Source organism: Kangiella sp. TOML190, assembly GCF_023706045.1.
Taxonomy (GTDB): domain Bacteria; phylum Pseudomonadota; class Gammaproteobacteria; order Enterobacterales; family Kangiellaceae; genus Kangiella.
On sequence record NZ_BQYL01000001.1, the window covers coordinates 403,358 to 518,700 of the forward strand.

Here is a 115,343-nt window from a genome sequence, read left to right on the forward strand (position 1 = left end):
AATACTCCGCCAATTCTCTGCTTGGCTTGCTGAGTCCAGCCGCTTTTAATCTTCAAGCCTTTCAGGCTTTTAATATTACTTTCAATATCCGGACAACGTTTAAAAGGCGTTACCAATAAGCGCGCCTAGGCTTCCTGAATCACCAGTTCATTATTTAAAGTCAAGCGCAGCCAAATATCATGCACCAAATCACCAACGGGCAAGATGCCACGTTGCAAAGTGGGAAAAGGATAGGCTTTGCTATCAATCAGGTTCGCTTCGATATCCCACAGACCGTCTTCGCGCAAATAAGCGTTGGGACGAATGCGTCTTTGATGAATTAACTTACGCGGTTTAGGTTTGGATAGACTCATGCTCTCATTATTAGGATAGCTACCAAATTTGACAAGAGCTAACTGGCTATTGGTATAAAAAAACCCGCTAAGAGCGGGCTTTTTATTATAGGTTTAACTTTATGACTAGAAGTTAAACTTAACACCAAGCCGCGCATGGCGATCTTTAACCGGACGCGCGCCATAAGGTTGGCGACCAGCGATACCATCTTCTTCAAACAGATTGTCGATGGTTGCAAACAAAGTGGTGCTGTCGTTTAGCTGATATTCACCTGACAGATCCACCACCAGTAGCGAGTCCGTTTTCAAGAAAGCTTCGCGCTCGCAAGCTGCTTTGGTGCAAACTTCATCCACATACTGCACCGCTGTGTAAAGATTCCACTGCCCATTATCGTAACCGAAGCTAAATTGTGCTTGGTGCTCTGGAATGTAAGGTATGGCATCACCAGACTGCACATCGCCCCAGACATCACTGTCGAAACTGCGCTCAAACTCAGAGTCAGTATAAGTATAGGCAAAACGTGCTGGCCAGTTTTTGGCAAATTCGCCTTGCACACTTAACTCCACACCTTGAGTTTTGGCTTTACCACCATTGGACTTGTCACCTTGGTTTTCTAAATCACAAGCGTTTGACAAGGTACAGTCGCCGAGAATATTGTCATAATCGTTTACGAATACGATCAATTCGCTCGAATATTGACTGCCAGCAAAGCGTACACCAAATTCATAATTCCAGCTTTCTTCCGCTTCGTCGCCAGGATTGTTACCCGGAGGAGCAAAGCCTTTATTTACGCCTGCCAATAATGACGTGGTTTCGTTAACAGACCACAGTGCGCCAATTCCCGGTAGCAGTTCAGAAACACTGTTTTCACGCACACTAGCAGCGATACTGCGATCTGGGGTACTCCAGTTTTTGCGTTTAAGATCGACATCTTCAAAACGTAAACCTGGGGTTAAAATCCAATCGCCAAAACTGATGGTATCTTGTAAATAATAGGATTGGGCATCAGCCGAGGCAATTCGATTTCCCGCCTCTCCCCAAACGCCGGGATCTGCAACCGTAACTAGGCCGTTGGCTTGGGTATAGTCACCATCGCGTTGAAAACGATCTTCTTCGTCTTCATGCAAGCGCGCGCCAAACGCTAATTCATGCTGCGTTTGCCCGACCATAAACTCATATCCAAAGTCCAACTGCACGCCGCGACTTAAATATTCGCGGTTGTTATCACGAATGGTTAATGCGCCGATTGCAGAGTCGCCACCATCTAAGATCGCTTGGTAACCTGCAGCATTAGCATCGTTAGTATTTAGGCTGTTAATAACGTCGGATAACGACTCGCCATTGAGTTTGGCCAATTTAAACCAGTTACGTTTTGTTTCATTGCGATAAGCGGTAGTTTTAGCGTCAAAACCATTGTTAAAGTCCACATAGTAAGTCGCCATAATTTGATCGTGTTCACCGTCAAAATTATCCAGCTGAGTCACGCTGTATTGGCGGTAGGGGTTAGCGGCATAATCCGCATCCGAAAGGCCCAAATAGGTTTGATCCGAATCTTCATCCGAGTGCTGCAGCTTTAAATCAAACTGCTGGTAAATGCTAGCATCCAAATCGCTGTTAAAACGCAATTTAGCCACATAATCGTCTTTATCAAAACCGGTATCATTATTGGTGCCAGTAATGGTTTTAAAACCGTCATATTGATGTTTATTGGCTTCGATTAAATAACCAAAATTATCACTAGAATCACTGTAATAACCATAAAGTTGCTGATCGCCATCTTGCCCTAAGCCCAATTTTATTTGCCCTTGCGCCTTATCGGCTATTGGTCGAGTTAGGAAATTAATCGCGCCGCCAACGGTAAAAGGACCGTACTGGATCGCCGCAGGACCTTTCAGCACTTCAATTCCGGTAATTCTATCAAAAGTCGGAAAGTAGTAAGCTGAAGATGCCGCATAAGGTGCGGGTGCGATCAGAACCCCATCTTCCATCAAGCTAATCCGGCCAGAACGCCCAGTTCCAGTACCTCTTAGACCAATATTCGGTCTAAGTCCTAGGCCGTCCTCTTGTTGAATATAAACCCCGGGCAATTGCTGTAAAGCTTTTGTGGCGTCACTGTATTTCATTTCATCTAACTGCTGCGTATCCACTACCAATGCCGAGCCAGGAATATTTTTAGCAGCGTGTTTACTGCCGATAATAGTGACCGTATTAGCAGAATCCTCATCGTTATGGATATCTTCGGCTAAAAGAGAAGCTGAAGTCATGGCTGTCAAAACCGCCAAAGCAGTTAAAGACATAGTCGCTTTTGTGTTCATGGGTTGCTCTTAATTCGTTTGTTATAAGGGACAAAAGAATTATAGATCTAAATGATAATGATTATCAATAAGATTTTTACTTAAGATTAGGTTTTTTTGCCAATTTACGCTGCAGAGTTCTTCGATGCATCCCCAAAATACGCGCAGTAGCGGAAATATTGCCGGCTTGTTGTTGTAACACTCGCTGAATGTGCTCCCACTCAAGACGCTCGACCGAAATAGGCTCCGGTGGAGAGTCAGCACTTTTGACTCCACGCAAGGCATTTAATATTTGCTCGCTCGAAGCTGGTTTGGGAATATAGTCATCAGCGCCTAACTTAATCGCCTCAACGGTAGTGGCGATACTGGCGTAGCCGGTTAGGATTAACAGTCTTGCTTGTGGCAATAAGGATTTTGTTTTTGGGATCAATTCAAGGCTTGTCTCACCTTCTACAAACAAATCGAAAATCAGTAAGTCTGGCCGGAACTGCTCGGCGAGCTCAAGAAAACCCTCGATTTGCATATAGGCCTGAACTTCGAATCCTTTGCTGATTAAGGTTCGCGCTAACACCTGCGCATAAACCTTATCATCCTCGAGCAGTAATACTTTTTTCTTCATGCCACCATCTAGCTCGCTTGATTTAGCTGACTCTCTGACTCGACATATTCAGGAAAGCGTAACCGAAGCCTTAGCCCTGTATCTGCCTCGCTTCGGACCGGCTCAAGAATATCAAAAGTCACTCCACAGCGCTCTAGGTTAGCGCTGGCTAATAGGCTTCCAATCCCCAGACCCTCGGAATCTTGATTAGGTTGGTATCCAAAAAAGCTTTGTGAATCAGCAGACATTCCAACACCATTATCCTTAATGGTAAGCAATGCTTGATTTGTCTCCAACCTTAACTGCAACTCAATAAGATTGCTATCATTATCCTGAGAAGCATTGGCTGCATTATCCATTAAATTTAGCAGCGCATGCTTAAGGCCGCCATTGCTAATAATATGAAAATCCTCCTCAACGCTGGAGGTATATTGCAACTGAATTTCAGGACGTAGCAACTTAAAGTCACGCACAATATTGTTTAAAAAGGACTCGACTAAAATGGGCTTGTTGATCATCTGAGCTTCAGCATTGTGCTCTTTAAAGTGTTGCTGACTGATATATTGGCAGAGTTTAAGCTGTTGCTGTAACAGCTCAAGATCTTGCTGCCAATCTAGTTGCTGTTGTTGGCAAGTGAACTGGGCATTTTGAGCCAGTTGTTCGAGATTTTCAGCAAGTAAAATTAAACTTGATAATGGCGTATTTAAGCGGTGGGCAATATCTGCGTTCGATAAGCCTAGTGACATTAGATATTCATCCCTTTGTCGCTTAGCTTTTAGTTGCTCGAATTTTCTTGCTAATAATTGGCGATCTCTTAGCTGCTTACTGATCACAAAAAATAATAAACTGGCGCTAACGATATAGACTGCCCACATGCCAACTAGGTGGTGATTAAAGTCCATATGATGCGACATTGGCTGACGCCACAGTAGGTAACTATAAAATCCTATTGCAACCAGTAAAATGGCGAAAGCCCAAGCACGAGAAAAGCTTAAGCAAGCAATAATTAGTTGCAAAAAACTCAGAGAAATTAAAGGATTCGAGATCCCGCCAGTTTGCAAGATATAAGCCATGAACAGCAATAAATCGAATAGTAATAAAGCAAATAATTGCTTTTGCGATAACCGATTACGGCGGTAGAAATAGCTCAGCAGCAGAATAAGCCCTTGTAAACTCAGTATCATGATAATCACAGGACTAGGAGCTAGCCGGATAAAAAACAGGTAACCCACTTGAGCCAGCAACGCCACCAAGCGTAACCAACTTAAGGTGTTCAAGGTCGAAATCAAATTCTGATCGATATTAATGGCGGTATTAAGAGAAACTGTTCGCAGCATATGAAACGCCAAGGATAAACATGCCTACATTATAGATAACACTCGACAGCAGCACTAGCAGTGACCGGCCGCTGCGACAATTTGTCGCATGTTCAAACAATTCTCCCACCCCTATAATTAACTAACTCTTTAAGTCTTAACAACTTTATGCTCTATGAAATCAATTACTGCACTAACCATTTGCGCGCTGGCAATAACATCACTTTCAAGCTTGGCTGATAATAGCCGTCCGGATAGCCATGCCCCTATCAACATTATGGGCGATCATACCCATAAAGCTGGGGAGTGGATGCTATCTTATCGCTTTATGGATATGAAAATGTCAGACAACTACATCGACTCTGATGACGTTTCTAGCCAAGACGTACTTGAAGATTATATGGTTGCGCCATTAGAAATGACCATGCGAATGCATATGCTAGGCGTGATGTATGCCCCATCCGATAAAGTCACCTTAATGGCGATGACCCACTATTTAGACAATGATATGAATCATTTAACTCGGATGGGCATGACATTCAGTACTGATACTTCAGGGCTGGGAGATACTAGCGTCAGTGCTTTAGTTAATATCCAACAAGATAGCTCCTCAAGCACCCACTACCAAGTTGGCATTTCGTTTTCTACGGGCGACATCAAAGAGCGAGGCAACACGCCTATGGGAAATGTTCGCCTGCCGTACCCAATGCAACTAGGTTCAGGAACCTACGATGCGATTCTCGCTCTAACCCACAAAGAATACTTCGCCAATAGCTCTTGGGGCATTCAGGGCAAACAAATCATCCGCACTGGTCACAACGACCTCGACTACCGATTAGGCAATCGGTTCGAACTTAATAGTTGGTATGCTTATAACCTAAATCACCAATGGGCTACCAGCGCCGGTATTCGTTACCTTAATCAAAAAGACATCAAAGGTGCGGATTCAGCACTAAATCCGATGATGGTACCAACAGCAGATCCGAAGCTTCGTAGTGGCTATGCCTGGGATCTCAGCCTCGGCCTTAACTTTAATCTTCACAATGGCCATCGACTTGGGTTCGAATTTACCAAAACCGTCCACCAGGATTTAGATGGCCCTCAGCTTGGTCGTGACTGGAGCGCCACCCTAGGCTGGCAATATGCTCTGTAACCTATTCTTATAATAACTACCCCACTCCACTAGTTTAGCCGGCTTTATGTCGGCTTTTTTATCGCTAAAAGACTCCTAAATACACTAGAATAGTTTTATACTGCTATTTTAAAGGAGTCTTTTTATGAATGATAAACTTCTACTAAGCGTTTTAGCGGCTTGGCTAATGTGTCTAAGTGGTTGCTCAAACGAGCCCAAAGAAAGCGATAAGCTACTGTCTGATTATAAAAAACAACAAATGCAGAAGGCCAAAGAAGTCGAAGACTTAGTTAATAAGCGTACTGAAAATTTGGATCAGCAGCTAAAAGAGTTACAAGAACAGAACAAGAAGAAAAAAGACGAGCCCCAATAAAAGACTTTTTAAAATGAAACGCTCCAATTTAATCACCCTAGCGGGAGCCACTACCCTGCGCAATGAATTGTCCCACCTAGTTAGAGTCTTACGGCCAGAAGTCACCAAAGCGCTCGGAGCAGCTGCCGCCGAAGGTGATCGCAGCGAAAACGCCGAGTACATCTATCGTAAGAAACAACTTAGAGAAATAGACCGACGCTTGCGCTATTTGCAAAAACGCTGTGAAGAATTTCAAGTTATCGAACACAAACCGCAACAGCAGGATAAAGTCTTTTTTGGCGCCGAAGTGACCTTGGAGGATGAGGATGGGGCTGAGGTTATGTATCGCATTGTGGGCTCGGACGAGTTTGATCAGGAGCCACACTACATTAGCGTCGATTCGCCGATGGCACGCGCCTTGCTACAAAAGCAACTCGACGATGAAGTGAGGGTACAGCTACCACAAAGGCACAAAGACTATTGGATCACCGCGATTTACTATCCCGATCTGGGTTAACACTAGCACCTAAGGTTTGACCCGCTGATAAGCTATGGGTTCTTCTTTGACGCTACCGTCTTGGTACTTCATGACAATATAACCGTCAATCGTATCGGGATCTTTTTGATAAAAACTTAAACCCGAAAAATGAACCGCCTGATCCTCAATTTTTACCAATGTAAATTTAACAAAGTCTTCCTTTGACTCCCAAGCAGTAAAATCTGCGCTGAAGTGTTTCACTAACAATGCCAAGCTATCATTCTCTTCAATCAGCAGCATCAACTCGTAGAAGGAAACACCCTTTTCATCATCGTAAAGCTTGAACATCCCCACCATGGTATTAGCCGACTCAGGATTCCAAACTTCCTCGAATTTACTACCAAAGGCGCTACCTTGCCATGCACCCACTAACCAAGCCACATCTTGCAAAGTTGCTTTTGGTTGAGAGTCATTAGCGCCAAGCTTGTAGGTGTGTTCGGTATGCTTCTCAGCGGCCTGCCCACTAACAACCATTAAAGATAACACTGTGGTAACTAATAATGTCTTGAAATTCATCTCGCCCTCGCTTGCATAACAGCATTTTTATAACTGGCTTATTAATATAACGAAATCAGTTAGAAACAATCGACACTCTTTACCAATTATTGGTTATCCGAATTAGACTCCGCCTTGTTGCTAGACGAGAAGCGTTTACCCAAAGCATCTTTAACCGCTTGATAGCCCTTCTCGCTCAACTGGCCCGTCTTAATTTCATTCACCAGCGTATCTTCAACAATTTTTGCGGCATCATCCACGGTCATCATGCCTTTTTTGTACGAGCGGCTATGTTTGAATAGGTTAATATGGTGATCGGTGCGCCGACCAAAGGCCATCAGCTTTTCAAAATGACTATCTTTTTTATCACCATCGTGCCCCAAATCTAAAATATAACAAACAATCGCAACCGGACTTAATAACAAATCGCGCGCGGCATCGGCAAACAGCTTGAGTTGGAATAACAGTAACTCGCGAGTTTTTCCCCAAATATCTTGCTTGTTTTGCTTGCTCATATCTTTTCACCCATTACCCATATCCATATCCATTCTCTATTCTCTATTCTCTATTCTCTATTCTCTATTCTCTATTCTCTATTCTCTATTCTCTATTCTCTATTCTCTATTCTAAAGCTTAATAATCCGCGAAAAAGGTGTATTAAAACTTCCGATTATAACGCTCGCGATTTTCCTGCTTAGCCCATTCACTTTTCTTAAGCATCACATAAACCGATCCTAACCCACCATGACGCGGTTGCGCACTATGAAAAGCGATAACATCTGTAATTTCTTGTAACCAATGATTAACGTGACTTTTAATCACAGCTTGCGGCTGGCTACGTTCGCCTTTACCATGCGTAATCAGTAACAGGCGTTTATCTTTCTTCTTACAATTCTCAATAAAATAAAACACATCATCGCGCGCTTCTTTAACGGTTCTACGATGCAAGTCGATCGCTGCCTCTATCGGATATTTACCCAAGCGCATATTTTTGTAAACAAACTCCTGCACCCCGTCTTTTTTAAACTCTAACCAATCGTCAGGTTTCACCATCTCCACAAAACCGGTGGTTAGCGGATTGGGATCGTAATTTGGCTTACGCCCCAAAGCCGCTTCTCGCCGAGCTTGTTGCGCTAATGACAGCTCATCATTTTTCTGATGCAAATTAACTTGATCATTTTCAAGCTTTTTTACGCCTTTCAATTCTTTCTTAAATAGGTCAAAATCGTCATTCATAATGCTAATTTATAATAAATCATTAGGCTTTGCTTACACCGCCTCACGCAGCGCTTCCAAAGCTGCCCACCGCTCAAATTTTTGCTCTAATTCAGATTCCAAAGCCTGCATCTGCTCATTCGCTTGAGTGATTTTATCTTTAGATTGCTGATAAAAATCAGCTTGCCCCATCACTTTCTGTAGCTCCTCAATGCTGGCTTCCAATTGTGCAATTTGATCGGGTAAAGCATCCAGTTCCCGCTGTTCTTTATAGCTTAATTTTTTAGCTAAAGGCTTGTTAGTCGATGACGTTTTTGCAGAAGCATTTTGCGTAGCCGATTTTTCCGACTTAGACTTGCCGTTGTGGTTAACGGTTTTTGCCCTACTCGCTTTCTGCCGCAACCAATCGTCATAACCACCAACATACTCTTCAACCCGCCCATCGCCTTCAAAAACGATACTGCTAGTAACCACATTATTGATAAAATCCCGATCGTGCGAAACCACTAAAATGGTGCCCGGATAAGCATCCAGCATTTCTTCCACCAACTCCAAAGTCTCAACGTCCAAATCATTGGTCGGTTCATCCAGAATTAAAAAATTCGAAGGCTTGGCTAATAGTTTTGCCAACAACAAACGATTACGTTCGCCACCCGACAAAGCCGTGATAGGCGCTCGCGCTCGTTCAGGAGTAAACAAAAAATCCTGCATATAACTAATCACATGACGATCTTTACCATTAATCGTCATCATATCTTTGCCATCAGAAACGTTATCTTGCGCCGAAAGCTTATCGTTGAGCTGGGCGCGATGCTGATCAAAGTAAGCCACTTCCAGCTTAGTACCAAGGATTACCTCGCCCTCTGTTGGCGTTAATTCACCAAGCAAAATATTAATCAAAGTAGTTTTACCAACGCCATTAGGACCGATAATACCAATCCGATCACCACGCATAATTAAGGTCGAAAAATCTTCGATTAATACCCTGCCCTCATATTCCATACGAATATTATTGGCTTCAATAACCTTTTTGCCCGAAGACTCGCTTTGTTGCACCTGCATATTAACGGTGCCGATCAGGTTGCGCCGCTCGGCCCTTTCTCTTCTCGCCGCTTCTAATCGTCTAACCCGTCCTTCGTTACGAGTTCGCCGCGCCTTGATCCCCTGTCGAATCCAAACTTCTTCCTGCGCCAGTTTTTTATCAAATTCCGCATTGGCCTTTTCTTCCGCCGCCAAAGCTTCGGCCTTATGCCGCAAATACTTATCATAATCACCCGGCCAAGAAGTAAGCTGGCCACGATCTATTTCAACAATGCGAGTAGCTAAATTTTTCAAAAAACGCCGGTCGTGAGTGATAAATAAAATACTGCCTTCATAAGCTTTTAAGAAACCTTCCAGCCATTCGATAGACTCGATATCCAAGTGGTTAGTGGGCTCATCCAGCAATAAAATATCGGGCTGCTTTACTAACGCTTGCGCTAGCAAAACGCGGCGTTTCATACCACCAGAGAGCTCACTAAAACGCTTATCGCCCGATAAACTCAAGCGTTTAATGACAGTGGCGACCTTTTGATCGAGACTCCAACCATCAACCGCTTCAATTTGCTCCTGCACCTTAGCCATTGTTGCTAAAGACTCAGCATCGGCTACTTGCGCCAACTGGTGAAAATGTTGCAATAATTGACCTGCTTCGCCCAAACCCGAAGCCACAACATCAAATACCGAACCTTGGGTTTCTTTAGGAACTTCTTGGGTTAATTTGGCGACTTTCACACCCTGTAAAAAGCGTAATTCGCCATCTTCCGGAATAATTTCGCCATTGATGACTTTGAGTAAGGTGGACTTGCCGACGCCATTGCGACCAATAAAACAAACCCGCTCGCCCGCATCGATACTAAAATCGACTTTATCCAACAAAGCCGGGCCGCCATAGCTGACTTCGACTTGGTTTAAGGTTACTAATGCCATTGAAAATCGTTAGAATACTTGAATTGCACCATTTTAACCGAAAAGCGGCCAAATGACTTGCCCTCTTTGCCATGAGCAATCGATCCATTTCTACCATCAGGATAACCAACGCAACTATTGGCAGTGTGGGCGCTGCGAGCTGGTGTTTGTGAAACCCCAAGAGTGGTTAAGCTTCGAGCAAGAAAAAGCCATTTACGATCTGCACCAAAACGATGCTGACGATCTCGGCTATCGGCGCTTTCTTAACAAGTTAGTCGAACCGCTAGCGCAAAGGCTGGCGCCAGATGCCGAAGGGTTAGATTTTGGTTGTGGCCCCGGACCAACCCTGTCCACCATGTTTGCCGAACTAGGATTTATAGTCGAAGACTATGATCCCTTGTACTTCGACAAACCCGAACTACTGCAACAACAATATGATTTTATCTGCGCGACCGAAGTCATAGAGCATTTACATGATCCTCATAACCAATTGAATTTACTATTAAAAATGCTAAAACCTAAAGGCAAACTGGGGATTATGACCAAGCGCGTTATCGATCAACAAGCTTTTGCACGCTGGCATTATAAAAATGATATGACCCATATTGCTTTTTACAGCAAAACCACTTTTGAATATATCTGCAAACACCTCTACAAAGACGCAGAACTCAAACTGGAAATAATCAACAGCGACACCCTAATCCTCTCCAAGAAATAGCCGCATTAAGCACTCAGATAAGGCTTGCCAAAAAATCGGCTTAAGGTAAAATGCCACCCCAACCAAGACTTGTCTTGGTTGGTATAGAAATGGATCCTTAGCTGGATCGGCCCCATTGGGTACAATTGGTTAGAGTAGATTCCTCAACAAACCAAACCCAATAGAGGGAAATAAAAAAAGGGCCCGTAGCTGGGTCTGCCCCATTGAGTGCAGTTGGTTAGAGCATATTTCTCAGCAAACGAAATCTGACAGGGGAAAACAAAAAATAAGGGCCCGTAGCTCAGCTGGTTAGAGCATCCGACTCATAATCGGCAGGTCCCCCGTTCAAGTCGGGGCGGGCCCACCATATATTTCAATAACTTACAAAGCATTCCCAATCTATCACTAAACCTGATAGACATATAATAGACAAAGATACTCCCAACCTTATTCGATACGAGAAAAATATTTACATACCTTCCTTAAAAAGGTGCGTAATCCCTAAAGTGGTTGTACTCTAAATATTACTACAACCCATAACCCCAACCTAACTAACTGCTTTATATCTACAAACCCCTACTAATCATCACCTTTTTACTTTTTCTAACCTCGCTCTTTGCTTTCTTTCCATAAGTTGTTGGTTTTTTATAGGCAACCCTAGTATATGTGCAATCTTTTGCTTTTCCTTGAATTGAAGTGGGAACATATACACATGCTGGATTACCATTTCTTTCAATATTTGCAGGCAAACCCTATTATCATTTAAAAATTTGGCTGCCTTTTCAATCTCTTCCGTATTAATTCCTTTGTTATAATGAAGCTCTATAGCTTGGCGAATTAAAACAAAGGCAGATGTTTCATGAGTTTCATCAAGTTGTTTATAAATTTGTAATGCTTCTTTCGAGCCAATTGATGTGCCTATCTTTCGTAAAACACCATTAATCACACCGTACGAAAGCTTTAGATAAGCTTGTTTAGCATTTTCCTCTACTTCATCATCAGTAAGTTCCGGATTATCACTTAAAAGATCACCTATAAGCTTAATCACTTCTGTTTTGGCGACCTCAGAAATTTCAAAGAAATACTCCAAAAATCTCAAGCCTGATTGAGCACCCTTCTCAGCCAAGTCAAATAACTCTCGCTTCTTTAAGCTAGAATGTCTATTGCGTATTAGTTGCCCAGCAACCTCCATACCTTTAAAGGTTTGATTAATATCCGCAAGTATTTCTAATGACTCAATGTCATCTTCATTGTTTGCTTTTCTCTCTAGATCGTCTAATCGCTTGTTATAATCATCCCTTTCTTTTTGAATCTCTCTTTGCTCAATTACCAAATCAGGGATTTTTTCAACAAATCCCTTCATAAAGGCTATTTGATCTTTTTCTAATGTAGCCACTCTTTGTCCTTTAAAAAGGGAAGAAAGAACAGTATTGATTTCATCTAGAATCCATCTATCTTTAGTGTGATGAGATATAAAAATTAAAATATTTGCACTATCTTCTCTATGCAGAGTTTTTAATAATTCTTTTACTGATAGACGAACATCTTCTGATGTTGAGTAACTTTCGGCAATTTTCTTTCCAACAAAAAAGTAATAAATATATGGATATTTAAATAAATAGCCTGTTTCTGTTTCAAGCAAAATAGATACTTCTAGCAAAACTTTTAGAACATCTTCAATAGAGAGATTAAGGATATACTCTTCTTTATACTCTTTAAAAAATTTCTCCATTGCATTTTTATTTAAATGACCGTTACTCTTATACATAACCCATGAAAGCTCAGTTAAAATATTCAAGTAAGCATCGAAATTTTCATTCTTTATTTTAGCTTTTTCTAAAGACTGATAAATTAACTGCTGATAACAGTGACCATAAGAGGTCATTTCAAGATCAAGATTTAAGTTAGCCTCAAAAAATTGAAGCAACATCAATACATACAAAGGCTTGGGTGGTACAATATTCTTTTTTATAATCGTATTTAACTTTGCTTTTACCTCTTGGCATTCAGAATAGAGTTTCTCTTCCGATATGGTTTCAACTTGCCCAAGAGAAATCCAATTCAAAGACATTTCTTCTCTTTTTAAATGTCCTAATCCCAGAAGTTTAACCACATCGTAATTGTCAAATAAAGTAGATTCACTTAATATAAATGAATATGAGCTTTCGCAGGTTTGGATTATATATTTAAACCTTGAATTAGCATCTTCTAATAATTTATCTCTAAATCTATCTCTAATGCCGATACTGTCTATATTATCAATTAATAGAACAACCTTGTTATCATCAATTTCCTCATAATCAAGGTTCACATACTGCTCATCAATAGCGGATTTAAGCAAGGTATCTAATTCTTTTGTTTTAATATCTTCCGCATTTAAATATATTGGAATATTCTCTTTGATAGAGAACTCTTTATAAGCATACTTAAGCAAAGTTGTCTTACCTTGCTGCTCTTCTCCATATATCAAATATTTTTTAGGTTTATTTACAATTAATTTTGAACTCTTAATATCAACTGTATCTTGCTTTTTATCAGGCTGTAACTCAATATCAGGTAGAACAAAAACATCTGAAAGCTTAATTCTTGAAACTTTACGATGGGTCAAGACAACTTCCGTATCATCAAGCCAATTCATGGCAATATTGCTTAGCTTAATATCTGCATTTATTAGAATTGGCTTACTCTCCACTGGAACTAAAGACATGTCTTCAATGGTAGTTGAAATACCGTTAACCACATCCAACCATCCTTCATCTGGATTGTCCCAATTGATAATAGGAACTCCATCTTTAGGAAGACCTTGGTATCTTGAGAACTCTAAAATTTGCCAGTGGCAAGGCCTTAAAATAACCAAAATAATTTCTGCCTTTCCATCTTGCTTCCTTTCTATAGCTCTTTTCATTTCTATGCTATAGCAATAATCTGAAGCTAAAAAGCTTGAACTTATAAGCAAAATTATGATGTCTGCATTTTCTAGATTCTCATCTATTTTTTCTTTCCAATCATTTCCAGCGTTAATATCTCTATCGTGCCAGACATCTATTTGCCCATTCCTTTTCAACGGTGCTAGGTGCTCAAAAAAATCTTCCTTTAACTGCTCATCTTTATGTGAATAGCTTACAAATACTCTCTTTGACATTAATCCCTCTATAGTTTCTTATTAATATAAATCACCACCTTTAATGTGAACTCTATCACACTATTTCTTGACCTTTAATTGCATATTTGCATTAAGTCGCTATTTATTTGAGAGAGTGAAATTTAAGGGGACAGATCTATTTTTAGGGTTCACTGTAAACTCTTTGTCAACCCAAGCTAAGTTACTTGCTATTCAAGCTCCGCTTTCAACTGAGCAAACCCAATCACTACGGTAGCGACAATACCCCAAGAAAGACCGACCACTACTCCGGCGTCTAGGATGCCGCGCCAAGGTTGCGGGATTTGGTTGAAAATAATAATGAGGGCGATAATCGCGGCGGTTAGGATATAAGCGATTTTCATGTTTTTTGCAGTTGCTGAAAAGTAGTTCATGCAATACAAGGGGGCTAGAATTTTAGCCAGCGGCGAGCTTTGTTTGAGTTGTTGCAAGCGGTTAGCGAACTTTAGAGAATAGCTTTGCTGGAAGCCTTTGTAGCCTTCAGAATAGGCCATGAATAAGCAATTTACGGCTAACAGCAGCCAATGATACCATTGGAAATTAAAATCCCAAGCGACTAAAAAGTGTCCGCTTAAGCGATAGACGGCATAGCCTAAAAGTGCGGTAAAACCTGCCAGCGCCCATAGCTGCGCCAGCTTGACTGTCCAATCTTTCATGCTGGAATTGCTTGCTCAAAATTGGCGCTATGGTATCACAGCTCACCGGCTAGATCTTGCATATTCGCCAGATCCCGCGTAGATTCAGCCTATCTTTAATTGATACTATTGCCAAGTGTTTAGCGAACAAGAATTACGCCAATACAGCCGCCATATCGCGCTCGAAGAAATCGATCTTGAGGGTCAGCAAAAGCTTGCTCACGCTAAAGTTATGATTATTGGATTGGGCGGTCTTGGCTCGGCAGCCAGTATCTATTTAGCGGCTTCCGGAATCGGCAAACTCACTCTGGTGGATCACGATACGGTTGCTTTATCCAATTTGCAGCGGCAAATTCTACACAGCAATAAAACCTTGTATACGGCCAAAACGGAATCGGCCCAAGAGCATCTGGCGTTGCTTAATTGCAATATCGCCATTGAAACCATTAATGAAAAACTGGCAGGGGAAAAGCTAGATACTCTTATTGGCGCTCATGATTTGGTGCTGGATTGTAGCGATAACTTTTCCACTCGCTATGCGATAAATGCTAGCTGCGTCAAACATCAAACGCCACTGATTTCCGGCGCTGCCATTCGTTGGCAAGGCCAAGTCGCTGTGTTTAATCAAAATCCTCAAGCGCCTTGCTACGCTTGTCTGTATAAAACTCAAGCGACTACTGAAGACGATTGTTGGCAACAAGGGGTTTTATCGCCTTTAGTCGGAGTTATCGGCTCACTACAGGCGGCTGAAACGATTAAGCTGCTATGTGGAATTGAACAACCGACCCAAGATTTAACACTGTTCGATGCCAAAAAACTCAGTTTTAAAGCCATCAAGATTGCCAAAGATCCGAATTGCGAGATTTGCTGTGCAAACTGATATTAATTAACTTGTCTATAATAAACTAGCCTGTAATTAACCCATTCTTAATCAACCAGTCCGCTTACTGATTTCAGCTCGTGCTTAGCCTGAAAAACTGTTAACCAACTCGGCGATCCAATCTCGATATTGGTACGCCAAGAGTGCAAAAAAGGCGATTAAAAAGGTCACCAAGGCTTTCGAGCGATAGAAAAATAACGGCACTACGATTAGGGTAATGGCGGTTGCAAACAAAATCCCAAAACCCAGCGATACGCCCATTGGGATCAAGAATTGGGCTTGGGTCGACTTATCAAAAATAATGGGGATCAAGCCGACAAAGGTGGTCAGCGAGGTCAACATGATCGGTCGCAAACGTCTGACTCCAGCGTTGAGCACCGCTTCTTTGCGCTCGATACCTTTGGCGCGTTGCTTGTTAATATAGTCCACCAGCACCAAACTGTCGTTCACCACCACGCCGGTTAGCGCTAACATCCCAAGCACCGACATCATGCTCAAAGTTAGTCCCATGATCCAATGTCCCAAGACGGCCATGACACCGCCTAACGGAATCACTGCCATCACAATAAAGGGCTTGCGGTAAGATTTAAATACAATTGCCAGTAGAATGTAGATAGCAAACATCACAAATAAAATACTGACGTAAATACTGCTAAAGAGTTCGCTTTCTTCGCGTGCCTCGCCTTCTAAGGAAAAACTGATGCCGGGATAATTTTGCATCAGCTGCAACACTTCTTGGTTGATACCCTCGCGAATCGCGCCTAAATTACTGTTCGACTTATCCACGTCGGCGGTAATGTTGATGGTTCTACGGCGATCGATGCGCTCGATGTTGGCCGGACTTTTACCATAAGACAGTTCAACCAATTGATGCAGCGGTAATTTTCCACCCGAAGGCGTATTAACCAATAAATCGTTTAACTCATCCAGCGAGCTACGCTCTTGTTTGGATAGACGCAACATCACTCGCACATCATCGCGACCGCGCTGGATCCGCTGCACTTCGACCCCAAAAAAGGCGCTGCGCACTTGTCGCGCCAAGCTGCTTAGGGTGATCCCCAATGCTTCGGCTTGCGGTTTTAATCGAAACTGAATTTCCTGCTTGCCTTTGGAGAAGCTATCTGCAATATCAAACACCCCTTGGGTCGCTGCGAGAATAGTTTTTACTTCTTCGGCGGCTTGGTTAAGCTTAATGGTGTCAGCGCCGTTTAGTTGCACATCAATCGGATCGCGATTACGACCAATTTCAGCACGGAAGTTTAAGGTTTCAGCGCCAGGCAAAGGGCCAATAAGTTTGCGCCATTCTTGCACCAACTGACCTATACCCACTTCCAGATTACGTTGCTCCGGTGGAACCGTTTCAAACATGATCCGACCGCGATTAGTGCTCACGCTGCGCCCGCCCGATCCGCTGACTGAGAAGACGTGAGTAATCACGCTCTCGCCAGTATCGGGATCGCGATATTTTTCTTTAAGCGCAATCGCCGCATCGGTCATCTTTTTTATGTAATTATCGGTCACTTCAAACGGCGTACCCGCAGGCATGGCCAAAGAAGCACGGGCAGTTTCACTCGGGATCCGAGGGAAAGACGAATAGCGCGTATGGCCTAGGCTGACCGCGAAATAAATAATGTATAACAAGCCAATAAAAAAGGAGACGGTAATGGCCCAATGGCTAATGGCAAAGTTTAATACTGGCTTATAAAACTTCACTACCGCATTTTCAAAACCCGTAGCGAATTTTTGTTGGAATCTTTGAAAGGCATTGCCTTCTTCAGCATTTTTCTTAAATTTCATATGGCCTAAATGCGCTGGCAAAATAAGCTTCGATTCCACCAGCGAGAAAAATAGCACTGGAATGACAATCAATGGCAACTGGAAATACCATTTACCCCAGCCGCCCGGTAAAAACAGGATCGGCACAAAGGCAATCATGGTGGTAATCACGCCAAAGGTCACTGGTAGCGCGACTTCTTTTGTGCCTTTAATAGCAGCTTCGAGGGGCGGCTCGCCGCGACTTAAGTGATTATAAATATTCTCACCAGTGACAATCGCATCATCGACCACGATCCCCAATACCAAAATAAAGGCAAACAAACTAATTAGGTTAACCGTCGCTCCCATCTCAGGCATCAAGGCAATACCGCCGGCAAAGGCAATCGGAATACCAAGACTGACCCACAGCGCAATGGTCGGGCGCAAGAACAAGGTGAGTAAGATAATCACCAAGATCCCGCCCTGCATTAAACTGAAATTCAAGGTGCTTAAACGAGCTTTAAGTCCTTTGGATTGATCGCGCCAAATCCCCACTTCAAGACCAAGCGGAACCGAGTCTTGTTTGGCCGCGACGAAATCTTTAACTTTCTGCGCCACCTGTATTTCACTTTGATCGCCAACTCGAAAAACCTCCAGCTCAATCGCCGGAACACCATCAAAGCGGGTATTCAAGCCTTGTTCTTCAAAACCGTCTTGAATTTGGGCGATGTCGCCAAGTAATAAGCGGGTGCCGTCGGCCTTGGTTAAGATCGGGATTTGAAAAAATTCTTGCTGAGTATAAGATTGGCCTTTTAAGCGCAGCAAAATATCGCCTTTATCGGAGCGCACCTGACCCGCGGACAGATCCAGCGAGTGATTATCAATACTATTGGCAATTTCTTGGAGCGTTAGGCCGTATTCATTGAGCAAATCTTGATTGACTTCGATGGCAATCTCAAAAGCGCGCACACCCGAAGTTTCAATTTGCGTAATGCCATCAACCGCCAGCAACTCTTCTTGAATAATATCCGCATACTGACGCAACTCCTGCTCGGGTAGCTGCCCAGACACCATGACGCTAATGGTTTCGCGTTTAAATTCACTGCGTCGAATAATTGGCTTTTCCGCTTCCAACGGCAAGGTGTTGAGCGAGTCCACGCGACTCTTGACCTGATCCAACAACACTTCCATATCATAATCGTCTTCGATCTCGATAATGACGGTGGATGAGCCTTCTGAGGAAACCGAGCGCAGTTTATCAATTCCTTCTAAATCAAAAACCGCCTCTTCGACCCGAGTAGAAATGGTTCTTTCCACTTCTTCGGGAGTCGCGCCGCGAAACGGCACCGTAACCGTAATGGTATTAATATCAATATTTGGAAAACGCTCGATAGTCACCCTTTGGAAGATGGTGAAGAGTCCAGAAATAAGGATCACTGCCATCAACATATTGGCAGCTACTGGATTGCGCGCGAACCAAGCAATCATGGTTGCTCACCCTGCTTGGATACTTTTTTATCGCCCTTCACCTTTTGCTTAGCTCTGTTTTGCGCTTTCTTATCTTGGGGCGCCTCGCCTTGAAGCTGCACCTTGACCCCATCGGCCACAAAGTTCAGTGGGGTGGTAATAATTTTATCGCCACTGGCTAAACCCGATTGGATCAAGCTTTGTTGATCGCCTTGCCAGCTGATTTCAACGCGGCGACGATTAAGCTTACCGTCTTGGTATAAATAGACCTGATTGTTGTCATAAATGTATTTGCTCGGAATCACTATGACATCAGCGATGGCCTTACCATTAATTCGCGCATTGACGAACTGGCCAATTTTAAGCAAAGGATCCGATTTAAGCAGCTCACCATCTAATTTGGCGGTGACAAACCATTGGCGGCTGGATTGATCGATAGTGCTATCGCTCCGATCAAGACTGGCCGTCCAGCTTTTAGCAAAACCGCCAAAATCTGCCTTGAGCTCAACCTCGGAAGACCAACTCTCATTAGCAGAAGTAGACACATCAAAATTTGGTAGGAACTGCACCTTACTAGCCGGAACAGGCAAACGCACTTCTAGGCTGGAAGAAGCAAAGATCCGCGCAATCGGGGTATTTTGATTCACCAACTGCCCAAGGTCGGCTTGTTTTTCAACAATCATGCCATCGTAAGGCGCTAACACTTTTGTCCGGTCTAACGCTAACTTAGCTTTGGCCAAACGCGCCTTGGCAGCGTCTAATTTTGCTTTGGCCGAGGCCACCTGCGGCATTCTGAGTACTAAACTCGAAGCTTTTTTGTTGGGATTAATTTTTTCCCAATCGCGTTTAGCTTGCTCTGCCAAGGCTTCTTCTTGCTCTAACGTTAATAGCGCGTTGGCTAGCTCGGCTTGTGCAATAGTGACTTCGATCCGATAGTCTTTATCGTCTATAGTCGCCAGCAAATCACCGCGCTTAAAACTGCGGCCACTTTCAAAATCGTTGCTAACGCTGGTGATTATCCCTGAAACTTGCGCCACCAAATCACCAGCAGTTTTGGCTTCAATATTGCCATAGGACTCGATGTAGACTTGGAAGGGTTGAGCTTCAACAGTTTTCACCTCAACAATGATCGGCTTGTCAAAACTGGGGCGCTTGCCCGCTTTGGGTTTCGAAGCAAACATCATAGCGATAACCGCCACAATAATAGCAACGATAATAAAGGGTAAAAGCTTGAGTAACTTTGAGGATTGCCCAGCCATTCGGATAATAATAGTTAAAATCAGTAGTAAGGCGAACTTTACCTTAAATCTTTGACGACTTCACCTTTTCCCCTATATATCTAGGTTCATTTACACAGTTTTACGCGGCAGGCATCTCCGCCAGAATTTTCTTTTGCACCAATACGATAGCAAGCCCAACATAGGCCAAAGCAAATAGCATAAAGCTATCTAAAGTTAAAAACTGGGCGAACAAAAATGGCGCAACACCAGTGGATAAAATCATGATCGCCACTAACATTGATCGAATAGCGCCAAGATGAGTCGTGCCAAACACTTCGGCATAAAAAGAGTTGACCACAGGACCGCTCGCGGCCACGCTCAAGCCTGCCAGCAGCATAAAGGCAATTAACCAATATTTATCTTGCCCAAACCACAAGCACAATACGCCCAAAATAAGCGGCAAAAGGTACCATCGCAAATAAACCCGCGGATGGGACTTATCAACTAGCGGCCCCACAAAAATGGCGCCGGCAAAATGCATCACGCCATAAGCAGCGATCCCAACCGCCAACCATTGCAACGACCAACCTTTGAGTTCAATCCAAAAAGTTTGGTGATAAAACAGTCCCGTGATTAAAAAGGCAGGCGCAATAATCGCCGGCACTAAACACCAAAAACGCCAATCTTTGCTGAGCTGACCACGACTCCATTGGACACCCGAACTTGTCTCAAGGTTTTGGTTCTGCCGTTCAATCGGCTCAAGTTTAGCTTTATGCAGTAGCCAGAACAGCAAGGGCAACATCACCACCAAAGTCACTCCTGAATAAATCAACCAGCTTTGACTAAAGCCATAATTTTTTAATAACGCCACCGCCATTATCGGCAACACCACCTCCCCAAAAGCCATGCCTTGGCTCGATAAGCTCACCGCCTTACCGCGATCTTTAGGGATATAACGCATCAAAGTGGTGGTAGCGATATGTCCCATCAAGCCCTGCCCACAGAGCCGTATGCCTAAATAAGCAAAAAACAGCATCCACATATTATGGCTAAAGGCAAATAGCAAGCAGGCGGCCAGCAACACGCATACCACTATCAAGGTAAACTTACGCACCTCCACCGTATCGATTTTTGAACCGACGAAAAATAAAGTAAAGCCACTGGTTAGAGTTGCCGCCGAATAAACTAGACTTAGCTTTTGCTCATCCAACAACAAATTTTCTATTAAGTCCTTGTTAAATAAGGAAATAAAGAAAGTCTGCCCCAAATTGCCAATAAACACGCAAAGAAAGCCAAATAGCAGCAAATACTTGTTATTTTTCAGGAAATTCCAATAGCTCATGACAAGGATCAGGCGAGAAAAGTGGCGCAATTATAGCCACAATCAGTAAAAGCCCCAAGATCTTTAGCAATAACTTGCCATCAACCGACAAATCCTTTATCTTACGCGCGTTTCAAGCACAATCTGCCTATACAGTAGCGCTCACTTAACAAATAACGATGAAGTGTCGAAAGAGGCTGACTAAGCCGCAGGCTTGAGCGCTGGGGCAAAGCAACAGCAACCCGCAGGGCGAGAAGCAACAGCTTCGAGTAACGAGCACGCCAAAGTGCGACTGAATTTAGAGCTATTACCCTTAGATGATAAGTAAAGCTCATTTAACGAATAACGGTGAAGTGTCCGAGAGGCTGAAGGAGCACGCCTGGAAAGTGTGTATAGGTTAATCGCCTATCGAGGGTTCGAATCCCTCCTTCACCGCCAAATACACAAATGCGAACCCATGGTTCGCATTTTTTATGCCTAAATTACACTTACTTCATCTGCATATTGGCATATATAAAAAGTCTCTCTTAAGCAAACGCCTTAATCAGTCCAACTTATGTTGACGGGGTAAATGCAGTGTATCCTCGGAATCGTTTTGTTCCATTAAAAACCAGAAGCTTTTTAGACTTTCTTCAAAAACGGTTAAGCCAAGGCTTCGGACTAAACTAAATCCAATTTCCCAGTCCGCTATTTGAGTCAAACTTATCGATTAATTTTATCCTAAGCTCCTTTTCAGATTATTAAATCTAGCCTCTAGATGTGGATCTCTCGCTTAATTGTTCAGCTTTTCCCTGCTACAATTAGTGAAGTTACATTAGCATTTTTATTGGCTTAGAAAGCAACTTGATCCAGATCAATAAGATTTACGATAAGTGGTCGATAATATAGCTACTAAAATTACGTCTAACCTACTCTTAAAGGACTATGCTTAAGGGTATCCAGTAAGGTGAATTTAATGGGTGATAATACTGAAAATAACTACAGCTATAAGGTCATCAGGCAGTTTGCTGTAATGTCGGTAATTTGGGGGATTGTTGGAATGAGCGTGGGAGTGCTTATCGCTGCCCAGCTGTGGATGCCAGCACTCAATTTCGATACCTCATGGTTTAGTTATGGTCGTTTAAGGCCACTACACACCAATGCAGTCATTTTTGCATTTGGTGGCTGTGTGCTAATGGGAACCTCCTTATATTGCGTTCAACGAACCTGTCATACGCGGTTAATCAGCGATAAATTAGCTGGATTTGTATTCTGGGGCTGGCAATTGGTGATTTTGCTAACCGCCATTACCCTGCCGATGGGCTTAACCTCGAGTAAAGAATACGCTGAGATGGAGTGGCCGATTGATATATTAATCGCCATTGTCTGGGTTTCCTACGCGGTCTTATTCTTCGGCACCATCATGAAACGTAAAACTTCTCATATTTATGTTGCCAACTGGTTCTTTGGTGCCTTTATCATCACGGTCGCGGTGTTACACATAGTTAACAGCGCTGCGTTACCGATAGATTTTTCCTCTTGGAAGTCGTACTCTGCCTACTCTGGTGCTATCGATGCGATGGTGCAATGGTGGTACGGACACAATGCTGTCGGCTTCTACTTGACCGCTGGCTTCTTAGGGATCATGTATTATTTCGTGCCGAAACAAGCCGAGCGTCCGGTTTATTCTTATCGCTTATCGATCGTTCACTTCTGGGCTTTGATTGCGATTTATATGTGGGCCGGCCCGCACCACCTACACTACACAGCGCTTCCTGACTGGGCGCAATCTCTAGGTATGGTGTTCTCATTGATCCTACTAGCGCCTTCTTGGGGTGGCATGATCAACGGTATCATGACCTTATCTGGCGCTTGGCATAAACTGCGCACCGATCCTATTTTGAAATTCTTAATCGTTTCCTTGTCCTTCTACGGTATGTCGACGTTCGAAGGACCTATGATGGCGATTAAAACCGTCAACGCCTTATCGCATTATACCGACTGGACCGTAGGACACGTCCACGCGGGCGCTTTAGGTTGGGTGGCGATGGTATCCATTGGCGCACTGTATTCATTAATCCCAGGCTTATTTGGTAAGCAAAAAATGCACAGCGTACCTTTGATTAACCTGCATTTCTGGTTATCCACCATTGGCGTGGTCTTGTATATCGTTTCCATGTGGATCGCCGGTCTTACTCAAGGCTTAATGGCGCGCGCCACCAACCCAGACGGCACCCTAACCTATACTTGGGTGCAAATTTTAGAAAACACCTATCCTCAATACGGTATTCGATTATTAGGCGGCATCTTGTTCTTATCGGGCATGTTTATCATGGCTTATAATGTCTTTAAGACCATTTCCAAATCCGAAGCCGCTGATACCCGTATTCCAGAGCCAGTACATTAAGGAGCATCAACATGAATCATGAAAAAGTTGAAAAAAATGTGGGCTTGATGGGGATCTTAATCGTTATTGTGATTAGCTTTGGCGGTTTAGCCGAAATCGTGCCTTTGTTTTTTATTAAAAACACCACCGAACCGGTTGCAGGGCTAAAACCTTATACCGCCTTACAGCTTGAGGGTCGCGACGTCTACATCAAAGAAGGTTGTCACGTTTGCCATTCGCAAATGGTACGCCCTTTCCGCGCTGAAACCGAACGTTTTGGCCCTTATTCTGTAGCTGGCGAAGACGTTTATGAGTTCCCTTTCTTGTGGGGTTCTAAACGAACTGGACCGGATCTGGCACGAGTTGGCGGTCGCTATAGTGACGAATGGCACTATGTTCACCTAATCAATCCGCGCGACGTAGTACCAAAATCCAATATGCCTTCTTACCCTTGGTTAGCAGAGAACACGATTGATTCGTCGCTAACTCCGAAGAAGTTAGCGACCATGAAAAAATTGGGCGTTCCTTACAGCCAAGAGCAAATTGACAATTCCAGCGCCGAGGTAGAAGGGAAAACCGAAATTGAAGCCTTGATTGCTTACTTGCAATCGCAAGGTTTGGAAATCACCAGTCAAACAGGAGCCCGTTAATGGATATGAATATCTTACGCGGCATCATTACCTTAGTGGTTATGATCCTGTTTATCGTGATTTGCGTTTTGGTCTATTCCAAGCGCAATAAAAAAAAGTATGAGCAAGCAGCGCGCATGGTTTTAGATGCGGAAGCTGACGAGACTTCAATTGATGAGGGACAGCAATCATGAGTAATTTTTGGAGTATCTACATCATTGCTATCACAGCAATTAACATCGTTGGCTGCTTTGCCTTGTTACACTTTACTCGTAAAAAGAAACAGTCCAGCCAAGATGGTGAAACCACTGGCCATGCTTACGATGGGATCGAGGAATACGATAATCCGATGCCGCGCTGGTGGCTTTGGTTATTCTATATCACCCTGATCTTTAGTATTGGTTATTTGGTGCTTTATCCTGGGCTGGGAAAATATCAAGGTATTTTAGGCTGGGATCAAACCAAGCAGTACCAAGAAGAAATGGCTAAGGCCGATGAAAAATACTTACCGCTTTATCAGCAATACGCCGACATGAGCATCGAAGCGCTCCAAAGCGAGCCACAAGCTTTAAAAATGGGGCAAGCGATTTTTGCCAATACCTGTTTTGGTTGTCATGGCGCTGATGCGCGCGGTTCGATAGGTTTTCCAAACCTAACCGATAACGATTGGCTCTACGGCGGCTCGCCCGAACAGATCAAACAATCAATTTTGCAAGGTCGAAATGGCATTATGCCGGCTTGGGCAGAGAGCTTAAGTGAGCGTGATATTGACAGTGTTTCCAGCTATATCAGTAGCAAAAATGAGAATAAACGTGCCTTTGTGGAAGGGCTTCTACCGCAGGGTAAAGAGGTTTACGATAAAAGCTGCGCCGCTTGTCATGGGGTTGATTTCAAAGGTAGCCAAGCACTAGGCGCACCAAATCTAATCGACTCTACATGGCTCCACGGCGCTTCACCAGGCTTAGTAAAAGACGTTATTCGTCATGGCCGTATCAATCGGATGCCAGCTCATGAACCGATTTTGGGTAAAGAAAAGTCGCACCTGGTAGCCGCTTACGTTTACAGTTTATCTCAAGGACAAGCCGAACAAGAGTAACCTTAGTATGGCAACAGAGGGTGATACCTATCAAATTGGTGACGAGAAGGATCTCTACCAAAAACATGAAAAAATTAGGCCTAAGAAGGTTAGTGGTTTTTTCAATAACCTACGGGTCACCTCGGTCTGGTTGCTGCTCGGTTTTTATTATTTAGGGCCATGGCTGACATGGAATGGTCGCCAAGCTATTTTGCTCGATCTGCCTGCGCGTAAGTTCCACCTTTTTGGCATTACCTTCTGGCCACAAGATTTTATCTTTTTATCCCTCTTATTGGTTATTGCGGCTTTAGCTTTATTCTTTTTTACGTCTGTTGCTGGGCGTCTCTGGTGCGGATATGCTTGCCCACAAACCGTTTGGACACAGCTGTTTGTGTGGGTCGAACGGCGAGTCGAAGGCGACCGTAACAAGCAGGTAAAACTGAGTAATCAAGCTTGGAACTGGAATAAGTTCCGGATTAAATTCACCAAACACTTTCTGTGGATCATTTTAGCACTTTTTACCGGCTATACGTTTGTCGGTTATTTTGTACCGATTAAAACTTTGACTCAAGAAATCCTCACCTTAAGCACCGGACCTTGGGAAACTTTTTGGGTATTGTTCTACAGTTTTGCTACTTGGGGCAATGCGGGCAAATTGCGCGAACAAGTCTGTATTTATATGTGCCCATACGCCCGCTTCCAAAGTGCTATGTTTGATAAAGATACCTTAATTATTGCCTATGACGAAAAACGCGGCGAGTCACGCGGAGCGCGTAAAAAAGGCGATGAAAGCTACCAAGAGCAAGGTCTGGGCGACTGTATTGACTGTATGCAGTGTGTCCACGTTTGCCCCACTGGGATCGATATTCGGGATGGCTTGCAGTACGAATGTATCGCTTGTGCCGCCTGTATTGATGTCTGCGATAGCGTGATGGAAAAGATGGATTATCCCAAAGGACTGATCCGCTATACCACGGAAAATAAAGAACAAGGTAAAGCCATCAAGCTACTGCGCTTTAAAACCATTGGTTATGGCTTGGTGTTATTACTATTATCAGGAGTCTTTATTGGTTCCTTGTTAATGCGTACTCCGCTGGAACTGGATATCAATAAAGATCGTAACCGCCTTTACATCACCAATAGCGAAGGTTTGATTGAAAACGTCTATAAGCTGGAAGTATTGAATAAATCGCAGCAACAAAAAAGCTACCAAATCTCGGTTCAAGGGCCTGAGCAATTGCTTTACAAAGGGCCAGCACAAGTCACCGTTGCCGCAGGTGACGTTAAAGAATTGCCTATTCGCTTGTCCATCGATCCGGTTTATATGGACAAAAGTAACATCGAAGTCATGATCCATCTAGAAGCGACTGACGATCCGAGCATCGCCATCACTGAGCCCGCTAGATTCTTAGGCCCTGCTTTAACACTTAGACGATAACCATAAAAATTAGCTACAAAAGTTAAGCCTGAGAAAATAATCCTGTAGAATATACCTGTGTTAAAAAACCAAAGAAGATAACCCATGACTGAACAGCAACTACCTTGGTATAAGCAATTTTGGCCTTGGTTTCTAATTTCTATTCCGCTTGCTTCGGTCATAGCCGGTATATTCATGATCGTCATCTCTATCGACGGCGCTGATACTCTAGTTAATGAAGACTACTATAAGCAAGGCCTTGCCATAAATAAGCAGTTCGATAAAAGCAAAAAAGCTCAACAACTCGGACTCAAAGCTACTCTTGCTTTTGAGCAAGACAAATTACAAATTAACCTAAGTAGCGACAAACCCGTGGTGGAAAGCCTTGTGCTTGAATTTAGCCATGCCACAGTTAAGGCTAAAGATTTTCAGTTGAGATTGCAGCAGGCCTCTGAAGGACAATACTTTTCTGTTTTAAAACCCGAACAGCTCGCGACCATCAAAGGAAAGTGGTACCTGACTTTAACGCCCCACTCAGAACAGTGGCATCTAAAAGGTCGTTGGTTTTTACCATCCGAACAGCCCCTAACCCTTGGCGATTAAATGACTGCGCAAGAAACACTCTCGTGTTTTCATTGTCACCTTGCGGTACCTCGCGGTTTTGTGCAAAGTTTGCACTATCAAGGTAAAAAGCGGCACTTTTGCTGCATGGGTTGTTACAGCATTGCCGAAACCATCATTGCCAATGGCTTAGATGACTATTATAAATTCCGCACCACTACAGCTCCCAAAGCAGAGAGTCTTGTACCAGAATCTTTGCAAATTTTTGATCAAGCTGAAGTACAAGCCAGCTTTACTAAAGACGCCAGCGCCAAGCAAAAACGTATAGAACTGCTGTGTAGTAACTTACAGTGTAGTGCTTGCAGTTGGTTGATTGAAAAACGCTTGCAAGACGCTAAAGGCGTTATCAAGGTTACTAGCAACATTACCGAACAAACCATCATGCTCGAGTGGGACAATCAGCAGTGCCAATTAAGCGAGCTGCTCACCCTACTTCATGAACTAGGCTATCCCGCCAAACCTTATCGTGCAGATGATGCGCAGGCCCTGCAACAACAGCAGAATAAATTGTGGCTCAAGCGCTTAGGGTTGGCTGGCTTGGGCATGATGCAAGTGATGATGTATGCGGTAGCCTTATATATCGGCGCCTTCGACAATATTGATATTGGGCATCGAAATTTTTTACGTTGGGTTAGCTTTTTAGTTGCCACGCCGGTGCTGCTGTACTCTGGATTTCCATTTTTTCAAAGTGCTTATCGGGCGCTAAAAAATCGCCGTCTGAATATGGACGTGCCGATCGCCATTGCCTTAGTTTTAGCCTATGTAACCAGTATTTTTGCTACCCTCACCAATAGCGGCGAAGTCTATTTTGACTCAGTGACCATGTTCGTATTTTTCTTACTGATTGGCCGCTTTCTGGAATATCGGGCGCGACAAAAAGTGCGTCAACAATTTTGGCAAAAAACTACCGATGAACAGTTATTGGTGACTAAGTTTCGAGCGGACGATCCGACCCAGTTAGAAACAGTGCCACTGCAAACGGTCACTGTTGGCGATCGTTTATTAGTAAAACCAGGAGCAACCCTCGTCTTCGATGGACTGTTAGTCAAAGGACAAACCTCGGTCAATGAAGCCATGCTCAGTGGTGAGTTTTTACCCGTCAATAAACAGCTTAACGACACATTGCTTGCTGGCAGTGTTAATGGAGATAATGCGATTGAAATGGAGGTTACTCATCTAAAAGGTGAGGGCTTTATTCAGCGGCTTAAACAGCTGCAAAAAGCGGCTTTACTCGATAAGCCCAAGATTACCCTTGTAGCCGATAAAGTGGCTCGCTATTTTGTTGCTGTGATTTTATTAATTGCCAGCATAAGTTTTGCCTACTGGTGGCTAAAGGCACCCGAGCATGCGCTCTGGATCACGATTTCGGTTTTAGTCGTCAGTTGCCCTTGCGCTTTATCGCTGGCAACTCCAGTAGCTCTAACCTGTGGCGTCTTATCGCTCAATCGGCGTAACTTTTTAATCCAAGATCAAGATTTTCTACAAAAACTGGAACACACAACCGACATTGTTTTTGACAAAACCGGCACCTTAACCCAAGGCGAGCTGGAAGTTCAATCCGTTAGCGTTTTTACCGAGCATAAGCCATCCGAAGTGCTAGCCATTATCGCTGCTATGGAATCCCAATCCGAGCACCCAATCGCACAGGCTTTTACCAGCTATGCCAAGCAAGATATCGTTGCCTCAGATATTCAGCTCCGCCCTTATGCCGGAGTGAGCGCTCGATACCAACAAGAAACCCTATGGTTTGGTAACCAGCAATTCATTAGCGAGAATACTCAAGTGCTTAACGATGGGCTTGATGCCAATGGGCTCTTTCTTGCCAATAATCAACAGCTGCTGGCTAAGATTATTTTGGGCGATAGGTTAAGAGACAGCGCTAAACGAGCGTGCGCTGAACTGCATCGAATGGGCAAAAAACTTCACTTATTAAGCGGCGACCCTAGTGATCAAGTCGAAAAGCTGGCACAGCAACTAGCCATCGATCATTGGCAACACCAATTAACACCACAAGCTAAGCTCGATTACCTAAAAAAACTACAAGCTGGTTCCGATAAGTGTAAAATTTTAACCGTTGGCGATGGTATCAACGATGCGCCAGCGATGGCTGTTAGCGATACCTCTATTGCTATGGCTGGAGCCTCTGATTTAACCAAAAGCCATGCAGACAGTTATTTATTATCTGCCGATCTTAATCAATTACAGTTCGCCATTGATAAATCAGCCCAAACCAATAGCATCATCAAACAAAACTTAACTTGGGCGCTTTGTTATAATCTTATTATGATCCCCTTTGCCGTTGCTGGACTGATCCCGCCCTATTTAGCAGCCATTGGCATGTCGCTCAGCTCAGTGGTGGTGGTGATTAATTCACTGCGTCTTAACCCCAAGAAATAACCGTCAAAGAGTATTTTTATGAACGCTATTTATTTTTTGATCCCACTAACTCTAGTGTTATTAGCTGCCGCAGTAGCGTTATTTTTTTGGGCCGTTAATAGTGATCAATATTCCGATCTGGACAAAGAGTCGCAGCAGATATTATTTGACGATGACAAAAGCGACTCGCACTCGAAATCTCACCCGCAAAAAGCTCAAAACAAAGATCAAGACGACGCTGAATCATGAACAGCCTTTACTGGACCGCCTTCGCCATGGGACTATTTGGATCTTTGCATTGCTTAGGCATGTGTGGCGGTATCACCGTAGCATTTAACCAAGCAATCGATACAAATAAAGCCACCAATCTAGCGTTTACTTATCAATTTTTCCGGATCGTTAGTTACGCCCTGCTGGGCGCAATTAGTGCCACATTTGGCTACCTTTTTACCGATTTAAAAGTTCCCATTTTGCCCCTGCTTAGTGGCCTTTTTATGATCTTTTTAGGCATTTACCTGCTCAATATTCATGGCCCTTTACAGCTTCTGGAAAAGCTCGGCTATCGAATATGGCGTAAAGTACAGCCACTACAAAAAACTTTCTTGCCCATCAGCAAAAGCTACCAAGCGATGGCCATTGGTCTCTTGTGGGGTTTGTTGCCATGCGGCCTCGTTTATGGCGCTTTGGCCTTAGCGGTGAGCAGCGGTTCGCCATTAGCGGGCTTTACTACCATGCTCTGCTTCGGCCTAGGCACCTTGCCCATGATGTTATCGGTCGGACTGGTCAGTAAGAAATTATTGAGCTTCTTACAGCAACCTTGGTTACGGAATCTTGCAGCAGCACTTTTTATCGCTTGGGGTGGATATTTTATCTACTCGGCTCTAGCAGATCCGCATCAGCATGACCATTCACATGATGCGAAGCAGCAGGAGCAAACACCCAAAGAGCACCACCATCAGCATTAAAACCTGAAACAACCGAAGCTTAAGGATAAAAATTGATTTAAATCAATTTTTGTTTTCCAGCAGTCAGTACCATTAATCTAGTATTTTTGACACTGCCAAACCATGATGCCGATAGACTCCAAGCTGCTCGAAAAATACAATGGCTCCGGCCCACGTTATACGTCCTATCCGACGGCGCTTGAGTTCGATCCAAATTTCTCGCCGAGTAAATACTTAGATGCGCTGCAAGCCACCGAAGGTAAAACCCTATCCCTTTATATTCATATCCCTTTTTGCCGTAACATCTGTTACTACTGCGCTTGCAACAAGATCATTACTAAAGACTCCAGCAAAGCTGATACCTATATTGAATATTTACTCAAAGAAGCTGAGCTAATCGCAACAGCATTGAACAGCAAACAGGTGGGACAAATTCATTTTGGTGGTGGTTCGCCAACCTTTTTAAGTCAGACTCAATTAACCACCGTGATGAATCATTTATCGCAGTTATTTGACCTTAATGCCGATGCCGAAATCGCCATTGAAATCGATCCTAGAACGGTTAATGCTGAGGACATCATTTTCTATCGCAGCATTGGCTTTAATCGGCTATCTATCGGCGTGCAAGATCTGAATCCTCAAGTGCAAGTAGCAGTCAATCGACAACACAGTTTCGATGAGGTTGCAGCTCTTGTGAGAACTGCAAAAGCACAGCAGTTCCAATCGCTAAATATCGATTTAATTACCGGACTGCCACGACAAACTAAGGAATCCGTTGCTAAAACCATTTCGCAAATTATCCAGCTAGCGCCAGATCGGATTGCCATCTACAACTATGCACACTTACCGCACCGCTTTAAACCGCAACGCCGTATTCACAGCAACGAACTACCCTCTGCAGAGCAAAAAATGGCTATTTTCGATTTGGCTAAAAACCAACTGATTGAGGCAGGCTACGTTTACATAGGCATGGATCATTTTGCCCGAGAAAAAGATAGCTTAACTATTGCTCAACAAAGGGGGCAACTAAACCGAAATTTTCAAGGCTACACCACTCATAAGGATTACCAATTGGTTGGCTTAGGCGTGTCCTCGATTAGTAAAGTTGGCGACTGTTATAGCCAAAACCTAGTAGAGCTTAACGACTATTATCAAGCGCTGGATCAAGTACCGATAGAAAATACCATTACTGAAAACGCGCAAGCGTCTCTACCTATTTGGCGCGGCTACCATTTGGACTTTGATGATAACGTTAGACAGGCCGTGATCATGAGTTTAATCGCTAACTTTACACTTGATAAGACTGCCATAGAGCAGCAATTTTCAATCGATTTTGATCGTTATTTTGAGTCTGAACTGATTCAACTTGCAGGCTTTGCCGATGATGGTCTGATTGAGCTGAGTCCAGAGCAGATTCTGGTAACTCCAGTTGGACGCTTCTTTATCCGCACTATTTGCATGCAATTTGACCGTTATTTGCAAGAGCTGTCACAGCTACAAGCCTATTCAAAGGTGATCTAGATGACGTTAGTTGATACACTTAAAAGGACATACGTTGTAGGGACATAACCATGAAATTAGAGCAGATAAAATGCCAAAATTGCAGTATCAGTCAGCTCTGCTTGCCGGTGATGTTAGCCGATGCAGAAATCGAGCATCTTGATAGTATCGTCAAACGCCGCAAGCCGTACCAAAAAGACGAAACCTTGTTTCGCCATGGTGACACTTTAGAGTCTTTATTTGCGGTACGCTCTGGTTGCATAAAAACCTACACACTGGATGTCGATGGGGTTGAACAAATTACTGGGTTTTATTTGCCTGGCGAAATTCTGGGGCTAGATGCGATTAGTGAAAACAGTCATCAAAGCTTTGCTAAAGCGCTGGATACCTCTTTGGTTTGTGCCTTGCCTTACCACAAACTGGACATGTTGGCAGGGCAAATTCCGGGACTACGGAGTCAACTGTTAAAGGTGATGAGCCACGAGATTCAGGATGATAAAGCGCTTTTTTTATTGTTAAATAAAAAAAATGCTGAGCAACGGTTGGCCGCTTTTATCGTCAATATGTCGAAGCGATACTCTAACCGGGGCCTAGCTTGCGATCGTTTCCAGCTTCCCATGACCCAGGTAGATATTGCCAATTATCTTGGTATGGCGGTGGAAACTATTAGCCGCTTGTTCAAAAAACTTAATAAATTGGAGCTATTGGAGCTCAAACAAAAAGAAGTTACCATTTTAGATTTAGAACAATTGAGTCAATTTGCTGGCACCAGCTGCCATGCCTAAATATTAAGAGATGTCATTATGAAAAATCGTTTTAACCTACTCTATAAACCCGAAGAAACTTGGCAAACCATCAAATCAAAAAACTTTACCATCCCCCAAGTTTACGTTCGCTTCTTAATTTTTATGGCCTTAATACCTGTTGTCGCCGCATTTATCGGCACCGTTTATATCGGTTGGCAAGTAGGCTCGGAAGAAGCCACCAAGCTCACTCCTGCTAGCGCCTTAAGGATTTCGATCGCTGCATATTTTGGGATGCTTGCTGGCGCTTATATTTTTTCTCACTTTGTTCGCTGGATGGCGAAAACTTACGGCTCAGATGCTAGCCTTGCGGACTGCTTTGCCTTGATTGTCTATTCGGCTTGTCCACTATTTTTAGCCAGTATTGTCAGTATTTATCCGATTTTATGGTTGGATACCCTAGTGACCATCGCGGCATTAGCTTACTCGGTACGCTTACTGTTTATCGGCACACCTATCATGATGGGAGTGAATCAAGAAAAAGGATTTCTGTTTACCAATTCCATTCTCGCAGTTGCCATGGTCTTAGCCGTAGGCTCTATCGCCATTAGTGTTCTATTTTGGGGAATGGGAGTCGCGCCAGAATTTACTGCTTAAATGCTAGAGTCGCCGTTTTAGCATTGTTTTAGTATCAAGTACTGATTTTGCACTATCCGAGCCACAAAAAAGCCTGAGCTTCAAACTCAGGCTTTTTGCTAGACAATTAAGGTTTAAAAGAATCGAGTAAAGCTGAGCAATACTCTGACATTGGAATCATCATCCACCAGCGGGCTGTCTTCAATATCAGAATCATACCAAATATTTTGAACACTCAAGCTGGTCACGCCACCAAAAAACTCATTAGTTGTTAAGGTGATACCCAATACTTTATTCAAGCTACTATCCGCACTAAATTGGGGACGTGCTAAGGTCGCTTCGCTCGCTTTGACCCCATAGTAGTAATCCATATAATCTTCATCAAAATAATCCAGAGCAACCATTGGCTTTAACGAAAAACTACCCAGGTGGAATTTATAACTGGCTTTTGCCATTAACTCCATACCTTCGGAATTATTTAAAGCATCGAAAGCAGAGTTAAACTCAAAATCCCATGGCCCCGTTTTATAGCCTAAAACAATCCCTGGACCAAAAGAAAAATCTCGGTCTTCCATGCCCTCAAACAAAGAACTATCGTCCTCTTCATAGCCATGGCCCCAAGCTAACAAACTCAATTGCCCCGCGATTCTGAACCCATCCTTTTCGTAAAATTTATAGCGAAATTCTGGACCAATAAAAGAAAACTTCTCACCTTTATAACCAATATAAGGGCCGATAAAAGTGCGAGTGCCGACATCATCATAGATATGGTAATCAGCCAGTGCACCAATTCCCCATAACCAGCCGGTCTTATTTTGATCGCCTTTAGCCAAACTGCTAAACAAAACCAAATTTAGCAAGACAAAAGCACTGAACAAGTATTTTGTTTTCATAGATATCACTCCTTTACTATGGCGAAACGGTTAATCCTTCTCTAATTTCAAAATAGCATAATTTCAAACACATTTAGTGATCAATCACACATTCTTTAGGATCTGATCCTCCAAAATAAAGCCATAAAAAAACTTCAGTGTCACTACTGTTGTTGCTATTAGCAAATCAAAAAAGCTGATTCGAAAACTTAATTAGAATAGATTTAACCAGCAGCCGTATAGGCTGCTTTCAACCATTCAATCAGCTCTTTATCGACTTGCTTACTATCGGTAAGCCTAACTCGATGCGATACCATGGCATTAAAGCTCCCCGAACTTTCCAATCGCGCAGTCGGCTCAGTACCTTTTAGGTTAATGCCAACATCAAGCCGCGTTTTGGTTGACGGTTGAATCAAAGCAAACTGCTTGTTATGACGTAGACTGACGTAAGCTTTTTTAGGCACAATCTCCATACCCTTGCCAAACTTTTTAACTTCTTTTAACAACTTGTCATAGATCGGTTTTAGATCTGGTTTTTTCTCATACTGAGCCGCCACCAAATCATCGCCGGATACTTCTGGCGCGCCATCTTTTAAAAAGTCCGAGCTGAGCAGATTAGCAAAACCGTGGGTCACCCCGTGTTCGGTTTTCAACATCTTGACGATTTGACCGTGCTTTTCCAAACCTGCGGCCTTAATGATGAGGTTCCATTCGGCCTGCGATTTTCCCGTTTTCTCAGGAATATTGTTACGCATAGTTTGCGCCATTTCTTCAGGACTGGCCATAGTACTGCTCCTTTTTCTGCTAAATTTTTATCCACAGGCTGCCAATAATTGCACGCTGAAAAAGACAACGCAAGCTCCTCAGGCATCTTGGCAAAATCTTCCACTATTGCTTCATCATACTACAAGCTACCCTCTTTAACCCACGTCGAACAGGTTTTAGCATTAGTGGAAACCCGAGCCAGTTATCGGTAAAATACGCGCTTCTTGTTTGGCTGCTAGGCGTAAACAACCGAATAGCCTGCACCATTAACAACCAGCAATTATCAGGATTAACAACCATGAGTATCGCGGATAAAGTGCTTGCCGTTAATAACGATCTTCCGATCCGTACTGATAAACCCGTACACAGCGGCAAAGTACGTTCAGTCTATTGGCTGACTGCGACAGACAGTCAGCGCTTAATCCGCGAACGGGGCTATGATGTTCCGAGTGATACACCGCTAGCCATTATGGTGATCAGCGACCGGATTTCGGCCTTTGACTGTATCTGGAAAGGCGAAGGCGGTATAGGCGGCGTACCGGGCAAAGGGGCGGCACTTAACGCTATTTCTAACCATTGGTTTAAATTATTTCGCGAGAATGGCTTGGCCGACAGTCATATCTTGGAAATTCCGCACCCATTCGTTTGGATTGTACAAAAAGCCAAACCCGTAAAAATCGAAGCCATTGCTCGTCAATACATAACTGGCTCTATGTGGCGAGCCTATGCCAAAGGCGAGCGTGAGTTTTGTGGGATCCGGCTACCAGAAGGCTTAGCTAAAGATCAAAAGCTCGACGGGTTATTAATCACCCCATCCACTAAAGGGATCCTCGAAGGTATCCCTGGCGTTCCAGCGCAAGATGATGTCAACATTAGCCGCCAAAATATCGAAGATAACTTTGCAGCCTTTAATTTTGTTTCTGTTGAAGATATCGACTTATACGAAAAGCTATTAAAAGACGGCTTTAATGTGATCAGCGAAGAGTTAGCCAAATTGGATCAAATGTTTGTCGATACCAAATTCGAGTTTGGTTACGTTACGGATAAGAACGGCAACGAAAAATTGATCTATATGGACGAAGTAGGAACACCGGACTCGTCGCGTATTTGGGATAGTGTTGTATTCAGAGAACAAGGTAAAATTGTCGAAAACTCCAAAGAAGGTTTCCGCCAATTCTTGTTAAACCACTTCCCTGATCCGGATATTCTGTTAAACAAAGATCGGATGGATGAACGTGAAGCATTAGCTCGTGATAATGAACTACCACTTAGCGCCATTCAAATGGTTACCGATACTTATGTTGGCATTGCTGAAAAAATTACTGGTGAGAAAATTCATCTTTCAGATAATCCTAAAGCAGAGATTGTTCAGATCCTAAAAGACGAATTTAAGCTTGTAGATTAAGTTTTAAATAGTTAACCATAAAGGCGGGGTATCCCGCCTTTTTCATATCAACACTCTTACACTTTGTAACGATTAGTAATCTATCAGCTTAGGCAGTATTTCTCCCGCCTTACCTCTAATTTGATAATCCACCACCCTGCTTTGGGTCGGCTCTGGATTGACTTCTACAACCTTGGCACCTTGGCTTTTCGCCAGCATCATCAGACCGGCAGCGGGATAGACCTGGCTAGAAGTTCCTATGGATAAAAATAGATCGCAACAATAGGCCGCGGTTTCGGCAACTTGCCATTTTGTCTCATCTAAAGCTTCGCCAAACCAGACCACCGATGGTCGTATTTGACCACCGCACGATTGGCATGTCGGGACCGTTTGAATTCCAGTAACATCCTCTAAATAGGGCTTGTCGCAACCTAAGCAATGGTTCTGCCAAATATTGCCATGAATCTCTATTACCGAAAACTGATCCGGATCAGAGCCCGCTTTTTGATGTAAGCCATCGACGTTTTGCGTGATTAGACTTACCTCTTGCTGACCGGAGTTTTTGGCGGCTTTCTGCCAGTTGGCTATAGCGGTATGGGCTGGATTAGGTTGTTTATCTTGATTAACTTGGCGGCGCCATTGATACCATCGCCAGACCATTTCAGGCTCTCTTAAAAAACCTTCAATACTGGCCAGTTGCTGCGGATCATACTGCGACCAGAGGCTTTCACCGGCCTCTTCAGAGTAACCTCTAAAGGTTGCAATCCCCGATTCGGCAGAAACTCCAGCGCCCGTTAAAACACAGACGCGTTTGGCTTTTCCAATAAGCGTTTTGACTTCCTCAATCGATTCCATCGGTATCCGCTTCTAAGTTTTTAAGGATTAATCTTCTACTAAAGAAAATTTGCTCAGATCAAAACGTACATGCTCAACTTCGCACTTTACCCCAGCTTGGTTTAAGCGCTCTTCAAGCTTCTCCGCATCTTCTTTTTCTAAGTCATCCTTAATGGTATGAGGTGGATTTTCTAAAATTCCCTTAAGTTCCTTACGATCCATCTGTAAAATTTCGGCAGCATCCACTTCGATATAATAGGTGCCTTTAGTATTGGTTTTATCATAACCATTTAAAATAACTTTATAAGCCATATTTTCTTCTACTTAAGTCCTCGCTTAAGTCCCCCCGTTTAAATCAATTTACTTAGGATAATGTGTTGCTAAGCCTTGGTAGACTTTATCTTTAAATTCATGATCCGATGGATCTAGGCTGTTTAAAATATCCACCAAATACTCGTTATCTTCACGGCCATTCCATTCTTTGATGTAAGAACCTTCTTTATAACCATGATCTTGGCGGAAAAAGTTTAAGGTGTTTTTGCCCACATAACTTTTGTATAACTCTTCAAACGGCATCTCCATTTGTTGCATACAACCTGCGAAACTGGTGCCATCAAAATGTTGATACATGACCGCTTGGCCAGCCAATACTTCCAAAGTTTGCTTGAAATCCTCTTTAACCAATGGCTCTGATAATTCCTCGGCTAGCTCCGCCGCAATATCCGAATAGTCCATCTGACCATCGATACGCGAACTTAAGCCAAAGTGAAAAATATCCACTAACTCCATTTTCACCTGTTCAGCATCTGGTTGTTGATGTTTCCACCATTTCCAACCATAGTGTTCCAACATTTCGCCACACTCGATCCAAATAGCTCGATACCACTCAAAACCCTGCTCAAACCAATTGTCGTTTACTTTGGTGTTCATCGCATTTTGCATTTCCAGCATAATGGCGATTTGTTTAGTCATTAATTCTTTATTTGTCATTTGATTTCCTATTGAAGGATATACTTATTTATTCTTAGCTAACATTAATTAGCTGATAGTAATTGAGCCTTATGTGCGACAAAAATACGCAGCAAACAATGGTTTTTATGCGCAGTTTAGTTGTCTAAATAAGAACAAAAAATATTACGTAACAAAGCAATTTCCTGCTAAATAGCCCAATTTACCAATTCTTATGTTTTTCGATTAGTTCGTAGGCGCTTTTGATCTCTTGAGTCTTCTCAGTCGCGATCTTAATCATCGACTCTGGCAAACCTTTGGACACCAGTTTATCAGGATGGTGTTGCGACATTAAGCGTCGATAGGCTTTTTTTACCGTCGCCTTATCGTCGCCGGCAGAAACTCCTAACACCTGATAGGCCTGTTCAATACTTGGCGCATTATAGCCTGCTCCTGCAGTGCCTTGTCCAGACTGGTGTTGGGAATGTTCATAAAAGCGTTGTTGAGCTTGAACCATCTTGATCAGCTGGTCGATTACAAAGCTAGCGAAGCCGAGCTTTTGCCCTATTTGACGTAAAATGGTCTGCTCTTGCTGATCAACGTCTCCATCCGCCATCGCCATACTAATCTGAATTTCTAAGAACATCTGCAGCAAATTACGCTGACGACCTACTTGGCTCTTAAATTGCGCCATAGTGCTGTCAAAGTCAAAATGCGGCTCTTTTCCCTGCTTGAACAAATCGATTGCATACTTTCTGGCAGCTTCATCCAGCCCCATACGACTCATTACATTTTCCGCATGAGCTATTTCATTTTCCGAAACCCGCCCATCGGCTTTGGCGATATGCCCCATAATGGAAAAAGTGGCGGTGAAAAAAGTCGCTTGGATCCGCTCATGCGCTGCCGGATCGAGCCGTTCTTTCATTTCCTCGGTACGCTTATCAAACTGATGCCCCAAAAATGCACCAATCAAAGCGCCAATTGGCCCGCGAGTAAACAAATAACCCAATAAACCACCAATTAATTTGCCCATCCAACCCATTAGCTTGTCTCCTGAGGATCTGAGCCGTCTTTTAAGTCGAAATTGATGGTTTTTATTGGCTTTTGAAATTCTTTATTCAAGGCATCCAATCTTTCGGGCGTACCAATATCGCGCCATTGGCCTTGATAAAGCTGTCCCGTAACGTCTTGTTTTTCCATTAAATGTCTTAAAATGGGCGCCAAAGGTTCCGGCTTATCAAGCTCAAGCCCCTGAAACACTTGAGGCTGATAAACGCCAATACCGGAAAAGGTATATTGAGTATCGCTACTGGCTAAAACGCTACCGTTATCCAAGCCAAAATCGCCATGGGGATGCTGCTGAGGATTCGGCACCAAAATCAAATGCGCTTTGGCCTTGGGCTTATTTAAAAGCTCAAAATCGAAATCGCTCCAAATATCCCCATTGACCACCACAAAAGGCTGCTCTTCAAAAAAATCCAGCGCCTTGCGGATACCGCCAGCAGTTTCCAGTGCGCTATGTTCATGCGAATAGGTCAAATTTACGCCCCAATAGGCGCCATCGCCAAGGTATTCCGGAATAATCTCACCAAGCCAAGCGGTGTTGATAATGATGTCGCGAATTCCGGCATCCTTTAAGGCTTCAATATGGTATTCGATCAAGGCTTTACCATCGACCTTAAGCAAAGGTTTTGGCAGCGTGTCGGTGAGCGGGCGCATCCGCTCGCCACGGCCAGCAGCCAGAATCATGGCTTTTTTAATATTGCTCAAACTTTTTCCTGTCGTTGCTTGTGGTTTGTATGTATCGCTTGGGCTATTGCACTTGTTTCAAGGAATCCATAGCGGGCAGGATTTTTTGTTGCATCCAGTCGCTAAATTCATCTAATTGCGGGTATTTTTCAGCTTGTCGAACTATATATCTTAGGGTTAGCGGTATATCTTTCAAGTAAGCCGCTTTACCGTCGCGATAATTCAGCCGGGCGAAAATTCCTGCGACCTTAATATGGCGCTGCAAGCCCATCCAGTCGAACCATTGGATAAATTGTGCTTTATCCAACTCCCAATCCGACTGCTCGATAAAATAATCCATCCAAGCCTGCACCTGATAATCAGGCCACTCGATGTAGCAATCCCGCAGCAGTGACAAGAGATCATAGCTAATAGGCCCTTGCACCGCGTCTTGGAAGTCGATAATACCTGGCGGCTGATCTTGTAACCACATGATATTGCGCGAATGGTAATCGCGATGTACGAACACTTGCGGCTGCTCCAACGCGCTGTCCGTGAGCCATTGAAACAATTGGTCCAGCATTTGGTTTTCATCGCTGGAAAGCGTCAACTGCAAATGTTGTAGCAAAAACCACTCGCGAAACAGCTCCATTTCTTGATTTAACAATTTAGCATCGTAGGCTGGCAAAATCTTCGCCGAATCAATTTGCTGCATCTTGATAAGGCTTTGGATAGCCGCTTGATAAAGCTTGTCTGCTGACTGCTCATTAAGTAACGGCAAATACAATTGATCACCGAGATCCGAAAGCAGCATGAAACCTTGCTCTAAATCATAAGCAATCACCTTGGGCGCATTCACTTGTGAAAGCAAGCTGGCGATCTTGATAAACTGCTCAGAATTTTCATGCTCCGGCGGCGCATCAACACAGATCCAGCTATTGTCGCCAGAGATTATTCGGTAGTAGCGCCGAAAGCTGGCATCACCAGATACCAGTTGCCACTGGTAGTCAGAAAGCTTTTCTGTTTGCTCCAGTGTTTGCTGCGACCATTCTTTGAGCAGTTGTTGTCTAGCGTTCATCATGGGTTCAATTAGTTACCGATTTGGTTGATTAGAATTAAGATAAATTTTCAATCTTTGCTGTTAAGGTTTATTATTAGCCCCTTATCTGATTGAATTGCAATTGGCTCGGATCATAACGGTTAGATGGTAATCAAGAAAACGCCAAGGGTAAAACCTTTTTTTAATAAAAAGCCTCAAACAAGTTCCAAGTCCCGTTGGATCTTGAGTCGCTGTGTGAGCGCCTTTCTGCTAGCTGGGTTGCTACCATCAAGCTTTGCAGCGGAAACCCGCAGCTCTAACCCACTAGTTGATGAAGTTACTGTAAAAAACAATAAAGCCGCTGCCATTAACCAAGCTACAGAAGCCGCAGACGAATTTAGTTTCCCAGATTTTCGCTCTTGCCGTTTAGCGCCCGAGCCCATCAGCGCGAACACTACTTTTGCTAACCCTTTTAGCGAACCATCACTGCAAAACCCAATTCGCGCTTGGTCCGACGAAGGTTACACTGAGAACAATAAAGCCTATTTATCCGGCAATGTGCAAATCCGACAAGATGATCAACTGATCAAAGCAGATCGATTAGTCGCTGATAATACCACTAAGAGTTATCACACCGAAGGCGAACTGCTTTTTGCTAGCCCCGATATCATTGTCGAAGCGGATCGATTGGCTTATCAAGAAGCCAATGGTTCGAGTCAAATCGACAATAGCCGTTTTTATCTGTACAGCAATAATGGTAATGGCACTGCTGAAAGTATCACCATCAGTGATAAACAGCTACTTACACTCTATAATTCGGACTTTTCGACCTGCCCGCAAGATCAACGCAGCTGGGCATTTGAATCCGACAAGATCGTTATTGACAAAGAATCCGGCTGGGGCGAAGCCTATGGCAGCGTGGTTAGGGTCGCCGATATTCCTGTTTTTTACTTGCCCTACATCACCTTTCCAATTGATGATCGGCGTAAAACCGGTTTATTACCGCCCGCTTTTAGTAATTCCGATCGTAATGGAGTCGATATCAGCGCCCCCTACTATTTGAATTTAGCGCCCAATTACGACTTAACCCTTTCGCCGCGTTATATGAGCAAAAGGGGCACCGGTTTAGACAGTGAATTTCGCTATTTACTACCAACATATGACGGCGAATTGAGCTTTAGCTACTTACCCGATGATGATTTAGCCGATAAGAATCCTGAAATTAGTGACAACCGTTGGGCCTACTCGGTCAAACACCATAACCAATTTAGCGAAAGCTGGAGCGCTGGAATTGATGCGCAAAAAGTTAGTGATGATGCCTATTTTCAGGACTTTGGTGGCGGCGTCACCTCAAGCAATGAAACTAATTTGTCCCAACAACTGTATCTGCAGTATTTAACCGAAAATTGGAACTTCAAAACCCAATATCGTGATTGGCAGCTGCTGAATACTTCCAGCCATCGCTATAAAATAGCGCCACGAATCGAAGCTACTCGCTATTTTCAAGGGCAAAATTATTATGCACAAATTTATGGCCAAGCAACTCGTTTTGAACAAGATGCAGCAACTCAAATAGAAGATGCCAACCGCTATCATCTTGAACCTACGGTTGGCTGGAACCTAGAAAGTCTTTACGGTTTTATTCGCCCGAAACTCAGCGTTGCGCTGACCCACTACCGTCAAACCGAGGTCAGTGGCGAGAAGCAGTCATTTGATCGTACTCTACCTACCTTTTCTTTAGATACTGGATTATTCTTGGAAAAGCCACTTCAAATCGGCAAAAATAGCTATACGCAAACGCTAGAGCCGCGGCTGTTTTACCTCTACACACCGTTCGAAGATCAAACCGGGATCGGGGTTTTCGATACCAGCGTTCCGACCTTTAACTTTACCGAACTCTTCAGCCGCAACCGTTTTGCTGGAATTGACCGCATCGGTGATTCCAATCAAATCAGCGCATCGCTGACCAGCCGCTTTATTGATCAATCCGGTCAAGAAAGAGTCAGTGTTACTCTTGGCGGTGTGGGCTACTTTGAAGATCGCAAAGTCACTTTAAACGACGGCCAAGCCGCTGAAACCATTGGTCGCTCAGGGATCTTGGCCAAAGTGAATTGGCGCTGGACCGACGATTTGGAAATTAAAGGTGGTATCGAATGGGATGACCGAGAAGAAAGAACCCAACGCGGGTTATTGATGCTTAGTTATCAACCCAAGCCCAATCATATCCTGAATCTTGGTCATCGTGTTCGTCGCAATTTTGATCGTCAATTAGAAGATATCGAGCTCGCTGCAGCTTGGCCAATCAGCGAAAACTGGCGTATTTTAGGCCGATATAGCCGAGATTTAGCAGAAAATAGAACCAATGAGTCGTTTTTTGGTCTAGAATACGAGTCCTGCTGTTGGGCAGTTCGAGTCGTCAGTCGTCGTTATCTGAATATCCAGCTCGATAGTCAGGGTGATTTGCTTGCGAGCCAAGGCGACTTGCACAATTCAGGCGTTTTCGTGCAATTTGTATTGAAAGGTATTGGCAGCCTACGCGGAAGTACCACCCAATTCCTTGAAGAAAGCATTTACGGTTATCAAGATCGACTTGGCCAATAGTCGAAGCTAAATAATCACCAGTAATACCAAAGAAAAGCATTAGAGAATTATATGAAATTACAAAATCTAGTACTCGCGGCCAGCATTGGCTTTTTGAGTCTAAACGTATCGGCAGAAGTTATTGATAAAGTCATCGCTCAAGTCGAAGAAGACGTAGTGTTGCAATCGGAGTTGGATCGCAAAATAGCACAAGTTCGTGGTCAGCTGATTGCGCGCGGAACTGAAATGCCGTCAGAAGACGTCTTACGTAAAGAAATTCTAGATAACCTGATCTTGGAAAGCATTCAGTTACAAATGGCAGAGCGAGCGGGAGTACAAATTCCGGATGCTGAACTGCAGCACTTTGCAGGCCAAATTGCCCAAAGAAACGGTATGAGTATGCCTGAGTTTCGTCTAAAGCTTGCCGCTGATGGCTTAGATTATGAAGTGTTCTTGGCCGATTTGCGCAAAGAAATTATGGTCAATCGCGTGCGCGAAGGCTTTGTTAATCAGCGTATCAAGATTAGCGAAAAAGAAGTGGAATCCATTGTCCAGGCGATCGATTCACAAAAGCAAATTGAATATCATCTGGGGCATATCCTGATCAGAGTCCCTGAAGACGCCGACGAACAAACAGAGAAATACTATCAAGATAAAGCAAAAAATTTGTTGCAGCAGATCCAAAACGGTAGTGACTTTTCAGTCATTGCGGCCAACAACTCGGAAGGACCAAATGCCGAATCCGGCGGTGACTTTGGTTGGCATACCGATGCTTCAATGCCCTCACTATTTTCCGATGTAGTTTACTATATGGATGTCGGTGAAGTATCTCGTTTGATTCGCTCACCTTCAGGTTTTCACATTGTAAAACTCCAAGATAAGCGCGGCGAAGAACAGCATCTGGTTTTTCAAGTTCATGCTCGCCACATTCTTATTCAGCCTGATGCCATTACCACAGAAGATGATGCACAAAAGCTCTTGGCTCGACTGCGCGAGCAAATTACTAACGGCGAAAAAGATTTTGCGGAATTAGCCAAACAGCATTCGAAAGATCCAGGCTCGGCCAACCTAGGCGGCGATTTAGGCTGGCAAAGCCCTGAAATCTACGACCCTATTTTTAAAGACGAGATTGGCAAGCTATCAGTTAATGAAATCAGCGTGCCTTTCAAAAGCAGTTTCGGCTGGCACATTGTTCAATTAATGGGCGAGCGCCAAGAAGACCAAACCGATGAAATGAAGAAAAACCAAGCTGCGCAGGTATTGCGCCGTCGTAAGTTTTCCGAAGAGATTGAAACTTGGCTGCAAGAGATACGCGATGAAGCCTACGTTAAAAAAGTGGTCGAAGATAACAGTTAATTCAACTCTTGATTTAACCTTTTTAACTGAGCTTGCTGATTTAACTTTACGATGAAAGTCCCTCGCATTTTGCTGACCGCCGGAGAACCGGCGGGAATAGGCCCTGAAATTTTAGTCAAAATTGCTCAAGAGCCTTTCGATGCCGAACTAATTGCTTGCGCCGATGCCGAGCTCTTAACTCAAACGGCCAAGGAGCTTGGCTTACCACTTCAACTTATTCCTTTTGAGGCTAACACGCCCCCTCGGACTCAGCAGCCGTCACAAATCAAGATTATTGAAGTCCCGCTTAGTCAGCAAAGTATCGCCGGTCAGCTTAACAGAGCTAACGCCGATTATGTACTCAACACCTTGCGCATAGCCGCGCAAATGGCGCTAGATTCGCAAGTCAATGCCATTGTTACTGGGCCTGTCCACAAGGGTATTATCAATGATGCGGGAATTGCTTTTTCTGGCCACACTGAGTTTTTTGCCGACAAAGCAGGCGTAGAAAAAGTTGTCATGATGCTCGCCACTGAAGGCTTACGAGTTGCATTGGCAACTACCCATCTACCGCTAAGCCAAGTGCCGAAGGCCATAACACCGCAGTTATTAGAAGAAGTCATCACCATCATTTGTCATGAAATGAAGTTTAAATTTGGCTTGGAAAAACCGAGAATTATGGTACTTGGACTCAACCCGCATGCTGGCGAAAACGGACATTTAGGTCGAGAGGAATTGGATATCCTAATCCCAACACTAGAAGCGTTAAGAGAAAAGCTCGCCGCCGAACTGATTGGTCCGATCCCTGCTGATACCGGCTTTAATCCCAAGCTATTAGCCGACACCGACTGCGTTTTAGCCATGTATCACGATCAAGGTTTACCAGTGCTTAAATACAAAGGCTTTGGTAACGCCATCAATATTACCCTAGGGTTACCTTTCATCCGAACTTCGGTCGATCATGGTACAGGGCTCGATATAGCTGGTCAAAACCTTGCCGATATTGGTAGCATGAGATATGCCATTAACAGCACTATAGATCTTATCAAGGCTAACCATGAGTAAAGATCCTAACCGCCATTCGCAACGATCAAAGTTAGTCAAAGGCCATCAAGCGCGGAAGCGCTTTGGACAAAACTTCCTGTCCGATCCGTTTTATATTCAAAGGATTGTTGATGCCATAGCGCCGACTAAGCAAGATAGCATGGTAGAAATTGGCCCTGGGCTGGGCGCTATCACAGAATTGCTAGTAGACCAAGTTGAAGGCTTACATGTGGTTGAGCTGGACAATGATCTGATCCCAAGACTAGAAGCGAGCTTTGGCAGCAGAAACAATTTTCATATTCACCACGCCGATGCCTTAAAGTTCGATTTTGGACAATTGGCTACGACAAAGTCCGAAGCCAAGCTACGAATTGTTGGCAATCTTCCTTACAACATTTCGACCCCATTGATTTTTCATTTGCTGCAATACAATCACTTGATTGAAGATATGTACTTTATGCTGCAAAAAGAAGTGGTGCAGCGAATTTGTGCTCCGGTATCCACTAACCATTACGGTCGACTTAGTGTCATGAGCCAATACTATTGCCAAACCCAGATGCTGTTTGAGGTGCCGCCTGGTGCTTTTCAACCGGCTCCAAAAGTCGATTCAGCAATTGTGCGACTAGTGCCGCGCCCAGCAAGCGAGTTACTGGTCGTCCAGCCACAACAACTGAAGCAATTAGTGATCACAGCCTTTAACCAAAGACGTAAAACGATTCGTAATAACCTCAAGCAATGGTTTTCTGATGAAGCCCTTGCCCAGCAGGGCGTTGACCCCAAATTAAGACCCGAAAATATCGAGCTAGCGAGCTACATTAAGCTCGCCAATGCACTCTCTAATGGCCAATTGTGACATTTATTGTCACCTTTTAGGCGAATCCCGTTAAAGTTAATACCATCAATTTTGCTTGCTAAAGCGCCATATCACTTGATAAGTGAGATGTAGCTCACATTTTTCTTTACAACAGGCTCTGAGATTCTTAATATCATAAGTATAGGCTGTTTTTTTCAGAGAGGAGTTGTCATGACAGCAGGAGTCGCCACAGCAAGAACTAGCGCCGAAAACTCTCGTCGCTTCACTCGCGTCAGAATTCAATTGCCCGTAGCCATTCGACAAGCGGATGCGCAAGTCTTCCTTAGTGAAACCCTTGATTTATCAGAAGGCGGCATACTCGTTCGTAACAATGAAAATGCCAAGTTATCCGTTGGCGATCAAGTTAAAGTTCATATTGATGGCATTCTGGGAGAAGAGCAAAGCAAAATGGTGCTCCATGAAATGACCGTGGTTCGCATTGAAGAAGCGATCATCGCACTCGAGTTTATTTAACAGCTGATATTATTAATCACTAATTTAGCAATTTCTCACATAAGTTTTTTTTATTCATTTCTTACAAAATCATAACTTTTATTGTAACCCCTTTGTACAAATGTGATAAAGGTCACATTTTTGCTTTATTGATATTGTATAGTCACCGAGCGCTGTAAGGGAATCTCATCAATAAGGAAGTCCCAAGCAGCCAAATCATTTATGAAACCATCGAGTTTCAATGGGGTAGTATCAAATCTTAGGAGTTAAATAATGAAAAAACCTTTCAATAAGGCTTTGGCGCCTATTGCTGTGTCTTGCGCACTAGCAGCCGCGTCAGTAACCGCAGTTGAGTATGATAGTAACGGCGAACCAATTTTTGATTTTGAAGCATATAGCTCACAGGCCAACCAAGAAATAGGAGCTGGCTTAATTATTAAATATCGCAACTCTAGCGCTCAAACTAAACGCGCATCGATTAGTAATAGCAAAGCCATGAGCCAACTGAGCGCTCGCTTGGGAGTCAAAGCCAAGCATAAACGCTTCAATGCATTTGGTTCACAAATTGTTGATTTTGATAGTAAACAAAGCGTTCGAGCTTTAGAAAGAATGGCTGCAAAATTACGCAGTGACTCCGACATCGAGTATGTTGAAGTTAACCGCATCATGAAGCCTTTTGCTACGGCCAACGATACTCACTATGGCGTTCAGTGGCATTACACCGATCCAACCTCTGGCATTAACCTTGAATCTGCTTGGGATACGACCCAGGGCGAAGGGGTAACGGTTGCCGTATTGGATACCGGCATTACTAACCACTCAGACTTAAATGCCAACGTTATCGGCGGTTATGATTTTATTTCCAACACCACCTATTCGAATGATGGCAATGGTCGTGATTCAGACGCGTCAGATCCGGGTGACTGGACTACCGGTCAATGTGGCCCTGCCAGCAATTCTTCTTGGCACGGCACTCACGTAGCAGGCACTATCGGCGCAGTCACCAACAACAACCAAGGTGTGGCAGGCGTTGCTTACAAATCCAAAATCGTACCCGTGCGCGTGCTAGGCACTTGCGGCGGTACCACTGCCGACATCGCGGATGCCATAATCTGGTCAGCGGGCGGTATCGTTTCTGGCGTTCCAACTAATCCAAACCCAGCTAAAGTCATCAACATGTCTTTAGGCGGTTCAGGTTCCTGTTCAACCACAACCCAAAATGCTATCAACTCAGCACGCGCTAACGGCACGGTAGTAGTAGTTGCGGCAGGTAACTCAAACGCTAACGTTTCGGGCTTCAATCCAGGTAACTGCTCTGGGGTCATTTCAGTAGCCGCAACCAACAAGCAAGCCAATCGTGCAAGCTATTCAAACTACGGCTCATTAATTGATATCGCAGCTCCAGGCGGTGAAGGCGGAGCTGACGGCGTTGCCTCAACCGTTAACAGTGGCTCACAAGGTCCAACAACCGAAAGTTATGCATATTATGCAGGTACTTCGATGGCCGCTCCGCACGTCGCTGGGGTTGCAGCCTTGATGTTTGCTGTAAACCCAAATTTAACTCCGGATGAAGTTGAATCTAGATTAAAATCTTCGGCCAAATCTTTCCCTTCAGGCTCTAGCTGTAGCACTGCAAACTGTGGTGATGGCATGCTTGACGCCGCAGCAGCGATTGCCGCCGCGCAAGGTGGTGGTAACCCGCCTCCAACAGGCGATGGCGTTCTTGAAAAAGGCGTTGCCCAAACCGGACTATCGGGAGCCACCGGTTCGGAAACCTTCTTCACCATTGATGTACCAGCTGGTGCAACTAACCTAAGCTTTACCATGAGCGGCGGTACTGGTGATGCCGATCTCTATACCCGTCGTGGGGCCAAGCCGACCACTTCGAGTTACGATTGCCGCCCGTATAAAGCGGGTAACTCTGAGACCTGTACCGTAGCAGCTCCTGCAGCAGACACTTATCACGTCATGATACGTGGCTACAGCGCTTACTCGGGCGTAACTTTGGTGGCAGACTATACTGAAGCTACCACCCCTCCTCCTGGCGGCTCTAATGAGTTCACCAATAATACCAATGTGAATATTTACGATAACACCACGGTAAGCAGCTCGGTAAACGTTACCGGTCGTACTAGCATTGGTAACATCGATATCATTGTCGACATCAAGCATACTTACATCGGTGACTTAGAAGTGAAAATCATTGCTCCTGACGGTAAGTCTGCAGTTCTACACAACCGTACAGGCGGTAGTGCTAACGATATTCAACAAACCTACAGCTTAAATGCTAGCTCAGTTAGCAATAGTGGTAACGGTACTTGGAGACTGCAAGTTAATGATAACTACAATGGCGACACTGGTTACATTGACACCTGGACTTTAAAATTTAAGTAAGTCCAACTAGAAGTCTAAGCTTCGAATGAAAGCAACTCTTAATGAGTTGCTTTTTTTGCCTTACCGTCACAGGGTTTATCACTTTTTTTTCCTTCAAGAACCAGTTACCATTCAGTTACCGTACAGTTTGTTTAATCTAGACTAACCACTATGCAAGACTATCAGCGCCAATTTATCGATTTGGCCCTCAGTAAAAAAGTTCTCAAGTTCGGCGAATTTACCCTTAAATCCGGTCGTCTTAGTCCTTATTTCTTTAATACCGGTCTATTTGATGATGGTAACGACTTGGCCAAACTCGGCCAGTTCTACGCCCAGACGTTGGTGGAAAATAAAGTCGAGTTTGATCTCTTATTCGGCCCAGCTTACAAAGGCATTCCTTTAGTCAGTAGCACTGCCATAGCACTGGCTGATAAACACCAGCTCAATAAGCCCTACAGTTTTAACCGTAAAGAAAAAAAGGACCATGGGGAAGGCGGTAATATCGTTGGTAGTCCACTCAAAGGCGACGTTTTGATCGTAGATGATGTGATATCCGCCGGTACTGCTATTCGCGAAGCCATCGATATTATTAGCGCCAACGGTGCCAAACCCAAAGCGGTATTGATTGCGCTGGATCGACAAGAAAAAGGCCAGGGCGAATTGTCCGCAGTGCAAGAAGTGGAGCAAGATTATGGCTTGCCAGTGTACTCAATCGTGACCTTAACCGATCTTATTAGCTACCTAGAGCAAAACGATCAGTTTAGCCAATTTTATGATAAGGTAGTGGCGTACCGAAAAACCTATGGAGTTTAGTTCTTAATGAAGAGATTAACCTTGTTAATAGCCGCTTTTGCTATTTTCCAATCGCCTTTAGTTGAGGCCAAGAATTACTACCGCTACAAAGATAAGGCTGGCAATATCGTCGTTAAGGACTATCTACCGACTCATGCTGTAAAAGCAGGTTATGAAGTGGTTAATGAATCGGGGCGCGTTTTAGAAATTGTCGGGCCCGAACTTACTGCCAAACAAAAACGCTTGCAAGCGATCCGCCAAGAGCAACTTGATGCTCAGGCCGAAGCTCGTCGTAAAGAGCGCCAGCGTGATACGCTGCTGTTGCGCCAATACCAATCGGTCGAAGATATTGAGCGCACCAAAAAAAGTCAGACGGCAACTTTAAATATTAATCTACGCATTGTTGATAACCACACCAAGTCACTCAAGCGAAAATTGGAGCAACAACAAAAGCGTGCTGCCGATTACGAACGACGCGGTAAAGCGGTTCCTGAAGCAACCTTACACGAAATTGCCGCCATCAAAAACCAAATAACCTCGAACGATGACTCTATCACTAGATACAATCAACAGATCAATGAAATTGATGCTCAATTTGAAAAAGATCGTATCCGTTTTCAAGAGCTCAAAGCCGAACAATACATCACCGAGTCAATGCGCGATCCGAACCAAATTGATGTCAAAGATATTTTCGCCTGCGAAACCCGAATTAGTTGCGATAAAGCTTGGAGTTATGCCCAAGTTTTTGCTCACGAAAACGCCTCAAGACCTTTATCTATCGTCACCAATACTCTTATCGTAAGTCGCAAACCTGAATACGAGAATGAAATCGCACTCTCCATCACGCGAGTGCCAAATAAGGAAACTGATGAAGGTATGAACATTGTGATGTCTATTCAATGCCACCCTTCTGAAAGTGGTCAGAAAAAGTGCGGTAGTAGTGATGTCGTTGCACTCAAGCAACGCTTTATTGATTACCTAAGTTCTAGATAACAAGCCACAATTCTTACACAAATTATGCTTAACAAATGATCTTTAACAGAGACCATTCTTGCTCCCAATTAGCCAGTGGCGACTGTAAAAAGTTGGTTCGGACATACTGCTGAATACGCCCTTCGGCAAATGCCATCAAAATATTGGCACGACTAGCTGCATCGGGACTAAAAGTATCCTGTCTAACTAACTCTGCCTGTTTAAACAACTGCTTAAGGTGTGTTTCCAATCGGTTAAACAATTGACTGATGCGGCCTCGCAAACGCTCATGCTCGCCAGTTAGAGCCTCACCAGTAAGTAAACGACTTATCCCAGGATTACGGCTAGCAAAGGTTAGAATCAAAGCAATAATTTGCTGACACTGGTTCTCGAGTAAATCCTGCTCTTTGGAAATTCGATTGACTCGCGAAAAGAGCTCTTGCTCGGCAAACTCAATCAAACCTTCAAACATCCGCGCTTTACTGGGAAAGTGCCGGTACAAGGCTGCCTCGGAAACCCCAACCGCCGCGGCCAACTTAGAAGTAGTAATCCTCGCCCCAGGCTCTTTTTCTAACATCAGAGCCAAGGCTTGTAATATTTCTTCTTTTCTTTTGGTAGATTTTTTTGTCAATGCCATTGTTTTCTACTTCTTTATTAAAAATTAACTTTCAGTTTCGGAGCGACGACCCCAAGTTGTGCTTTCAAAATATTCTTCAGCCGCTCTAAAGCAATATCATTATCCGCTTCAAATTTAACAACTATGCTCGGCGTAGTATTTGAAGCTCTAACTAGGAACCAGCCCTGCTCATACTCGGCGCGAATACCATCAATGGTATTCAAGTTAGCGCCTTCAAAATCGACTTTCTCAGATAAGGCATCGATCAATTTGAACTTAACCTTATCAGGAATAGGTACATTAATTTCTTCCGACGAAACCCCTTCTGGGAAACCCGAGAAAATCGCTTCCGATGAACGACTATCTTTGGATAGTAATTCCAGCAAGCGAACTGCGGCATAAATGGCGTCGTCAAAACCATTCCAGCGTTCTTTAAAATAGATATGACCGCTACCTTCACCACCTAACGGAGCACCCGTTTCGCGCATTTTGGCCTTCATCAAGGAATGACCCGTTTTCCACATCACTGGCGTCCCTTGGTTTTGACGAATAACCTCCGCTAAATAACGGCTGCATTTAACATCGAACAAGATCTCCGCACCAGAATTTCTGGATAAAACATCCATCGCAAACAGCATCATCACGCGGTCGGTCCAAATAATTTTGCCACTCGAATCAACCACTCCCAGCCTATCGCCATCGCCATCAAAAGCTAAGCCAATGTCAGCTTCTTCTGTACGCACCATGGCTATCAAATCTTGTAAGTTAGCCGAGCTATTGGGATCGGGATGATGATTTGGGAAGTTACCATCCACTTCGGTGTACAACGCTATTACTTCGCAACCCAACGCCTGCAATAAGCGAGGAACGAGATTACCGGTTACCCCATTACCGCAGTCCACCACCACTTTTAGTGGTTTATCGAGCTGAATATCGGAGACCACTTTTTCCAGATAAGATTGTTCAAAGTCCAGTTGCTTAACTTCGCCTTTACCACTTAACAAATCATTATCTTTGATGCGATTGTAAATGGCTTCAATATCGCGACCGTATAAAGTCTCGCCTGCCAATACCACCTTTAATCCATTGTGTTGGGCAGGATTATGGCTGCCTGTCAACATCACACCGGAGCGCACATTTAAGGCTTGAGTGGCAAAGTACATCACTGGAGTGGGCACCATGCCTAAATCAATAATGTCACGACCACTTGAGGTCATGCCTTGTAACAGCGCATTGTGTAAGCGCGGGCTAGAAATTCGTCCGTCTCTAGCCACCAAAATTTTCTGTTCGCCACGAGCATAAGCTTCACTACCGATGGCACGTCCTAAAGCATAGACAATTTCTTCATTCAGATTTTTACCCGCAACCCCCCGAATATCGTAAGCACGGAAAATCTCTGGCGAAATTTTTTCTGCCACTTGGATTAAATCGACTTCCAGCTTATCAGTCGCCACCTCATCGTCAGCTTTTTCTGAAGTATCTGTCGTAACTTCTTGCGCCTCTTCAAGCACTTCATCCACCTCATCGGTGGCATGTACCCGGCGATAACTTGCCGCCAGCTCGTTGAAGAAACCCATCTTGAAGTTCGAAGGCATACGATTATCAGCGATCCCTTTAATAAAGCTTCGTGCTTCGGATTTGAGTTGCGAATTTAAATTCAGATAAGGCAATAATGCAGTCACTAACACTCCGCCCAAAATGGCCAAAAGACAAGCTAAAGGCAGTAACATGCTCGGGCTAAAAGCACTAGCATCTTGCCATAAGCCCACGGACCAATTAGTACCAAAACGCTCTGATTCAACCAACGGAACACCAGCAGCTGCGCTGTAATTGCCGGCACTGGCAATCAAGTGATTACCATCGGTGTAGTGTTGTAAGACCTGCAACTGCAAAGGTCCCTGAATGGCGCCCAACATAGTCGCAAAGCGTTGCGGTTGGATGGCCACCAACACCAATTTATTTGGCATATCAGCAGCATCAGATTGGCTCGTCAACTTGCTGACAAAGGCAACATAACTGGGGTTTCCATCTTTGATAATTAGCTCAGGCGCTGTATTAGCACCACCTAACGCTTGTCGAAATAAATCAAGCACTACATGGGTAATGGCTGGAGAGGCGTCAGGCTTAACATTTAAATTATCTTCAGCAATAAAGACCACCGAATCCACCTCAGGTAACCACTGTTGCACCTTGGCTTTAAACTGTTCTTCGTTTGACTCGGTTTTCGCTAGCTGATCAACTCTAGCTTGGATTTCAGCAATACGGTCAGCGATCTTTTTAGCTTTTTCATCCACCGTAGACTGCAAATAAAAGCTGGCTTGCTGCTCTAGCGGTTGCTTATAACCCCAAAAGTAAAAGGCAGCAGCAGCCACCAAAATTAGTACCGCACCAATTGCTATCGCTGGAATAAAAAAGCTTAATAAATTTTTACCCTTTCTCATTTGTTCTCCTGCTAACCTCTATCCTTATATCTTCTACTGCTGTTGTAATTGCTCGATAAGTTCTACTAATTCTTTTGCTACATCTTTTTTCAACGCTGGTCCAATCACAAAGTGTCGCGCTTCTTCTGCCGAGTTTGCTGATTGATAAAAGACCTTAAGCTCATTTCGATCGCTGCCAAACCCGATATCACTTCGACCCACATCATTGGCACAGATCATCGAAATGCCCTTTTTTACCATCTTATTCTTAGCGTACGCTTCTAGATTGTCGGTTTCCGCGGCAAAGCCCACACAAAAGGCCCCAGATTCAGCCGCCATCCACTTTAAAATATCAGGATTTTGCACCAGTTCTAATTGTAAACCAGCATCACCCGACTTTTTCATCTTATGCTCGGCGCTATCTTTGGCTCGATAATCGGAAACCGCTGCACATGCCACAAAACAGTCTGTACCTACAGACTGCTCCTGTACCACCGCTAACATCTGTTGCGCCGACTCAACATTAATTCGTTTAACGCCAGCTGGCGTAGATAGATTCACGGGGCCGCTAACTAGCACCAGCTCTGCGCCCAAACTCACCGCTGCCGCGGCAATCGCAAACCCCATCTTTCCTGAACTATGATTAGTCAAATAGCGCACGGGATCGATCTTTTCTACCGTTGGCCCAGCAGTAATCAGCCAGCGCTGACCTTTTAAGGGTTTATGATGGAAAAACTCATCCACTTTTTGAGCGATTTCGATAGGCTCGATCATTCGCCCCAAACCCACATCGCCGCAAGCCTGCTCGCCAGAAGCTGGCCCCCAAATCTGCATACCACGTCGTGCAGCAACCTCGAGATTGGCCTGAGTAGCAGGGTTAGCCCACATTTGCTGGTTCATTGCCGGCACCAAAACTACTGGCTTAGCAGTGGCAAGACACAAAGTCGCCAGTAAATCATCAGCCATTCCCGCAGTGCTTCTAGCAATGAAATCTGCACTCGCTGGAGCAATTAAGATCAAATCCGGCCATTTTGCCAATTCAATATGCCCCATGGCCGCTTCGGCATTGGGATCAAGCAAATCGTCGTGAACCGGATTGCCAGAAAGTGCCTGCAGAGTCAAAGGGGTAATAAAGGCTTTTGCACCCTTAGTCATCACCACCCGAACTTCCGCCCCAGACTTTACTAGCTGTCGACAAAGATCGGCTACTTTATAGGCCGCAATCCCCCCCGTTAAGCCCAATAGTATTTTCTTTTGGCTTAAATTCATCCTAAATAGTTGATTTGGTTCACATTGATGGCAATAGTTTACGCTTTTGCGCACTAAAATTATAGAGATTGAAGCAATTACTAACTCACTAACACAATTTACACTGCAAGTAAGGATTTAACTGGATAAGGAAATACCCATGAAAATTATGGAATGGCCACAAGCCGAAAGACCCCGAGAACGCCTAATGACAAGGGGTGCAGCCCATTTAAGTGACGCCGAACTGCTAGCAATATTCCTGCGAACCGGCACCAGAAAACTTAACGTAGTGGATTTAGCACGCTATCTATTGCACGACTTTCAAGGGCTCAAAGCCTTGCTAGAAGCCGACTTTTCCACTTTTAAGCGCTATCCAGGGTTAGGAACTGCCAAATTTTGTCAGCTGCAAGCGGCCTTAGAGTTATCTAAGCGCTATCTACAGCAGTCTTTAGAGCTAGAGCAAGCGTTCACTAACCCCGAACAGGTTAAGCTGTACTTGAAAAGCTTACTATCCCAACAAAAACGTGAACAATTTTGCCTGTTGCTACTTAACTCTCAACACCAATTGCGGGCTACCGAAGTCTTGTTCCAAGGCACTATTAATAGCGCCGAAGTGCACCCAAGAATTGTGGTAGAAAAAGCCCTCGCCTACCAAGCTGCAGCAGTAATTTTTGCCCATAATCACCCTAGCGGCGAACCCAAACCAAGCGAAGCAGATATTAGCCTCACTCAACAACTAAAAAAAGCCTTAAAATTGGTTGATATTCGTACGCTGGATCATATAATCGTCGCCCAGTCCAAGACCTACTCTTTTGCCGAGCATGGGCTCTTATAAGGTAGGCATCCGTTCGGACTCTAGTAAGAATCGCCGAAAAGCGGCGAAATCGCGTATTTATAGCTAAAATCCTTGGCTTTTCATTGCTAAAGGCGGCCGATTTTGGTATAAAGTGCGCCCTAATTTGCAGTATCGCCTTAAAAATACCAATTAAGGCGGAATTTAAGGTTATTTTTGGAGGCTAATCATGGCTAAAGTTTGTCAGGTAACTGGTAAGCGCCCAGTGACAGGTAACAATGTGTCACACGCAAAAAACCGCACTAAGCGTCGTTTTTTACCTAATCTACACACTCACCGTTTTTGGGTTGAGTCTGAAAACCGTTTCGTGAAACTGCGCGTTTCTACGAAAGGTATGCGCATCATCGACAAGAAAGGTATCGACTCGGTACTAGTTGACGTTCGCAAAGCTGGTCATAAGGTATAAGGAGCTAAATCATGCGTGATAAAATTCGTTTAAATTCTAGCGCTGGTACAGGTCACTTCTATACCACTGACAAGAACAAGAAAAACATGCCTGGTAAAATGGAGATCAAAAAGTTTGATCCTGTGGTACGCAAGCACGTAATGTACAAAGAAGGCAAAATTAAGTAATTAATTGGTTTAATCTTAAATTACTGCAGCCTCCTTCGGCAGTTTAAAAAACCCAGCACTTGCTGGGTTTTTTCTTTTCAATTCCAGATCATTTTCTCACAGCCCTAGCTAGCCATCTTTAAACTTATTCTCTACTATAGCTTCATTCAATCGAAGTAATTTCACTGATATATAATGGAGTCAATATGAGTCAAAATCAGTCTACAGCAAAGTTTCTCCCTATCTGGGTTTGGATTATTATCTTAGTGCAAATCGGTCTAGTTACATTCTTTTCCATAGGCACCTCTATGAGTCCTGGTGATTTTATTCCAGGTATATCAGAACTCAATTACGTCACACAACTGTATATCACTAGAAACCTAGTAACAGCGATAGGTATTGTAGTCGCGCTACTTCTCAAGTCGCACAAAGCTCTATTAACCATTTTAATCGTCAGAGTATTAACCGACATCGCCGATGTCGTATCCGTTTACGCCTTTAACGTAGAAGTTATTAAAGACAGCGTACCCATGGTTATTGCATTACTTATTATTCCAGCGCTAGCAGCGATAACTTACTTATTTAAAAGAATTAAGTAATTTTGAAGTTTCGAAGCCCAGTTTTTGCTGGGCTTTTTGATATACTAAAGAAAACATCTTATATAAAATAATATGCATCCCCAGCTATTCGCAATATCAAGCGCTCAAATTGAAAAAAACGAACTTCCCAAAGATATAAATAATTTCAAAATTGAAATCGAAATTAGAGAGCCTTCTGGTGATGATATTGAAACATTTTACTGCTATGTTGTATCCCCATCTTATTTAATCAGCACAGAACCATGCTGGGGAAGAGGGTTGCTAATTTTAGCAGAATTTAATTGGTTTGATATAGAGATTAGTATCAAGAAAATGCTTTCCCACTGTTCAGGGAATAGCTGGGAAGAAATTAAATTAAAGATTAAACACTTTATTAATAATGCCTGAACTACCCGAAGTAGAAACCACCAGAAAAGGTTTAGAGCCTTATATTCTTAGCTCCAAAGTTAAAGCGGTGAATATCCACTTTAAGACTTTGCGCTGGCCTATTGCGATAGAAACAAAATCTATCGAAGGCTTAAAAAGCACAGGGTTAGAGCGCCGAGCTAAATATCTGTTATGGCATTTTAAACACGGTACGGTAGTTATGCATTTAGGTATGTCTGGCGCTATGCGAATTGTCTCAAGCAAAGAACCTTTGCAAAAACACGACCATTTCGAAGTGATTTTTGCCAATGATAAAGCTCTACGTTTTAACGATCCGCGTCGCTTTGGCGCGGTGTTATGGCAAACCAAAAATCAGCCATTGGCTATCTTGGATAATCTAGGGCCAGAGCCATTAACCGATAAGTTTAATCCTGAGTATCTACATCAAGCGCTATGCAAACGCAAAGGCGCCATTAAAAACGCCATTATGACCAATCAAGTTGTGGTCGGCGTTGGCAATATCTATGCATCGGAAGCTTTATTCCTCGCGGGGATAAAGCCCACTGCGATTGCCAATAAAGTCAGCAAAGTACGTTTAAGCAAACTGGTGGATGCGATAAAGCATGTATTAGCCAAAGCCATAGCCGAGGGCGGCACCACCCTAAAAGACTTTACCCAAACCGACGGTAATCCGGGCTATTTTGCACAGCAGTTAAATGTTTACGGACGTGATGGTGAAGCTTGCTTGAAATGCCAATCCACCATCAAACGCAAAGTCATTGGGCAAAGAGCCAGTTATTATTGTGGCAATTGCCAGAGATAACTAGCAATTAAGGAGTGCACAAACTGGACTTTTTTCGCTAGATCCCCTTTAATGTGTCGGCTACAATGTAGTAAATTAGCTATTTTAATGGCGGCGAAAGTCGCAAGTGGTAGGAAATACAGATGAGAAGAAAACATAGAGAAGACGACGAAACGAATATCGATATGACGCCGATGCTAGACATCGTGTTTATCATGTTGATTTTCTTTATCGTTACTACCTCGTTTATTAAAGAATCCGCGATCGATCTAAAGCGTCCAAGTAATAACTCTGACTCGCCTCCAACCGAAGATCCACCGCAGGTTATCGTGATCTCGATTGATGATAAGAGCAGTATTACCCTTGAGGAGCGTATCATCGACCCTGAAGCGATTGGCGCAAATATCGAAACTAAGCTTTCCGAAGATCCGCGTTCACCAGTATTGATCCGCGTTCATAATGAAGCGGAAAACGAAATTATGTTGCGAGCCGTCGACCAAGCGCGAGACGCTGGAGTTGACCCTAAAAAGATCACCGTAGCCCGTTGGCTGGTGGGAAAAAAGTAACACTGGCAATTTTGCTAAAGGCGACTTAGGTCGCCTTTTTTAATGATAATTTACCACTAATAAACAACCGAACCGTCAATGACTTATCTTTTTATCCTGCTTTTTATTGCACTTTTAACCGGCCTCTATAGCTACAATACGACAGTTCGAGAGTCCGCTTATCGAGCTGCGCAACAGGCCTGTCAAGAATCACAGGTGCAGAACCTTGATGGCTATGTTGCCTTAAAAAGCCTGTATTTTGGCCGAAATAACGAGAATAAGTTAAGATTACTCAAACGTTATCAGTTTGAATTCACCACCACTGGTTCTAAACGCTATTTGGGGCATATTATTATGCAAGGTAAATTTCCGATAATAGTGGAAATGGAACCCACGGACTAACCACAGGCGAACTATCTTTGAGCATAAAACTCGGACAATACAATCAACTTTTTGTCTTAAAAAGCAATGAGCATGGCCTTTATTTAGGCGAGAGAGAGTCCAGCCCGCCTCACGATAGGATTTTATTGCCCTTACGCTACGCCTCGTCCAATCTTGCGATTGGCGATAAAATTGAGGTTTTCGTGTATCTCGACTCTGAAGACCGCCCTATTGCCACCACTGAGACGCCCAAAGCCCAAGTCGGCAAATTCCAGTTACTCAAATGCTTGGAAGTCAACAAAGTCGGGGCCTTTATGGACTGGGGTCTGCCAAAAGATTTATTGGCTCCCTATGGCCAACAGTTTAAACCAATGCAAGCGGGCCGCTCTTATCTCGTTTATCTGTATATTGATAATGCCAGCCAAAGAATTGTCGCCACCAGTAAGTTAGATCGTTATTTGGATAAAACTCCAACTTTCTATAAAAAACGCCAAGCGGTGGATCTGATTATTCGACGCAAAACCGATCTGGGCTATCTAGCTATCGTTAATCATCAGCATTCAGGGATGATATTTAAAGACCAAACCGTAACACCCTTAAAAGTCGGGCAATCGCTACAAGGTTTTATCAAAGAACTACGACCGGATGGAAAAATCCATTTGGCTTTGAGTAAAGGCGCGATTCAAGACAAGGATCGCTTGGCAGGCGACGTGATCAATGAGTTAAAAAAGCAAAGAGGCTATTTGCCGCTCAATGACAAGAGCCGCCCAGAAGATATTTATCGTACTTTCAAGGTGAGTAAAGCCGTGTTCAAACGCACCATCGGTAAACTCTACAAAGAGCGCAAAATTCGTATCGAAGCGGATGGCATTTACCTAGTATAAACTAGCCTGCTACCGACACATTCGAATCTATTAATTCCATATTTAAAGCGCGGCGCGTGGCAAAGTAAGCCCTTTGATAGGCTTCTTGTCCCACCTCAAGTTTCAACGGACCAGAACGTGGCAAATCGTAAATAGCTAACGAAGCTAAGTTGTCACGCTTGGGGATCTGGATCGAAGGATCCTCTTTTTTACGCCAAGAAGATTTAGAAGCTATGTGGTGAAAAAATATCCGCTCATCGGACTGGGCAGCGGCTAACGCTGGCCGATCCTTTACCCCGCCATCAATCAAACGAAAGCCTTGATAATCAAGAGGTTGGAACATCACAGGAATGGCGCAAGAGGCATAAATCGCCGCAACCAGATCGCCCGAATCCAACACCAGCGTTTGCCTACTTTTTTAGATCATAGGCGGATAAAGCCAGCGGAATAGGACAATCTTCGAAACGATTTACGGGCAAAATTTCCGCTAACTTTTGTCGAAATTTTTCACCTTTAAGTAATCCCCAACCAAAACCCGGATCCCAAAAATCTTGCCGTTTTAGCGCAAATAAAATGGTGCGCAAATCAATCGAGTTAATCCCCGCCGCCCAACAAGCTCCTGCCAAAGCACCTGAGCTAGCCCCTAACACTCTTTGCGGAGTTAATCCCTCTTCTTCCAGTACGGTTAAGACTCCGGTATGAGCAAAAAAGCCGAAGAAACCCGAGGATAACGTCAAACTAAAAGGCTCTTGTTTTAGCCAATCAAGTAGCGTGATTTTTTTCGACATAATGATTTTTATTTTTAACTAGGATAAAAAAAGCGACCTTAAGCCGCTTTGCATTACGAATTAAACTTCGACGTAAGGTAAACCTGTCAGCTTTTCGTATTTCACCATAAGCTGTTCTTTCGATTCTGCATTATTTTCATCCAGCGGAATACAATCTACCGGACACACCAACTGACACTGTGGCTCTTCATAGTGACCAACGCATTCAGTACACTTATTAGGATCAATTTCATAAATTTCTTCGCCTTGATAAATGGCCTCATTCGGACATTCCGGCTCGCACACATCACAGTTAATGCATTCGTCAGTAATTTTTAACGACATAGTTGCTATTTACTCTCGGTTCTCAAGACTTGATACTATCGGATCTTGGATTGACTTACTTTCTGGCTCTATTATCCCTGAAATTAAAATAAAGTTCGAGTGCTTCCAGCGCTCACTTTAGCCGTCAGCTCATACCTCAACTCTCAGCACCAAACTTTTGCGCTAAGGCTGCGCCAACTTTAGGATCGACAAAGGCACTAATATCGCCGCCTAGTGACGCCACTTCTCGCACCAAGGAGGATGAAATATAGGAGTAATGCTCAGATGGGGTTAAGAAAAAAGATTCTAAATCGGGGTCAAGGTGACGATTCATATTGGCCAGTTGGAACTCAAATTCAAAGTCGGAAACCGCCCGAATACCGCGCAAAATTGCGATAGCATCTTGTTTCTTCGCAAAGTCGACCAGTAACTCGGTAAAGCCCAAAACTTCAATTTGTTGGTTACCAGCGAAAACCCCCTCAACCAAATCAACCCTTTCTTTAAGTGAAAATAGCGGTTGTTTGTTAGGATTATCGGCCACTGCGATAATGACCTTATCAAACAAGCGACAAGCACGATTGACCAAGTCGATATGACCATTGGTAATGGGATCAAAAGTTCCAGGATATAAAACCCGTTTGCTCATAGTGTTATTGCATCTAAAGCCTTAAATTAGGCTTATCTTACTGAATTTTAAACGATTATGATAGTTAGACTGAACTTACTCAGAGGCACGCTTGGAAACTTGCGTAGACAAGTTGGTGGCCAGTTTGGCTACTAAGCCATAAATCGATAATTGCGGATTGGCACCAATGCTGGTGGGAAAGATTGAGCCATCAAAAATGTGCAATCCATCCAGCCAACGAAATTTGCCTTGCTCATCCACAACCGATAGCTTGTCATCGGCTCCCATCGCATTTCCCCCCATTAGGTGCGCACTAAAGACCATTGTTTTTAATTCTTTCATGGTAAATTGTTTTATCGCTTTGTTTGCTTGGTGCCAGCTAGGGTATTTTTTTGCGTCCATATGCGATGGATAGACTGACTTAGCACCTGCTGCAAATTGCAGTTCGGCCATAGCGAGTAAGGCGCTGCGCGCACCAGTCCAAAAATAATCATTCAATGGATAATCCAATTTAGGATAACCAAACTTATCTAACCACACCTGACCACCTTGACTGTCTTCTGAAAAGCCATCGCGCAATAAGGCAAGCGATCCTTGAATTTTAGAAAAATCCTTAAATAAATCAAAATGCTGCTCGGAAAAAGGGGTTAGCACTGTCGAAACTAATGAAGGATGCAGCGGCGCCGCTTCAATCTTAAAGCCCATCTTATTAGCCTTTGGCCACAAAAACTCATCGCTATAAATCGACTGAGGGGCGCCGTAAAAGCCATTGACTTGATGTGGCATAAAAGCCGCGCTTGCCACCACTGGATGTAAAAAGGTTCGCTTACCCACTCTGTTAAAAGGATCCGGAACCTTCGATCGCAATAACACCGCGGGCGAGCCAATCGAGCCAGCACTTAAGATAGTATGTTTTGCTTTAATGGTGATGGCTGCATTGTGCGTTCTTTTCGAAGCATGGTTAACCGGATAGACCTCACAACCAACGACCTTATCTGCCTCAATCAGCAATCGCTCCACACGCGCTTGATATAAGACTTTAGCACCCAGTTTTTTTGCCGCAGGAATGGTCGACACCAACATCGATTGTTTGGCATTGAGCAGACAGCCCATGCCACAATAACCCAAATTTGCGCAGCCTTTAACGTTGCGAGCGATAGTTCTTGCTGACCAACCCAGTTTTTTTGCGCCCCGACTAATTGCATCATTATTGGCATTGGCTGGAGTCGCCCAAGGCGCTATATTTAAGCGCTGCTCCATTTTCTCAAACCAAGGAGCCATCTTATCTGGACTCAGATCAGCCAAGCCATAATGCTTCTGCCAATGAGCTAAGGTTTTGTCAGGAGTACGAAAACTTGAGGTCCAATTAACCGTTGTTGAGCCGCCAACGCTCCGCCCTTGAAGAATATTAATTGCCTTATCTTTGGTTTTTCTGGCAGCGGATTCTTGGTAGAGCAACGGATAGGCCTCTTTTTCCTGCATCTTAAAATCACGCGCCGTGAGGTAAGGTCCTTCCTCTAGCAGTAGCACCCTAAATCCTTGTTTGGCAAAAATCTCCGCGCTCACCCCACCGCCAGCACCACTACCAATGATTGCAATGTCGGTCTCTAGGACTCTTGATCCAAGTTGGTTAGCATCGATAGCTTGAGGATCGTTTTTTATCATAAAGCTCTAAAGGAAATTACTCATCAAATTGAGCATAGAAATCATCATTCAAATTCAATTTTGGAGGCCCTGAGTAACCGATAGCAGCCCAACTGGGTTCTTGCGCGTAAAAAGCCCCAAAAATTAATTGATGTAAACCCAAATAACCAGCACGAAGCAAAGCGATAAAACTTTCACGCCAATCTTGCAAAAAGCTGCTCAGCTGAGCTGGAGATGCTTGATTCCAGTTGGTCCAAACGCCTGCCACGTAAGCTCGCCCTAATTGATGGCTCAGTAGGTCCAGTAATTGTTGCAACTCCAGTTGGCTTTGCTGTGACACAAAGGCAAGCGCCTGATCGATTTCTCGGATCAAACCTAATCTAAATTCAGTCGAATCTAACGGCGCTAAAGCAGAGCCTAAATACGCAGGCAATAAAGCATAAATTAGTAGCCGCTGATCTTGATTCAGAAATTGATATCGATAGGGATCAGACTCTACAGCCTGTTGCGAATCTTCCAAGCTGTATTGCCAAATAGACACTCCGGAAGCGACAGCTAGGCTCCCCAATAATGATACTTTCAGAAAGGCTCGACGAGTTGCCATTAAAAATTAGCGGCCTCGCATTAATCGATAAAGCATTTTGGCCAATTTAGAGTAGGGTGGATACATGAGTTTAGTACCAGCCAATCGACTTTGTTTAAACACACTTTTGGCTTTGGAGAAAGTCTTGAAGCCTTCATAGCCATGATAGTGACCCATGCCTGAATTACCGACACCACCAAAGGGCAGACTCTCTTGGCTGACATGCAAGATCACATCGTTGAGGGTCACGCCGCCCGAAGTGGTTTCAGTTAAAATACGTTTTATGCGCTTTTGGTTATGACTAAATAAATACAAGGCTAAAGGCCGCGGATGGTCATTAACATAATCAATCACTTCATCAAAATTTTGGTAAGAAACTATCGGTAACACAGGTCCGAAAATTTCTTCTTGCCGAATTTGCATCTCAGCTTGAGTCTGCAAAACCACTGCAGGCGACATTTTCCGACCATCAGTGGTTTCTTGATTATTATTTAAATAAACAATTTCAGCGCCCTTATCAATCGCATCTTGCAGCATCGCTTCTTGGCGCTGAAATTGTTTCGACGAGTTAATTGCTGAATATTCTTTAGCATTCCATTTAGGATAAAATTTTTGCGCAGCCGTTTTACAGGCTTCGGCAAAAGCTTCTTCTTGACCCGCTTTAACAAAAACATAGTCGGGCGCTAAGCAAGTTTGCCCTGAATTTAACAACTTACCAAACATGATCTTTTCGGCAGCAAGCGCTAAAGAGAAATTTTCGTCAATGATGGTAGGTGACTTGCCGCCAAGCTCCAAGGTCACGGGTGTCAAATTATCACTAGCAGCCTTCATCACCATCTTGCCCACCCTACTTGAGCCTGTGAATAGTATATGGTCAAAAGGTAATTGCGAAAATTCGGCCCCGACGTCTGGGCCACCATTAACTACCGAGATCACATCAGCGGGCAAATATTTTTTTACTAATTCGGCAAAAAGTTGGCTAAAGTTTGGAGTAAACTCTGACATTTTCAGCATCACTCGATTACCCGCAGCAATGGCACAAGCCAAGGGACCCAAGGCCATATACAACGGATAGTTCCAGGGCACAATAATCCCAGCCACTCCTAAAGGTTGGTAGATTATTTTAGCCGCTGCCGGTTTAAACCAGATTGAAACCGGCCTTTTTTCAGGTTTCATCCAACTAGACAGCTTTTTCTTTGCGTGTTTTATCGCTTTTATTGAGGGGTAAATTTCTGCTAGTTGAGTTTCAAACTCAGCACGACCAGTAAAGTCTTTGTCAATCGCTTCAATAATTGCGATTTCATTTTCTAAGACCAGAGTTTGCAGCAAATCAAGCCACTTTTTACGTTCAGCTAAACTTGGGAAAGGATTTTGACGACGGGCTTTTTGTAATTTTTCGAATGTCTGCTGCATCAAATTCAGAGTGACTAACAATGGTCAAACCAGCATAGCAAAACTGTATGAAAATGCTAGGCAGATTTCTCTTTAGCATCTACAAAACTACTGAAATAATCAAGAATTGAAGTTTCCAAATAAAAACTATTGCCGCTTTTATCAATATCGCGAACAAAGCCTACATGGCCGCCATTTTCCGAAATGCGCAGCTCTAATGAGCTTGTCAGTTCAGACTCCTTCGGGATAATTTCTGGCGACATAAAGGGATCGTCAGCCGCATGCATAACCACGGTTGGCACTTGTATGTATTTAAGATACTGCTTGCTAGAAGATTGAACATAATAGTCGTTAGCATCAAGAAAACCGTTGAGCTTAGAGCTAATTCTATCGTCAAACTCACGCATACTGCTGATCAACAAAATATCTTTAGCGGTTAAGTTCAGCAGTTTTAACAAACGCTCAGCTGAATACTTGGCGATTATTTTTTTCTTCAAGGTGCTTAACAGATAATGCTTATAAATTTTCGAAAAGCCTTTATCTATAGAATCGGCACAAATAGATAAGTCAAACGGCGTGGATACCGCAAAGCCTGCTCGAATAGGCGCGTCGAGACCATCGCGGCCTTTTTCGCCAAGCCATTTCAGTAAAATATTAGCGCCTAGAGAGTAACCGGCGACGAAAATAGGCTGCTCGATATCATTCGCAGCTAAATGTTGCATCACAGCTTCTAAATCTTCACTGCGTCCGGCATGGTAAGTTTTATCGGTTCGGTTAGGTTCACCGCTACAACCACGCCAATAAACCAAAAGTCCCCGCCAGCCTTTAGCTTCAAGCTGATTCAGCATGCGTCTAAGATAAGGCGAGTCAAGATTACCTTCTAAGCCATGTAGCAGCACTAGAGTGGGGCTCGTTTTGTCCCGATTAACCCAGTCCAAATCTAGAAAGTCGCCGTCTGCTAACTCCAAGCGCTTTCGCAATAAATTCGGTATAGGAGTCTTTGGAGCCAAAGGACTCCAAAAGGTTTGTAGATGACGGTTGCTGAGCCACCAAGGCGGCTTAAACTCACTTTCTTTTAGCATGGCTGCTACTTTTACTAATCCCTTAACTTTGTTATCAGTTTGTTCGAATATTACAAATGATACTGTGGACTTAATTCGTGAACTGCTTTAATAAAAGCACCCGCTTTTTCAGGCTCCACCGTTTGATGGATGCCATGACCTAAATTAAACACATGACCAGAGCCTTGTCCATAACTGGCGAGAATTTTGCTAACCTCTTCACGAATTCTTTGTTCCGAGCCATACAGAATCGAAGGGTCCATATTACCTTGCAAAGCGGTTTTGCCGTTAACCAGTGCCCGAGCATCCTGCAAATTAGTGGTCCAATCGACCCCTAAACAATCCGCCCCAGTCTGTGCCATTTGCTCCAGCCAATTACCGGCGCCTTTGGTGAACAAAGTGACCGGTATTTTTTGTCCATCTTTTTCTCGGGTGAGTCCGGCTACAATCTTTTGCATATAACGCAGCGAAAATTCTTGGTAATCGGCTGGAGTTAATACTCCGCCCCAAGTATCAAAAATCATCAAGGCTTGAGCTCCAGCCGCGACCTGTGCATTCAAGTAAAGAATGATTGAGTCTGCCAGCTTCTCCAGCAAGGCATGCATCGCTTTGGGCTCTTGGTACATCATGCCTTTAACCCAAGAAAAGTTTTTGGTGCTCGCGCCTTCCACCATATAGGTGGCTAAGGTCCAAGGACTGCCGGAAAAACCAATCAGCGGCACTTGGCCTTGCAAAGCTTTTCTGATGGTCGCTACGGCATCGGTAACGTACTTTAACTCTTGGTTAGGATTGGGGATCGGCAACGCCGCGACTTCCGCCATAGAGCGCACGGGCTTTTCAAACGCTGGGCCTTCACCAGGAGTGAAGTACAATCCTAAGCCCATAGCATCAGGGATGGTCAAAATATCTGAAAATAAAATAGCCGCATCTAGCGGAAAGCGACGCAATGGTTGTAGCGTTACTTCACAAGCCAGCTCAGGATTGGTACACAGATCCATAAAACTTCCAGCTTCAGCCCGCAGCTGACGATATTCAGGCAAGTAGCGCCCGGCTTGGCGCATCATCCAAATCGGAGTTCTATCGGTTTCTTGTTGTAAACAGGCACGAATATAACGATCGTTTTTTAAAGCAGCTGACATGAAATTTTAGCACTTAACAATTTGCCGCCATTATAAAGCAAAGCTTAGGCGGCTACAGCATAATTCTTAGGATAATCTATTGCTGCAATTCTTTGGCGAGCGAGCTAAAAGAGCGAAGCCAAGGCTTTTGCTGCATAATCGATTGGGGGAGCGATTGAATCGCCAGTTGGGCCCGTGCTCGATTGGGATAGTCTCCCCAAATCACACGAAAATGCGTCTCACCATTCACTCTTGCCGGATACACATAAGAATCGGCCAAATCCAATTCTTGCTTAAAAGCTTCGGCTTCTTGTTTAGATTTATGAGAAAACAGTTGAATGGTAAAATGCTCTGGCGAGCGAGTTTCAATCCAGACCTCAAAACTGTTGTTGGCAATCGCCGCTGACTGCGTCGACTCAATCACCAATTCCCCACCTTCGACCTCTTTTTCAGCCTCTGTCTGACCTTCGCTACTAGCACCAGCTGTTTCAGAACTGCTTTGTTTCAAGATAGGGATCGGCAACTCGCCTCCATCGATCACTTGAGTTTTAGACTCAGCTTCAGAAGTATTTTGCTCCAATGGCTTGGGGCTTTGAATTGCTTGTTCTTGGCTTTCACCGCCAGCAAACAGTAAATAACCTAGGAAAATCAATACGCCAAGTCCAATGATAAGAGACGAAAGCACTCCACGGTTAGCTAAATCATAACTTTTAAGGCTGGAAGCTTTTTTCTTTAGCTTGACTTGTAGCTGCTCGCCAAGCCTTAAAACTTCGCCTGGAAATCCTCGGCTTTCGAAATAAATCAGCTCACTTTCCAAAGAGGGAATATCAAGACTGGGATCAATGCTGTGTTGCTGTTTATTCAATAGCTTATGGCAATCTTCCTTGTTGAAAAGCGGCAGAGTAAAGCGTGATTCTTGCAAACGCGGGATCCGATCCAGCAGTTCTGGCTCACCTAACACCACAAAATATTTGTCGATGTTGCTGCTAATTATCCGCTCTAATTGTGATGGGTCTACGTCCATGCAATCATCTAAGATCACCAGTTGGATCTGGGATTGGAAGCTGTCTACATCAGGGATAGCGCCGAGGATTTGCTCGGTTGTTGATAAGGGATGCAGATTTTGATAACTGACGGATATTTCCTCATTTAATGTCAGCTTTTTGCTTAAGACACTGGCAAAGGTTGTTTTCCCAGCCTGATGAGGCGCTTCAATAAAAATAAAATGATTGGGTCTAAGTTGGTGACGAATTACCGCAATCAAACGCTGCCACGACTCTGGCACGTGAATTGGCTGATGCTTTTTGGGGAGTTCTGAAGTATCCGCTGAAAATGACATTATTATTGTTGGCTTAAAAAGTCCGCCAACTCCCTATAACTCGTCTTTTCGCTAATCATAACCTGTCCTATTTTTTTTGGCAAAATCAAACGCGGATTCTTGCTCAAGTTTTTTTTGTCTAACCCCATCGCTGCTACCATTGCATTAACATCAAGATCCTTAGGAAGTCGAATAGGCAACTCAAACGCTGCTAGCAACTGGCTCACGCGCTCGGCTTGGGCTGCAGTTAACAGATTGAGTTTCTGGCTTAACCTACTCGCTAACACCATACCAATCGCAACGGCTTCGCCATGCAACATCTGTCCATATCCCAGAGTTTTCTCGATCGCATGACCAAAACTGTGCCCCAAATTTAACAAGGCTCGTACTCCTTGCTCTGTTTCATCCTGCTGCACGATCTTTGCCTTGATAACGCAAGCCTGCTCAATCATCTTGATCAGAAAGTCAGGATTGAAGCTTTTGATATCTTCAACATTTGATTCAAGCCAATTAAAAAAATCAGTCGAATCAATTATAGCGGCTTTAACAATCTCCGCCATTCCGGCTGCAAACTCTCGCCGCGGTAAACTTCGTAGACAATGGATATCAATCACAACTTTATGCGGTTGATGGAAGGCGCCAATCATATTTTTACCAAGCGGATGGTTAATTGCTGTCTTGCCTCCGATTGAAGAATCAACCATGGCCAGTAGGCTGGTTGGGATCTGAACAAATGCTATGCCTCGTTGGTAGGTGGCCGCGCAAAAACCGGTAATATCGCCAATAACACCGCCGCCCAGTGCTATTAGTCCATCGTTTCTTTTAAGTTGCTCTTGCAGTAAAAAACTTTGAATTTTTTGGAAACTGTCAAAAGATTTATAAGATTCACCATCTTCTAAAACAAAATCAATAATCGTTAACTGCGGATTGGCAGTCTGTAATGAGTGTTTTAGTGAATCCAAGTAGAGGGGTGCCAAACTTTTATTGGTAATGATCACCACTTTATGGGCAAAAGGAAGATCTTTAAAGTTACTCGGCGAAGAGAGAGTGCCTTCGCCAATCTGGATTTGGTAATGATGTGGTTTAGCTGATAGCGATAGTTGTAGGTTTTTCAATAAGTTATCGCCCGTAGCTTGTTCTGTCTAGTTAGATACTTTGATCCATTAGCTCAACAATTTGTTTCGCTACGGATTTTACCGAACTAATATTAGTCGGCACTGTAAGATCGGCAATCTCAGTATAAAGCGTTTCCCTTTCCGTCATCAAACTCTCTAGCACTTCCTTTGGATTATCATTTTGGATCAAAGGACGTCTTTTATCACGACGGGTTCTTTCCAGTTGCTGCTCAATTGAAGTTTCAAGATAGACCACCACACCACGAGCAGCCAAAAAGTTACGACTTTTATCAGAAACAATTGCGCCACCGCCAGTTGCCAATACCACGCCTTGCATTTGCGTTAACTCTTCTATGATGGCTTCTTCACGCTTACGAAAACCATCTTCGCCTTCAATATCAAAAATCCAATCAATAGGCGCACCGGTTCGCTTTTCAAGCTCATGATCGCTATCAATAAACTCGAGTTTTAGAATTTCTGCCAGTTGCTTGCCAATGGTGGTTTTGCCAGCCCCCATAGGGCCGACTAAAAAGATGTTGCGCTTACCTTTCATGAATTATTCTTACTCTTGATTTTCTGATATTAAAAAGCCAAAAACCTAGGCATACGGATTATACCTAGGTTTTAGCTAATTGGGTATGAAACTTATAATTTCAAGTCGTTATTCAATATTTTTGGAGTGACGAAAATTAACAGCTCTTGCTTATTGTCAAAACGCTCGGTGCTTCTAAACAACCAGCCCATAAAAGGAATATCACCCAACAGCGGAACTTTTGTCTCAGTATGCTGAGTTCTATGCTGGAAGATACCACCCAGAACAATGGTCTCACCATTATTAACCAGAACCGTTGTACCTATTTCCTGAGTATTAATCGCAGGGGCGCCCACGTTACCTTCACCTTGGAATGCAATAGTTTCACCACGAGTATCCTGTTTTATGGCAAGATTGAGGTTCACTCTTCCATCAGGAGTGATTTGTGGAGTAACTCGCAACTCAAGTACTGCTTCTTTAAACTCTACGGTTACATTACCGCCTAGGCCGCCTGAACCACCAGAGTTTTGCTGGTATGGGATTTCCTCACCCGCCTTGATAAAGGCTTCCTGCTGATTGGCAGTAATCACTTTCGGGCTGGCAACTACCTCACCACGATTTTCAGATTCTAGCGCTGAAATTTCTAAATCAAGAATCAAACCTTCGGCTAATCTAAAGAAGGACAAGCCTAAAGAACCAGCCGGGTTAGCCACAGGCAGGTTGACATTTAATCGGTCATCAATACTGCCAATGCTATTAGGATCTAGGCCCTCTACAATAATGCCAGGGTTATTAATGACAGCACCATCTAAAGTACCGGAAACAGATGCTTCATCAGAGTTAAAGATATCAGTCACCCCGACTCGAGCACCAATATCTCGCGAGAAGCCATCATCCGCCGTAACAATTCTTGCTTCAATCAGCACTTGCTGAACAGGAATATCCAATTGTTCGACTAAACGTCTAGCATCTTCTAATTTGCTAGGTACGTCTTTAACAATAAGGCTATTGGTTCTGACGTCAACAGAAACAGCCCCACGATCCGATAAAATACCAACCGTTTGATCTGCGCTAGTCGTGCCATCACCAGAACTGGTCTGTAGATTAGAAGGTTTAAGTAAAGAAGCAAATTCTACCGCTTTACCATAATTAACTTGGATAATCTCGGTTCTTAGCGGTGCCAACTCTTCGACCTGCTTTAGAGCCTCTAACTCTTGCTCTTCACGCGCTGCTATCACATCGGCAGGCGCAATCATAATTACGTTGCCTTCTTGGCGTTTGCCTAAACCTTTCGATTTAAGAATAATATCCAGCGCCTGATCCCAAGGAACATTCACCAGATTAAGTGCCATTGAACCTTGAACATCATCACTAATTACGATATTTAAGCCAGCAAAATCACCAAGCGTGTGTAAAATCGCTTTCAGATCCATATCCTGGAATTGCAAGGTTAAACGATCACCCGAATACTTAGGCTTCTCACGCTCGCGACGTTCGATTTCAGCTTTGGTTAATGGCTTTAACTCGATGGTGTATTGATCATCAGCTTGGTAAGCCAAGTAATCAAAGTTATCATTAGCTTTAACCACTAAACGAACCGTATTGCCACGGCTGCTGGTTTCAATAATCTGCGCCGGAGTGCCAAAATCCACAACATCTAGTCGACGAATAAAGTTCGGATCAATGTCCGTATCAATAAAGTCGGCAATCACATTACGTCCTTCTTGACGCAAATCCACCGATACATTAGGGCTTCCTAAATTAACTAACACTCGCCCTTCGCCTTCCGTACCGCGGCGAAAATCAATACTGGCAATATCATAATCGCTGCTAGCGGAACTTCTGGGTAGGCTTGCAGCTACATTACCGCTAGAAGCAGAGCCGGAACCAGCGTTACTCAACGTCACAAAAAAGTCATTACCTTGAATACGACTGTTATAACTCACCATCTGCTCAAGATTGATAATCACTCGAGTTTTATCGCCCGCTTCAAGCGCGGTTACTGAGTTTAAAACCCCGACATCGATTGCTTTAGTTTTATAGCTTAAGCCAGAGTCGACTCCATCAAAGTCCATCGAAATTCTAGCCGGATTGGCAGTGGTAAACTCTTGCGGACTTGGCGGCGCTGAACTGTATTCAAAACGCAACTGAACCTTATCACCCGGTAGCACTTGATAATCAATTGCCTGTAACTGACTAGCATTTACACCCCAAGATGCTAGTAAGGCTACCATCGTTATTGAACATTTATTGAGAAAACCTTTTGTCGACATAATTTTTTTACCCAAGTGTAGCTGTGAATTCCTTGTATTTGATTGTTTCATTATCTGCCCCCCTACTGTCCTAAGACCAAGTATTGCGGACGTTTTTCCCAACATCCTTTTGAGTTCGGAACTATGGCTTCGATAGTAATCTGATCGTTATCAATCTTAAGCACCTTACCATCGTTCAAACCAATGTATTCGCCTACATGAATCGGCTGAATCACTCCAGCACTGTCACCCGACTCGATTTTAATCAAACCTCGATGCTCGCGTTTATTAGAAATTAACCCCACATACTGCAAAGCATCCAACCCAAAGCGCTCTAAATCAAACTTGCGGCGATTCGGATCCGGCTGGATATCAGTTTCGCAGCCTTCTTCGATTTGCAATAAACGAGTTTCAAACTCGGGATCCAATTCAGCAAAAGGACTGCGTAAATCGACCGCACTGTAGGTAAAAGGCTCGTAAGGAATGACCGGAGGTAATTCTTTAATTCCCGTCGGTGTTGAATCTTTAATTTTTTGAACTTCCTGCTGTAGCTCACTCAAGCCATTACCTTGACAGGCGCTTAAAGCTAAGGTCATCAAGCTCAAACTGATCATTGTCTTTATTTTTTTCATATCATTAGCCACCTTATTGATCCTGAGGTTCATAACGATAAGTTTTCGCTAAAACCGAAAAGCTCAGCACTTCATTCTCACCTTCATCGAAACCTTTTTTAGCATCCTTGGCTGGCTCGATTTTAAAATCATGCAAAGTTACAATTCTTGGTAAGCTGGAGATTCGACTAACAAAATCAGCAATTTGGTGGTAGCTACCACTTGCTAAAATAGAAATTGGCTTTTCTTTGTAGAACTCTTTTGGCACTTCGGTTTGATAGGAGTGGGAAATTAAGTCGATTCCGGCACCCGAAGCGGCGTAAGAAATTTCATCCAATAAACCTGGAATCTCTGTACTTTTTGGCAAGCGCTCTAATAAGTCATTAAAGATACCTTGCATTTCTTCCATTTGAATTCGATATAGCTCAAGGTTCGCCGCTTTTTTATACTTAGTGCTAAACTCACCTAGCTTATCGCGCTCGATACGCTCTTTTGCCTTAAGCTCTTCAATCTGGTCACTGGTAAAAAAGTAATAGCCTAAGCCAAACACTGCCAGCATCACGATAATGATGACCACGATTTTGCCAGGCCAAGGCCAATTGCCAATATTATTGATGTCTTGATATTTACTCATATCAGCCATTATTTAGCCCCTCCCTGATTGTTACTATCTTCCGCTGGCGTAGCGCCCGGAATGACTTGTAGCGCTTCTAGTACAAACACTTGCGCTGGCACTCCTTTACGTTCTTTTTCAACTTCTTTTAAGTCTTTGTACTTTAAGCGCTCGGAAGAATTCATCTTGCGCATAAATTCAGAAATTCGGGTATTAGTTTCACCACGACCTACAAACGTAAGATTTTGATCATTTTTGCGCTCAAGGCTGTTCAGGTGAATACCTTCTGGAACAGAGCGGACTAACTCATCAAACAAACGAACCACTTCTGGGCGGCTGCGTTGTAAGTTTTGAATGACTTCCATCTGTTGTTCCAACTCTGCCAATTTTTTCTCGATCTCATCAATTTCTTTAATCTGTCGATCAAGCTGGCGAATTTCGGTAGTCAAGTATTGGTTACGCTCTTCTTGGCCTGCGATTTTATTGTTCATGATCCAATAAACCAACGCCATAATTGCTACTGCCAATAAAGCCATAAGGCCTAGAGTAATAAAGAACTCTTTTTGACGCTGTTGGCGTGCTTCTTCACGCCAATCAAGTAAGTTAATCAAAGCCATTAGTCAAAACTCCTTAGTGCAAGTCCGCAACTGATCATCATCGCTGGCGCATCCGAGCTGAGCGCTTGCGTATTCACATGCGAAGAGATGGACATTTCCGCAAAAGGATTCGCGACCCGAGTTGGGGTTCCTAAATGTTCTTGAATCATCATGTCCAAGCCGTTAATAGAAGCACAACCGCCGGCCAGAATAATCTCATTGACCGAATTAAACTCACTGGCTGAGAAGAAAAATTGCAAGGCACGACCCACTTGCTGCGTAATGATTTCAGCAAAAGGTACTAAAATTTCAGATTCATAATCGTCAGGTAAGCTGCCTTGTTTCTTGGCTAAACCCGCTTCTTGATAAGAAAGGCCGTAACGACTTTGAATTTCTTCGGTCAGCTGGTTACCGCCAAACAGTTGTTCGCGGTTATAAATCACCTGACCATTTTGCAGTACGTTTAGACTGGTAATGGTCGCGCCAATGTCAATGATCGCCACTACCGAATTTTCGATATGCTCAACCGTTTTCTTTTTGGTCAACTGATAAGCGCGTTCGATGGCGTAAGCCTCGATATCGACAATTTTTGGTACTAAGTCTGCATCTTCGAGTGCTTCGACCCGCGAATCCACGTTGGTACTGCGTGATGCCGCCAACAGCACATCCACCATATTCTCGCCAGAAACAGAATCGCCCAACACCTGAAAGTCTAAATTGACCTCTTCCAACGGATAGGGGATATATTGATCCGCTTCGATACGGATGCGATCTTCCATTTCCTCATCATCCAAACCTTTTTCCATTTGGATGGAGCGAGTAATTACTGCGGAGCCAGATACCGCAACCGCTGCATACTTGGTAGTAGCGCGAGCTTTTTGCACTGCTTTTTTAATGGCATTACCAACCGCTTCAGTGTCTCTGATGTCGCGCTCAACAACGGCGCCTTGTGGAAGTGGTTCTACTGCGTATCGGTCAACCCTATATCGATTCCCAACTTTACCGAGCTGAAGAACCTTGACTGCAGTGGAACTGATGTCGATACCGACTACCGGTACCTGTTTATTTTGAAATAACCCCAGAACCATAATTCCTATGCCTCTTTTATTGTGTGGTTCATTAATTTCCTTATCGCAAGCCTATACTAGCGCTTATCACCCAAAAATCAAACTTGTTATTGGTTAATAAGTTAAACTTTTTTCTTAACTAATGTCTCTAAGATACTATATTTACACTGATTTACAAAAAAATTCAGCCCTTTTTTTAAAAAAAGGTATACTTGGCTTGTGTAAGGAATCCCCATTCGAGCAACCACACTAATTCTTTTTATGAAAATTGCCATCAACATATTGAAGAAAATCGCCTTTTTTGTGAGCTTACTCACAATATTTGGTGTTATGATCGTTTTAGGCGCCTATCTTTTCTCGGCACCACAAATCCCAGCGATCGATTCGTTAAAAAATATTCAGCTGCAAACGCCGATGCGAATTTACACCAAAGACCACAAATTGATTGGCGAATTTGGTGACGTGCGACGTATTCCAGTGACCCTTGAGCAAGTACCGCAGGACTTTATTAATGCGCTAATTGCTACGGAAGATCAACGGTTTAGAGAGCATTCTGGGGTTGATATTTTCGGCATACTGCGGGTAATCAAAGTCGCTCTAACCACTCAAGAAGCCACCGAAGGCGCCAGTACTCTAACCATGCAGACCGCGCGAAATATGTTCCTAACTCGCGAAAAAAGCCTTAAAAGAAAGCTAATTGAGATATTTTTGGCATTACGCATGGAACAAGAATTGTCAAAAGATGACATTCTTGAGCTTTATACTAACAAAGTTCACTTTAGCCACCGCGCCTATGGCCTCGGTGCGGCAGCGCAAGTCTATTACGGCAAAGACATTACAGAGTTGGATTTACCCCAATCGGCAATGATGGCAGGCCTGTTAAAAGGTGAATCGGCCTACAACCCTATTTCTAATCCCGAACGCGCCGTTGGTCGTCGTAATTTGGTATTAAGTCGAATGTTATCAGAGGGTTACATCGATCAACAGCAGTATGATGATGCTATAGATACGCCTTTATCCGCCAAAAAGCATACTGCGGATCTGGATTTGGACGCACCCTATGTCGCGGAAATGGCACGTTTAGATACCATCGAGCGTTTTGGTCGTGAAAAAGCCTATACCGAAGGGTTGGAAATTTACACTACGCTGGATTCCAAGCAGCAAATTGCCGCCAATATAGGCTTGAAAAAAGGGCTCTTAGCTTATGACAGGCGTCATGGCTATAAAGGCCCTGAAATGCAAATTGAAGACTTCGACCCAACTGATGAGGAAGCGCTTACTACGCTGCTAGAGTCGACTCCTTCTATCGGTGGTTTAGAAGCAGCAATTGTGACTAAGGTTAACGAAAAGTCCATCGAAGTCCTTAATGCGCAATTAGAAACACAAGTTATCGATTGGGATGGTTTAAAATGGGCCGCCAAGTTTATCAGTGATGATCGCATTGGTTATAAACCCAAAAAAGCAGATGAAATTGTCAGTGTTGGCAGCTTGATCCGAATTATTGATCTTGGCCCTGAGACGGATAAAGAGGGGAATCTTGTTGCAGAGCATCAATGGCAACTGAGCCAAGTACCGGAAGCCTCGGCCGGTTTTGTCGCGCTTGATCCAAAAGACGGTGCCATCAGCGCTTTGGTCGGCGGCTTTGATTATCTTTCCAATAAATTTAATTTGGTGACTCAGGCTCGACGCCAACCAGGTTCGGTTATCAAACCTTTTATTTACGCAGCGGCCTTGAATAAAGGCTTTACTCCGGCCAGCTTGGTTAATGACGCACCTTTTATAAAGGTCAATAAAGCCATCGACGAGATTTGGCGTCCGCAAAATGATAATTTAAAATACAATGGCCCAACTCGCCTCAGAATTGGACTAAAGCGCTCCATCAATACCATTTCAATTCGCTTAATCGATTCTATTGGCGCTGATTATGCCGAAAAGTATCTAGCCAAACTGGGCTTGCCCGATGAGCATATGGATCCTTATCAATCACTCGCTTTGGGTGCGGCCAGCTTTACCCCGCTAGAAATAGCAATGGCTTATGCGGTCTTAGCTAATGGCGGCTATCAAGTAGATCCTTATTTTATCAGCGAAGTGAAGTCTTCCGATGGCGAAGTTTTGTATCAAGCGTCACCCAAAGTGGTTTGTAAGGAGTGTGAGCAGCTTATTATTGAGCATCGATTGAGAACTACCGCCTCAAATCAAACTCCTGAAGACTTGACCCTACCAGTACCTGAAGAGCAGATGGCGCCGCTAGTTATGGATCCGCGCGATGCCTTTGTGATTTATGACATGATGAAAGATGTGATTAAAAGCGGAACTGGTTACACGCCGCTAAAACGTCGCAATAGCGATTTACTTAAGCGTAACGACCTAGCGGGCAAAACCGGCACCGCCAACGATTATAAAGACGCCTGGTTCTCAGGCTACAACAGCGAACTGGTAGCCTCAGCATGGGTAGGTTTTTCCGATCATCGACGAGGGCTCGGTAAATTCGAATACGGTGGTAAAGCTGCCATGCCAATTTGGGCAGAGTTTATGGAGCGAGTGCTTGAGGGCGCTCCTGAAAAAGCCATTACTCAGCCGCCGGGTTTGGTTACCGCCAAAATCGATCCAAAGACTGGAAAACTTGCCGCCATCGGCCAAACCAATGGTATTTTCGAGTTTTTCCGTGACGACAATGTACCAACTGAAATCGCTAATACCAACGATGGACTCGATGCCATTTACGATGTACTTGATCCAGAATCGGAAGATCCTCTAAATCTTGAGGAAGAGCAAGAAGGCTCGATATTTTAATCATTAAAGCGGCTAATGCCGCTTTTTTTGTCCTTGATTCTGGGCTAACGCTCCTCAAAATAAAACCCACCAATAAAAAAGGAATAAAACTTAGTTGGCTACGTTAATTCAATGAAATCCAAACTATCGGGAGCTAAAGTGACTCCGAGTCAATCGCAAGAACTGCTAACTTTTAGCCATAAAGCATTGATTTTTGCTAAGCAAATGCTGGGCAATCTCAGTGATGCCGAAGACTTGGTGCAGGCCAGCGTGGTAAAAGTTTTAAGCCACCCCAGCGCACCGCAAGGTGGGGTTGATTTGCAGAAATGGCTTTATCGTGTGGTTCGCAATGGTGCTATCGATAAACTGCGTGAGCGCTCTCGCTACCAAACAATCGCAGAGACAGAGGTTATTACCGATGTTTCACCCGAGCATAAACTGGAAAATGATCAACTTAAACAGCGCTTAGCCGCAGCCCTGCAACAACTGGCGCCGCAGCACCGAGAAATTATTGTGCTGCGCGATTATCACCAAACTTCCTACACTGAAATAGCCGATATTTTAGCAATTGCTAAAGGAACGGTAATGTCTCGTTTGCACCGCGCGCGGCTCGCGTTACGACAAATACTTATCGAACAGCAGCAGATTCAAGAGGTTCACCATGAAACTGTGTCATAAAACTCAAGAGCTTATTAGCGGTTATCTCGATAATGAGCTAACTCAACAACAAAACCAACTGGTTCGCGTCCATCTCGAGACTTGTGTCAACTGCCAAGCGGTTTATCAAGACTTAAAAGCCATCAAAGAATCAATCAGTGGACTCGAATACCCAGAATGTGAGGAACAAAAAATGGAAAAAATCCTACAAGATCCGACTGCAAAAAAAATATCCATCGTCGGCTGGGTGTTACTCATCATCCCTTTGGCGATACTTTTTATTTACCACCTCTATACGGTTTTTACTGTAGGCAGCTTCTCTTTGTTCTCCATGAAAACCTTAATTTTATTAATCGAAGCTGGCGCTTTGTTATTATTCATTAGCGTCTTACGCCAGCGCTTAATAGCGCGCAAAACCGACAAATATAGGAACGTTAAATTATGATCGCAGATGTCCAAGTGTTTACTTTAGAACAGGTTCCCAATTATAAAGTGGTCAAAGTCATTGGCTTGGTGCGTGGCAATTCGGTGCGCTCGCGGCATGTGGGAAAAGATATTCTGGCCGGTTTACGCAACCTAGTCGGTGGCGAGGTGATGGAATACACCAAACTAATGGCGGAAAGCCGTGAACAAGCGATTGATAGAATGTGCGAAGAAGCCAAAATGTTAGGAGCCAATGCGGTTATTGGAGCGCGTTTTTCTACCTCCATGGTCGCTTCGATGGCAGCTGAATTGTTGGCTTTTGGAACTGCGGTTGTTTTGGAAGAATTGCCTAGTGAACCAAGCTAATTCTAGCTTAACCTTGTAACTTTTTCAGCTTGCCAGTATCTAATGGGTACTCATAGGGAACAATTTAACTGATAACCATAGACAAGAGATAAGCCAATGCTGAAATTTATCACTTCCATTGCTACTGTTGCGCTAATCTTTATTGGCATTTTTGCGCTCGCCAATAACCCCAAGCCGTCTGCTGACAATCCATTGCTGGCTAAAACCGTGGCGCTTAAATCCGATAACACTCAGCAAAAAATGGCTGCTACCAAGCAACTCGATTCGATTGTATTGGGTGAAGGCTGTTTTTGGGGGGCTGAAAAGCGCTTAGAAGCGCTGGATGGCGTGGTCGATGCAGTTTCAGGTTATGCCGATGGGCGTGGTTTTGCCGCCAGTTATCAGGAGATCATCAAGCGAAAAAATAAAAATAATCCTGACAACTATGCGGAAGTGGTTAAGGTCACTTTTAATCCGCAACAAATTAAGCTGGAAACCATCCTTAAGGATTATTTTGAAGCGCATGATCCGACCCAAATTAATCGCCAAGGCAATGATATTGGTACTCAGTACCGCTCGACTATTTTAACTAATAGCGCTGAACAAACCGCCATTGCCAAGCGTTTGATTGCAGAGTATCAACCCTTACTAAGCCAAGCAGGTTATGGCCAAATCGCCACTATCGTCAAGCCGCTGGATAGATTCCACGCCGCCGAAGAGTACCACCAAGATTATTTGCAAAAAAATCCTAATGGCTATTGTCCCGATCATTCCACCGGAGTTAAATTTGATCGCTCTCAAACAGAGGCCAAGGTTGATAATTCTGCTTTGCAACATGGCAAACAGATCCTGGTCATCGATTCAGAAAACTACTGCCCCTATTGCGAAAAATTTAAGCAAGATGTTGCTAATGACTATCAAGGATCGATTGCCTTAACTTACCGCTACGCCTCACAGCTAGCTGGACTCAACATCAATACCGAAACTTGGGCTACGCCCACCATTATCTTTTTAGACAACGGCAAAGAGGTATTTGCCCATCAAGGTTACTTAAACCCTGAAGAGTTTTATAAACTACTCGGCGCTTTCAAACTGGGTGATTCAGAAGCCTATAAAGTCGCTTTCCAACAAGGAACAGACGGTCGTTTCTGCAAGCAATACGAGATTTTTAAAAACACCCCAGACGGGGTTTTTACTGACAAACTCAGCGGCGCCGCTTTATTCGATACCCGAGATCGCTTCGACTCTGGAACAGGCTGGTTATCTTTTACCAAACCGGTTGATAATGCGGTCACCGAGCACTTGGACACCAGCTACAACATGGTTCGCACCGAAATACGCTCTAAATCTACTGGGATTCATTTAGGCCACGTTTTTGATGATGGCCCTAATGGCCTACCGCGCTACTGTATCAACGCCACAGTGTTAGACTTTAAACCTCGTGACAACACATAAGCAAAGTTCATAATTCGCCATAATTGAACAATTAAACCGTCATAGTCATTTTCTAAAATTCTTTCCTAGAACAATAACCTGTTGCTCATAATTTCTAGGAGAGAATGATGACTGATATCCAAACGATTAAACAAAGATTTTCACACAGTATTTCATTCAAATTAGCAGTGATAGCATTTTTATTGCTGCTGCTGCAGATCCCAATGGCTTATGTCGAAGGACTGATTTATGAAAGACAATCCATGCAAACTCAGGCTCAGCAGGATATTAGCCAACGCTGGGGCGGCTCTCAGCATATTGGCGCTCCGATACTAGCGGTACAATATAAGAAAAGCGTCAAGGTCAAAGATAACGGCGGTCAACACAATCTTGTCAGTTACGAATATAATAGCCATATCTTGAGTGAGGAGTTTTTAGGGGATATCAATCTGGTGGCCAATAAACGTTATTTAGGTATCTACGAAGTACCAGTTTTTACTTCTAAAGTTATCTTATCAGGAGCTATTGAAGTCGAACCAGACTTACACCTCGGGCAACACGATGATTGGTCAATGCAGCAACTATTTTTGCCAATAAAGGAAATGCGCGGTTTAAAAAGTATCGATAAACTGCTGATCAACAACCAACCTGTAACCGTTGCCCAGCAGCAACAGAAATTAAGAGGACTCACAGGTCTAAGTATTCGCTTAGATAAAATTCAGCGAACTCATAGACTCAATTATCATGTTGAACTTACCTTATCAGGTTCAGAACAGTTTGATTTACTACCGCTAGCTGGACAATCACAAGTTACCATCAGCTCGAACTGGCCTTCGCCGTCTTTTGTCGGCAACTTTCTTCCGGAGAAACGCACTATAAACGAACAGGGCTTTGAAGCCTTGTGGCAAGTGAATGAGCTTAACCATAATTTTGGCCGCGTGCTCAAAGGGGATAAAGACTATAATCTCAATAACACCAAATCAATATTTGGCGTCAAAATAATCATCCCTGCAAATATTTATCAAGTCAATGAGCGTACTGTTAAATATGGGCTTTTGATCATGCTACTAACATTTGCGGGCTTTTTCTTGGCAGAGATGTTTTTCAAGCTCAAGTTGCATCCCTTCCAGTACTTATTAATAGGATTTGCTTTAAGTATATTTTTCTTACTGCTATTAGCACTTTCTGAGTATTTACGCTTCGCTTGGGCATTTTTAGTTTCTGCATTAGCCATCATCTTACTCATTTCTGGTTATTGCTCTGTAGTGTTGGGGCAACGCAAACGCGGCTTTTACACAGCGGTATTATTTGCACTACTTTATGGCTTCATCTACATAATGGTACGAGCTAAACAAACCTCTCTATTGATGGGCGCAATTGGAATATGGCTGTTCTTGGCAGCTGTGATGTATCTAACACGCAAAATTAATTGGTACTCAGTTTCTTCATCCGAACAAAAACCCTAATAAACTGGCGAGAACTTAAAACATACTCTAGGATAGGTAGTTTATAATCTAAATTATTATGAGTAGTTTTAAATGTTAAAACTCAAGCCCTCTTGCGAGCATTGCGATAAAATTTTAGCCGCGGATTCAACCGAGGCGATGATTTGTAGTTTTGAATGTACTTTTTGTCGAGACTGCGTTGACAATATTTTAGCCAATGTCTGTCCGAATTGTGGCGGTGGCTTTTGTTCAAGGCCTATCCGACCCAGCCAAGAACACATTGCTGGCGTTAGTTTGCAGCAATACCCTGCGTCGAGGGAAAAAGTGTATAAGCCGGTTGAGTTAGATAAACATCAAAGCTTGCTTTTGAAGCTTAAAACCATCGAACCAAAAGATCGTTAGTTGTTCGAAATTTTAGAACGGTTTTACCACCACCAAGATCATAATTCCAACCAGAATTAAAACCGGGAACTCGTTAAACCAGCGAAAAAAAACGTGGCTTTTTTCGCAGCGGCCATCAGCAAATTGTTTTTGAAAATGGCCACAAATAAAGTGGTAAATCACCAGCAATACCACTAAAAATACTTTGCCGTGAAACCAGCCTGCAGTTTTGAAATAAGGCCAGTTATAAGTTGTCAGCCAAGCACCAAAAACCACCGTCAACACCATAAAAGGAGTGATAAAACGATACAGTTTTTGCGCCATCGTATTAAGTTGGTTGAAGGCGCCATCGTTTTCAGTCATGGCTAAATTGACGAAAATTCGGGGTAAATAAAATATGCCAGCGAACCAACTAACCATAAAAACCAAATGAAATGTTTTAACCCACAGCATTTAATATCCTTCCAATTTTAAGCCGTTTCCAAGCGACTCGAATCACGCTTAGCAAAAATGTATTGGTCAGTAATCATATCGCGAGTTAAGACTCCATAGATACGTTCTTGATCGTCAGCTGTGAGACGATAGACATAAGCCGCGGTTATTTTTCGCTGCTCCATTTTGTCGAAAGTCTCCTCTAGCGTCGCTTGCAAGTTGATTGAAATCACATCTTGTCGGTTAGCGGGTATTTTCATCAGGTCAATAAGGTGCTCTTCTTTGGCTTCCTCGATCGCTCCGCCTTCTTGCTCAGTTGCCTCATTATTTTCATCACCACTATCAGCATCTTCACTCGCAGGCGCTAGTTCAAGCAAATAACGCGCCAGATCACTCGCCACCATCAGCGACATTATCTGATCCTGCTCTTTGACCAACACCCAACGCGGGTTGTCTTTTAGCAGCAATTCCAAATTAATCGGATTGTTAAAGCGCTCCGACACCACCGTTTTACGCTCCATCACCCCAGCGACACCAATACTACGCAGCACCTGCTTGATTGGACTAACCTTAATCTCCAAGCCGCGATCGCCCATTTGGGTTTCCCAAAAGGCTCGTTGCTTAAACACCTGCGTCACCACCATATTGGCAACAACAATAGAAAACATTCCGGGTAAAATAATATTCGGATTGTTAGTCAACTCTAATAACGCCATCAACGCCGCTAAGGGTGCCTGCAACACCGCGCTCATCAAAGTCGCCATGCCGATGATGGCATAAAAGCCTTCAAAGCTGGAATGATCCGGAAAAACATTACCACCAATATTACCCAACACTCCGCCCAACATCGCGCCCATAAACAAGGTTGGACCTATCACGCCGCCAGGCAATGACAAGCCCGAACAGATGATGGTTGCGATAAACTTACCCACCAAAGCAAAAAGCAGCACTTTTAAAAATAACTCGTTATGAATCGCGCCATTGACCGTATCATAGCCAATCCCCATTACTTCAGGGATACCAATAGCAATTACGCCGACGCTGCTGCCGGCGATAAAGGTTTTTAGCCAAACTGGCCACTTGCGACTGGCTCTGGCCACTCGCCGAGTAAGAAAAATAAAGGCGCTGGCTACGCAACCGCCAATCACTCCCAGCAAAAGGAAGTAGGGCATTTCCCACAAAGACTGAACGTCCAAATGGGACGGCACGTCAAAAGCCGGATCGCTGCCAAACACCCATTGGGTCATCACAGCGCCTGCAACCGCCGCCAAAATGATCGGAATAAAGCTCGCCACGGCATATTCCATCACGATAATTTCCATCGCAAACACGACTCCCGCCAAAGGAGTGTTAAAACTGGCTGAAATAGCCGCGGCGCAACCACAGCCGACTAAAATGCGAGTGCTGTTATTGGGCAATTTTAATTTGCGACCGAGCCAAGAACCCGAAGTAGAGCCCAGATGAATGCCAGGACCTTCGCGCCCTACCGATTGGCCTGAAGCAATGGTCATGCCACCGACAATAAACTGAGTGACTGCATTTTTGACCGGCAAATTGCCCTGATGATAATTAAGCCGCTCCAACACATGAGAAACGCCCACTTGACGCGTTTCCGGCGCTAACCTTTGCAACACCAAGCCAACCACTAGACCCCCAATGGTGGGCAGCAGTAAGCGAAACTGCCAACTGACTCCTTCAAAGTCTTGTTCTTGATTTTCACTAGCAAGCACATCCGGCGCCCACAGCACCAAGCCTGATTCGGTAAATAACCGAAATAAGACATTAGAACCGCCTGCTAATATGCCACAAATCAAGCCGATCACGGCCATTAATGCTAGCGCATCAAAACCGCCCAGTTTCAATCGTAATCGGTCAATTAATGTCATGTGTCACAGCTTGCTGTTAAGCCAATTCCCTTGGTTAGTATTTTTTGCTCTAATGAGCAATCTGACAGTGTTGATACAATACCAAATTAAAGAATGGTTATAATGGCCTTAGGCATTAACAATTAATAAATTCGCCATTACATTCAATTAGTTACATAATAAGTAAATGTGACTGCAAGAACAAATTATTTCAATCTTTTATGAATCAAGACACCCATAAACCCGATTATGTGATCCGAAAACGCAAAAGTAGCCAGTGGTACTGGGCCATGAGCCTATTGCTGATCGCTATTTTAGGGGTTGCCACTGGCTTTGGTTATTGGCTCAACCTAAAGCGTTACGACTTTTCAGAAACCGCTGAACAGCAGCTTAATCAGCTGCAAGCAAGCCTAAAAGAATCTAACGCCAGCGCTGTGCGTTGGCAGCAGCAGTATGAAGTTGAAAAACAAGTCAATACCGAATTGCGCAAACACACCATGGCGCTGGAATTGCAACTGAATAACCGCAAAAAAGAAACTGAAGCCTATCAACGAATTTTCGATCCGAACTCGGTTGAATCTGGCCTACAAATCGCCAGCTTTGCTTGGGAGCCGGTGAACAATAACCAATACAACTACCGCTTAATTTTGATCCAAGCCAAACAACAAACGGCGCAAATTCGCGGTAGCTATGAATTAACTTTAGTGGGAGAAACAACTGGTGAAGTCGCTGGCGACAGCAACAGCGAGAACGTTGGGCAGCTCAAAGAAATCAGTTTTGATGAACTGGAGAGCTTAACTGCTAAAGATCGCAAGTTCCGCTTTCAATATATGCAAAATCTAGCAGGACAATTCAAGCTACCGGACAACTTTTATCCGAAATTTATTCGGGTGACAGTAACTAGTGCTGGCAAGGGCGGCAAATCAATTTTACAAGATTTTAACTGGACAACAACAGTCGAAACTAATGCTAATCGTGCAAAATCCGACAACAGCGAGCAAAATGCACAACAAAACAATGAACAAACTGGAGGCAGCGAAAGCTAATGTGGGGCAAGAAAAAAACCAACCAAATCGATACTATCATCGCCAAAAACACCAAGGTTGAAGGCCATTTTCAAATTAAAGGCAACTTGTTTGTTGATGGCGATATCGTGGGTGATATTCGTAGCGATAACAGCCAAGAAGCCATTGTTTCGATAGGTCTTAATGGTGATATTCATGGCAATGTGTATGCACCCTATGTGATTATTTTTGGCCAAGTACATGGCGATGTGCATGCTGCTGAAAAAGTTGAACTCAAACCCGGCGCTCGCGTCAAAGGCGATCTCTACTATAAAGTCATCGAGATGAACGCAGGCTCCGAAGTGAATGGTAAAATGGTTGCCATGGGTGAATCTGCCCAGCTAGAACACCAAACGGAAACAGCCGCTGTGGATGAAGTGCCAACCGAAACCGACAATAAAGAATATAATGTTGCCAAATCCTCGGGCATTGTTGCTGATTAGTTCCTCACCAAGATCACGAATAATGCCACTGGCGATCAGCGACAAAAGTCCTTGATTGAAGCCCAACACTTGAAAAGATGGTCGCCAAGCCGCATATTGGTTTATAATATCAGCATTGATTGTGCACAGATCCTATTTATGAACATCAGCGTCACTCAGGCGGCCACCGACAAGGTGCGCACCCTTATCGAAGAAGAAGAGAATTTCGAGCTAAAACTGCGCGTTTTCGTGACGGGCGGCGGCTGCTCGGGCTTTCAGTACGGCTTTAGCTTCGACGAACAACAAAAAGAAAACGATATGTTGATTGAGCAAGGTGGGGTCAAGGTCCTAATCGACCATCTAAGCTATCAATACCTAATGGGCTCGGAAATCGACTATACCGAAGGCTTGCAGGGCTCGCGCTTTCTGATCAATAACCCCATGGCCAAATCCACCTGCGGCTGCGGCAGTTCTTTTACGATTTAACCATTCCCTACAAAGCAGTCCTCTAGCGCAAGGCACTGAATAAAGGTGTTGCTTGCAACACCTTTTTTAATTCTGGTATTGCAAGCTATTGGCAGCAATGGCTCGACAATCTAATCAATAGTGCGTCATTGCGAGCTTACGTCGGTAAGCGTGGCATATAAAGATATTCCCTGCGGTCTCAATCTCCAAAGGTTTGTATGATGCTTATTAAAGGTTCCATATTGCTGGTATAAGATTACCGCGTCGTAGCGAGCTACTCCTCGTAATGACGGGTAAAAAGTAATACAGAGATCCTCTAAGCCTATAATTTCTATCAATAAAATCGACACTTTGAAAATTTATTGCTATAAATTAAGCTGTTACAATCGTTTTCACATATTACTATGTTAATATAAGAAAATGAGAACCCTAATCTTAATATCAGTTATTGTATTGAATTTAATATCCTGTCAAACATCTGAAAAGATAGAGGATATTGTTGTGATTGGAGGTGGTCTCATGGGCAGCTCAACGGCATGGGAACTTTCTAAATATGGACAAAATGTTTTACTGCTTGAACAGCAAGATTCAATATACACTTTTGGCTCTAGTTTTGGAGAGGCAAGAATTTCAAGAAGTTTAGGTCCAAAAGAAGATATCTTCTCATTTCTACAGCAAACCTCTGTGAAAGAAACGCAAAGTTTGATTGAATTCTTGAATGAAGGAGAAATAAAAGCACTTCACTCGATGGAGGATGTTTACAGAACTTCACCTGTAACTTATATCTACTCTCAATCACAATTAAAAGATGTTGAAAATCTACTTGATGGACAATTAGATAAATATGAATATGCATCAAATAAAGAGGAAGCAGTAGAAAAATTTGGAATGAAAATTTCAGATACTACTCTGATCATTCGTGAATATAAAGAGTACACTGGCACTCTAAATCCGAAGATGTTAATTAAAAAGCTACATCAAGGAATAAGAAAATCCGGAAATAGAATAAACTACAACCAAAAGGTTACCAGTTTAAAAAAAGAAGATGGAGCTTATAAAATCGGCATTTCAGATACCAAAACTGGAAAAAACAAAACCATCTTGAGCAAAAAGGTAGTAGCTGCAGCTGGCCCATACAATGGAACTTTGGTGAAAGATGTGGCACCTTATTTTAGCAATTTGATAAGTCCAAAGCGTTTATTTCTCTCGTTTTTAAAAATAAAATCAGAAAAGTATGATATGTTGACTAGTGACCAGAAAAATAGGCTCATATCCTCTTATCCTGTTGCATATCTAAATTCTGAAATATTTTATTCTATGATTGAGAAGTTTGACAGTGACCAAAGGCCTTTATTAAAAGTTGGAGGGCATTTTTTAAGGGCAGACATTCAGGATTTAGATGAAGTGTGGGCGATGAAATTAACCGATCAAGAAATTCAGTGGAGTAAAGAAAATACGGTTGACTATCTAAAAAAACTTGATTTACCAATAATAGCGTCTGATTTAGAATATGTCACAGGATATTCTTGTGTTTATTCACTAACAAAATCTGAAGTACCTTATGTAAGTAATATAGTAAAAAATAAAATGGACATTGATTCTAGTTTTGTTCTGGTTGGAGGAATGTCTGGTATTGGAGCAAAAGGTTCTCTGGCCTACGGTCTAATTGCAGCAGATCTTATGTTAGATAAAAAAAATGATTCATTTATGTATCAAAAAACTAAATCAGCTTTAGGTTTCCAAAGATTAATGAAAGAAATCCAGAATATTGATAAACAGAATACTAATACCAACAATGGCTATAAGTAATTGCTCGCTCTCGTTTACTTCTAAAAATCCTCGCAGGTTTTCAGCTTAGTGTGTACTTGCACAGTTTCAATAAAGGGGGCGGTGACATATGATTGCCATTCCCAACAACAACTGCTGTTATCTTACTATAAAAAAGCCAGCTGACTTTTATAGAATACCCAATCTACAACGACTTTTTAAACTCGTCGGTCATTAATTCAAAATCTTCTTTGCCAACACCACAGTCAGGGCAATACCAGTCGTCCGGAATATCTTCCCACTTGGTGCCGGGGGCGATGCCATCTTCTTCCCAACCTTTTTCTTCATCATAAACAAAATCACAGACCAAACAACGGTACTTTTTAAATTCCACAACAAACCTCATTTACAACGGCATGACTCGCATGCGCTTTTAGCCAGCGGCTATTCTAGTAAATTTAGCCAGAATTACCAGCGGTTCGCGGCAATTCGGCTGCACCAAACAACCCTTAAAATTGTCGCCAATCTTGGCAATTACCCTAACAATTGGCAAACTTCGTGCTAAAATTGCGCCAACTTGTTAACGACTACAATAATGGCTAGGTGCGGGTAACTTATGGATTTTCAAGGTCAACACATTGTTTCTATCGAACAATTTGATCTCCAAGCGGTTGAGGCGGTGCTCCAACTAGCGGCACAAATGACGCCATACGTTAATCGCCAAAAGGGATCGCGAGTGTTGGATGGCGCCTCGTTGGCCAGCCTGTTTTTTGAACCAAGCACCCGCACTCGGGTTAGTTTCGCCAGCGCCTTTCATTTATTGGGCGGCAAGGTAATGGAAACCACGGGGATGGGTACTTCCTCTTTGACCAAGGGCGAGTCGCTGTTTGATACTGCGCAAGTCATCTCAGGCTATGCTGATGCGATTGCCATGCGCCACCCGCAGGCCTTTTCGGTCAGCGAGTTTGCCAAGGGTGCGACTGTACCGGTATTAAATGGCGGCGATGGCGCCAACGAACACCCTACTCAGGCGTTATTGGATACCTTTACCATTTTCGATGAGCTGCAACGGCTTGGTAAAGCACAAAGCCCGATTAGAATTGCTTTAGTCGGAGATTTAAAAAACGGTCGCACGGTGCATTCTTTAAGCCGGGTGTTAAGCATTTTTCCAAAGATAGAATTTACCTTTGTCGCTCCGAATGCGCTTACCATGCCCGAAAAGATTGTCGCTCAATGTGACGATGCGCACCACCGCATTAACTTCACTCAAGACTTAATTCAAGGCATTCAAAACCAAGACATTGTCTATATGACGCGGGTGCAAGAAGAGCGCTTTGAAACCCAAGAAGAAGCCGATCTTTACCGTGGAAAATACCGCCTAACACAGAGTATTTATGATAAATATTGTGCCCCCAATACCATTATTATGCACCCGCTGCCGCGCGATTCTCGCCTTGAAGCGAATGAGCTAAGTGATGATTTGAATAAGAACCCCAATTTGGCCATTTTCCGCCAATCGCAAAATGGGGTAAAAGTACGGATGGCCTTATTTGCTTTAGTGTTGGGAGTGGACAAACAGCTCGCGCAACATGAGGTAGCCATCAACTGGCGCAGTCGCCAATAATCACTATGTCCATGAGCAATGACTAACCGTTAGGGTTGTTTAACCTACTTCCGATTAACCATCACTAAAATGACAGAATTCATAGTTATGAGCAATTCAGAGCAACTTTTTTCTCGCGCCCAACAGCATATCCCCGGCGGCGTTAATTCGCCGGTTCGTGCCTTTAATGGCGTCGGCGGCACGCCGATTTTTATTGAGTCAGCCAATGGCGCCTACTTTACTTCCGCCGATGGCCATGACTACATCGACTATGTAGGCTCTTGGGGGCCAATGATTTTAGGCCATAACCACCCTGCCATTAAAGAAGCGGTGATCAAAGCAGCAGAAAAAGGTCTAAGTTATGGTGCGCCAACCGAAATCGAAGCGCAAATGGCGGAAAAAATTTGTTCACTAATCCCATCGATAGAAATGGTACGCATGGTCAACTCCGGCACCGAAGCGACCATGAGCGCTTTGCGCTTAGCGCGCGGCTATACCGGACGCGATAAGTTTATTAAATTCGAAGGCTGCTATCACGGCCATGCCGATTGTTTGTTAGTGAAAGCTGGCTCAGGCGCCTTAACCTTGGGCGAACCGACTTCGCCAGGAGTACCGGCTGATTTTGCCAAGCACACTCTAACCGCCGAGTTTAATAACCTTGATTCGGTTAAAACACTTTTTGAGCAATATCCGGATCAGATTTCTTCAATCATAGTCGAGCCAATCGCTGGAAATATGAATTGTATTCCGCCGGTTGACGGCTTCTTGCAAGGTCTGCGCGAGCTGTGCGATCAACACCAAGCCGTCTTGATTTTTGATGAAGTCATGACCGGCTTTAGAATGGGCCTAGACGGTGCTCAAGGCTATTATGGCATCACTCCCGATCTTACTACCTTGGGTAAAGTTATTGGTGGCGGCATGCCGGTTGGCGCCTTTGGTGGCAAAAAAACCATTATGAACCACATGGCACCAATTGGCCCTGTCTATCAGGCGGGAACCCTCTCTGGCAATCCGGTTGCCATGGCTGCAGGCTTGGCTGCCTTAAATGAAATTTCCAAGCCCGGCTTTTATCAGCCTCTTCTTGATTATACCGAGCAACTCGTTAGCGGTATGCAAGCCATCGCTAAGGAAAAAGGCGTTGCTTTTACCACCAATCATGTTGGCTCTATGTTTGGCTACTTCTTTAGCGACACACCTAAAATTAGCCGTTATGCTCAAGTAGCCGCTGGCAACATGGATTATTTTAAAAGCTTCTATCATAAAATGCTGGATAACCATATCTATATGGCACCCTCTGCCTTTGAGGCTGGCTTTGTCTCTTTGCAGCATGGCGACAAAGAACTGGAACAAACCTTAGATAGTTTTAGCAAATCCCTTTTGTAAAATAATTAGACATAAATTTACAATTAGCCACTAGAGTCTAATGCAAGCTTGCATTAAAATTTAATGCAAATTTGCATTATTTGATTCTGGTGAGCGCTATAAGCAATTCTGATGCTCAAGAAGCAAAAGGATTTACCAACTATTTGATTCTAGGCCTGATCTTAGTGATCTTAGGCTTGGCTAGTCATGCCTACAATTTATACATCGCTTCCGAAAATGAACAGCTCAGCAATCAATACCAACAAGACTTTGCTCAATATCAGCGTGATAATGTCTACTTCTCACCGCTCAACACCATCAATTGGATTGAAATTCGACAAAACGAAAATGGCTACTTTGTCACCAACCCCGATCTGATCAATGAACCTTCGCAATACAACCAAAATAGTTTGCGCGCAACTCGTTACGCGGTAACCACCTTGGCGCAACTAAACGGCGTTGGGAACATCAGTGAGCAGACGGTGTTAGATTTCCTTGAGAGCCGTTACCATGAGTTTGAACAAAATAACGTCAAACTTGCCGGTTTTTCAACCCTAGAAAATACTGAAGTTGCGGTTCGCACTACCATGGACGCGATCCTGACGCTGAAGCATTTGGATGCTTTTGATAAGTTAAACATTGATTGGGATGCAGTACGCCGGTTTATTCTAAAGCACCAAAATTCTGATGGCGGCTTTTGGGATCCCCATTATCCAAAATTTGGCACCACCTCTTGTTTAAAGTGTACCTCTTTTGCATTGCGCGCTTTAGGTGCTTTAAACGAGTTTGAGGGTAAACACTTCCCCAAATCCTTCCAGCAAAAAGTTATTCATTACGTCAAAGCAAGCTGGGATAAAAATCGCGATGCCTATTCAGCTCGACTAGGAGTTGAAGCTGAAGATAGCTACGATATTTTTCGTGCTTTTATTATTTTTTGGAATTTGACCAATGGTAATGCCGAACTAAAGCGCAACCTTGTTTTAGAGCAGTTCCCACTCGAATCGGTCGAGGAAACCTTACAAGCACACTTTATTACCAAGGATCGAGCCTATGCTCGTAAGTGGGATGCCCAATACCCGTCAATGAAAGCAACTCACCTGATGGTCTGGATGTATTACAACTTGGGGATGCTCGATCGACTGGATAGAAATGGCATTATCGATTTTGTATTCATCAATGAAAAAAACCCCGGCGAATATGGCGGTGACATTTATAACACCTACTCAGCCACGGGCATTTTGACCAAGCTGGATATCAATACTGAACCCTTAAGTCCACCGCAGGAACCTCAGCTACAACATTCGATACTGCCCAACTTTCTGCCTTATTTATTGTATATATTAGCTCTTGCGACAACCTTAATATATTTCAATAAAGACAAGCGTAAATTGATCGATAAAAACTTATTGCTGGAAAATAAAGCCTTTAAAGACAAGCTTACCGGACTCCACAACCGCGAATTTATTGAGCGCGCTTACCAATACCATCAAGAAACTGATGAAGTTTTAAGCCTGATCTTGATCGACATTGATAACTTCAAAGTCATCAATGACAACCATGGTCATTTGATCGGCGATAAGGTTTTGCAAGACTTTGCCAAGCTGTTACAAACCAGTTTGCGCTCATCCGATACTTTAGCCCGCTGGGGTGGCGAAGAATTTGCATTGCTTTGCCCCTACACCGATATGAGCTCGGCGATAGTTCTAGCAGAAAAATTACGCGAAATTGTCGCTCTGGAAGATTTCGAAAACATAGGCAAATTGACGGCAAGTTTTGGTATCAGCGCCCGTGAGCAAGACGACTCTTGGATGCAACTATTCGAGCGCGCTGATAAAGCGGTTTACCAATCCAAACAAGCTGGCCGAAACCAAGTTTCCCATATATAAATTAGCCGCAAGTGCAAGCTTAAGATCCTCTGCCTAAGATTGGCGGCTGGGTTGAAATGTGCTTAAATAAGGCATTATTTTTCAGACAATTCAAATCGCTATGCAACTTTCTTTAAAAGGTAAACGGGCACTCGTTTGTGGCTCAAGTCAAGGCATGGGCAAGTCCATCGCCGTTCAATTAGCTGCCCAAGGCGCCAACGTGGTATTGCTCGCCCGCAATCGAGCCAGTTTGGATGAAGTCCGAGCAGAACTCGATACTAGCCAGAACCAAAGCCACGATATTTTATTAGCCGATTTCGCCTATCCGGAGCAAGTCAAAGCCTCAGTCAGCGATTATTTAGAGTCGGGAAAAACCATCCAGATTTTGATCAACAACACGGGCGGTCCTGCGCCTGGCCCAGCCCATACCGCTGAAACTGAAAGCTTCTTAGCAGCCTTTAATCAACATCTGGTGTGTAATCACGAATTAATGAAGTTGTTACTGCCCGGTATGCAGCAAGCTCAATACGGGCGTATCGTGAATGTGATTTCGACCTCGGTTAAACAACCTCTACATGGCCTTGGAGTTTCCAATACGGTGCGCGGTGCTGTGGCCAATTGGGCTAAAACTTTGGCTAACGAGTTGGGTCAATTTAATATCACCGTTAATAACGTTTTACCCGGTGCTACCAACACCGTACGTTTAGAAAGCATTATCGAAAACAAAGCTAAGAAACAGGGAGTTTCGATTGAAAAAATGGAGCAAGAAGAAAAGTCCATCATTCCAATGAAGCGCTTTGGCGAACCCGAAGAATTTGCCAATGCGGTTGGCTTCTTATGCTCGCCCGCAGCCAGCTATATTACCGGCGTAAACTTGCCAGTCGATGGCGGCCGAACCTCTTGTTTATAAGCAAACCCTATTTGAATACAACAGCCTTGAGCCAAGCTAGCTATAAGCCCTTAGGCTCAACTGAGTAAAACTCTCATGCAAAAAATTCATAATTACATTAATGGTGAAATCGTCGCTCCCGCAGCTGGCAATTATCTTGATAATGTGGAACCAGCGACCGGTCAAATTTATAGTCTGATCGCCAATTCTGATGAACAGGATCTGGAACAAGCCGTAGCCGCGGCCGAAGCTGCTAAGAATCATTGGGGCAATAGTTCGTTAGAAAAACGTGCTGAGATTTTATGTCGTTTGGCGGACTTAATTGATGCCAACGCTGATGAACTGGCTAAAGCTGAAGCCGTCGATAATGGTAAAGCGATCACCTTTGCCAAGGCCGTCGATATCTACCGCTCCTCTGCTAATATTCGCTTTTTTGCCCATGCCGCCACCCAGTTTTCCAGCGAAAGTCATGCTATGGGTGATGTGGCCATTAACTATACTTTGCGCGATCCGATAGGGATTGTCGGCTGTATTTCTCCTTGGAATTTTCCTTTGTATTTATTTACTTGGAAAATTGCGCCAGCACTGGCCAGCGGCAATGCGGTGATTGCAAAACCATCTGAAATCACTCCCATGACCGCTTATTTATTCTCTAAACTTTGCATCGAAGCTGGACTGCCTAAAGGGGTTTTGAATATTCTGCATGGCACAGGAGCTGCCATTGGCGGCCCCATCACTAGCCACCCTAAAATTAAAGCGATCAGCTTTACTGGCGGCTCAGCAACCGGTGCTCATATTGCTAAAGTCACGGCAGGAATGTTCAAAAAGCTATCGTTAGAACTTGGCGGTAAAAACCCAACGTTGGTCTTTGCCGATTGTGACTTTGAAGAAACCGTCAATGAAGTGGTACGTGCAGCCTTTTCGAATCAAGGGCAAATTTGCCTGTGTGGCTCGAGAATTTATATTGAACGTTCGATTTATGACAAATTCAAAGCGGCTTTTGTAGAAAAAGTCTCGCAGCTAAAAATTGGCGATCCTTTGGATGAAACCACCCAACATGGCGCGACCGTTTCGCAAAGCCACATGGATAAAATCCTATCTTATATTGAATTAGCGCAGCAGGAAGGTGGCACCATTTTAACGGGCGGCAAACGTCATTTAATGGATGGTCGCTGTAAAAAGGGTTTCTTTATTGAGCCTACAGTTATCGAAGGTTTGGATAATCAATGCCGCACCAATCAAGAAGAAATTTTTGGCCCTATTTGTACTTTAATGCCGTTTGATACCGAGCAAGAAGCGCTTGAACTCGCCAACGGCACTCAATATGGCTTGGCATCCAGTGTTTGGACCAATGATTTAAAGCGCGCCCACCGAGTCGCCAAACAGATCGAAGCTGGCATTGTTTGGATCAACTGCTGGCTACTACGCGATTTACGCACCCCCTTTGGTGGCGTTAAATCATCCGGTGTCGGACGCGAAGGCGGCCTTGAAGCCATGCGCTTTTTTACCGAACCGAAAAATGTTTGTGTGAAGTATTAAGCTTTAATACTATCAGTAGATATGGACTCCTGCTTTCGCAGGAGTTTCTATTTTTTAGGCCAGCGATAATTTTCAAGAAATTCCTGCGAAAGCAGGAATCCAAAGCCCTATGATTTAATACTAACTAAGAATATCCGAATATAAATCATTCCAACCAGAATTATTCTTCTCTATCAATTCTATCTTCCAAGCACGCTTCCACTTTTTTAATTGCAGCTCTCTAAGAAATGCTTCTTGTAAATCATCATAGATTTCATAATAAACCAGACTTTTTACTCTGTATTTTTTTGTAAAGCCGTCAATAAGCCCCTGCTTATGCTCATAAACTCTTTTAATTAAATTACTGGTAGCTCCCACATACAAGGTACCCTGATATTTTGAAGCTAAAATATAAACGTATCCCTGTCTCATTCTATAAACTCTTAGCCATAGACTCCTGCTTTCGCAGGAGTTTCTATTTTTTTAGACCAGTGATAATTTTCAAGAAATTCCTGCGAAAGCAGGAATCCACAAAAGCTATTTAGACTTACTAGCAATCCACTTATCAATTTTCGCATTCAACACCGCCATAGGAACGGCGCCGCCCAATAAAATCAAATCGTGAAATTCTTTTGGGTCAAATTTATCGCCTAGCGCCTTGCGAGCCTTTGCGCGTTGATTCACAAGATTGATCATGCCTAATTTATAACCCAAAGCTTGCCCCGGCCAAGTCATATAGCGCTCGATTTCCGCTACTACGTCCGACTGAGCCGTACCAGTAGTCTCTGCCATATATTGAATCGCTTCTTCGCGACTCCATTTTTTAGCATGCAAGCCAGTATCCACTACTAAGCGCACCGCCCTAAACAGCTCAGCTTTAAGTCGTCCTAAATCGCCAAAGGGATCATTCTCGTACATGCCCATTTCCCAAGCGACCAATTCGGAATAAAGCGCCCAACCTTCCACATAGGCATTATAAGGCGCAAGGCGGCGCAACAATGGCAAATCATCTTGCGCCATGTTCAACGCAATTTGCCAATGGTGACCTGGATTGGCTTCATGATAAGTCAGTGTTTTTAAATCAAATTTTGGGTTAGCCTTCATATCGCGAAGATTAATCCAGTAAATTCCGGGCTGCGAGCCATCTAAGGATGGATTGGTATATTGGCCACCTGGCGCACCTTCTTGGCGCTCCACTGGAATACGACGAACTTCAACATCATAAGGTGGCTTGGTTGCAAATTGCTCTGGCATACGCTCGTTAATTTCTTCAATCTGCGCATTCAAATCATCCAATAATTGCTGTCGCCCCGCATCTGAATCTTCGTACAAGAAACGTGGTTCATCGTTTAATTGCGCCATGCGCGCACCAACCGAGCCATCTTCGTAGCCATTGGCTGTTAAAATCGCGTCCATTTCCGTGGTAATTCTTGCAACTTCCGCTAGACCGACCTCATGAATTTCCTCTGGCGACATGTCCGTATCGCCGAGCTGTCTCACCGCTTCGGCATAATAAGCCGCGCCATTGGGTTGTGCCCAAATCCCTGACTCGGTAGTTGCCTTATCCGATAAAGACTGCATAGTTTTAGCCAAATTTTGATAAGCCGGATAAACCACTTCTGCCATCAATTGATTCGCCTTAGCTAATAGCTTGGTTTTCTGATCGGCATCCATCGCTAACTGCTCAACTTTACTACTAAAGCTACTCACCAACGAATGCTCTTCTGGCGCTGCTTTAGTAAAACCCTTTAAAAATTTTAGCGCACCCCCAATGACCACTTTCGGCGGGATCCAACCTTTTTCAGCATCCGCTATGACCTTTTGGTTTACGCTAGCAATCACTTCGTCAAACTGAGCCAGTCGCGCCAAGTAGTCTTCTGCGTCTTTGACTGTTTTGATTGGGTGGTTATTAGCCAGCATATTGGGTACATCAATCGCGGGACCATTAATTTGATTGACCACAAAAGCCGACTGCCCCATCCAAGAATCAATATAACCGATATCAAAGCTCGGCTCACCAGAGTAATATCGCGCAATGGAAGCCATAACTTGACGATTTTCATCCACTTTGGCATCGCTAAACTTCATACCCTTCAGCTGTTTAGCATATTCCGCTAATTCAGTGCGTAATTCCGCTTCGGCTTCCGGCGAAAAGCGCGCTATTCGATCATTAAAATAACCACCAGCATCCGCCTCAGAGACCCCAAAAGCGGTAGCGCTTAGCGGTCGCGCCTTTAATAAAGCCACCGTCGTTTTCTGGAAAATATCCTTGAGTTTATCCAGTTGCTGTTTTTCATCCTGCTGCGCCTTTACTGTCGCCTCATCAACCACTTTCACTTCTTGAGTTTCAACCACTTGCACCGGTTGTTGCGGCTGGCTGGCTTCTTGTTCACAAGCAACGAGTGTCAAAGCAGCAGTCACTGCCATAGCGATGGTCTTTTTATTCATTCTTCTACCATTGAGTTATTTAAAGTGTCCTGATTATTACCAATCTGCCAGAGTTTGTCATCCAACTGGTTGCCATTTTACCCATTGGTTATTTTTGGCATATAATCGTGCCAATTCATTTATAGACGAGAAAACTTATGCCTTCTTTTGATATTGTTTCTGAAGTGGATAAACACGAAATCACCAATGTAGTGGATAATGCCAATCGCGAACTTAGTACTCGCTTCGACTTTCGCGGCGTTGACGCTAGCTTTGAACTGAATGATGATGCGGTAAAAATCACCGCCGAAGCTGACTTTCAAGTGGAGCAAATGGTCGACATGCTCTACAAATGCTGCGTCAAGCGCAATATCGATACCGCAGCATTGGATATTACAGAAGAAGCCACTCATTCGGGTAAGACATTCTTTAAAACTGCAACTTTCAAACAAGGTATCGAAAAAGACATGGCGAAAAAAATCGTCAAGACCATTAAAGAAGCCAAAATGAAAGTTCAAGCTGCCATTCAAGGCGACGAAGTACGCGTCACTGGCAAAAAACGCGACGACCTACAAAGCGCTATCGCATTACTTAAAAGCGCAGAGCTCGGCCAGCCGTTTCAGTTTAAGAACTTTAGGGATTAAATAATATGGATATTTACTCTCTATTTTTTGGTGTCATTGGAACTATTGGAGTAATTGCCACTTTTCATTACTCCAATAAAAAGAAGAGCGTTATAGAAAAAATGGATGATGTTCAGCGGGATATAAAACGAATAAAAAACTATTCGGCAGATAATAACAAAGAACTTATTCGGGAAAGCTTTACAGCTGTGTTTTATTGCTTTTTTCTGATTAGTCTGCCCCTAGGACTTAAAATATTCATTCCTGTTATTTTACCGGTAGAAGTGTTAAACCCTTACTACGATATGGCTATTTCTACGTTAATGGCTATTGGTATATTAGGAGCTGCAGGTGTTTCATTTTATATGTTCAAACTACTAAAAAAGGTTAAAAAACCTAGACTTTCCATAAAAAAAGAAAAAGCTAAACTTAAATCATTGAAAAGCAAAAAGAAATCACTTTAACTTGCAAATTATCATTTAAATAGTAAATTAGTATGCATGCGCTATTTTCCTCACCAAAAAACCTCAGGTTCGATATTTGCCAGCACCTCTGGCTGCAAATGGATGTTGAACTAGCGCCCTATTTCGTCAATTTTCCATAGGCTGCATTTGCGCACGCCTATAAATCCTAGTATTTTTTATCAACTAACCAATTTTTATAGCAATCTGTAGAGGTTCAAGCTCGCTTCGAAAGAGCTAGATAAAGATGAGACGAGGCATAAGCCGCCGAAATTTAGGCGTTTACTCCAGTAAATAACAACTATTGGGAAGGCTTATAACAGAGTATCATCGAAAGATTGCTATTTTGAGGTCATAAAATGTCAGAAAAGATTGTAAGTAACTCCGCTCCCGAACCCGTAGGTTTATACCCCCACGCCCGTAAAGTTGGCAATTTATTATTTCTATCTGGCGTCGGCCCACGGCAAAAAGGCACTAAAACTATTCCTGGCGTAACTTTAGATGCCGACGGCAATATTACCGATTATTGCATCGAAACTCAGTGTCGCAGCGTTTTTGATAATGTTCGCGCCGTATTGGAAGATGCCGGTTCAAGCTGGGACAAATTAGTCGATGTTCAGGTATTTTTAACCAATATGAAAGACGATTTTAAAACTTACAATAAAGTTTATGCAGAGTATTTTGCCGACAACCAACCTTGTCGCACCACCATTGAAATCAATTGCTTACCAACGCCGATTGCAATTGAGTTGAAATGTATCGCGACCATTGATTAATTGGCGGAGGATTTATGAGTGATACAAAAATAACTAAATTAATGGCACCGTTTAATTTTCAGCAATGGATCAATGAGCATCGTCACCTGCTTAAACCGCCCGTGTGTAACAAGCAGGTTTTTGAGCAAGATGATTTTATTGTGATGGTGGTGGGCGGTCCTAATGGCAGGCGCGACTATCATTACGATGAAGGCCCTGAGTTTTTCTATCAACTCGAAGGCGAGATGCTATTAAAAACCATCCAAGACGGCAAAAAAGTCGATTATCCAATTAAAGCCGGCGAAGTTTTTTTATTACCGCCGCGCATCCCTCATTCGCCTGTGCGCTTTGCTGGCTCGATCGGTTTGGTGGTCGAACGCAAAAGAGTGGAAGGTGAACTGGACGGCTTGATGTGGTTTTGCGAGAACTGTGACCACAAGCTATATGAAGAAAAATTTCCGCTGACTAATGTGGAAAAAGATTTCTTCCCAGTATTTGAGCGATTTTTAGAAAGCGAAGAACATCGTACTTGTGACAAGTGTGGCAGCGTGATGCCAAAAGAAAATAAACTGGATTTATAAGGATATTGTATGAACCATTTAACGATTGATATCCATACCCATATTTTGCCGGAGAATTGGCCGGATCTAAAAGCAAAATACGGTTACGGCGGCTTTGTTTCTCTCGATCACCATAAATGCGGTTGCGCCCGTATGATGGTGGACGGCAAGTTCTTCCGTGAAATTGAGGAAAATTGCTGGTCACCTGAAGTGCGAATGCACGAATGCGATCAGCATGGCGTTCATGTACAAGTGCTGTCCACGGTTCCCGTAATGTTTAACTATTGGGCCAAACCCGAACATACCTTAGATCTATCACGTTTTTTAAATGACCATATTGCGGATATTGTTAAACGATACCCGAAACGTTTTATTGGTCTGGGTACCTTGCCGATGCAAGCGCCTAAACTTGCCATCCAAGAATTAGAGCGCTGCGTTAATGAGCTCGGCCTTGCTGGCGTGCAAATCGGTTCTCACATTAACGATTGGAACCTCAACGATCCGCATTTATTCGAAATATTCCAAGCCGCCGAAGAATTAGGTGCCGCGATATTTGTTCATCCTTGGGACATGGTCGGTAAAGAGAAAATGGAAAAGTATTGGCTGCCTTGGTTAGTCGGTATGCCTGCGGAAACTTCGCTTGCGATCTGCTCCATGATCTTTGGTGGCGTACTCGAGCGCTTGCCAAATTTGCGTATTGCCTTTGCTCATGGCGGCGGTAGTTTTCCTGGCGCATTTGGTCGCATCGAACATGCCTTTGAAGTCCGCCCTGATTTGTTGGCAGTCGATAATCCGCACCAGCCGCGCAAATACCTTGAACAAATTTACCTTGATACGCTGGTGCATGATCCTAAAGTTTTACAATACTTGGTGGAATTGATGGGGCCGCAAAAATTAGCCTTGGGTACTGACTATCCTTTCCCGCTCGGCGAACTCGAGCCTGGCAAGTTGATCCACTCGATGAATTTTGAGGCAGGAATCAATGATCGCCTATTACACGGTACCGCTTTAGAGTGGCTTAATTTGGATAAGGAAATCTTTTTGCCATGAAATTGATCACCGAGTTAAAAGGTAAGCGTTATCAGCTGGATCTGGACAACGCCATCTCGCTAGCAATTCCAGTCAAGTTTAATGGCGAACAGCCCAATCATTTCGCATCACCCATTGCCTCAAGCCAGCCTTTAAGTGGCGGTGGTTTTATTGGCGATACCAAGCAAGGCGGCAGTTGTAATGTGGATCAAATTAAAATGGTTCCGCACTGCAATGGCACTCATACCGAGTCGATTCATCATATAGTGGATGAACCCATTTCGATTGGCGCTATTCATTCTAATAGTATTAGCCACTGTTTAGTGCTCAGCGTTACTCCCAAAACTGCCATACAAAGCCAAGACTCTTATATCCCCGAATTAGCCGATGATGATCACGTAATTGATTTGGCAACGCTCCAGCAGCAACTGGCAGGCGTTGATATTAGTAGTATCCAAGCCTTGGCCTTTCGTACTCTACCCAATCAGGATCACAAACTTTCCGTGATCTATTCTGAGCAGGCGCAGCCACCATTTTTTACCCGCGAAGCGATGCAATTTATTAGTGACTTACCGATTAATCACTTGTTAGTGGATTTTCCTTCCTTGGATAAAATGTATGACCAAGGGCATTTGAGTAACCATCATACTTTTTGGAAGCTTGAAGCAGATAGCCATCAATTATCTGATGGCGCCAAGCTTGAGCGCACGGTAACCGAAATGATTTATATCAGCGATCAGGTTAGCGATGGTTTCTATGCGCTGAGTTTGCAGTTGCCCGCTTTTGAGCTTGACGCAGCGCCCAGTCGCCCACTGCTCTACCCTTTAATTGAATTGACCTAAAAGAATTTATTATGACCACTTTTTCACAAGAATTATTTTCTCAGGAATACGCCCGCCAATTAGATGCGCAAGATCCAATTAGTCATCTGCGTGACGAATTTCATATTCCAAAGCAAGCCAATGGCGAGGATGAAATTTACTTTTGTGGTAATTCGCTTGGCCTACAACCCAAGCGTACTCAAGAGTATTTAAACTACGAGTTAAGCCAGTGGCAAAAACTTGGCGTTAAAGGTCACTTTTCGGGTGATTTCCCATGGATGCCTTATCACGAATTTCTGACCGAAGAGTCCGCTAAGTTGGTCGGCGCCAAAAAGTCAGAAGTGGTTTGCATGAACTCCTTAACCGCCAATTTACACTTTATGATGGTCTCATTTTATCGACCAACAGCCAAGCGCCATAAGATCCTTATTGAAGATCATGCCTTTCCCTCGGATCACTATGCGGTGGAGTCACAACTTCGTTACCACGGACATGATCCGAAAGAGTCTATGTTGCTCGCAACTCCGCGAGATGGTGAGCCAACCTTGCGCACCGAGGATATTCTAAAGCTAATCGCCGAGCAAGGGGATGAAATTGCCTTAATCATGCTACCCGGTGTTCAATATTACACTGGGCAAGTCTTAGACATGCAAGCCATCACCAAAGCAGGTCATGCCAAGGGCTGTAAGGTTGGCTTTGATCTAGCGCATGCGGCGGGCAATATCCCCATGCAACTGCATGATTGGAATGTGGATTTTGCTGCTTGGTGTTCTTATAAATATTTGAATTCAGGGCCGGGGTCAGTGGCAGGCTGCTTTGTGCATGAAAAACACCACAATGCAGAAGATTTTTTAAATAATGAATTACCGCGATTTGCTGGCTGGTGGGGACACGATAAAGAATCGCGCTTTCGGATGGAAAATAATTTTATGCCCATTGAATCGGTCGAATCTTGGCAGCTCTCCAACCCACCGATTCTTTCTTTGGCCGCTATTCGGGCGTCACTAGACACCGTTAAACAGGCTGGCGGGATCCAAGTCCTGCGAACAAAAGGCATTAAGCTTGCCGCTTACTTGCGCCAATTGTTAGAGCAAGAGTTAAGCCAAGATATCACCATTTTAACGCCCAAGGAAACTGCTGCTTCCGGTTGTCAATTATCCTTAGTGGTAGATTTGCATGGGCTGGACAGCAAAACCGTTTTTGATCGGATCGAAGCTGCGGGAGTAACTTGTGATTTCCGTTATCCGAATGTGATCCGTGTTGCGCCAGTGCCTTTGTATAATTCTTTTGAAGACTGCTATAAGTTTGTGACCATCTTAAAAAGCAGCTTGGAGGCCTAACTCATGATTGCTGCAACACTTGATAAAAACATCACTATCGTTGGCGCAGGCTTAGTCGGTTCACTGATGGCGATTTATTTGGGACAACGCGGCTATCAAGTCACCGTTTTTGAAAAACTTCCTGATATCCGCAAAGAAAAAATTCCCGCAGGACGCTCAATCAATTTAGCGTTAGCCAATCGCGGTATTCGACCTCTACAACAAGTGGGCATCATGGATAAAGTCGAAAAGCTATTAGTTCCGGTTAAAGGTAGAATGCTGCATGATATTGAAGGAAAATTGCAATTTCAATCCTATGGCCAAAGACCAGAAGAAGTAATCTATTCGGTGTCGCGAGCTGGCTTGGTGAGTTTGTTGCGTGATGAAGCTGAAGCGACTGGCAAGGTGGTTTTTCATTTTAAACATAAGGTTGATGATATTGATTTCGAACAAAATATACTCAGTGTGCATGATTGGCTTAACGATACTTATCAACAGCATCACTGCGATATTTTGTTAGGAACCGATGGGGCAGGCTCTAAGGTGAGACGCTTAATGGAGTCAAAGGAACTGGGTGAATTTAGTTCAGAGTTATTGGCACATAATTATAAAGAACTCACTATTCCCGCCGAGGAAGCGGGCAGCTATCTTATCGAAAAGTCTGCTTTGCATATATGGCCTCGAGGTGGCTATATGTTAATGGCGCTACCTAATCTCGAAGGCGACTTCACAGTCACCTTATTTATGCCCAAAGGTGGCGAGTCCAGCTTCGAGCAATTGACGGATAAAGCTTCTGTGGATGACTTTTTCAAACAAAACTTTTGTGATGCTTACGATTTGATCCCAAATCTGAGCGATTTGTTTTTTGAAAACCCTACAGGCATTTTAGGCACAGTCCGCAGTACCAATTGGTATTACAAAAACACCCTTATTTTTGGCGATGCGGCTCATGCGATCGTTCCTTTTCATGGCCAAGGCATGAACTGTGGCTTTGAAGACTGCTCGGAACTCAACTCGATGCTTAACCGCTTCCAAGACGATTGGCAACAAGTAATGCCAGCCTTTGAGCAAGCTCGAATTGCCAATGCCAATGCTATCGCCGATATGGCTTTAGAGAATTATGTTGAAATGCGCGACTCAGTCCGCGATCCTAAATTTCATCTAAAAAAGGCTATCGCTTTCGAGTTAGAAAAAAAATATCCCAATCAGTTTATTCCGCGCTATTCGATGGTGATGTTCCATCATATCCCCTATGCAATGGCGCAATCTCGGGGTGAGGCTCAGGCCAACATTTTGCAACAATTAGCCGCTAATATTGACTCGGTAGATAAGGTAGACTGGTCACATGCCCAACAACTGGTTTTAGAACTAGAAACCATTTCAGCGGAGTATTTGCCATAATGAAAAAACTACTAACCTGCCTCACCGCCTTAAGCATAGGCGGTTTAGCACTAAGCGCCTGCGCTACCAACGCACCTGCTACCCAACCAAGTTCTTCATCAAAACTGCAGTCCAGTCTAAGCGCTGAGCAAATGATGGCTTACCTGACGGCTGATAACAAATTAGGGCGCGCAACTGGCTCGGCGCCCATGGTAGAAATACAACAATGGCTAGTAGAGCAGTTCGAGCAAATAGGTATTAAACCTTTACCAAAAGCTAGTTCACTAATCCAAAGCTTTGAGGCCAAAACTAAACAGGGCAATGTTCAGGCTGCTAATATTATTGGTTATTTAGACTGCCGCTGTGACAATGAACGTTATTTTGTCATTGGCGCTCACTACGATCACGTTGGGGTTAATCCAAAACTAGAAGGCGATCAGATTTTTAATGGTGCTGATGATGATGCCAGTGGTGTGGTTGCTTCGTTACTCATCGCACGCGAGCTGGCTAAAGCCGAAAAACTACCTTTTAATATCATTATTGCTGCTTGGGACGCCGAAGAGTTAGGCTTACAAGGATCAAAATATTTTGTGCAAAACCCATTAGTCGATCTTAGCAAAATTGAATCTGGCGTAATGTTCGAACTGGTAGGCTCCAAGAGTGAGAAAAATACGGCTTGGATGACCGGCTTTGCTTATTCCTCTTTATACCCTATTTTAAAGCAACAAATGGCTCAACAGGGTTGGCAACTAGGCGAAGATCCCTTCGCTCAACAAATGTTATTTTTGCGTTCTGATAATGCCGCTTTCGCCTTGATGGACTTGAGTCGTGAGAAAAGAGAGCAAGTATTCCGTCAAGGCCAAAAAGCCGATATTCAAGGTATTCCAATGCACGCCATCTCCATTTGGAAAGGCCAGCAACATTATCATCAAGTGAACGATGATATGAGCGTGATTGATATTGAAAATCTGACGAACTTCTCCAAGGCAGTAGCCGAGGCGATTAAAAACCTACCTGAAAACATTCAAGTAGAATGGTTAGAGAATCCGTATTTTAATTTTAAACGTCCCTAGTGTCATTTAGTCGATAAAAAGAGCTTATTAAAAGCTCTTTTTGTTTATTGATAGCTCTCAAAATTTTTTACATTAGAAAAAAGCTTGCCTAATCTTTGCTTGAGTTGTGTTAGCTCCTCTTCCGAATAAGGCGTTGCAGGATAAGCTCCCCAGACTGGCGCTGGCCAAGCTTTATCCGATTGATAGCGCACTATATGATGAATGTGCAATTGCGAAACCACATTACCCAAAGCAGCGATATTCATTTTATCGCCAGCAAACTCTTGCATTAAAAGCTGAGCAACATCGTTCGACTCGCCCGCTAGAATGCTTCTTTGCTCATCATTAAGTTGGGAAATTTCTGTTGTATCTTGGACTTTTGGAACCAAAATTATCCACGGATACTGACTATCATTCATGAGCAACAATCGGCATAAAGCTAAGTCACCGATCGGCACTGTATCGCTTGCCAGTCGCTTATCTAATTCAAACATTAATAGGCTCCACAATTGGCTTTTTCAGTTGGCGCTTTGCCGTAACTAAAAGGAATACTCGCCGTTCGTTGACAACCGTCACCGGCTAACTTACCACTATTCAAATCGATCAATTGCCACTCGATTTCCGGTTGGTAACCCAATTTTAATGACTCCGTATTCACTCCTTCAAAAATATCCACAAAAACTGGCAAGGCCGCCGTAGAGCCGCTGATATTGGCAGACTGATTATCATCACGCCCAACCCAAACTACGCCTAGGTGCTGCTCGCTAAAGCCGACAAACCAAGAGTCTTTTAAATCGTTAGTGGTGCCAGTTTTTCCTGCAAACTGAGTCCAAGGTATGCGCTGCTTGAGCTGCTTGGCAGTGCCAGTTTTAGCCACTTCCATCAGGTTGGCCTTGATCAAATAATTGTGAATATCGCTCATCACCATTTCAGCATTAATTGGATAGCGCTCCAGCAGTTGCCCTTTGTTATTGGTGACTGCCTCGATAGCCGAAGGTCTAATTTTTAAACCGCCGCTGGCTATAGTTTGATAAAGTTCAGTCAGTTCAAGCGGCGATAATTCTAAAACGCCCAATGGTAAGGCATCTAAAGCCCGGACGTCTTTGGCACCCGCTTGTTCAATAAAGTCTGCAACCGTATCTAGCCCCACCTGCTGCCCCAGCTTGATGATAGGGATATTGTAAGATCTAGTCATCGCCTCAAATAAAGTCACATTACCATGAAATTTATTATCATAATTTTTGGGTTGCCAACTTGAGCCATCTCTTTGTTTCAAGCTAATCGGACTATCTTGAACCATACTATTCAATTGCATATTAGGCTTTTTATTAAGTGCCGCCGCTAACACAAATGGCTTAATCACCGAACCAATTTGTCGTTTCGCATCAAGCGCTCGATTAAAACCGGAAAAACCCTCTTTACGGTCGCCAACCAAGGCTAAAATTTTACCGCTGTTAGCTTCTGTTATTAGCATTGCCGTTTGTAGGCTACCTGCTTTTATCCCACGTTGCTTTTCAATTTGGCTAACCGAACTGTCAATCCGCTTTTCTAAATAACGCTGAGTAACTGGATCGAGACTGGTAAAGATTCTCAAACCTTCCGAGTTTAACTCTTCTTCTGAATAGTTTTGTTTCAATTGGCGTTTGACCAAATCCATAAAAGCCGGAACTTTTGATAAACGAAGCTTCGGTTTTTTTACTACTGCCAAAGTAGTAACAATTTGTTCTTGGTATTCTTGTTCGGTTAAATAACCCGCTTGTTGCATCAAGGATAAAACCAAGTTGCGGCGCTTTATGGCACTCTCAGGTTTACGATAAGGATCAAAAGAAGAAGGTCCTTTTAAGATTGCCACCAGTAACGCCGATTGCGCTGGTGTTAAATTTGATATGTCTTTGTCAAAGAAATAGTGACTAGCAAGCCCTACGCCATGAATAGCGCGGTTGCGCTCTTGACCAAAAAACACTTCGTTGAAGTAGGCCTGCAGAATCTCGTCTTTTTCATACCGAACCTCTAAAATAACCGACATGATCGCTTCACGGAATTTACGCCACAAGCTTCTTTCGCGCGTTAAGAAATAGTTTTTGACCAGTTGCTGAGTAATGGTGCTGCCACCGTGAGCACGGCCGTCATTATTCAGGTTATACCAAACGGCGCGCGCAATACCCTTAAAAGAGATCCCCATATGATCGTAGAAATCTCTATCTTCAGTAACCAACAAAGCTTGCTTTAAACTTTCTGGAACTTGTTCCAACTTGACCAACAAACGATCTTCTTGATGATTGGGGTAAATTTGACCTATTAACAATGGATCGAGGCGGGCAAATTGAAGCGGCTCACCATTTACATGATCGCGCAACTGCGCCACCTTGGCACCTGACAAATTAAAAGCGACTTCACTAGCTTCAAAGGCTTCATCCCAGAATTTAAAAGGGCGTACATAGATATAAAAATAATCGCCGTATTGCTCGTAATCACCAGGTCGGGTTGCTTTAACCGTCTTACGATAACCTAAAAGCTCCAGCTCTTGCTTTAGGCGAGTAGGAGTTAAGGATTTGCCTTCGGCTAATTCTAGCGGCTGCGAATAAACTTTTGCGGGCAACTGCCAGCGCTTGCCTTCAAACTGCTTTTTAATCTGTGCATCTGAATAGATCACTAAAATGAATAAGAATGCACTAGCAAGCAGAATCAGCTTCCAAAATAAGCTTTTAAATTTTTGCCGCCATGTTTTTTGCGATTTGGCTTTATTTTTTGACTTCTTAGCTGTCATTGAATTTGACGAGAAAATGATAATAAGGCCATATTAACAAAGTCCTTACGACTTTGTTATCACTGGATCATGATGAAATATGGCAAATTATTGCTTTTGAGAAACCTGCAATACTTGATTCTTACCAGCAGCCTTGGCCTGATACATAATTCTATCCGCATCGGCGATTAACTCTTGCAGTTGATGCCCCGAAACCTTGCTAGTAGTCACACCAAAACTGGCTGAAATTTTGAATATATGCCCTGAATCAGAAGTATCAATGGCTTCAATCGCCTGACGGCTCGCTTCAGCAATTTGTACCGCTTTAGTTAAATCGCAGTTAGGTAGCATGATGGCAAACTCTTCGCCGCCCAAACGCCCCACGATATCATTACTGCGCCAACATGGGCGGCAAACTTCAACCGCTTTCTTAAGCACCCAATCACCGACCAAGTGGCCATAATTGTCATTGACCGACTTAAACCCATCCATGTCGAACAAAATAAAGCTTACTTCATGTTCAGCGTTTTTACTCAGCTCAAGCGTTTTGCGTGATACGTAATAAAAATGATGACGAGAACTCACTCCTGTTAAAACATCAATTTCCGACTGGCGCTTTAACTTAACATGATTTCGTTTAACCCGATAAGCCCAGAACGCTAAAGTCGCAAGAAAGAAGGTCAGCAATAAAACAATAAGCTTATGATTCTTTGCCTCCTGCTTGGCAAGATCTTGCTCAAGTTTTAATACTTCGTTTTGTTTGTTGAGCAATTTAATTTCTTTTATCTTTTCACTAGTTTGCTGCTTTACGTATTGATAGGCAAATTGCTTAGCAGTTATATCATCTATATAAGCATTCTCTGCTTCGGTATATTTCTTATGATATTCTAGCGCGTCACTATACTGTCCATTGACTTCGCTAATTAAAGACAAATAATAAAATGCATCAACTACTGATTTCGAAAATGATGCATCCGACATATTTTCTAAGGCCAATTTGGCATGCTTTTGAGATGCATCGTAATTGTTTAAGTTGAAATGGGCTGTAGATAATAAGCTGTTATATTCTGATATAAGCCTAGTATATTTGGTATCACCAACCTCGGCTTCTAAACCAGAGAGCAATTCCACAACTGTTTTGTTATCTCCCAAACTAAGGTGATACTTTGCCTCCGTCGCTAAAATATGATTAGCTATTACCTTTTCGTTTGCCTGATAACATTTATTCCTATCTTTTTTGAACGCACCCGAATCGAAATTCAATGTTTCCAAATAAAAATGTGCTTCTTTTATTAAATGAAGAGCTACACATTGATTTCTTTCTGCTTTTGCTTCTCTTAGCAGAATATTTGCATATTTAAGTGCTTCCGAATGCATACCTACTTGGTTATAAAAAATCGCTGCCACGCCCAAACCATGCTCGCGAACCTCGGTATTCTGAAGTTTGTCTAATTGCTTTAAGTCCGATTCTAATTGCTGGAGTCCAAGGGTGTATTTTCTTTGTAGAGCATATATATTGACAAGAGAAGTCCCTGTTCGAAAATTTAGGTCTAAATTCTTACTTTCACTTAGGACTTCTGTGTATAAACTTATAGCTTTTTCATACTGCCCTAAGTATCCACTCATATAGCCTTCTAAATACTTAAGATAAAGGCGCTCTTCATCTGTTAGTTTGGATTCATGTGCAGATATATCTTTTAAAATTTTTATTGCTCTTTGAGGATCTGAGCTTCTTAGACTATCAGCTGTTTTTAAAATATGCGAAAACTCTTCAGCTTTAACAGTAGCGTTAAGTGAAGTAAAACCAATAAAAACGAACAAACCCCATATGTATACATATGGGGTTTTTAGAAAACAGAACCTTAAAGCTTTATGCATTTAGGCAATAGATCTGATATCTTCAGACTCTTCAGAGTCATCATCCTCGTCATCTTCAGCAGGCATTAAAATAGCATATATGTTATCACTCAAACTTAAACTTTTTAAGTTACCTGATGATATTTCATCAAGTAAAGCTTCATCTAAACCATGCTTTACCGCTAAATCTAGAAGTTCTTCTTTTGATATTAACTCTCCTCGTACCCCAGCTTCTTCAAGAAACTTTATTATATTAGCCATCTTTTTCTCCTATTTTAGTAACTAGGCCTTATTTGACACTATATTAGTGGTTGCTGTCAATTAACCTCTTACATGGCGGAATGACTAGCGTGCTATTCATAGTAAAACATGCTTCAGCCAAGTCTAAAAGCTTAACCTTTTCTTCTCGAATAGAGCTAATCTTTAAAAGGCGAGCTTCGTATATTATAACCTCATGACTAAGAGGATAATAACGAGATAATATTTTTACTAACATCTCAATATTTTTTTTATTAGTAGAAAATGCTTCAGACCTAAAATCCCCAGCCAAACCAATTTGCCAAAGTATTAATAGAGCACTAGTATCAACTTTACGCTCATACTTCATAAACTGACTAGTTTCGAAATGTTGGCAGCCCGTCTCGCCAGGATCTAAACATAGGTCAGCATAAAGGCATGCCTCCGCAGATATACCTGGCTCCATATAAGCTTTAAAGCCCTCTCTTTTTGCTATTTCGATAGCTTTCCTTGGAGATAAAGCAAAAACACACGGATGACCATAAAATGCACCACAGACTTTCATGCCGGCCCTGACTCCTTCAAGTAAGGCCTCCGTCATTTCACGATAAGTTTCCTGTCTAGGTTTCCCTGCCTTGTAGAATTTTTGTAAACTGATTACGTGAGTATTGAGGCTTTCCACCCACTGCTCTACTAATTTACTGGATGCTGCTACAAATACGATATCGGCACTTTCTACTTGGTACTTTGCCGCAGGGGTAATATGAGCCCCTAGCGTCATCCCTAAACCCACACAAACCAATTGACCGCCACTAGACAAGCTTTTTTCTCCAATACTGCCATTTGTTGCACTCCTTAAATTTAGAAAAACCTAATTTTACAACTAAATTTAAGGATGCAAGATGCTCTTGTTTAAATCTAACATTAATGACTTTTGCATTTAAATGTTCTTTCCCAAAGCTCATTAACGCTGACATAACCTCTGTTGCCAAACCTTTGCGTTGTTTAGCTTCTTTAAGCACCGTCCCCATTTGAAAGGAGCCTTCTCTAGACTCTTTAATTAAAGAAACAAAACCATAAGCTTGTTTTTCACTTCCCTGTATCAACCACAACTTACTTTCAGAATTACTCAAAAACTGAGACCAAGCTGAGTCAAGTTGCTCACCAGTCCAGGGACGACCAATCCATTTCATTACTGCTTCATCAGAAAACAGCCTGTAAAAAAATTCTTGTTCTTCGCTTGTAACGGGCTTTAACACACACCTTTGCGTAACTATCACTTTAGCCAATTAACTGTCTTGCAATACTTCTAAAACCTTGTCCAGTGCCACCTGCAGACCATTTTTTGGTAGCACTGTCGTTATAGGCCGCGGCGAGATCTAGATGGACCCAGCCTTTACCTTGATCGCGGACAAACCTCGATAAGAAACCCGCTGCATTGGAAGCGCCGCCCGGGCCGCCACCCTTTACTGCACGACTATTGGCAGTATCGGCAAAATTAGAGGGGCATTTGTTGGCATGGAAAGTCTCTAGCGGTAAAGGCCAGTGGCGCTCATTTTCAGCCTGAGCAGCAGTTAAAAAATCACTCCGCGCATCGTCATCAAGCGCAAACACCGCATTATAATCTTCGCCCAAAGCGGTTACAGCGGCACCGGTTAGAGTCGCAGCATTAATAATCGTTGGCGCGCCAGACTCTGACGCTAGTAATAAGCCATCGGCCAATACAATACGCCCTTCCGCGTCGGTATTCTGAATTTCAACAGTAACGCCATTGGGATAGGTCAAAATATCGCCGAGTTTGTAAGCATGCCCACTTATCAGGTTTTCCGCACAGCATAAATACAGATGCACTGGCTTATCCAGCCCACGCAAAATGGCTAAACCTAAAGCTCCAGTAACTGTGGCTGCACCGCCCATATCTGCTTTCATGTGTAGCATGCCAGTGCTGGGTTTGATGCTGTAGCCACCGCTATCAAAGGTAATGCCCTTGCCAACTAAGGCCGCGCTTGGAGTAGGATTGTCCAGTTCAGTGGGGTTAAATACTAATTTTAACAAGGCAGGTGGACGGGTGCTGCCACGGCCTACTTCCCAGGTACCAATATGGCCCGCTTCGGCTAAATCTTCACCAGCAACAATTTCATAGCTCACCTGCTCAGGCGCTAAGCTTTGGATAAATTCAGCTGCTTCTTCAGCCAACACCTGCGGCGCCAACACTTCCGGCGTTTCATTAACAATCGAGCGCATCCAGCGACTAACTTGCACTCGGCTATCCAGCTCGTGGCTATCCTCATCGACGAGTTCAGCATAAGCAATTTGCGTATCCACTTTAGGATCGTAAGAGCCTTGAAAAAATCCCCATTGAGCTTCCAGCGACCAATCACCTTGCAACTCAAAATCGGATACTCCGTTGGCGACCAGTTTACGTGCTGCCATTTGGATCGCTTCGGCCTCCAAGCTATGGATGGTCGCACTGTTATCGCCATAGCTGATCAGATTGCCTTGCCAAACGTTGGTTGCTTCTTGCTCGGATAGAAAAACTTGTAAGCTCATAAAATTCCTTAATTCTGTATTGCTGGGAGGCTATTTAGTTAAACCGCATTTATTCAAACGTTATGTGTTAAACACTATTTATTGAACAAGTGTCCCAGCTTGGATTGCTTGGTGGAGAGATAACCTTGATTATGCGGATTTTCGCCAAACTGCAAGGCAACCCGCTCGGAAACGTCAATCCCCGCTTCGATCATGGAGCTGACTTTACGCGGATTGTTGGTCATCAAACGAATTTGCTCAATTTCCAATTGCTGTAAAGCCTTAGCCGCCACCTTAAAATCACGCTCATCAGCGCCAAAGCCTAAATGTTCATTGGCTTCG

The 115,343-nt window shown here is 43.5% G+C and carries 113 protein-coding genes, 2 tRNA genes and 1 pseudogene (2 of these 116 running past the window's edge); 62 read left to right on the forward strand and 54 right to left on the reverse strand.

Annotated features, from left to right (window positions below):
• The 4 genes and pseudogenes from NFS34_RS01875 to NFS34_RS01890 all read right to left on the reverse strand — a co-directional run.
• Positions 1 to 353 (reverse strand): annotated as a pseudogene (locus tag NFS34_RS01875) (DUF2889 domain-containing protein) (it extends 205 nt beyond the left edge of the window).
• 105 nt (positions 354 to 458) lie between these two features.
• Positions 459 to 2,648 (reverse strand): TonB-dependent receptor domain-containing protein, encoded by a 2,190-nt coding sequence (locus NFS34_RS01880; RefSeq protein ID WP_251358142.1) that lies wholly within the window; start codon positions 2,646 to 2,648, stop codon positions 459 to 461.
• Positions 2,649 to 2,724: 76 nt separating this feature from the next.
• Positions 2,725 to 3,246 (reverse strand): response regulator transcription factor, encoded by a 522-nt coding sequence (locus NFS34_RS01885; protein ID WP_251358143.1) that lies wholly within the window; start codon positions 3,244 to 3,246, stop codon positions 2,725 to 2,727.
• A gap of 8 nt (positions 3,247 to 3,254) precedes the next feature.
• Complete coding sequence (locus NFS34_RS01890; protein ID WP_251358144.1) at positions 3,255 to 4,562, reverse strand: sensor histidine kinase KdpD; 1,308 nt, start codon at positions 4,560 to 4,562, stop codon at positions 3,255 to 3,257.
• A gap of 154 nt (positions 4,563 to 4,716) precedes the next feature.
• Here NFS34_RS01890 and NFS34_RS01895 point away from each other — a divergent pair, with 154 nt between their 5' ends.
• The 3 genes from NFS34_RS01895 (at position 4,717) to greB (ending at position 6,542) form a co-directional block, all read left to right on the forward strand.
• Positions 4,717 to 5,694, forward strand: coding sequence for a transporter (locus NFS34_RS01895; RefSeq protein ID WP_251358145.1), 978 nt, complete (start codon positions 4,717 to 4,719; stop codon positions 5,692 to 5,694).
• A gap of 124 nt (positions 5,695 to 5,818) precedes the next feature.
• Positions 5,819 to 6,046: a hypothetical protein gene (locus NFS34_RS01900; protein ID WP_251358146.1), complete on the forward strand. Its 228-nt coding sequence runs from the start codon at positions 5,819 to 5,821 to the stop codon at positions 6,044 to 6,046.
• Positions 6,047 to 6,059: 13 nt separating this feature from the next.
• Complete coding sequence (gene greB / locus NFS34_RS01905) at positions 6,060 to 6,542, forward strand: transcription elongation factor GreB (RefSeq protein WP_251358147.1); 483 nt, start codon at positions 6,060 to 6,062, stop codon at positions 6,540 to 6,542.
• A gap of 9 nt (positions 6,543 to 6,551) precedes the next feature.
• Here greB and NFS34_RS01910 read toward each other — a convergent pair whose 3' ends face one another.
• The 4 genes from NFS34_RS01910 to NFS34_RS01925 all read right to left on the reverse strand — a co-directional run bounded on the left by NFS34_RS01910 (position 6,552) and on the right by NFS34_RS01925 (position 10,241).
• A complete protein-coding gene (locus NFS34_RS01910) occupies positions 6,552 to 7,079 on the reverse strand; it encodes a DUF6265 family protein (RefSeq protein ID WP_251358148.1) in 528 nt (175 codons plus the stop codon).
• Positions 7,080 to 7,165: 86 nt separating this feature from the next.
• On the reverse strand, positions 7,166 to 7,573 hold the full coding sequence (locus NFS34_RS01915; protein WP_251358149.1) for a hypothetical protein: 408 nt from the start codon (positions 7,571 to 7,573) through the stop codon (positions 7,166 to 7,168).
• 142 nt (positions 7,574 to 7,715) lie between these two features.
• Positions 7,716 to 8,297 (reverse strand): DNA endonuclease SmrA, encoded by a 582-nt coding sequence (smrA, locus tag NFS34_RS01920; protein WP_376707950.1) that lies wholly within the window; start codon positions 8,295 to 8,297, stop codon positions 7,716 to 7,718.
• 30 nt (positions 8,298 to 8,327) lie between these two features.
• Positions 8,328 to 10,241, reverse strand: coding sequence for an ATP-binding cassette domain-containing protein (locus NFS34_RS01925; RefSeq protein ID WP_251358151.1), 1,914 nt, complete (start codon positions 10,239 to 10,241; stop codon positions 8,328 to 8,330).
• Positions 10,242 to 10,293: 52 nt separating this feature from the next.
• Here NFS34_RS01925 and NFS34_RS01930 point away from each other — a divergent pair, with 52 nt between their 5' ends.
• Both NFS34_RS01930 and NFS34_RS01935 read left to right on the forward strand, forming a co-directional pair.
• Positions 10,294 to 10,938: a class I SAM-dependent methyltransferase gene (locus NFS34_RS01930; RefSeq protein WP_251358152.1), complete on the forward strand. Its 645-nt coding sequence runs from the start codon at positions 10,294 to 10,296 to the stop codon at positions 10,936 to 10,938.
• 269 nt (positions 10,939 to 11,207) lie between these two features.
• Positions 11,208 to 11,284 (forward strand) — tRNA-Ile (locus tag NFS34_RS01935).
• Positions 11,285 to 11,503: 219 nt separating this feature from the next.
• Here the strand turns inward: NFS34_RS01935 and NFS34_RS01940 are convergent.
• Entirely contained in the window at positions 11,504 to 14,059 is a 2,556-nt protein-coding gene (locus NFS34_RS01940) for a TIR domain-containing protein (protein WP_251358153.1), read from the reverse strand.
• A 188-nt stretch (positions 14,060 to 14,247) separates the two neighbouring features.
• Entirely contained in the window at positions 14,248 to 14,733 is a 486-nt protein-coding gene (locus NFS34_RS01945) for a hypothetical protein (protein ID WP_251358154.1), read from the reverse strand.
• Between the two features lie 115 nt (positions 14,734 to 14,848).
• Between NFS34_RS01945 and NFS34_RS01950 the strand changes: the two genes are divergently transcribed.
• Complete coding sequence (locus NFS34_RS01950) at positions 14,849 to 15,592, forward strand: molybdopterin-synthase adenylyltransferase MoeB (protein ID WP_251358155.1); 744 nt, start codon at positions 14,849 to 14,851, stop codon at positions 15,590 to 15,592.
• 84 nt (positions 15,593 to 15,676) lie between these two features.
• Here NFS34_RS01950 and NFS34_RS01955 read toward each other — a convergent pair whose 3' ends face one another.
• The 3 genes from NFS34_RS01955 to NFS34_RS01965 all read right to left on the reverse strand — a co-directional run bounded on the left by NFS34_RS01955 (position 15,677) and on the right by NFS34_RS01965 (position 21,376).
• Positions 15,677 to 18,835, reverse strand: a complete 3,159-nt coding sequence (locus NFS34_RS01955; RefSeq protein WP_251358156.1) for an efflux RND transporter permease subunit — start codon at positions 18,833 to 18,835, stop codon at positions 15,677 to 15,679.
• The gene (locus tag NFS34_RS01960; RefSeq protein ID WP_251358157.1) at positions 18,832 to 20,073 is read right to left on the reverse strand and encodes an efflux RND transporter periplasmic adaptor subunit; all 1,242 of its coding nucleotides are present in this window, start codon (positions 20,071 to 20,073) and stop codon (positions 18,832 to 18,834) included. Before NFS34_RS01960 ends, NFS34_RS01955 begins: the two co-directional genes overlap by 4 nt.
• A gap of 100 nt (positions 20,074 to 20,173) precedes the next feature.
• Positions 20,174 to 21,376, reverse strand: a complete 1,203-nt coding sequence (locus tag NFS34_RS01965) for an MFS transporter (RefSeq protein ID WP_251358158.1) — start codon at positions 21,374 to 21,376, stop codon at positions 20,174 to 20,176.
• Positions 21,377 to 21,702: 326 nt separating this feature from the next.
• On the opposite strand from NFS34_RS01965, the gene NFS34_RS01970 reads away from it, so the two are divergent.
• The 13 genes from NFS34_RS01970 (at position 21,703) to NFS34_RS02030 (ending at position 33,682) form a co-directional block, all read left to right on the forward strand.
• Positions 21,703 to 21,793 (forward strand) — tRNA-Ser (locus NFS34_RS01970).
• Positions 21,794 to 22,310: 517 nt separating this feature from the next.
• Entirely contained in the window at positions 22,311 to 23,741 is a 1,431-nt protein-coding gene (gene ccoN / locus NFS34_RS01975; protein WP_251358159.1) for a cytochrome-c oxidase, cbb3-type subunit I, read from the forward strand.
• Between the two features lie 11 nt (positions 23,742 to 23,752).
• A complete protein-coding gene (ccoO, locus tag NFS34_RS01980) occupies positions 23,753 to 24,370 on the forward strand; it encodes a cytochrome-c oxidase, cbb3-type subunit II (RefSeq protein ID WP_251358160.1) in 618 nt (205 codons plus the stop codon).
• Complete coding sequence (locus tag NFS34_RS01985; protein WP_251358161.1) at positions 24,370 to 24,543, forward strand: cbb3-type cytochrome c oxidase subunit 3; 174 nt, start codon at positions 24,370 to 24,372, stop codon at positions 24,541 to 24,543. Before ccoO ends, NFS34_RS01985 begins: the two co-directional genes overlap by 1 nt.
• Positions 24,540 to 25,445 carry a cytochrome-c oxidase, cbb3-type subunit III gene (gene ccoP / locus NFS34_RS01990; RefSeq protein WP_251358162.1) on the forward strand — a complete coding sequence of 302 codons (906 nt, stop codon included), beginning with the start codon at positions 24,540 to 24,542 and terminating at the stop codon, positions 25,443 to 25,445. Before NFS34_RS01985 ends, ccoP begins: the two co-directional genes overlap by 4 nt.
• A gap of 7 nt (positions 25,446 to 25,452) precedes the next feature.
• A complete protein-coding gene (gene ccoG / locus NFS34_RS01995; RefSeq protein ID WP_251358163.1) occupies positions 25,453 to 26,862 on the forward strand; it encodes a cytochrome c oxidase accessory protein CcoG in 1,410 nt (469 codons plus the stop codon).
• An 84-nt stretch (positions 26,863 to 26,946) separates the two neighbouring features.
• Positions 26,947 to 27,444, forward strand: a complete 498-nt coding sequence (locus tag NFS34_RS02000; protein ID WP_251358164.1) for a FixH family protein — start codon at positions 26,947 to 26,949, stop codon at positions 27,442 to 27,444.
• Positions 27,445 to 29,859, forward strand: coding sequence for a heavy metal translocating P-type ATPase (locus NFS34_RS02005; RefSeq protein ID WP_251358165.1), 2,415 nt, complete (start codon positions 27,445 to 27,447; stop codon positions 29,857 to 29,859).
• An 18-nt stretch (positions 29,860 to 29,877) separates the two neighbouring features.
• Positions 29,878 to 30,087, forward strand: coding sequence for a cbb3-type cytochrome oxidase assembly protein CcoS (gene ccoS / locus NFS34_RS02010; protein ID WP_251358166.1), 210 nt, complete (start codon positions 29,878 to 29,880; stop codon positions 30,085 to 30,087).
• Positions 30,084 to 30,803, forward strand: a complete 720-nt coding sequence (locus NFS34_RS02015) for a sulfite exporter TauE/SafE family protein (RefSeq protein ID WP_251358167.1) — start codon at positions 30,084 to 30,086, stop codon at positions 30,801 to 30,803. Before ccoS ends, NFS34_RS02015 begins: the two co-directional genes overlap by 4 nt.
• Before the next feature lie 102 nt (positions 30,804 to 30,905).
• On the forward strand, positions 30,906 to 32,303 hold the full coding sequence (gene hemN, locus NFS34_RS02020) for an oxygen-independent coproporphyrinogen III oxidase (RefSeq protein WP_251358168.1): 1,398 nt from the start codon (positions 30,906 to 30,908) through the stop codon (positions 32,301 to 32,303).
• A 50-nt stretch (positions 32,304 to 32,353) separates the two neighbouring features.
• Positions 32,354 to 33,067, forward strand: a complete 714-nt coding sequence (fnr, locus tag NFS34_RS02025; RefSeq protein ID WP_251358169.1) for a fumarate/nitrate reduction transcriptional regulator Fnr — start codon at positions 32,354 to 32,356, stop codon at positions 33,065 to 33,067.
• A gap of 18 nt (positions 33,068 to 33,085) precedes the next feature.
• Positions 33,086 to 33,682: a Yip1 family protein gene (locus NFS34_RS02030; protein ID WP_251358170.1), complete on the forward strand. Its 597-nt coding sequence runs from the start codon at positions 33,086 to 33,088 to the stop codon at positions 33,680 to 33,682.
• A 113-nt stretch (positions 33,683 to 33,795) separates the two neighbouring features.
• On the opposite strand, the gene NFS34_RS02035 is transcribed toward NFS34_RS02030, so the two are convergent.
• Complete coding sequence (locus NFS34_RS02035) at positions 33,796 to 34,554, reverse strand: MipA/OmpV family protein (RefSeq protein WP_251358171.1); 759 nt, start codon at positions 34,552 to 34,554, stop codon at positions 33,796 to 33,798.
• 203 nt (positions 34,555 to 34,757) lie between these two features.
• Positions 34,758 to 35,318 carry a DUF5655 domain-containing protein gene (locus NFS34_RS02040; RefSeq protein WP_251358172.1) on the reverse strand — a complete coding sequence of 187 codons (561 nt, stop codon included), beginning with the start codon at positions 35,316 to 35,318 and terminating at the stop codon, positions 34,758 to 34,760.
• Between the two features lie 278 nt (positions 35,319 to 35,596).
• Between NFS34_RS02040 and NFS34_RS02045 the strand changes: the two genes are divergently transcribed.
• The gene (locus tag NFS34_RS02045) at positions 35,597 to 36,703 is read left to right on the forward strand and encodes a phosphoribosylaminoimidazolesuccinocarboxamide synthase (protein ID WP_251358173.1); all 1,107 of its coding nucleotides are present in this window, start codon (positions 35,597 to 35,599) and stop codon (positions 36,701 to 36,703) included.
• A gap of 72 nt (positions 36,704 to 36,775) precedes the next feature.
• Here NFS34_RS02045 and NFS34_RS02050 read toward each other — a convergent pair whose 3' ends face one another.
• From NFS34_RS02050 to NFS34_RS02075, 6 genes are all read right to left on the reverse strand, one after another.
• Positions 36,776 to 37,537 carry an NAD-dependent deacylase gene (locus NFS34_RS02050; RefSeq protein WP_251358174.1) on the reverse strand — a complete coding sequence of 254 codons (762 nt, stop codon included), beginning with the start codon at positions 37,535 to 37,537 and terminating at the stop codon, positions 36,776 to 36,778.
• A gap of 27 nt (positions 37,538 to 37,564) precedes the next feature.
• Positions 37,565 to 37,828, reverse strand: a complete 264-nt coding sequence (locus NFS34_RS02055; RefSeq protein WP_251358175.1) for a ribosomal protein L7/L12 — start codon at positions 37,826 to 37,828, stop codon at positions 37,565 to 37,567.
• 48 nt (positions 37,829 to 37,876) lie between these two features.
• Entirely contained in the window at positions 37,877 to 38,506 is a 630-nt protein-coding gene (locus tag NFS34_RS02060; RefSeq protein ID WP_251358176.1) for a dUTP diphosphatase, read from the reverse strand.
• Between the two features lie 181 nt (positions 38,507 to 38,687).
• Positions 38,688 to 39,506, reverse strand: a complete 819-nt coding sequence (djlA, locus tag NFS34_RS02065; RefSeq protein ID WP_251358177.1) for a co-chaperone DjlA — start codon at positions 39,504 to 39,506, stop codon at positions 38,688 to 38,690.
• Positions 39,506 to 40,213 carry an N-acetylmuramate alpha-1-phosphate uridylyltransferase MurU gene (gene murU / locus NFS34_RS02070; RefSeq protein WP_376707951.1) on the reverse strand — a complete coding sequence of 236 codons (708 nt, stop codon included), beginning with the start codon at positions 40,211 to 40,213 and terminating at the stop codon, positions 39,506 to 39,508. The genes djlA and murU overlap by 1 nt, the downstream gene beginning before the upstream one ends.
• Positions 40,214 to 40,277: 64 nt before the next feature.
• A complete protein-coding gene (locus NFS34_RS02075) occupies positions 40,278 to 41,273 on the reverse strand; it encodes an aminoglycoside phosphotransferase family protein (RefSeq protein ID WP_251358179.1) in 996 nt (331 codons plus the stop codon).
• Between the two features lie 213 nt (positions 41,274 to 41,486).
• Here NFS34_RS02075 and NFS34_RS02080 point away from each other — a divergent pair, with 213 nt between their 5' ends.
• The 8 genes from NFS34_RS02080 to NFS34_RS02115 all read left to right on the forward strand — a co-directional run bounded on the left by NFS34_RS02080 (position 41,487) and on the right by NFS34_RS02115 (position 51,654).
• Entirely contained in the window at positions 41,487 to 43,832 is a 2,346-nt protein-coding gene (locus tag NFS34_RS02080; RefSeq protein ID WP_251358180.1) for an LPS-assembly protein LptD, read from the forward strand.
• Between the two features lie 51 nt (positions 43,833 to 43,883).
• Positions 43,884 to 45,167 carry a peptidylprolyl isomerase gene (locus tag NFS34_RS02085; protein WP_251358181.1) on the forward strand — a complete coding sequence of 428 codons (1,284 nt, stop codon included), beginning with the start codon at positions 43,884 to 43,886 and terminating at the stop codon, positions 45,165 to 45,167.
• Positions 45,168 to 45,218: 51 nt separating this feature from the next.
• On the forward strand, positions 45,219 to 46,211 hold the full coding sequence (gene pdxA / locus NFS34_RS02090) for a 4-hydroxythreonine-4-phosphate dehydrogenase PdxA (protein ID WP_251358182.1): 993 nt from the start codon (positions 45,219 to 45,221) through the stop codon (positions 46,209 to 46,211).
• Positions 46,204 to 47,043: a 16S rRNA (adenine(1518)-N(6)/adenine(1519)-N(6))-dimethyltransferase RsmA gene (gene rsmA / locus NFS34_RS02095; protein WP_251358183.1), complete on the forward strand. Its 840-nt coding sequence runs from the start codon at positions 46,204 to 46,206 to the stop codon at positions 47,041 to 47,043. The genes pdxA and rsmA overlap by 8 nt, the downstream gene beginning before the upstream one ends.
• A gap of 171 nt (positions 47,044 to 47,214) precedes the next feature.
• Complete coding sequence (locus tag NFS34_RS02100) at positions 47,215 to 47,517, forward strand: PilZ domain-containing protein (RefSeq protein ID WP_251358184.1); 303 nt, start codon at positions 47,215 to 47,217, stop codon at positions 47,515 to 47,517.
• 252 nt (positions 47,518 to 47,769) lie between these two features.
• Positions 47,770 to 49,890, forward strand: coding sequence for a S8 family serine peptidase (locus tag NFS34_RS02105; RefSeq protein ID WP_251358185.1), 2,121 nt, complete (start codon positions 47,770 to 47,772; stop codon positions 49,888 to 49,890).
• 150 nt (positions 49,891 to 50,040) lie between these two features.
• Positions 50,041 to 50,682 (forward strand): orotate phosphoribosyltransferase, encoded by a 642-nt coding sequence (gene pyrE / locus NFS34_RS02110; protein WP_251358186.1) that lies wholly within the window; start codon positions 50,041 to 50,043, stop codon positions 50,680 to 50,682.
• Positions 50,683 to 50,688: 6 nt separating this feature from the next.
• Entirely contained in the window at positions 50,689 to 51,654 is a 966-nt protein-coding gene (locus tag NFS34_RS02115) for a hypothetical protein (RefSeq protein WP_251358187.1), read from the forward strand.
• Between the two features lie 28 nt (positions 51,655 to 51,682).
• On the opposite strand, the gene slmA is transcribed toward NFS34_RS02115, so the two are convergent.
• The 3 genes from slmA to coaBC are packed head-to-tail and all read right to left on the reverse strand — an operon-like array spanning position 51,683 to position 55,938.
• Entirely contained in the window at positions 51,683 to 52,270 is a 588-nt protein-coding gene (slmA, locus tag NFS34_RS02120; protein ID WP_251358188.1) for a nucleoid occlusion factor SlmA, read from the reverse strand.
• A 17-nt stretch (positions 52,271 to 52,287) separates the two neighbouring features.
• Positions 52,288 to 54,690 (reverse strand): phosphomannomutase/phosphoglucomutase, encoded by a 2,403-nt coding sequence (locus tag NFS34_RS11570; RefSeq protein WP_285834438.1) that lies wholly within the window; start codon positions 54,688 to 54,690, stop codon positions 52,288 to 52,290.
• Positions 54,691 to 54,723: 33 nt separating this feature from the next.
• Positions 54,724 to 55,938: a bifunctional phosphopantothenoylcysteine decarboxylase/phosphopantothenate--cysteine ligase CoaBC gene (gene coaBC / locus NFS34_RS02130; RefSeq protein ID WP_251358189.1), complete on the reverse strand. Its 1,215-nt coding sequence runs from the start codon at positions 55,936 to 55,938 to the stop codon at positions 54,724 to 54,726.
• Between the two features lie 139 nt (positions 55,939 to 56,077).
• On the opposite strand from coaBC, the gene radC reads away from it, so the two are divergent.
• From radC to NFS34_RS02175, 9 genes are all read left to right on the forward strand, one after another.
• Complete coding sequence (radC, locus tag NFS34_RS02135) at positions 56,078 to 56,752, forward strand: DNA repair protein RadC (RefSeq protein WP_251358190.1); 675 nt, start codon at positions 56,078 to 56,080, stop codon at positions 56,750 to 56,752.
• 187 nt (positions 56,753 to 56,939) lie between these two features.
• Positions 56,940 to 57,176, forward strand: coding sequence for a 50S ribosomal protein L28 (gene rpmB / locus NFS34_RS02140; RefSeq protein ID WP_251358191.1), 237 nt, complete (start codon positions 56,940 to 56,942; stop codon positions 57,174 to 57,176).
• 11 nt (positions 57,177 to 57,187) lie between these two features.
• On the forward strand, positions 57,188 to 57,343 hold the full coding sequence (gene rpmG / locus NFS34_RS02145; RefSeq protein ID WP_154246324.1) for a 50S ribosomal protein L33: 156 nt from the start codon (positions 57,188 to 57,190) through the stop codon (positions 57,341 to 57,343).
• Between the two features lie 185 nt (positions 57,344 to 57,528).
• The gene (locus NFS34_RS02150; protein ID WP_251358192.1) at positions 57,529 to 57,921 is read left to right on the forward strand and encodes a hypothetical protein; all 393 of its coding nucleotides are present in this window, start codon (positions 57,529 to 57,531) and stop codon (positions 57,919 to 57,921) included.
• Positions 57,922 to 57,993: 72 nt separating this feature from the next.
• Positions 57,994 to 58,308 (forward strand): Imm8 family immunity protein, encoded by a 315-nt coding sequence (locus tag NFS34_RS02155; protein ID WP_251358193.1) that lies wholly within the window; start codon positions 57,994 to 57,996, stop codon positions 58,306 to 58,308.
• A complete protein-coding gene (gene mutM, locus NFS34_RS02160; RefSeq protein WP_251358194.1) occupies positions 58,301 to 59,110 on the forward strand; it encodes a bifunctional DNA-formamidopyrimidine glycosylase/DNA-(apurinic or apyrimidinic site) lyase in 810 nt (269 codons plus the stop codon). The genes NFS34_RS02155 and mutM overlap by 8 nt, the downstream gene beginning before the upstream one ends.
• A gap of 122 nt (positions 59,111 to 59,232) precedes the next feature.
• A complete protein-coding gene (locus NFS34_RS02165; RefSeq protein WP_251358195.1) occupies positions 59,233 to 59,655 on the forward strand; it encodes a biopolymer transporter ExbD in 423 nt (140 codons plus the stop codon).
• Positions 59,656 to 59,733: 78 nt separating this feature from the next.
• Complete coding sequence (locus NFS34_RS02170; RefSeq protein WP_251358196.1) at positions 59,734 to 60,036, forward strand: DUF3301 domain-containing protein; 303 nt, start codon at positions 59,734 to 59,736, stop codon at positions 60,034 to 60,036.
• A gap of 17 nt (positions 60,037 to 60,053) precedes the next feature.
• The gene (locus NFS34_RS02175; protein WP_251358197.1) at positions 60,054 to 60,899 is read left to right on the forward strand and encodes a S1 RNA-binding domain-containing protein; all 846 of its coding nucleotides are present in this window, start codon (positions 60,054 to 60,056) and stop codon (positions 60,897 to 60,899) included.
• Between the two features lies 1 nt (position 60,900).
• Here the strand turns inward: NFS34_RS02175 and NFS34_RS02180 are convergent, their stop codons facing one another.
• From NFS34_RS02180 to NFS34_RS02260, 17 genes are all read right to left on the reverse strand, one after another.
• A complete protein-coding gene (locus NFS34_RS02180; RefSeq protein WP_251358198.1) occupies positions 60,901 to 61,278 on the reverse strand; it encodes a patatin-like phospholipase family protein in 378 nt (125 codons plus the stop codon).
• Positions 61,279 to 61,288: 10 nt separating this feature from the next.
• Entirely contained in the window at positions 61,289 to 61,666 is a 378-nt protein-coding gene (locus tag NFS34_RS02185; protein ID WP_251358199.1) for a patatin-like phospholipase family protein, read from the reverse strand.
• A 60-nt stretch (positions 61,667 to 61,726) separates the two neighbouring features.
• Positions 61,727 to 61,990 carry a YfhL family 4Fe-4S dicluster ferredoxin gene (locus tag NFS34_RS02190; RefSeq protein WP_251358200.1) on the reverse strand — a complete coding sequence of 88 codons (264 nt, stop codon included), beginning with the start codon at positions 61,988 to 61,990 and terminating at the stop codon, positions 61,727 to 61,729.
• Between the two features lie 136 nt (positions 61,991 to 62,126).
• Complete coding sequence (gene coaD, locus NFS34_RS02195; protein WP_251358201.1) at positions 62,127 to 62,615, reverse strand: pantetheine-phosphate adenylyltransferase; 489 nt, start codon at positions 62,613 to 62,615, stop codon at positions 62,127 to 62,129.
• A 75-nt stretch (positions 62,616 to 62,690) separates the two neighbouring features.
• Positions 62,691 to 64,259, reverse strand: a complete 1,569-nt coding sequence (locus NFS34_RS02200; RefSeq protein WP_251358203.1) for a GMC family oxidoreductase — start codon at positions 64,257 to 64,259, stop codon at positions 62,691 to 62,693.
• A gap of 16 nt (positions 64,260 to 64,275) precedes the next feature.
• On the reverse strand, positions 64,276 to 64,842 hold the full coding sequence (locus NFS34_RS02205; protein ID WP_251358205.1) for a hypothetical protein: 567 nt from the start codon (positions 64,840 to 64,842) through the stop codon (positions 64,276 to 64,278).
• A gap of 6 nt (positions 64,843 to 64,848) precedes the next feature.
• Positions 64,849 to 66,234 carry a coniferyl aldehyde dehydrogenase gene (locus NFS34_RS02210; protein WP_251358206.1) on the reverse strand — a complete coding sequence of 462 codons (1,386 nt, stop codon included), beginning with the start codon at positions 66,232 to 66,234 and terminating at the stop codon, positions 64,849 to 64,851.
• Between the two features lie 56 nt (positions 66,235 to 66,290).
• Positions 66,291 to 67,295, reverse strand: a complete 1,005-nt coding sequence (locus NFS34_RS02215; RefSeq protein ID WP_251358207.1) for a hydrolase — start codon at positions 67,293 to 67,295, stop codon at positions 66,291 to 66,293.
• Between the two features lie 50 nt (positions 67,296 to 67,345).
• The gene (gene hemE / locus NFS34_RS02220; protein WP_251358209.1) at positions 67,346 to 68,413 is read right to left on the reverse strand and encodes a uroporphyrinogen decarboxylase; all 1,068 of its coding nucleotides are present in this window, start codon (positions 68,411 to 68,413) and stop codon (positions 67,346 to 67,348) included.
• 76 nt (positions 68,414 to 68,489) lie between these two features.
• Positions 68,490 to 69,731 (reverse strand): SPOR domain-containing protein, encoded by a 1,242-nt coding sequence (locus NFS34_RS02225; RefSeq protein ID WP_251358214.1) that lies wholly within the window; start codon positions 69,729 to 69,731, stop codon positions 68,490 to 68,492.
• A 2-nt stretch (positions 69,732 to 69,733) separates the two neighbouring features.
• Positions 69,734 to 70,825: a 3-dehydroquinate synthase gene (gene aroB / locus NFS34_RS02230; RefSeq protein ID WP_251358216.1), complete on the reverse strand. Its 1,092-nt coding sequence runs from the start codon at positions 70,823 to 70,825 to the stop codon at positions 69,734 to 69,736.
• 31 nt (positions 70,826 to 70,856) lie between these two features.
• The gene (gene aroK, locus NFS34_RS02235; RefSeq protein WP_251358222.1) at positions 70,857 to 71,378 is read right to left on the reverse strand and encodes a shikimate kinase AroK; all 522 of its coding nucleotides are present in this window, start codon (positions 71,376 to 71,378) and stop codon (positions 70,857 to 70,859) included.
• Between the two features lie 92 nt (positions 71,379 to 71,470).
• On the reverse strand, positions 71,471 to 73,681 hold the full coding sequence (pilQ, locus tag NFS34_RS02240) for a type IV pilus secretin PilQ (RefSeq protein ID WP_251358223.1): 2,211 nt from the start codon (positions 73,679 to 73,681) through the stop codon (positions 71,471 to 71,473).
• Positions 73,682 to 73,692: 11 nt separating this feature from the next.
• Complete coding sequence (locus tag NFS34_RS02245; RefSeq protein WP_251358224.1) at positions 73,693 to 74,241, reverse strand: pilus assembly protein PilP; 549 nt, start codon at positions 74,239 to 74,241, stop codon at positions 73,693 to 73,695.
• Between the two features lie 13 nt (positions 74,242 to 74,254).
• A complete protein-coding gene (locus NFS34_RS02250) occupies positions 74,255 to 74,863 on the reverse strand; it encodes a type 4a pilus biogenesis protein PilO (protein WP_251358225.1) in 609 nt (202 codons plus the stop codon).
• Positions 74,863 to 75,450: a PilN domain-containing protein gene (locus NFS34_RS02255; RefSeq protein WP_251358227.1), complete on the reverse strand. Its 588-nt coding sequence runs from the start codon at positions 75,448 to 75,450 to the stop codon at positions 74,863 to 74,865. The genes NFS34_RS02250 and NFS34_RS02255 overlap by 1 nt, the downstream gene beginning before the upstream one ends.
• Positions 75,450 to 76,517 carry a pilus assembly protein PilM gene (locus NFS34_RS02260; protein WP_251358228.1) on the reverse strand — a complete coding sequence of 356 codons (1,068 nt, stop codon included), beginning with the start codon at positions 76,515 to 76,517 and terminating at the stop codon, positions 75,450 to 75,452. The genes NFS34_RS02255 and NFS34_RS02260 overlap by 1 nt, the downstream gene beginning before the upstream one ends.
• A 261-nt stretch (positions 76,518 to 76,778) precedes the next feature.
• Here NFS34_RS02260 and NFS34_RS02265 point away from each other — a divergent pair, with 261 nt between their 5' ends.
• The 7 genes from NFS34_RS02265 to NFS34_RS02295 all read left to right on the forward strand — a co-directional run bounded on the left by NFS34_RS02265 (position 76,779) and on the right by NFS34_RS02295 (position 83,974).
• Positions 76,779 to 79,289: a penicillin-binding protein 1A gene (locus NFS34_RS02265; RefSeq protein ID WP_251358229.1), complete on the forward strand. Its 2,511-nt coding sequence runs from the start codon at positions 76,779 to 76,781 to the stop codon at positions 79,287 to 79,289.
• Between the two features lie 111 nt (positions 79,290 to 79,400).
• Positions 79,401 to 79,946 (forward strand): RNA polymerase sigma factor, encoded by a 546-nt coding sequence (locus NFS34_RS02270; protein ID WP_251358230.1) that lies wholly within the window; start codon positions 79,401 to 79,403, stop codon positions 79,944 to 79,946.
• On the forward strand, positions 79,930 to 80,370 hold the full coding sequence (locus NFS34_RS02275) for an anti-sigma factor (protein WP_251358231.1): 441 nt from the start codon (positions 79,930 to 79,932) through the stop codon (positions 80,368 to 80,370). Before NFS34_RS02270 ends, NFS34_RS02275 begins: the two co-directional genes overlap by 17 nt.
• Positions 80,367 to 80,714: a YbjQ family protein gene (locus NFS34_RS02280; RefSeq protein ID WP_251358233.1), complete on the forward strand. Its 348-nt coding sequence runs from the start codon at positions 80,367 to 80,369 to the stop codon at positions 80,712 to 80,714. Before NFS34_RS02275 ends, NFS34_RS02280 begins: the two co-directional genes overlap by 4 nt.
• A 96-nt stretch (positions 80,715 to 80,810) precedes the next feature.
• On the forward strand, positions 80,811 to 82,148 hold the full coding sequence (gene msrA, locus NFS34_RS02285; protein ID WP_251358236.1) for a peptide-methionine (S)-S-oxide reductase MsrA: 1,338 nt from the start codon (positions 80,811 to 80,813) through the stop codon (positions 82,146 to 82,148).
• A 107-nt stretch (positions 82,149 to 82,255) separates the two neighbouring features.
• Positions 82,256 to 83,593 (forward strand): cell envelope integrity protein CreD, encoded by a 1,338-nt coding sequence (gene creD / locus NFS34_RS02290; RefSeq protein ID WP_251358237.1) that lies wholly within the window; start codon positions 82,256 to 82,258, stop codon positions 83,591 to 83,593.
• Between the two features lie 72 nt (positions 83,594 to 83,665).
• Entirely contained in the window at positions 83,666 to 83,974 is a 309-nt protein-coding gene (locus NFS34_RS02295) for a DUF1272 domain-containing protein (protein WP_251358238.1), read from the forward strand.
• 12 nt (positions 83,975 to 83,986) lie between these two features.
• Here NFS34_RS02295 and NFS34_RS02300 read toward each other — a convergent pair whose 3' ends face one another.
• The gene (locus NFS34_RS02300) at positions 83,987 to 84,406 is read right to left on the reverse strand and encodes a CopD family protein (RefSeq protein WP_285834439.1); all 420 of its coding nucleotides are present in this window, start codon (positions 84,404 to 84,406) and stop codon (positions 83,987 to 83,989) included.
• A gap of 17 nt (positions 84,407 to 84,423) precedes the next feature.
• The gene (locus NFS34_RS02305) at positions 84,424 to 86,271 is read right to left on the reverse strand and encodes a chloride channel protein (protein WP_251358239.1); all 1,848 of its coding nucleotides are present in this window, start codon (positions 86,269 to 86,271) and stop codon (positions 84,424 to 84,426) included.
• A 200-nt stretch (positions 86,272 to 86,471) separates the two neighbouring features.
• Between NFS34_RS02305 and NFS34_RS02310 the strand changes: the two genes are divergently transcribed.
• The 4 genes from NFS34_RS02310 to NFS34_RS02325 all read left to right on the forward strand — a co-directional run bounded on the left by NFS34_RS02310 (position 86,472) and on the right by NFS34_RS02325 (position 90,010).
• Positions 86,472 to 87,296: a DUF6776 family protein gene (locus tag NFS34_RS02310; RefSeq protein WP_251358240.1), complete on the forward strand. Its 825-nt coding sequence runs from the start codon at positions 86,472 to 86,474 to the stop codon at positions 87,294 to 87,296.
• Positions 87,296 to 87,757, forward strand: coding sequence for a polymer-forming cytoskeletal protein (locus NFS34_RS02315; protein WP_251358242.1), 462 nt, complete (start codon positions 87,296 to 87,298; stop codon positions 87,755 to 87,757). Before NFS34_RS02310 ends, NFS34_RS02315 begins: the two co-directional genes overlap by 1 nt.
• Positions 87,758 to 87,895: 138 nt before the next feature.
• Complete coding sequence (erpA, locus tag NFS34_RS02320) at positions 87,896 to 88,222, forward strand: iron-sulfur cluster insertion protein ErpA (protein ID WP_251358243.1); 327 nt, start codon at positions 87,896 to 87,898, stop codon at positions 88,220 to 88,222.
• A gap of 399 nt (positions 88,223 to 88,621) precedes the next feature.
• Positions 88,622 to 90,010 carry an FAD-binding oxidoreductase gene (locus tag NFS34_RS02325; RefSeq protein WP_285834440.1) on the forward strand — a complete coding sequence of 463 codons (1,389 nt, stop codon included), beginning with the start codon at positions 88,622 to 88,624 and terminating at the stop codon, positions 90,008 to 90,010.
• Between the two features lie 163 nt (positions 90,011 to 90,173).
• On the opposite strand, the gene NFS34_RS02330 is transcribed toward NFS34_RS02325, so the two are convergent.
• Entirely contained in the window at positions 90,174 to 90,374 is a 201-nt protein-coding gene (locus tag NFS34_RS02330) for a rubredoxin (protein WP_251358246.1), read from the reverse strand.
• Positions 90,375 to 90,584: 210 nt separating this feature from the next.
• On the opposite strand from NFS34_RS02330, the gene NFS34_RS02335 reads away from it, so the two are divergent.
• The 5 genes from NFS34_RS02335 (at position 90,585) to NFS34_RS02355 (ending at position 97,226) form a co-directional block, all read left to right on the forward strand.
• Complete coding sequence (locus NFS34_RS02335) at positions 90,585 to 91,592, forward strand: aspartate carbamoyltransferase (RefSeq protein ID WP_251358247.1); 1,008 nt, start codon at positions 90,585 to 90,587, stop codon at positions 91,590 to 91,592.
• 87 nt (positions 91,593 to 91,679) lie between these two features.
• Positions 91,680 to 92,954, forward strand: a complete 1,275-nt coding sequence (gene hemL, locus NFS34_RS02340; RefSeq protein WP_309296422.1) for a glutamate-1-semialdehyde 2,1-aminomutase — start codon at positions 91,680 to 91,682, stop codon at positions 92,952 to 92,954.
• A gap of 89 nt (positions 92,955 to 93,043) precedes the next feature.
• On the forward strand, positions 93,044 to 94,819 hold the full coding sequence (locus NFS34_RS02345; protein WP_251358250.1) for a diguanylate cyclase: 1,776 nt from the start codon (positions 93,044 to 93,046) through the stop codon (positions 94,817 to 94,819).
• Between the two features lie 100 nt (positions 94,820 to 94,919).
• Entirely contained in the window at positions 94,920 to 95,708 is a 789-nt protein-coding gene (locus NFS34_RS02350; RefSeq protein ID WP_251358251.1) for an SDR family oxidoreductase, read from the forward strand.
• 75 nt (positions 95,709 to 95,783) lie between these two features.
• Positions 95,784 to 97,226 (forward strand): aldehyde dehydrogenase, encoded by a 1,443-nt coding sequence (locus tag NFS34_RS02355; protein ID WP_251358253.1) that lies wholly within the window; start codon positions 95,784 to 95,786, stop codon positions 97,224 to 97,226.
• A gap of 120 nt (positions 97,227 to 97,346) precedes the next feature.
• Here NFS34_RS02355 and NFS34_RS02360 read toward each other — a convergent pair whose 3' ends face one another.
• Together NFS34_RS02360 and NFS34_RS02365 are read right to left on the reverse strand one after the other, a co-directional pair.
• Positions 97,347 to 97,637, reverse strand: coding sequence for a GIY-YIG nuclease family protein (locus NFS34_RS02360; protein ID WP_251358256.1), 291 nt, complete (start codon positions 97,635 to 97,637; stop codon positions 97,347 to 97,349).
• 105 nt (positions 97,638 to 97,742) lie between these two features.
• Positions 97,743 to 99,653: a DUF885 family protein gene (locus tag NFS34_RS02365; RefSeq protein ID WP_251358258.1), complete on the reverse strand. Its 1,911-nt coding sequence runs from the start codon at positions 99,651 to 99,653 to the stop codon at positions 97,743 to 97,745.
• Between the two features lie 137 nt (positions 99,654 to 99,790).
• Here NFS34_RS02365 and NFS34_RS02370 point away from each other — a divergent pair, with 137 nt between their 5' ends.
• The 9 genes from NFS34_RS02370 (at position 99,791) to NFS34_RS02410 (ending at position 107,653) form a co-directional block, all read left to right on the forward strand.
• Complete coding sequence (locus NFS34_RS02370) at positions 99,791 to 100,276, forward strand: YajQ family cyclic di-GMP-binding protein (protein WP_251358259.1); 486 nt, start codon at positions 99,791 to 99,793, stop codon at positions 100,274 to 100,276.
• Between the two features lie 5 nt (positions 100,277 to 100,281).
• Complete coding sequence (locus NFS34_RS02375) at positions 100,282 to 100,719, forward strand: hypothetical protein (RefSeq protein ID WP_251358261.1); 438 nt, start codon at positions 100,282 to 100,284, stop codon at positions 100,717 to 100,719.
• A gap of 356 nt (positions 100,720 to 101,075) precedes the next feature.
• On the forward strand, positions 101,076 to 101,492 hold the full coding sequence (locus NFS34_RS02380; protein WP_251358262.1) for a RidA family protein: 417 nt from the start codon (positions 101,076 to 101,078) through the stop codon (positions 101,490 to 101,492).
• Positions 101,493 to 101,506: 14 nt separating this feature from the next.
• Positions 101,507 to 102,052 carry a 3-hydroxyanthranilate 3,4-dioxygenase gene (locus NFS34_RS02385; RefSeq protein WP_251358263.1) on the forward strand — a complete coding sequence of 182 codons (546 nt, stop codon included), beginning with the start codon at positions 101,507 to 101,509 and terminating at the stop codon, positions 102,050 to 102,052.
• A gap of 9 nt (positions 102,053 to 102,061) precedes the next feature.
• The gene (locus tag NFS34_RS02390; RefSeq protein WP_251358264.1) at positions 102,062 to 103,081 is read left to right on the forward strand and encodes an amidohydrolase family protein; all 1,020 of its coding nucleotides are present in this window, start codon (positions 102,062 to 102,064) and stop codon (positions 103,079 to 103,081) included.
• Positions 103,078 to 103,902, forward strand: a complete 825-nt coding sequence (locus NFS34_RS02395; protein ID WP_251358265.1) for a cyclase family protein — start codon at positions 103,078 to 103,080, stop codon at positions 103,900 to 103,902. Before NFS34_RS02390 ends, NFS34_RS02395 begins: the two co-directional genes overlap by 4 nt.
• An 11-nt stretch (positions 103,903 to 103,913) precedes the next feature.
• A complete protein-coding gene (kynU, locus tag NFS34_RS02400; protein WP_251358266.1) occupies positions 103,914 to 105,221 on the forward strand; it encodes a kynureninase in 1,308 nt (435 codons plus the stop codon).
• A gap of 3 nt (positions 105,222 to 105,224) precedes the next feature.
• Positions 105,225 to 106,601 (forward strand): NAD(P)/FAD-dependent oxidoreductase, encoded by a 1,377-nt coding sequence (locus NFS34_RS02405; protein ID WP_251358268.1) that lies wholly within the window; start codon positions 105,225 to 105,227, stop codon positions 106,599 to 106,601.
• On the forward strand, positions 106,601 to 107,653 hold the full coding sequence (locus NFS34_RS02410) for a M28 family metallopeptidase (RefSeq protein WP_251358270.1): 1,053 nt from the start codon (positions 106,601 to 106,603) through the stop codon (positions 107,651 to 107,653). Before NFS34_RS02405 ends, NFS34_RS02410 begins: the two co-directional genes overlap by 1 nt.
• A gap of 44 nt (positions 107,654 to 107,697) precedes the next feature.
• Here the strand turns inward: NFS34_RS02410 and NFS34_RS02415 are convergent, their stop codons facing one another.
• The 8 genes from NFS34_RS02415 to ribA all read right to left on the reverse strand — a co-directional run.
• Positions 107,698 to 108,126 (reverse strand): HIT domain-containing protein, encoded by a 429-nt coding sequence (locus tag NFS34_RS02415; RefSeq protein ID WP_251358271.1) that lies wholly within the window; start codon positions 108,124 to 108,126, stop codon positions 107,698 to 107,700.
• The gene (gene mrcB / locus NFS34_RS02420; RefSeq protein ID WP_251358273.1) at positions 108,126 to 110,399 is read right to left on the reverse strand and encodes a penicillin-binding protein 1B; all 2,274 of its coding nucleotides are present in this window, start codon (positions 110,397 to 110,399) and stop codon (positions 108,126 to 108,128) included. Before mrcB ends, NFS34_RS02415 begins: the two co-directional genes overlap by 1 nt.
• An 87-nt stretch (positions 110,400 to 110,486) precedes the next feature.
• A complete protein-coding gene (locus NFS34_RS02425) occupies positions 110,487 to 112,256 on the reverse strand; it encodes a diguanylate cyclase (protein ID WP_251358274.1) in 1,770 nt (589 codons plus the stop codon).
• Positions 112,257 to 112,496, reverse strand: a complete 240-nt coding sequence (locus NFS34_RS02430; protein WP_251358275.1) for a hypothetical protein — start codon at positions 112,494 to 112,496, stop codon at positions 112,257 to 112,259.
• Positions 112,497 to 112,539: 43 nt separating this feature from the next.
• Positions 112,540 to 113,292 carry an SAM-dependent methyltransferase gene (locus NFS34_RS02435; RefSeq protein WP_251358277.1) on the reverse strand — a complete coding sequence of 251 codons (753 nt, stop codon included), beginning with the start codon at positions 113,290 to 113,292 and terminating at the stop codon, positions 112,540 to 112,542.
• Complete coding sequence (locus NFS34_RS02440; RefSeq protein ID WP_251358279.1) at positions 113,285 to 113,731, reverse strand: GNAT family N-acetyltransferase; 447 nt, start codon at positions 113,729 to 113,731, stop codon at positions 113,285 to 113,287. The genes NFS34_RS02435 and NFS34_RS02440 overlap by 8 nt, the downstream gene beginning before the upstream one ends.
• 22 nt (positions 113,732 to 113,753) lie before the next feature.
• Positions 113,754 to 115,022 (reverse strand): aminopeptidase PepB, encoded by a 1,269-nt coding sequence (pepB, locus tag NFS34_RS02445; RefSeq protein WP_251358281.1) that lies wholly within the window; start codon positions 115,020 to 115,022, stop codon positions 113,754 to 113,756.
• 74 nt (positions 115,023 to 115,096) lie between these two features.
• On the reverse strand, positions 115,097 to 115,343 hold the 3' portion of the coding sequence (gene ribA / locus NFS34_RS02450; RefSeq protein WP_376707952.1) for a GTP cyclohydrolase II. Its footprint extends 341 nt past the window's final position; 247 of the gene's 588 nt are visible here — the last part of the coding sequence; the start codon falls outside the window, past its right edge; its stop codon occupies positions 115,097 to 115,099.

Coding starts and splice junctions, on each gene's coding strand:
- rsmA (WP_251358183.1), top strand. CDS start 46,204: ATGAGTAAAGATCCTAACCGCCATTCGCAACGATCAAAGTTAGTCAAA.
- NFS34_RS01940 (WP_251358153.1), bottom strand. CDS start 14,059: ATGTCAAAGAGAGTATTTGTAAGCTATTCACATAAAGATGAGCAGTTA.
- NFS34_RS02375 (WP_251358261.1), top strand. CDS start 100,282: ATGGATATTTACTCTCTATTTTTTGGTGTCATTGGAACTATTGGAGTA.
- NFS34_RS11570 (WP_285834438.1), bottom strand. CDS start 54,690: ATGAGAAAGGGTAAAAATTTATTAAGCTTTTTTATTCCAGCGATAGCA.
- NFS34_RS02330 (WP_251358246.1), bottom strand. CDS start 90,374: ATGAGGTTTGTTGTGGAATTTAAAAAGTACCGTTGTTTGGTCTGTGAT.
- NFS34_RS02030 (WP_251358170.1), top strand. CDS start 33,086: ATGAAAAATCGTTTTAACCTACTCTATAAACCCGAAGAAACTTGGCAA.
- NFS34_RS01895 (WP_251358145.1), top strand. CDS start 4,717: ATGAAATCAATTACTGCACTAACCATTTGCGCGCTGGCAATAACATCA.
- fnr (WP_251358169.1), top strand. CDS start 32,354: ATGAAATTAGAGCAGATAAAATGCCAAAATTGCAGTATCAGTCAGCTC.
- NFS34_RS02315 (WP_251358242.1), top strand. CDS start 87,296: ATGTGGGGCAAGAAAAAAACCAACCAAATCGATACTATCATCGCCAAA.
- NFS34_RS02050 (WP_251358174.1), bottom strand. CDS start 37,537: ATGGAATCGATTGAGGAAGTCAAAACGCTTATTGGAAAAGCCAAACGC.
- NFS34_RS02055 (WP_251358175.1), bottom strand. CDS start 37,828: ATGGCTTATAAAGTTATTTTAAATGGTTATGATAAAACCAATACTAAA.
- NFS34_RS01900 (WP_251358146.1), top strand. CDS start 5,819: ATGAATGATAAACTTCTACTAAGCGTTTTAGCGGCTTGGCTAATGTGT.
- NFS34_RS02325 (WP_285834440.1), top strand. CDS start 88,622: ATGAGAACCCTAATCTTAATATCAGTTATTGTATTGAATTTAATATCC.
- NFS34_RS02295 (WP_251358238.1), top strand. CDS start 83,666: ATGTTAAAACTCAAGCCCTCTTGCGAGCATTGCGATAAAATTTTAGCC.
- hemL (WP_309296422.1), top strand. CDS start 91,680: ATGAGCAATTCAGAGCAACTTTTTTCTCGCGCCCAACAGCATATCCCC.
- mutM (WP_251358194.1), top strand. CDS start 58,301: ATGCCTGAACTACCCGAAGTAGAAACCACCAGAAAAGGTTTAGAGCCT.
- NFS34_RS02365 (WP_251358258.1), bottom strand. CDS start 99,653: ATGAATAAAAAGACCATCGCTATGGCAGTGACTGCTGCTTTGACACTC.
- NFS34_RS02060 (WP_251358176.1), bottom strand. CDS start 38,506: ATGACAAATAAAGAATTAATGACTAAACAAATCGCCATTATGCTGGAA.
- pdxA (WP_251358182.1), top strand. CDS start 45,219: ATGAAAGTCCCTCGCATTTTGCTGACCGCCGGAGAACCGGCGGGAATA.
- NFS34_RS02405 (WP_251358268.1), top strand. CDS start 105,225: ATGATTGCTGCAACACTTGATAAAAACATCACTATCGTTGGCGCAGGC.
- NFS34_RS02260 (WP_251358228.1), bottom strand. CDS start 76,517: ATGGTTCTGGGGTTATTTCAAAATAAACAGGTACCGGTAGTCGGTATC.
- NFS34_RS02250 (WP_251358225.1), bottom strand. CDS start 74,863: ATGGCTGATATGAGTAAATATCAAGACATCAATAATATTGGCAATTGG.
- rpmG (WP_154246324.1), top strand. CDS start 57,188: ATGCGTGATAAAATTCGTTTAAATTCTAGCGCTGGTACAGGTCACTTC.
- greB (WP_251358147.1), top strand. CDS start 6,060: ATGAAACGCTCCAATTTAATCACCCTAGCGGGAGCCACTACCCTGCGC.
- ccoG (WP_251358163.1), top strand. CDS start 25,453: ATGGCAACAGAGGGTGATACCTATCAAATTGGTGACGAGAAGGATCTC.
- NFS34_RS02380 (WP_251358262.1), top strand. CDS start 101,076: ATGTCAGAAAAGATTGTAAGTAACTCCGCTCCCGAACCCGTAGGTTTA.
- NFS34_RS02385 (WP_251358263.1), top strand. CDS start 101,507: ATGAGTGATACAAAAATAACTAAATTAATGGCACCGTTTAATTTTCAG.
- NFS34_RS02305 (WP_251358239.1), bottom strand. CDS start 86,271: ATGACATTAATTGACCGATTACGATTGAAACTGGGCGGTTTTGATGCG.
- NFS34_RS02015 (WP_251358167.1), top strand. CDS start 30,084: ATGAACAGCCTTTACTGGACCGCCTTCGCCATGGGACTATTTGGATCT.
- NFS34_RS02150 (WP_251358192.1), top strand. CDS start 57,529: ATGAGTCAAAATCAGTCTACAGCAAAGTTTCTCCCTATCTGGGTTTGG.
- NFS34_RS02085 (WP_251358181.1), top strand. CDS start 43,884: ATGAAATTACAAAATCTAGTACTCGCGGCCAGCATTGGCTTTTTGAGT.
- NFS34_RS02040 (WP_251358172.1), bottom strand. CDS start 35,318: ATGGCCAGTCCTGAAGAAATGGCGCAAACTATGCGTAACAATATTCCT.
- coaD (WP_251358201.1), bottom strand. CDS start 62,615: ATGAGCAAACGGGTTTTATATCCTGGAACTTTTGATCCCATTACCAAT.
- NFS34_RS02300 (WP_285834439.1), bottom strand. CDS start 84,406: ATGCTGTGGGTTAAAACATTTCATTTGGTTTTTATGGTTAGTTGGTTC.
- ccoS (WP_251358166.1), top strand. CDS start 29,878: ATGAACGCTATTTATTTTTTGATCCCACTAACTCTAGTGTTATTAGCT.
- ccoN (WP_251358159.1), top strand. CDS start 22,311: ATGGGTGATAATACTGAAAATAACTACAGCTATAAGGTCATCAGGCAG.
- NFS34_RS02115 (WP_251358187.1), top strand. CDS start 50,689: ATGAAGAGATTAACCTTGTTAATAGCCGCTTTTGCTATTTTCCAATCG.
- NFS34_RS02355 (WP_251358253.1), top strand. CDS start 95,784: ATGCAAAAAATTCATAATTACATTAATGGTGAAATCGTCGCTCCCGCA.
- NFS34_RS01925 (WP_251358151.1), bottom strand. CDS start 10,241: ATGGCATTAGTAACCTTAAACCAAGTCGAAGTCAGCTATGGCGGCCCG.
- NFS34_RS02310 (WP_251358240.1), top strand. CDS start 86,472: ATGAATCAAGACACCCATAAACCCGATTATGTGATCCGAAAACGCAAA.
- NFS34_RS02075 (WP_251358179.1), bottom strand. CDS start 41,273: ATGATGAACGCTAGACAACAACTGCTCAAAGAATGGTCGCAGCAAACA.
- erpA (WP_251358243.1), top strand. CDS start 87,896: ATGAACATCAGCGTCACTCAGGCGGCCACCGACAAGGTGCGCACCCTT.
- NFS34_RS02005 (WP_251358165.1), top strand. CDS start 27,445: ATGACTGCGCAAGAAACACTCTCGTGTTTTCATTGTCACCTTGCGGTA.
- hemE (WP_251358209.1), bottom strand. CDS start 68,413: ATGTCAGCTGCTTTAAAAAACGATCGTTATATTCGTGCCTGTTTACAA.
- NFS34_RS02350 (WP_251358251.1), top strand. CDS start 94,920: ATGCAACTTTCTTTAAAAGGTAAACGGGCACTCGTTTGTGGCTCAAGT.
- NFS34_RS02045 (WP_251358173.1), top strand. CDS start 35,597: ATGAGTATCGCGGATAAAGTGCTTGCCGTTAATAACGATCTTCCGATC.
- NFS34_RS02280 (WP_251358233.1), top strand. CDS start 80,367: ATGATCGCAGATGTCCAAGTGTTTACTTTAGAACAGGTTCCCAATTAT.
- NFS34_RS02190 (WP_251358200.1), bottom strand. CDS start 61,990: ATGTCGTTAAAAATTACTGACGAATGCATTAACTGTGATGTGTGCGAG.
- NFS34_RS02035 (WP_251358171.1), bottom strand. CDS start 34,554: ATGAAAACAAAATACTTGTTCAGTGCTTTTGTCTTGCTAAATTTGGTT.
- NFS34_RS02170 (WP_251358196.1), top strand. CDS start 59,734: ATGACTTATCTTTTTATCCTGCTTTTTATTGCACTTTTAACCGGCCTC.
- NFS34_RS02360 (WP_251358256.1), bottom strand. CDS start 97,637: ATGAGACAGGGATACGTTTATATTTTAGCTTCAAAATATCAGGGTACC.
- NFS34_RS02000 (WP_251358164.1), top strand. CDS start 26,947: ATGACTGAACAGCAACTACCTTGGTATAAGCAATTTTGGCCTTGGTTT.
- NFS34_RS01885 (WP_251358143.1), bottom strand. CDS start 3,246: ATGAAGAAAAAAGTATTACTGCTCGAGGATGATAAGGTTTATGCGCAG.
- NFS34_RS02430 (WP_251358275.1), bottom strand. CDS start 112,496: ATGGCTAATATAATAAAGTTTCTTGAAGAAGCTGGGGTACGAGGAGAG.
- creD (WP_251358237.1), top strand. CDS start 82,256: ATGACTGATATCCAAACGATTAAACAAAGATTTTCACACAGTATTTCA.
- ccoO (WP_251358160.1), top strand. CDS start 23,753: ATGAATCATGAAAAAGTTGAAAAAAATGTGGGCTTGATGGGGATCTTA.
- NFS34_RS01960 (WP_251358157.1), bottom strand. CDS start 20,073: ATGGCTGGGCAATCCTCAAAGTTACTCAAGCTTTTACCCTTTATTATC.
- NFS34_RS01965 (WP_251358158.1), bottom strand. CDS start 21,376: ATGAGCTATTGGAATTTCCTGAAAAATAACAAGTATTTGCTGCTATTT.
- NFS34_RS02155 (WP_251358193.1), top strand. CDS start 57,994: ATGCATCCCCAGCTATTCGCAATATCAAGCGCTCAAATTGAAAAAAAC.
- aroK (WP_251358222.1), bottom strand. CDS start 71,378: ATGAAAGGTAAGCGCAACATCTTTTTAGTCGGCCCTATGGGGGCTGGC.
- coaBC (WP_251358189.1), bottom strand. CDS start 55,938: ATGAATTTAAGCCAAAAGAAAATACTATTGGGCTTAACGGGGGGGATT.
- NFS34_RS02255 (WP_251358227.1), bottom strand. CDS start 75,450: ATGGCTTTGATTAACTTACTTGATTGGCGTGAAGAAGCACGCCAACAG.
- NFS34_RS01890 (WP_251358144.1), bottom strand. CDS start 4,562: ATGCTGCGAACAGTTTCTCTTAATACCGCCATTAATATCGATCAGAAT.
- slmA (WP_251358188.1), bottom strand. CDS start 52,270: ATGGCATTGACAAAAAAATCTACCAAAAGAAAAGAAGAAATATTACAA.
- NFS34_RS02370 (WP_251358259.1), top strand. CDS start 99,791: ATGCCTTCTTTTGATATTGTTTCTGAAGTGGATAAACACGAAATCACC.
- rpmB (WP_251358191.1), top strand. CDS start 56,940: ATGGCTAAAGTTTGTCAGGTAACTGGTAAGCGCCCAGTGACAGGTAAC.
- NFS34_RS02225 (WP_251358214.1), bottom strand. CDS start 69,731: ATGTCATTTTCAGCGGATACTTCAGAACTCCCCAAAAAGCATCAGCCA.
- NFS34_RS02335 (WP_251358247.1), top strand. CDS start 90,585: ATGGATTTTCAAGGTCAACACATTGTTTCTATCGAACAATTTGATCTC.
- NFS34_RS01985 (WP_251358161.1), top strand. CDS start 24,370: ATGGATATGAATATCTTACGCGGCATCATTACCTTAGTGGTTATGATC.
- ccoP (WP_251358162.1), top strand. CDS start 24,540: ATGAGTAATTTTTGGAGTATCTACATCATTGCTATCACAGCAATTAAC.
- NFS34_RS01945 (WP_251358154.1), bottom strand. CDS start 14,733: ATGAAAGATTGGACAGTCAAGCTGGCGCAGCTATGGGCGCTGGCAGGT.
- radC (WP_251358190.1), top strand. CDS start 56,078: ATGAAAATTATGGAATGGCCACAAGCCGAAAGACCCCGAGAACGCCTA.
- pilQ (WP_251358223.1), bottom strand. CDS start 73,681: ATGAAACAATCAAATACAAGGAATTCACAGCTACACTTGGGTAAAAAA.
- NFS34_RS02100 (WP_251358184.1), top strand. CDS start 47,215: ATGACAGCAGGAGTCGCCACAGCAAGAACTAGCGCCGAAAACTCTCGT.
- msrA (WP_251358236.1), top strand. CDS start 80,811: ATGCTGAAATTTATCACTTCCATTGCTACTGTTGCGCTAATCTTTATT.
- NFS34_RS02205 (WP_251358205.1), bottom strand. CDS start 64,842: ATGGCAACTCGTCGAGCCTTTCTGAAAGTATCATTATTGGGGAGCCTA.
- NFS34_RS02105 (WP_251358185.1), top strand. CDS start 47,770: ATGAAAAAACCTTTCAATAAGGCTTTGGCGCCTATTGCTGTGTCTTGC.
- mrcB (WP_251358273.1), bottom strand. CDS start 110,399: ATGACAGCTAAGAAGTCAAAAAATAAAGCCAAATCGCAAAAAACATGG.
- hemN (WP_251358168.1), top strand. CDS start 30,906: ATGATGCCGATAGACTCCAAGCTGCTCGAAAAATACAATGGCTCCGGC.
- NFS34_RS01955 (WP_251358156.1), bottom strand. CDS start 18,835: ATGATTGCTTGGTTCGCGCGCAATCCAGTAGCTGCCAATATGTTGATG.
- pepB (WP_251358281.1), bottom strand. CDS start 115,022: ATGAGCTTACAAGTTTTTCTATCCGAGCAAGAAGCAACCAACGTTTGG.
- NFS34_RS02215 (WP_251358207.1), bottom strand. CDS start 67,295: ATGCTAAAAGAAAGTGAGTTTAAGCCGCCTTGGTGGCTCAGCAACCGT.
- NFS34_RS01915 (WP_251358149.1), bottom strand. CDS start 7,573: ATGAGCAAGCAAAACAAGCAAGATATTTGGGGAAAAACTCGCGAGTTA.
- NFS34_RS02210 (WP_251358206.1), bottom strand. CDS start 66,234: ATGCAGCAGACATTCGAAAAATTACAAAAAGCCCGTCGTCAAAATCCT.
- murU (WP_376707951.1), bottom strand. CDS start 40,213: ATGATTCTGGCTGCTGGCCGTGGCGAGCGGATGCGCCCGCTCACCGAC.
- NFS34_RS02275 (WP_251358231.1), top strand. CDS start 79,930: ATGAAACTGTGTCATAAAACTCAAGAGCTTATTAGCGGTTATCTCGAT.
- djlA (WP_251358177.1), bottom strand. CDS start 39,506: ATGGGTTGGATGGGCAAATTAATTGGTGGTTTATTGGGTTATTTGTTT.
- NFS34_RS01910 (WP_251358148.1), bottom strand. CDS start 7,079: ATGAATTTCAAGACATTATTAGTTACCACAGTGTTATCTTTAATGGTT.
- pyrE (WP_251358186.1), top strand. CDS start 50,041: ATGCAAGACTATCAGCGCCAATTTATCGATTTGGCCCTCAGTAAAAAA.
- NFS34_RS02395 (WP_251358265.1), top strand. CDS start 103,078: ATGAAATTGATCACCGAGTTAAAAGGTAAGCGTTATCAGCTGGATCTG.
- NFS34_RS02200 (WP_251358203.1), bottom strand. CDS start 64,259: ATGATAAAAAACGATCCTCAAGCTATCGATGCTAACCAACTTGGATCA.
- NFS34_RS02245 (WP_251358224.1), bottom strand. CDS start 74,241: ATGAAAAAAATAAAGACAATGATCAGTTTGAGCTTGATGACCTTAGCT.
- NFS34_RS02425 (WP_251358274.1), bottom strand. CDS start 112,256: ATGCATAAAGCTTTAAGGTTCTGTTTTCTAAAAACCCCATATGTATAC.
- NFS34_RS01880 (WP_251358142.1), bottom strand. CDS start 2,648: ATGAACACAAAAGCGACTATGTCTTTAACTGCTTTGGCGGTTTTGACA.
- NFS34_RS02165 (WP_251358195.1), top strand. CDS start 59,233: ATGAGAAGAAAACATAGAGAAGACGACGAAACGAATATCGATATGACG.
- NFS34_RS01930 (WP_251358152.1), top strand. CDS start 10,294: ATGACTTGCCCTCTTTGCCATGAGCAATCGATCCATTTCTACCATCAG.
- kynU (WP_251358266.1), top strand. CDS start 103,914: ATGACCACTTTTTCACAAGAATTATTTTCTCAGGAATACGCCCGCCAA.
- NFS34_RS02390 (WP_251358264.1), top strand. CDS start 102,062: ATGAACCATTTAACGATTGATATCCATACCCATATTTTGCCGGAGAAT.
- NFS34_RS02185 (WP_251358199.1), bottom strand. CDS start 61,666: ATGTCGAAAAAAATCACGCTACTTGATTGGCTAAAACAAGAGCCTTTT.
- NFS34_RS02270 (WP_251358230.1), top strand. CDS start 79,401: ATGAAATCCAAACTATCGGGAGCTAAAGTGACTCCGAGTCAATCGCAA.
- NFS34_RS02415 (WP_251358271.1), bottom strand. CDS start 108,126: ATGTTTGAATTAGATAAGCGACTGGCAAGCGATACAGTGCCGATCGGT.
- NFS34_RS02410 (WP_251358270.1), top strand. CDS start 106,601: ATGAAAAAACTACTAACCTGCCTCACCGCCTTAAGCATAGGCGGTTTA.